We start from the raw sequence: 115343 nt of genomic DNA, 5'->3' as shown, positions 1-115343 counted from the left end.
ATGACAGTTTGCTCAAGTCTACTTTTCGGAATAATTTGTTGGTTCTTCTCTACAGCAAAGCGTTTGCCTTCTAAGGCTAAATTCTGAATCAATTGCTGTAGGTTTTCACAAGATGTGTCTGTTGACTCGCCATTTAAATAGATGTGCATGATCAATCCTTATTTCGCATGCTTGATTGCTTGCCATGCGAGTAGCACCCAACCTGCAATCATAAATGCACCACCAATCGGAGTGATTGCACCTAAGATTCGAGGTAAACCAAGCGCCATAATGTACAACGAACCGCAGAAAAAGATGATACCAATTTGCATCAAAATAAAAGGAATTTTTATTGGAAAAGTTGGTGTGGTTTTATGCAAAACACCCAATATCAGCATGCCAAGCGCATGGTAGAAGAAATATTGAGTTGCTATACTCCACCAAGCCAGTTGCTCAGGGGTTGCAAAAGATTTGAGACCATGTGCACCGAAAGCACCTAACATGACCGCAAGCGCAAGATTAAGCGCAGAGATTGCTATCCACATAATGAGAATGGAACTAGAAATTTGATAAACAAACTTAACATATTCGGGTGTTTAAACAAAGCCAGATCAAACAAAAGGGCCTGAAAGCCCTTGTGTTTGATTTAATCTTAACTCGCAGACATGGCGGTTTTGATTTTTTCCATTGCATTTTTTTCTAGCTGGCGGATACGCTCAGCAGAAACGTTATATTCAGCAGCCAATTCATGCAAAGTTGATTTGTCATCATCTAACCAGCGACGTTGTAAAATATTACGTGAACGGTCATCAAGTTGATCCATGGCCTCATGTAGGGCAGAGGTACTTTGCTGTTCGTAATCTTCTTCTTCAACAAGACGTGCTGGATCGTAACGATTATCTTCTAAGTAAAGCGCAGGTGCTGTATGAGGAGTATCGTCATCATCATCGCCCTGCGCTTCAAAAGCAGCATCATAAGCGGTTAAGCGACCTTCCATCTCTAACACTTGTTCAGGTGTCACATTTAAATCATTGGCAATCGATTTCGCTTCTTCTAGCGTTAAACGTTTGCTTGATTTTTTTAGGCTACGCAAATTGAAGAATAATTTACGTTGTGCCTTGGTAGTCGCAATTTTGACAATACGCCAGTTACGAATCACGTATTCGTGAATTTCAGCTTTGATCCAGTGCACGGCAAAAGAAACCAAACGAACACCCATGTTCGGATCGAAACGTTTAACCGCTTTCATTAATCCAAGGTTACCTTCTTGAATGAGATCACCTTGTGGTAATCCGTAACCTGCATAACTACGTGCAATATGAACAACAAAGCGAAGATGCGACATTACCAATAGTTTGGCAGCATCGAGATCTTGATCATAATAATAACGCTCAGCAAGTTCTTTTTCCTGCTCGGCCGTTAAAATTGGAATTTGATTGACAGTACTGATATATGCACCAAGGTTTACGCCTGGCGCAGACAATGACAGGGGCATCAATTGATTGCTGCTGTCAGTAGTCATGGAGTCTCCTTATAGGATGGCATTTAAGTCAACAATTTCATCTTAATGCGAATGTTCTTCATCACTAAGGAAATTTGAGTATAAAAATGTAAAGTTGTCTAGTTTATCTTTAGCTAGAGTTTAGCAAAGAATTACGTAGATTCAATTAAATAGTGAAATTCAGTGTCTGAAATTTTTTGAGTTAGACATTGAAGTTGCTGAATTTGGCAATATCGTGTTACATCAATTTCACTATGTGGATCAGAAGATTTCAATAGATATTGTTGTAAGCCGGTGGCTTTCTTTAAAGCACGTTTCAACATCAAGAGTGGCATCGGGCATGGTTGTCCTAAAGCATCAATAATGACAGGTGAGTTGTATGTGTTGCTCATATTCATCTAAATCGATTTTTTCATTATCATATTAACAAATTTTCGCGTAATTTTTGAGAGAAAAATTCCATTAAAAAAACAGCTAAATTATTGAAAAAAACAGATAGAAATATCGGAAATAACTAAAAAAACTTCTATTAATTATCATAAACCCATGATAAGCTCGATGCGTTTTAGAAAGTGTTTAATTAAATTTTATTATATTAAACTCTATAACAAATGGATGTAACCGGAAATTGTTGATAGTTTTACAGAATGATTACAAGCTTTAAAATTATAAATATTTTAAAACCTTGTTGGCTCTGCTGTTTGCAACACCGGAAGGTCCTTATCTTTCAATATCTGAGGATTGACTTATGACAGCTCGTGAACAAGGCGTAGTAAAGTGGTTTAACGACACTAAAGGCTTTGGTTTTATTCAGCGTAATGGTGGTGATGACGTATTTGTTCATTTCCGCGCAATTATGGGTGATGGCCACCGTTCTTTACGTGACGGCCAACGCGTAGAATTCAGTGTTGTTCAAGGACAAAAAGGTTTCCAGGCTGAAAACGTTCAGCCTTTAGACTAATTTGTTGCCTTAACGCAATAAAAAACGCCCCAATAAGATTGGGGCGTTTTTGTTTTTTATAGTTTATAATAGCGACTTTATTTTGCTCATTGATGGTTCGAGTGCATATATGACATCTGGTTTTGAAACCTTAAATTTACATCCGCAGTTGAAAAAAGCGATTGATGCTTTGGGTTTTACACAAATGACCCCAATTCAGCAAAAGGTTTTAAAATATACATTAGCAGGGCATGATGCCATTGGTCGAGCGCAAACGGGTACTGGTAAAACAGCTGCCTTTTTGATTAGTGTGATCAATGATCTATTAAATAATCCAGTTCAAGAGCAACGTTTCCGTGGCGAGCCACGTGCGTTAATTTTAGCGCCAACACGCGAGTTGGCGTTACAGATTGAAAGTGATGCGCAAGCACTCACGAAATTTTCAAATTTGCATCTTGTGACCTTGTTGGGCGGTGTGGATTTTGAAAAACAAAAGAAAATGCTGGATCGTAACTTCGTTGATATTATTGTTGCAACACCAGGGCGTTTGATTGATTTTGTTGAGCAGAAAGAAGTTTGGTTGGATAAAATCGAATTTTTGGTGATTGATGAAGCTGATCGTTTGCTTGATATGGGCTTTATTCCATCGGTTAAACGAATCGTTCGCTATTCACCGTTTAAAGAACAGCGCCAGACTTTAATGTTCTCTGCAACATTTAGCTATGATGTTTTAAATCTTGCACGTCAGTGGTTATTTGAACCGGTTACGGTAGAAATTGAACCTGAGCAAAAAACCAATAGCGATGTAGAGCAACGTGTCTATGTCGTTGCGAAAGAAGACAAATATAAGCTTTTACAAGAAATTTTAAGAGAAGAGCCAATCGATAAGGTGATGATCTTTGCGAATCGCCGAGATCAGGTTCGTCGCTTGTATGATCATTTGAAACGTGATGGCTATAAAGTTGGTATGTTATCTGGTGAAATTGCCCAAGATAAGCGTTTAAAGATGCTCGACCAATTTAAGCAAGGTAAGAACAATATTATGATTGCAACAGATGTTGCGGGTCGTGGTATTCATGTAGACGGCGTTTCACATGTGATTAACTTTACTCTACCTGAGCAATCTGATGATTATGTGCATCGTATTGGTCGTACTGGTCGTGCGGGTGCGCAAGGTGTGAGTATTAGTTTCTTGTCGGAAGATGATGCATTCTATTTGCCAGAAATCGAAAAAGCGATTGGTAAAAAATTGCCGTTAACTCGTTTAGAAGGCTATTGCTAAGACTTGATCAGTCTTGTTTAGATGTTTTAAGAACAAGAAAATTTCTCTAAAAAAAGCCAAATCATTCTGTGATTTGGCTTTTTCGATTATTTAGTAAGAATTACTACTCAAATTACACAAAAGATTAAAGATTTTTTTAGAATTACTGTGATTAGTTGCTGAATTGAAATAGATCAACATGTAGAATATGCCGCATTACCTGGGAGGATATTATGGCTCTAATCTCAATGCGCCAGCTCTTGGATCACGCTGCAGAACATAACTACGGCGTACCAGCGTTTAACGTAAACAACTTAGAACAAATGCGTGCAATCATGCTCGCTGCGGATGCAACCAATTCACCTGTGATCGTGCAAGCTTCGGCTGGTGCGCGTAAATATGCAGGTGCACCTTTCTTACGTCACCTTATTTTAGCTGCGATTGAAGAATGGCCGCATATCCCAGTGGTAATGCATCAAGATCATGGTACTAGCCCTGATATTTGTCAGCGTTCAATCCAGTTGGGCTTTAGCTCAGTTATGATGGATGGTTCGTTGGGCGAAGATGGCAAAACACCAACATCATATGATTACAATGTTGATGTAACGCGTCGAGTTGTATCTATTGCGCATGCATGTGGTGTCTCTGTTGAAGGTGAAATCGGTTGCTTAGGTAGCCTTGAAACTGGTATGGCGGGTGAAGAAGATGGTGTGGGTGCAGAAGGTGTACTTGACCATTCTCAGTTATTAACATCTGTTGAAGAAGCAACTCAGTTTGTTGCTGATACCAATGTAGATGCTTTGGCGATTGCTGTCGGTACTTCACACGGTGCATACAAGTTTACTCGTCCACCTACAGGCGATATCTTGGCAATTGACCGCATTAAAGAAATTCATGCTGCATTACCAAATACGCATCTTGTTATGCATGGTTCTAGCTCTGTACCACAAGAGTGGTTAGCGGTGATTAACCAGTATGGCGGTGATATTAAAGAAACTTATGGTGTGCCTGTTGATCAGCTTGTAGAAGCGATTAAGCATGGTGTGCGTAAGATTAACATTGATACCGATTTACGTCTGGCTTCTACTGGCGCAATGCGTCGTATGATGGCTGAGAAACCAAGTGAATTTGACCCACGTAAATTCTTTGGTGAAACAGTTGTAGCAATGAAAGAGATTTGTGTTGCGCGTTACGAAGCATTCGGTACAGCGGGTAATGCAGATAAGATTCGTCCAATTTCTTTAGAGAAAATGGTTGATCGTTACAAATAATGAATTTGTAATGCAGAAAAATAGCGGCATTTGCCGCTATTTTTTTATTTCTATTTTGGGGAATAAAAATGCCAGCAATTGCTGGCATTTTTAACTTGTTATTTCTGTTGTGCTTTTGAGTCTAGGCTTGGATCTTTAATTTCGACATATGCATTGGCGCGAAGTTCACGCATCCAACTGTCAACTTCGGTATCAAACTGACGTTCGCCTAAGATTTGACGTGCCATACGCTCTTGTACTTCCTTGGTCATATCTTGTTCACGCGTACCCATGACTTGTAGGATATGCCAACCAAATTGGCTCTGGAATGGTTTACTGATTTGTCCAACAGGTGTTTCTTTCATTACTTTTTCAAATTCAGGAACCATAACACCTGGGCTAACCCAACCTAAGCTACCACCATCACGAGCTGAACCTGTGTCATTTGAATAAGTTGCAGCTAAAGTGGCAAAATCATCGCCCGCTTTAGCGCGATTGTAGAGACTATCAATCATTTGTTTTGCACGATCCAAGCTAACCACTTCTGATGATTGAATCAAAATGTGGCGAGTTTGATACTGTGGAACTAATGCTTTTTGCTCATTCTGTTTACGCTCGAGCAACTTTAACACATGCACACCATCACGAACATTGATGAGTTCAGTGGTTTGCCCAACTTGTAGTGGCGCAATACGTGCTGAAAGTTCGGTAGGAATTTCTGATAATGAGCGGAAACCCATATCTAGGCCATCAACTTTTACAGCTGAAGTGGAGAGCTTGGAGCTAATCCCTTTAGGGTCATCACTCGTTGCCAGAGCTTGCTTCACTTGCTGCGCAACTTGTTGTACATCATTTGTATTTTCACCTGCAATACGCATGTGAATGACATGAACCTGTGTACCGAGCGCAGCTTGACCTTCTGGGGATTTCAAGAAGTTTTCAACATCGTGATCACTGATTTTGATACGTGACATCACTTGTTGTTGGCGTAAGCGGCCAATGGCTAGATCTTCTGCAACACGGTTACGTAAATTCTCGTAAGTACCTGGTGCAATCGCATCTAATTTTTGTTGAAATGCTTCTAGGCTGTTGGCACCTGATTGGTTTGCCACTTTTAGTACAGCCGCATTTAAACTTTTTTCATCTGGTTTAATGCCGTAACGTTTGACTTGTTCCAATTGTGCTTGGCGAATGATCAATTGATCAAGCACCTGCATTTGTAGGTACTGCTGTGGTGGGACTGTTTTATTTTGCGCTTTTAATTGATGTTCTGTCTCTGCAATCCCTTGATCTAAATCACTTTTTAGAATAACACTACTATCCACAACTGCAACAACCTCATCCGTAGGTTGTGCAAAGCTTTGCATTGATGAAGAAATTAGGGCAGCGAGAACAGTCGCTTTAAAGATATGTTGAAAAGGTTTTATCTTCATTAACGTTGTGTCCAAGATTGATTAATTTTGTTGAAACCTAAAACTCTGTTTTCGAGGAGAGAGGCAAGCTTATTGTTTAAAGCACCTAAGCCTTTTAGGGTGAACTCAGCCATAACCGCATTCTTTTTACGAACATCTGGAGTATTTGGATCATCCAGATCGTTATAGTAAGAACGGCCGTATACTGAAACAGCCCAACAACAAGACTCATAATTTACACCAAGTAAATATTCACGCATCACGTTGTTGTCTATGTCGTATTGAGCGTGACCCATAATACGCCAATTGTCTTTTATCGGTTGTATAAAGGATGCAACAACTTGATCATAGGCATGTTGGCGATCTGTAATGTCTTTACGATAGAAATAGCCTAAATTGTAAAGATTGCCTTTTTCACCTGTGTAATAGGCTTGGAAATCTCTTTGCGCATTATCACCATTGGACATCCACGCCGAGTTTGAAGAGATGGTCACGTTTTGATTGAGCTGGCTTGATAAGCTAACAATCGGACCTGTGCGATTTTGAGTGTCAAAATCGTCAAGCTTTTCATTTAAGCTTACGCGGCGATCACTAAAATAATAACTTTGACCTACGCTTGCTTTAATTCGCTCGAGGCCTTCGGTATCTAATAAACTATAAGTAACGCCGAGTGATAGAAAGTTGTTGTCATCTAAACGGTCATGCCCATAAAAACGATATGGGTTGAACAGTTGATCATAGTTGATTGACGCAGTGGTTGAGTCAAAGTTTGGATGATCATCTTGATTTTTATAAGGTGAATATGCATAAAAGGCACGAGGAGAAATGCTTTGTAAGTATTTGCCTTCTTTTTCGAAAGTGACGCCCGTTGCAAAAGTGAATTGAGGAACAACAACTGATTTTTCTAAATCATCAGAAGCTGAAAGCCCTCGACCTTCTTTTGAACTTTGATCAAAGAAGGTATTGATACTACGAACAGAAACTTCTGGAATTGCATAGAACCAAGATGGGGTCAAATAGTTGTAGCGAACCGCAAACTGGTTGTAAATACGGGTACCGCTTGATTCCAGTGCCGAGCCATCATTCACAGACTTTTTGAAGTAGGCTGTGTCATTATTAAACTCATACTGTAGGCCTTGTGGATCGCCTGTGACGTAGTTTAATAAAAATTGCGGAAGACGAGCGTAGGGCTTGTCTACATCTTTTACAGTTTTATCTAGTGTTTGGAAGTCTTCAACTTTTAACTGAGCTCTCAGCCCGGGAATTCCATTTTGATAGTTAAGTTCCCAAGCACGGCGTAAATTTAGATCCGTTCTGGTGTTTGGATTATTGTTAAAGTCTGCAAAGTAGTCTTTATCAGAGGCATAGTTATATTCTAAATTGGTTGACCATTGATTGTTGATCCGCCAATTATGAATAAAATGAAGATCATCACGTGCTTCATTGCCATACTGATTGTCACTTGCAATATAACCACCCCAAATACGACCTGCACCAAAGTTCTCAGTCATATAGCGGAAGTCTGCATCTAATTTTGGACCACGTTTACTCATATAGCTTGGTGTAAGTGTGAGATCGTAATTAGGTGCTAGATTGAGATAAATTGGAGTGATTAATTGCGCGCCACCGTCATTGCTATAACCAAAGTTTGGGCTGAGAAGACCAGTGGTGCGACGGTCATCAATCGGGAAATTGAAATAAGGCACTGCTAATACAGGAACATCTTTAATATAGAGTTTTGTATTGCGGGTGACACCGCGACCTGTATCTTGGTTTAATTCAATTTCTTTGGCCTGAATTTTCCATGCTGGTTTCTGTTCAGGCGGGCAGGCTGTATAGCTTGCATCTTTAAAAATAACTAAATTTTCATTGGCACGTTTAATTTGGTTTGCATGACCATGCGCGTGTTGTTGCTCAGAGATATAGAAACTATTGTTTAAATCACCTGTTTGGGTCTTTAAATTATAGTTAATCGCATCACTTTGGGTGAGTAAGCCTGATTGAGCAATCTGGACACGGCCTTCAGCATTGGCAAATGTTTGTGTCGAGTCGATCGTGACTTGGTCAGCACGGATGGTGCGGCCTTCTTGATCAATCACTACATTGCCTTGCAAAACAGAATCGCCAGTTGGGTTGTAATGCCCATAATCAGCAGTGAGCACTGAAGTTGTTGTGCTCGCATCGCCTACTTTTGCTTGAGGATTAATCGGGGTGACCCACGTTCCTTGGCAAAATGAAGAGCTTAGATAACGATTATCACGCAACTGTGCTTCTGGTGCTGATTTATCTACATAATATTGCTGGAAAAAACTTTCCCCAGGATAACTTTCCTGATCTTGCTGTCCCTGATTTGGAATTGCTGCTTTAAGCTGTTTGTTGTCAAGCGTAGAGACAGCATCAGCTGGTGCCGCGAAACCTGATTGGATCGAGCCGCCACACAAGAGTGTCAAAATAGCTGTTGCTAAAGGATTAAATTTAAACTGATGTTTCATTGTCTCATTAACCAATACGCTAATTCACAATTAATTATTGTCGCATCATAGAGAAAAAGTTGATAAGTGGCTACACTTAAGCTTTCAAAATCTCAGCTAGTTTTAGATTTTATTGCAAATGAATACACAACGTGAACAATTGATACAAACTTGGCTTCAAGCCACCCTTCAATCTGATCAATTTGAGATCAACTTTTTGGCAGGAGATGCAAGCTTTCGCCGCTATGCGCGAATTAAGTTACAAAACAAAACATATATGCTCATGGATGCACCGCCTGAAAAAGAAGATTGTATTCCATTTGTTAGCATCGATGAGTTTTTTGACAAAAATGGTGTGCGTGTACCGCATATCGTTGCGAAAGACTTAACTTTAGGGTTGTTGTTGCTAGAAGATTTTGGTGATGTTGTTTTATCAACTTTACTCAATGATGAGACAGTCGATCAATACTATGCACAAAGTTTCAAGCAACTGATTGAGTTACAGCAGATCAATGCGGATACGCAATTGCCAGCTTATTCTTATGAAAAGTTGATGACAGAAATGCGTCTGTTGACCGACTGGATGTTGCCATCTTTGCAAATTCAGCCGACAGAGCAGCAACTTGAAACAATCGAACAAGCTTTTGACTTTCTTGCGATTGAAGCGACTCAGCAGCCACAAGTGATCGTTCATCGTGATTTTCACAGTCGTAATTTGATGAAAATCGAAAATGAGCAAGAGCTGGGGGTGATTGATTTTCAAGACGCGGTGATTGGTGCGGATACATATGACCTAATTTCGATTACACGTGATGCCTACGTACAATGGAATGCTGAGCGTGTTTATGAATGGTTTGAGGTGTTTTATAAGCTCTTACCTGCAACTGCGAAACAAAACCGTAGTTTTGAGCAGTTCAAGCGTGATGCAGATTTGATGGCAATTCAACGTCACCTTAAAATTCTTGGTATTTTTGTGCGTTTATTTGAACGTGATGGCAAGTCAGGTTATTTAAAGGATTTACCGCGCGTGATGTGGTATTTACTGGAAGAAAGCCATGGATATGATGAACTGAATGACTTTATGCAATTCATTCGTGAAATCGTGATGCCGAAGTTTGTTGAAAAATATGGCAGTTATGAGGTTGCAGCCTAATGAAAGCGATGATTCTTGCTGCGGGCTTGGGTAATCGTATGCGTCCTTTGACCTTACATACCCCAAAGCCTTTACTCGAAGTTGGTGGCAAACCATTGATTGTTTGGCATATCGAAAAGCTGCAAAAAATAGGCATTACCGAGATTGTGATTAATACAGCATGGTTGGGTGAAAAGCTTGCTACTGCTTTAGGTGATGGTTCTCAGTTCGGTGTTACTATTTTGTGGTCACACGAAGGTGAAGGCTTGGAAACCGCTGGAGGGATCATCAATGCATTGCCATTGCTGGGTGATGAGCCTTTTATTCTAGTGAATGGTGATGTCTGGACCACAATGGATTTTGACTCATTGTTAAATGTTCAGTTGGAGGATAAGCAAGCGCATTTAGTGCTGGTTGAAAATCCACCTCAGCATTTAAAAGGTGACTTTATCCTTGCAAATGACTTGGCTTACACTTTTGAGCAGGAGCAGCTGGGTGAGGCTCTAACGTATAGTGGAGTTGCGGTATTGGCACCACAAATGTTTGTTGGTTTGGAAAATGGCAAACGACCATTAGCACCATTATTGAAACAAGCCATGCAGCAGCAGCAAGTTTCAGCTGAAAAGTTGCAAGGAATTTGGGTAGATGTTGGTACACCTGAGCGTTTGGAGCAGCTTGATCAACAGATTAAGCAGGGCACATTCGCATAATAAAAAATGCTTTGTCTATCTGTGATTTGCATAAGAAAAGACAAAAACTTAATAGATTGTGCAGTTTATCATGCTTGTAAATGTTTAACTGCATAATCGTTCAACAAGTCCTGCTGTGCCTTGTATCAGAAATCGGTATACTGCACAGCAAGTTTATCGAGATGTCGCACTGTTATGCATCCTTTTTTTCAAGAATTAAAGCAAGGTAGTCAAGCTCTAGGTCTCAACCTAAGTGAAGAAGCCCTAACACTCTTATTGAAATATCAAGATGCGCTGGTGCTATGGAATAAGGCATACAATTTAACGGCCATTCGTGAGCCGAAAGAAATGTTGGTTAAACATTTATTAGATAGTTTAAGTATTTTAAGTGATTTGCCACAAGGCCGTTTATTAGATGTAGGTACGGGTGGTGGTATGCCGGGCATGATCATTGCATTATGTCAACCAGAACGTTCTTGTGTACTATTAGATTCGAACGGGAAAAAGATTCGTTTCTTGAAGCAATTTATTGCTGACTTAAAACTGAAAAATGTAATTGCAGTTCAAACACGTGTTGAAAATGAAGATAGTATTGGTGAACTTGGTCAGTTTGATGTCATTACAAGTCGAGCATTTGCTTCTTTGACCGATTTTGTTGATGCAGCACAGCCTTATATGCATGAGCAAAGTATCATTGCTGCAATGAAAGGCTTGATCCCTGAGGATGAAGTTGAGCAAATGAAAGATCAGTATTCATGTAAGATCATTGAACTGCGTGTGCCGAGATTGGATGAACAGCGTCACTTACTTTTACTTCAACGTATTCAATAAAAAATATTAAGGGTAGTCATGGCTCAAATTATTGCGATTGCAAACCAAAAAGGTGGTGTGGGAAAAACCACGACAGCAGTCAATCTTGCTGCCTCTTTGGCGATCTTGAAAAAACGTGTCTTGTTAGTCGATATGGACTCACAAGGGAATGCCACCATGGGGTCAGGTATTCAAAAGAATGATTTACTTAACTCAGTCACAGATGTGTTGTTGGGTGAAGTGCCAATTGAAACTGCGATTCAAAAAGCAGAAGTCGGTTATAAGGTTTTAGGTGCAAACCGTGAGCTAGCAGGTGTAGAACTTGCCATTGCCGAGCAAGAAGGCCGAGAGTTTATTCTGAAAAATGCTTTGCAGGAAGTAGATGCTGCATTTGATTATATCATTGTCGATTGTGCACCAAGCCTGAGTTTAATTACCGTCAATGCCTTGGCTGCGGTCAATGGTGTAATTATTCCAATGCAATGTGAATATTATGCTTTGGAAGGTTTGGCTGATCTAACACAGACCATTGACCGTATACAAAAAGCCCTTAATCCAAACTTGGAAATTGTTGGGGTATTACGTACCATGTATGACGCTCGTAATGCATTGACACGTGATGTGTCAGCAGAGTTAGAGCAATATTTTGGTAAAAAACTATATGAAACGGTGATTCCACGAAATATTCGTTTGGCAGAAGCACCTGCTCATGGTTTACCTGTGATCTATTTTGAAAAAAGTTCAAAAGGTGCAATTGCATATTTGAACTTAGCCGCAGAAATGTTGAAGAAAAGTAAAGTGAAAAAAGGAAGTGCTGTATGAGCATCAAAAAACGCGGATTGGCTAAAGGTCGTGGTTTAGATGCGCTATTAGGTTCAATTCAAAAAGAGAAATTGCAACTTGAAGCACAAGCCTTGGATCATGGTCAACTCAAGCAAATTGATGTCAATTTATTGAAGCGTGGTGAATATCAACCGCGGAGCTTTATTCAAGAACACGATTTACAAGAGCTTGCTGCATCGATTGAAAAACATGGTGTGATGCAGCCAATTGTGATCCGTCCTGTGGATGATGAGCAACATCCTTATGAAATTATTGCGGGTGAACGTCGTTGGCGTGCTGCCCAATTAGCAGGTTTGGCAGAAATTCCGGCAATTGTGCGTGACTTAAATGATCAAGTCGCAATTGCTTTGGCATTGATTGAGAATATTCAACGTCAAGATCTCAATCCGATTGATCAAGCCGTTGCTTTACAGCGCTTTCATGATGAATTTGGATTAAGTCATCAAGAAATTGCAGATACGGTAGGTAAGGCGCGTACTACAGTGAGTAACTTGTTACGCTTACTGAGCTTGGCCGATCCGATTAAAGACTTGATGCAACAAGGTCAGATTGACATGGGGCATGCTCGTGCGATCTTGACGCTGAAGGCAAAAGATCAAATTGCGGTTGCACAAATCGTGATTGAAAAAGGTTTGTCGGTACGTCAAACTGAACAATTAGTTCGTGAGTGGAGTGAACCAAAACCTGAAAAGGAAAAGGCTCAGATTTCTCCAGATATTGAACAATTGACTCAGAAGCTTTCCGAGCGTTTCGGAGCGAATGTGAAAATTGACCATAACCAGAAAGGTAAAGGGAAAATGGTCATTCATTACCACTCACTGGATGAGTTGGATGGAATCCTCAATATTTGCTTACCTAACTAATATTGAGGGCGCATCCTTTTATATTTTAGCTATTATTGGGGAATAATATGTGGGAACTTGTGAAAGCGGGTGGCTGGTTAATGCTGCCCCTTATTCTTTCATCAATTTTTACGGTTGCCATTACAATTGAACGATACATTCGTTTAAAACGGTCACAAGTTTTACCGCAAGCATTGCTTGTAAATGGTTCTGATGTTGATGCAGTTATTGTCCAATTAGAACAAGAAGATGCTCAGAAAAGTCCATTAGGTCGTATTCTTAAGTCTGGCTACGATCAGCGCGATCAAGGTGAGCAATTTGCCCGTGCGCAAATGGAAGCAACAGCTTCTCGGGAAATCAGTTATCTCGAAAAAAATATTAACTTTCTTGGAACGCTAAGTGCTATTGCGCCTTTGTTGGGCTTACTTGGTACAGTTCTGGGTATCATTGAGTCATTTTTGGTGATTGATATCGGTTCTGCGGGTAATGCCAGTATGATGATGCCAGGTATCTCTAAGGCCTTGATTACCACAGCTGTCGGGATGCTGATTGCGATTCCAGCAATGATCGCATATCGTTATTTTCAGCGTGTTGTACATGAATATATTGCTGAATTAGAACAGCAATCAACCTTGTTTCATGCAGCACTTTTCTATAAAAAAGCTGCTCATGTGCAAGAACACCGTCGTGCAAGCTAAGCCGAGGTGGCATCATGAAGTTTAAACGCTCTAAGGTCGAAGATATTCATATCAATTTGACGCCAATGATTGACTGTTTGTTATTTATTTTGGTGTTTTTATTATTATCAACGACATTTAGTCAGCAAAGTCGTATCAATCTGACTTTGCCCGATGCACAAGGTGTTCCACCTAAACAATTCGATCACAAAATTGAAATCATGGTAGACTCCACAGGGCATTATTCTGTGAATGGTCAAGCATTATCAAGTAAAGATACCGCTGATTTAAGCACAGCGATTAAGCAAGTTGCACAAGACCGTCGTGATTTTATGTTTATTATTGCGGCTGATGCAAAAGTTGCGCATCAAGATGTGATTCGAGTGATGGATGTCGCCGGTCAACTCGGTTTTGTTAACGTCAATATCAGCACCAAAGTTCCAACGAGAGGTTTTACTGAGTGAATCAGGATTTTAAGGTTTATGTCCGTTTAATATCGTATTTAAAATCTTATTGGGGCGTTGCCTTACTCGTCTTGCTTGGTTTTGGTATCAACGCGGCGACGGAGGTATCTGTCGCAAAGCTATTGAAATACATCATTGACGCTATTCAAGAAGGTAGCCGTAGCAATCTGGATTGGTTTCCAGCACTTATTGTTCTATTGATGTTTTTCCGTGGAGTTGGCCTATTTCTCGGTGGTTACTTTTCTGCGGTTATTTCACGCAGCTTGGTCTTTAGCATCCGTCAGGAAGTGTATGCAAAACTGTTAAGATTACCAGCGCAATATTATCTTGATAACAGTGCTGGTCACATCAGTGCAAAGTTGATGTATAACGTTGAACAGTTAACAGCTGCATCTTCTGAGTCTTTGCAGACCTTGATTAAAGATGGTTTGATTGTTCTTGGTTTATTGAGTTATCTACTCTATACCAACTGGCGATTAACTTTATGTATTGTGGTCTTCATGCCTTTTATTGGCATATTGGTCAGAATCGCATCTAAAAAAATGCGTAAATTGTCGATCCAAGTACAAAATACCATGGGTGATGTAAACCATGTGGTACAAGAAACCATTACTGCAAACTCTGTGGTAAAAAGCTTTACTGGTGAAGAGTTTGAACAGAAACGTTTTTATAAATCGTCTGAAGAGAACTTACGTCGTGGTTTGAAAATGGTGGTGGTGCAAAATATTAACAGCCCAATCATTCAGCTTTTATTATCAATGGCGATGGCAATCATTCTTTGGCTTGCTTTACGTCCACAAGTTTTTGGTGATACTTCTGCGGGTGAGTTTATTTCATTCATTACCGCTGCTGGCCTTATTTCTAAGCCTGTTAAGAATTTGACCGATATCAATGAAAAGTTACAACGTGGTTTAGCTGCAGCACATTCAGTGTTTGAGTTGTTGGATACGCCTGAAGAAATCAATAATGGTCAATTGAAACCCGCTTTAAAGGGTAATATTCAATTCGATCATGCAAACCTACGCTATGAAGATGGTACACATGCAATTAAGGATTTCTCTTTAAATATTAAAGCGGGTCAAACTGTTGCTTTAGTTGGGCGTTCAGGTGCGGGTAAGACTTCATTAGTCAATATGTTGCCACGCTTCCAAGAGTTGAGTGAAGGGCAAATCTATTTTGATGGTATTCCAGTTCAGGATATTGAGCTGGCTTACTTACGTTCTCAAATTGCGACAGTGAATCAGCAAGTCGTGTTATTTAATCGCTCAGTTCGCGATAACATTGCCTATGGGCAGTTACAAGATTCAAGCGATGAGCAAGTGATTGCTGCGGCGAAAGCAGCGTATGCACATGACTTTATTATGAACCTGCCGCAAGGTTATGACACCATTTTGGGTGCACAAGGTTTGAATCTCTCTGGTGGTCAGCGTCAACGTATTGCTATTGCCAGAGCAATCTTAAAAGATTCTCCAATTCTGATTTTAGATGAAGCAACCAGTGCGCTTGATAATGAATCAGAGTACTTTATTCAACAGGCATTTGATAAAGCGATGCAAGACCGTACTACGATTGTAATTGCACATCGTTTATCTACGGTAGAAAATGCAGATCTGATCGTAGTAATGGATAAAGGTCAGATTATTGAGCAAGGCACGCATGCTGAGCTTTTAGCAAAACATGGTATGTATTATCAATTACATCAACGTAATTTCGAGGAAAATTAAGCATGTCGATGGCGCAACGTATTCAGGATGCTTGGAATCAACAAGCGTCATGGTTGGTGGTGTTGCGCCCCTTATCATGGTTATACCGATTTGGTTTTTGTGCAAATAAAGCGCTTTATCAACATGGGATTAAACCCATATATAAAGCGCCTGTACCTGTTATGGTGATTGGGAATATTACCGTGGGTGGCAGTGGTAAGACACCGCTGCTGATTCAACTGGTCAAATATTTACAGCAACATAATGTACGTGTCGGTGTAATTAGTCGTGGTTACGGTGGTGCAGGTCCTTTTCCTGTTTTAGTTACTTCGCGTTCTGAACCAGATATTGCAGGAGATGAACCTTGTCTGATTGTTCAATCTACCCATGTGCCCATGGCCGTTGGTCCTAATCGCCAAGCTTCTATTGAGTTGTTATTGGAAAATGAGCAGCTTGACCTGATTATTAGTGATGATGGTTTGCAGCATTGGGCTTTGGCGCGCCAGATCGAATGGATTGTGTTAGATCAAAATCGTGGTCTAGGTAATGAAAAGTTATTGCCAGAAGGTTATTTACGTGAACCTAAGTCACGCTTAAACGAAAGTACGGTCATTGAGCATACTAAAATTGCGCAAGCACGAAAAAATATGCATTTAGCAGTCGGTCAGCCTTATCTTTTAAATGCAAATACAGATACAAATTGGTTTGATCCCAATCAATATTTCAATGCTGTTGTTGGAATTGGTTTCCCTCAGCGTTTTTATCAAACCTTAGCATCTTTGGGTGTACAGCAATATCAGGCACATGAATTCCCAGATCACCATGATTATGAAATTGATGATTTAACATTTGAAAATCATGATGCCATTATCACCACTGAAAAAGATGCCGTAAAGTTCAAGACTTTATTAAAGCAACATCCTGAATTTACTACCCCGATTTGGGTGGTCCCCGTTGAAGCTGTTTTGTCAGCAGATTGTTATGATGTATTGAAACAACAATTGCAGCACCTCGGTATCCAATTTTCTTAGAGAGCGACCATGAAACATATCGTCATCCCAGCTCGTTTTGCGAGTTCTCGTCTTCCGGCAAAACCGTTACTCCTGATACATGGTCGTCCAATGATTTTGCGTGTGGTCGATCAAGCGAAAAAAGTTGCTGGTTTTGATGACTTGTGCGTTGCTACCGATGATGAGCGTATAGCTGAAGTATGTCGTGCTGAAGGTGTTGATGTGGTTTTAACAAACCCAGATCATCCATCGGGTACAGATCGGCTCAGTGAGGTTGCTCGTATTAAAGGTTGGGCAGTAGACGATATTATAGTGAATGTACAAGGGGATGAACCCTTACTTCCTGCGAAACTTGTGCAACAGGTGAGTCAGCTGTTGATTGATCATCCACACTGTGCCATGTCTACTTTATGTGAACCGATTCATCAGTTAGAGGAATTTCAACGCGATAGTATTGTCAAAGTGGTGATGAGTAATCGCAATGAGGCGTTATATTTTAGTCGTGCAACCATTCCTTATGATCGTGATGGAGCAAAACAGGCTGAACAGCAACTGCATAATCAAGCTTTTCGTCATTTAGGCTTATATGCCTATCGCGTCAAATTGCTACAAGAGTATGTCACTTGGGAACAGGGACAGCTTGAGAAATTGGAAAGCTTAGAGCAACTTCGCGTGCTAGAAAATGGTCATCGTATTGCCATTGCTGTGGCAGAAGCAAATTTACCCCCTGGTGTGGATACGCAAGCGGATTTAGATCGATTAAATGCAATGTCTGTGAGTTTATTTGAATAATATTATGGTCGATACTCAATCTACAGTGATATACCCATGGCATAAGCAGACTTGGGAATTACTCAGTACACGATTCCCAGAACTTGGGCATGGTCTATTGTTTTATGGAAAGAAGGGCTGCGCCAAAAAAGAGTTTGCAGAGCGTTTTGTTGCTTGGGTATTGTGTTTGAATAAACAGCAGCAACATGCTTGTGGTGAATGTTCAAGTTGTCAGTGGTTACGATCAGATACGCACCCAAATTATGTGCATATCACGACGGATGAAGATAATAAAAAACAAAATGCCAAAATAAAAATTGAGAAAATCCGAGAACTTTTGCCTTTTGTTCAGCAAACTGGCGAAGGTTGGCGGGTTGTAATGATTGAACCTGCTGAAGCATTAAATACCGCATCAGCAAATGCATTGTTAAAAACCTTAGAAGAGCCTGGTGAAAAAGTTGTTCTGATTTTACTTGCAGATCATTACTTAAAACTTTCTGCCACGATTCGTAGTCGTTTACAGCATTTTGCGCTAGACCGAATGTCGATTCAGGATGCACAAGCATTTGTACAACAACAAATTCCAGAGACTACAACGGAACAGGTCAAACTGTTGTTGAATCTTGCTAATGACATGCCACTTACAGCCATTGAGATTGAAAAGAGTGTTTGGCTACAAAAGCGGGCTTTATTCTTGAATGATTGGTTTAAATTGGTAGCTGAAAAAAATATGCCTTTAAACTATTCAAATAAATGGTCTAAAGAATTAAATTTTTCTGAATTTATCACGATGTTTGAATATCTTTTAGCTGATATCGTGAGTTTAAAACTGAACCAATCGTTAAAAAATGATGATTTAGATTTTAACCCATTGGCAGAATTTTATAGTTTGGACGCTTTGTTTACGCTCTATTCGGATTTGCAGCAAAAGAAATTAATGGTAGAACAAAACGTACAAACCCAATTGGTTATTGATGAGTTATTTATTCAGTTAATGAATGTGAGTTAAGTAAGATTTAATACAGAATGAAGTTTTATTTTATCAAATAAGCTTTATTGGAATTTTGATAGGATATTGTTTTTATAGCATTTATGTGAGTTTTGTATATAAATTGTTCGTCGCTCTTTAATCCTGTTTGAAAGTATATAAAATGTGAGTTACTTCACAATAATATTAAAAAATAAGGAATATAGAGATGAAAACAACATTTATAGCGATTGCTTTATCACTTACCATGATACCAAGCATTACGAAAGCTGAACCAAAGTTTGTATCGAATATTAATGGCTCATCTTTTGAGATTAATGCGTCGAATTTGGGTACACAAGCATACGAGTGTGTTTATAGCTATTCTTTTAATCATGCTCAAAGTTCTGCTGGAAATCAGTTTAGTGGTAAGTTTTATATTGAAGCTGGGGTAAATAATATTTCGGTACTTACGCGAAATACTGATCAAATGATCAGTAAGTTAAACTTTGATTATAAATGTACCGAAAAATAGAAAAGCATAAACACAAGCTAGACATAAAAAAAACCGCTCTTAAGAGCGGTTTTTTTTATGGAAAAATTTTAAGTTTAAATAATGTTAAAAATTCACATCTTTTGTTAAATATGTTATTTTTTCACATAGCGATTTGCTATGTAAGTTAGGGAATTTTGAGATGCAAATAAAAACACTTTTAGTTACTTTAAGCCTTCTTTCATTGAGTGGTTGCCAGACTTTGGATTCAGCCATGTCTGCAACAGATGGGATACTCAATAAAACTGGAGATATTTTGAGTGGCGACTTTCGCGGTTTAGGGCCTGCAAAGAAAGCAACTTTGTCTGAAATATGGAAAGACTGGCAGCAAAATGAAATCACTGCGAAACGGAAGTGGGATTCACAACGCCTTGAGGTACCTGGAATTATTACTCGTATTACTAAAACGGGTGAAATCGTTTCTCAAAATCAGATTGCGATTATTTTTAAAGATCCAAGCAATGGGAAGTGTAAAGGGCAAGGGCTTACTCGTGATGATTTAAAAGTAAATACAGACAAAATCAGCAATTTAAAAGTTGGTGATCGAATTGTAGTAACTGGTGTATTAGGCACAACAGAATCAAAATGGGCGACTCAAGGCGAATGTTGGTTCTCTTTTGACAAAGCAGAAATCGTCAAGGCGACAAAATAATTTATATTGGTGATATGGTAAGCAAGTATTGCTATATCACCTTGATTTTAATGAAAATTAATGTTTATTCACAAGTTGAGCGGCTTTCGTGAGCAGAGTGGCTTAGTCAGTTTTCATTTATTGGCATCAGTATCACTATCTATAATGCAAAAATAATTATATTTTAGAGCATTCATCTTCATCCAGATCATATCGCTTTTAGGCTAATGCATCTCCTTGTTGGTTTATCCAATACCTTCCATCCTTAAGTAACTGTCATAAGATTTTAAATAACGCTTTATACAATGCATTATTTGCTCTAATCATGGTAATTTTAGTTGTTTTACAAGGCTTTTGCTGAAACAGTATTTGTTGTTTGCTTGATTGTTTTCTATAATCAGGTCATAAATCACATATAGATCTTTATTGAACGGTCACCAATGGAAACTCTATAAAACTTATCAAAAACAATGATATTTTTTTAGATTTATCACAGGTATAAAATTATTAATGTTTTGATTGATTAAGTGTTTAACAGGGGAATGTTATGCAACCACAAATGATGGGCGGAATTATACAGGTTACTATTCCAGATAAAGCGACATTGCAATCCAGTTTTATGCCTTTTATTGTCGGTGGCGGTTTGTTCGTACCGACCAAGCAAGCCGTTAAAATGGGGCAGGAAGTTTTTGTGTTGGCGACTTTGCCTGAGCAATCACAGAAGATTCCATTAACGGGTAAAGTGATCTGGATTTCGCATAAACAGACACATTTTAAGCCACAAGGATTTGCAATCCAGTTGGTTGGTGAAAAAGGTGTGTATTATAAAAATGAAGCTGAAAAGTTATTAGCAGGTATGAAAGGCTTGGATCGTCCAAGTTATACGATGTAGTTGTAAAGAGAATAGGAAGACAGAGTGTTTGTTGATACGCATTGCCATTTAACCATGTTAGATCTAAATCCTTATCAAGGAGATTTAGATCAAGCACTTGAACAGGCTCGGCTTGCAGGTGTTTCGAAATTCATGGGGATTTCAGTTGATCTGGAAGATCATATTAAATTGGCAGAAATTGCAGCCCGACATGATGATGTTGGGTATTCTGTAGGTGTGCATCCTTGTGAAGATGAGCAGATCATGGCGCGTGCAACAACGGAGTATCTCGTCAATCTTGCTCAGTCAGACAAAGTGTGGGCTTTGGGTGAAACGGGTCTGGATTATTATCACAGTACAGACTTTGTGGCTGAGCAAAAGCGTTGTTTCGCACGTCATATTGAAGCATCTAAAATTGTCAAAAAGCCTGTAGTGGTTCATACGCGCGCGGCAAAACACGATACTGTTGATATCATTCGTGCAGAGCAATCTACGCACGGTATTTTGCATTGTTTTACTGAAGATTGGGAAACTGCAAAAGCTGTTTTGGATTGCGGATATTATATTTCTTTCTCAGGTATTGTTTCTTTCAAAAATGCGCAGGACTTGCGTGATGTCGCCAAGCAGGTGCCATTGGATCGTTTACTGATTGAAACGGATAGTCCTTATTTGGCACCAGTCCCTTATCGCGGTAAAACCAATGAACCTAAATACGTTCCTTTTGTAGCAAAAGCGCTAAGTGATGTATATGATAAATCGGTTGAAGAGATTGGCATGATTACAACGCAAAATTTTGAGAATCTCTTAAATTTGAAATAAACGGTTTTGTTGTACTAGGAAAGAGAGTTATTACGTGAAAATGGATCGTCAAGCTCAGTTTAGAGCACGAGAAGTATTAATTTTTCAAATCGCGGAGCAACTCCTATTAGAAAATGGTGAAGCTGGCATGACGCTCGATGCGCTTGCAGCAGAGCTGGATCTTGCCAAGGGCACTTTATATAAGCATTTTCAGAGTAAAGATGAGCTGTATATGTTGCTCATCATTCGTAATGAGCGAATGTTACTCGAGATGATTCAAGACACCGAAAAGGCATTTCCAGAGCATTTAGCTTTCTTCATGTTGCATCATTTACATCATCCTGAGCGTACAGCGTTATTTCACCAAATTGAGGAGCGCCTCTCGACCACTGGACAGGGTATTCAATTACTGTTTAGTGAGTTGTATAAAGTGAGAAGACAGCGTTTGCGTATTATTATTCGAATGACTGAAAGTTATTTACTGGACATCAATAGTACGATGACCACACGTGATTATCTCGCGTCGGTTTGGTCGTTGACCTATGGTGCGGCGGTTATCCTAAATTCAAGTTTCTATCAGCGTTATTTGGGGTCGAGAGATACATTGCGTGTCGCTTATATAGAGCAAGCTTTAGCATTGCCAAAGCTACTTGAACAATCTGTTCCATAGTCGAAAATAGAATGAAATCACCACAGAGATTACAAACAGGTTTTACGCTTATTGAAGTCATGGTGGTGATTGTCATTATGACCATCATGGCATCGTTGGTGGTCTTAAATATTGGTGGGGTCGATCAACGTCGAGCGATGCAAGCCAGAGAGATGTTTATTCTAGATCTCAAAAAAATTAATAAAGAAGCGACTGATCAAGCCAAGGTCTTTGCTTTAAATACTCAAAATGCCACTGATGTTGCACCATTTAGTTATAATTTATTTGAATATCATGATCAAAGCCGTGAACAAATTCAGCAGGCTGACCGTACATGGCAACTTTATAAAGAATTTAAAACCCGTCAATTACCAGATCGAGTCTCTTTTAGTATTCAAAGCTTAGACGCTGAAAATTATAACAAAGCAAAAAATGAAGACTTACTAGGGGGCAGAGCTCCTCAGCTGATTTGGTTTGGGAATGGCGAAGTAAAACCTGTTCGTATTCAGTTCTACTATGAGCAACAACCCATTGGCCACGAGTTTGCATTAGATCACTTGGGTAAAATAGATGAAAATTAAATACTCAGAAGATCTTTCTTTGCGTTCTTACAAAGTTAATCTTTGCACTCAAAGCATAGCTTTTTCTCTTGTAGAGGAACAGAAATCTCGCACCTCAAGCATAGCTTCTCGCCTTGCGACACGATCGAGCGTTGCTCGATTTAATCGTGCCCACTTCGAGCATAGTTCTGCGTCTTGCGCTCGGGAGAAACGTTGTTTCTCTAATCCTCGCTCAGGATTTACCTTGCTTGAAGTGATGGTTGCACTGGCAATCTTTGCTGTTGCTGCGATTGCACTCACCAAAGTCGCTATGCAGTACACACAGTCAACGTCCAATGCGATTTTACGGACCAAGGCACAATTTGTGGGAATGAATGAAGTCGCAATGATGGAAATTAATCAGGAATGGCTAGAAGGAACGCAGTCAAAGCAAGTAACTTCTCAAGGTGAAACCTGGCAAATTGACAAAAAAGCACAATCTACCATTAGCCCCAAGATACAGCGCATCGAGTTACAAGTCAGTTTGTTTAATAATGAACAAGGTAAAGTTGAAGCAGGCATTACTCATCTTGTGTTCTTTAACTATCCAGCAAAGGCTAGAACACAATGAAATATACACGCGCATTTACTCTGGTTGAGTTACTGGTTGCAATTGCAATTTTTGCGGTACTTTCTATGCTAGGCTGGAAGGTTTTTGATTATTTATTAAAAGTAAAAGATCGTAATGCTGAGCATGAGTTGCATCTATTTGCATTGCAAGATGCCTATCAGCAGGTTTTAAGAGACAGTCTGCAAATCATTCCACTAACCGCCAATGATGGGCGGCAGTTGCAAGCAGCTTTGGTTTTAAATAATGGAAGTTTTATATTCAGTAAGGCGGGTGTTTCAGATCCATTAAAGCAAGGGCTGTCACCCTATGAACGTATAGAATATCGTTATGATTCTGCACAGAAGAAAGTATATCGATTGAAATATTCAAATTTAAATATTCCGAATCGTGTACAGCCTGTTTCAAGTACTTTACTGGAAAATGTAGATCAATTTAAAGTGCTGGTTTTAAACCCGCAAGAATTGACGCAGTGGCCCGAAAATAGTGATCCAAGCAATATTGCCGAGCTAAAAAAATTGCCGCTGGGCATTAAGATACAGCTGACTGTTGCAGGTACAGAGTATGAATGGATTTATAGCTTGTTGAATACGCAGGCGTATTTACAGACGATAGGAAATTCAACTGGTATAGGTGGGGGCACAAATCCACCGAATAATAAAGATGGGTCAAATTCATCTAATCCTACTCAGCTTCCAACACAATGAGCAAGAGGCATATCCCGTGATTAGAAAAGCTCAAAGTTATGGAATTGCTCAGCGTGGCATTGCATTGTTAACCATTCTTGTGATGGTGGCTTTGGCAACCATTCTTGCGGCGACTATTGCTAAACGACAAACCAATACCTCAGAAAATACAGGGTATTTGATGCGTCAAGACCAATCTCTATTATATGCAAAAAGTGCTGAAGCCTTCTTTTCTGAACTCTTGATTCAAGATAGCGATAATGGAAGCAGTATTGATCACCTGCAAGAGAATTGGGCCAAACCTATGCCTCCATTTCCGGTTGAGGATGGCTCTGTTTCTGGGCGTTTAATGGACGAATCAGGCAAATTCAATCTGAATAATTTGGTGAAAGCAGATGGCAGCCAAGTGGATGATTCTGCTCGACGTTGGTTTGAAAAGTTGCTACAACGTGTTGGCTTGCCAGCAGAATTGAGCCAAGCGGTGATTGATTGGCAAGATGTCGATGATGAAACTACGGGCGCAATGGGGGCTGAGAGTAATTATTATCAAGGTTTAGATCCTGCATATTTGGCCCCAAACACCAAGTTTCACAGTGTTGAAGAGTTAAAACTGGTGAGGGGATTTGAGGGTAAAAATTTCGATTTAATTAAGCCCTATGTCACGGCATTGCCTGAACAAACGAAAGTGAATATGAATACCGCACCAGCATTATTGCTTGCCAGTATTGATCCAAAAGTTGATATCAAAGCAGTGGAGCAAGAGCTTAAAACCAAGCAAGCGAATTTGACCTATTTCAATAATGTTGATGATTTGTGGAAATTAAATGCTTTTTCTGGGATAGAAGAACAAAATAAAATTGATGCCGCTGCTTTTTTGGATAGCAAGTCCAATTATTTTACTGCACAAATTGAGGTTGTTTTAAGCGAACGGAAACGGCAATTTACAAGTTCTTTGGTCCGAAAAGATAAGCAAGTCTTTGTATATTCAAGAAGTCTTTCACCATTTCAGTAGCTTTTAATATTGGTTTATCAAATGGTGACAAGATTTAAAATCAATCCCAATGCACGTTTTTTTGCTTTATAATGAAAACCGTTTGCAGATAAAGATTAGCTTGGTGCATGTTAATTCGAAAATTGTTTAAGTTTGAAAATGCTCATATTGTGCGTAATTGTACATCGGACCGCTGTAAGCGTTCGATTCATGGGCATAGTTATAAAGTTGAATTATTATTAAAAGCGTCAAAGCTCGATCACGGACAAATGGTTTATGATTTCGGCTTACTCAAAGGCGTGATCAAAGAATTGTATGATAGTTTTGATCATGCAATTTGTTTTTGGCAGAAAGATGATCCTGCTTATATCGATGCATGTAAAACATTTAGTGCACGTTGGATCGCTTTACCCGTCTCGCCTTCGGCAGAACAGTTTTCGCGTATTTTCTTTTATCTTGCTCAGCAGGTATTAAACTCAACAACGACTCAAAATGGTGAGGGTGATGTTGAGGTTTATTCTGTGATTGTACATGAAACCGATACGGGCTACGCTCAAAGCTTTCAGGAAGATATTGATAATGTGCAAATGGGTGCATTGAATCTGGATCAAATCGTATTTTCAGAACAAGTACAGGCTGAATGGAGTGACGTTCAGATGTATGAAAATCTGAAAAAAGGAATCAAGTTCCAAAATCCAAACGTAGAATTACAAGTCAATATTTGAGTGCCTTTTCGCTCAGGTGAGTGAACTTATTTTCAAGGAATATGGATGCAATTTACTGAACAGCAACAGGACAAATTAAGTAAAGTTCAGTTGGACGAGTCTTGGAAAATTTCATTGTCAGAGTTCTTGCTCAGTCAAAAAATGGATAATTTGCGTGAGTTTTTACAGCAAGAAAAACTTGCACAGAAAACGATTTATCCACCAAGTAAACAGATTTTTAACGCGATGAATACCACGCCACAAACGCGTGTTAAAGTCGTGATTTTAGGGCAAGATCCATATCATGGGCCGAATCAGGCCAATGGTTTAAGCTTTTCGGTACAAAGAGGGGTTGCATTACCGCCATCTTTACGTAATATTTTCCACGAGTTACATACGGATTTAGCTGTGCCTGTTTCACGTCATGGTGACTTAAGCAAATGGGCTGAGCAAGGTGTACTGTTGCTGAACAGTGTACTGACGGTAGAAGCAGGACAACCGACTTCGCATCAGAAACAGGGATGGGAAGACTTCACTGATGCTGTGATTGATGTATTAAATGAACAGCGTGAACATATCGTGTTTATTTTATGGGGTGCTTATGCCCAACGTAAAGGGCAACGTATTGACCGTAATAAACACCTTGTTCTAACAGCAGCACATCCATCACCACTTGCTGCGAACCGTGGCGGTTTCTTTGGCTGTAAAGTATTTTCTAAAACCAATCAATATTTGAAACAACATGGCATTGAGCCTATAGACTGGCAATTGGACGCATAATGACTTCTCCTGATTTAAATAGCTATCATCCAGATTTAGTTATTGAACATGCAAAAAACGGTTGGCGAATCATTCGTCTTAATCGACCTAAATCTTTGCATGCTTTAGATGAGCCAATCGTAAGTGCTCTACTGCAAGTTTTCGAAGATTTTCATGTAGATGATACTGTTAAAGCGATTTGGTTTGATTCAACAACACCAAAAGCATTTTGTGCGGGTGGTGATGTTCGCAAGTTGCGCCAGCTGGTGATTAATCAGGAAGTTGATGCTGCGAATTTATTCTTCCAGCAGGAATATGCGCTTGATTTATTGTTGCATAATTACGCCAAACCGATTGTCGTCTGGGGTGAAGGTTATGTGATGGGGGGGGGATTAGGCTTGTTCATGGCTGCACCATTCCGTTTGGTTACGCCGTATTCACGTTTGGCGATGCCTGAAATCAATATTGGTTTATACCCAGATGTTGGTGCGAGTCGCTTCTTGGCTGATCGTGGTCAAATTGGTCTGTTTACTGGCTTAACAGGTTCAATCATGACTGCTGCTGGTGCATTTAGTATTGGTTGGGCAACACACATTTGTGAAGCTCAACGTGATAATGTGCTTCAGAAAGTCTTGAATGTCGATTGGAATCATTATCCAGCAGGTGCATTTAGAGCCATTGATGATACTTTAAATAGTTTGCATCGCCCAGTTGCTTCTGGACCATTACAAAACTCAATCGATGTGATTCATAGTGTCTGTCGTGGACAAAGTTTTGAATATGATTATCAATCTATTATTGGTTTAAGTGATGCAAGTAGTGATTGGTTGCGTCAAGCCAGCGAGAACTTGCAGAAAGGTTCTCCAAGTACAGCTGCGATCACATGGCTGTTATGGCAATGGGGCAAACAAGGCCATGCATGGGATGAAGTGTTTGCATTAGAAGCACAAATTTCTGATTGGAAGATTCGTCATCCAGACTTTGTCGAAGGTGTGCGTGCCCGTTTGGTTGATAAAGATTTGTCACCAGAGTGGAAAGCAACCGAGCAATTGAGCTTAAAAGGTATTTTGGGTGACTGTGCACCAGTGACCAATATTGAAAGCTGGAATGCGTTATTAAAGCAATATGGTGTTATTGCCTGATTGTTATGAGTTCAGAAAATTGTAATGATGAATATTGGATGCAGTTTGCCTATGAGCAGGCTGCATTAGCCGCAGCGCAGGGTGAAATACCCGTCGGGGCAATTTTGGTCAGCAATGGCCAGGTACTCGGTGCTGGCTATAATGCACCTATTAAACTGTCAGATCCAACGGCGCACGCAGAAATACAAGCTTTACGTGCTGCATGTCAGTCTTTGAATAACTACCGGTTACCAGAAGATACCACGCTCTATGTGACACTCGAACCTTGTACCATGTGTGTCGGTGCATTAATTCATGCGCGAATTCAGCGTGTGGTTTTTGCGACGACCGAACCTAAAGCAGGTTCATTGGTGAGTGCTAGACAATTACTCGACAGTGGTTATTACAATCATAAATTTGTTTTCGAACAAGGTTGCTTGCAAGAACAATGCTCATTGCAATTGAGTGATTTTTTTAAGCAAAGAAGAAATGAAAAGAAGAAAATCCGTTCGTCAAAAACGTCCTTAAATGATTAAAAATGTCTTAAAAGTTGTGGCAAACTAAGCCTCCGATGATTTTGGGTCACATCAAAAGGCGAATTTATGCGTAATGCAATCACCGTACAAAAAGAATTTAATGCACCGATTTCTGAAGTGTTTGACTTGTTGTCAAAACATGCCACTTATAACAAGGCATTTGCACCTTTACAGGTGGTTCGTGTCAAAGACTCTGCTGATCCAAAACGCCCTGATGGTATTGGCTCGGTTCGTCGTATGGGCTTTGGTCCAATCAAGCCGCTTCAAGAAGAAATTACTTTATTGGAAGAAAATAAACGTATTGAATATAAATTAATCAACAATCCTTTGGTGAAACATCATTTGGGGCAAATTGATTTTAAAGAAATCACTCCTTTTATTACTTTAGTCACTTATAAGATTGAATTTACGGCAAAAGCACCCTTGGTAAGCAAATTAGTTCTTGCACAACTCAAAGCAGCGATTACACTAGGTTTTTCAAAATTAGCCAAATCAGTTGCTTCATAAGAGATGGGAATGACAGTTCATATAATTACGATTGATGGTCCAAGTGGTTCAGGTAAAGGAACATTGGCTGCAAAAATTGCCGCACATTATGGTTTTAATTTATTAGATTCTGGTGCGTTATATCGTTTACTTGGATTGTCATTGTTCCAGCGTGGTTTATTGGAACAGATTGATACGCATTTAGATGAATGTGTTGAATATGCCACACATTTGGATATCGAGTTTAAATCTTCAGAAGCTGCGACAAAGATTCTCTTAGAAGGTATCGATGTCACCCAAACCATTCGTACTGAACAAATCGGAGAGTATGCATCTAAAGTTGCAACCGTTCCTGAATTAAGGAAAGCACTATTTGCACGTCAGCGTGCATTTATTCAAGAACCAGGGTTGGTTGCAGACGGTCGTGACATGGCAACATCGATTTTTCCAGAAGCTCAAGCCAAGATTTATTTAACAGCATCGGCAGAGTCTCGTGCAGAGCGGCGCGTAAAACAGTTGCAGGGCATGGGTCTTGATGCTAAAATAAGCGACATTTTATCTAACATACAGGCTAGAGATAAAAGAGATATGGAGCGTACAGTTGCTCCACTTAAGCCCGCTGATGATGCGTATGTCATTGATAGTTCTACAATAGGCATCAATGAGGTATTTCAGTTGATGGTTGACTATATCAATAGCCGTATAAAATAGATACACAATTTTTTTATCAGTTGAAGCATTGCTTGATCAGATTTTTTGGACAATGTAACAACTTAACTAAACCGGCCTTGTCTGATCCAAGACCGCGGACTTTATCAGGTATATCATGACCGAATCTTTTGCAGCCCTCTTTGAAGAAAGTGAATTAAACCTCAACGTTGAAAAGGGTGCAGTCATCCAAGGTACTGTTGTTAGTATCGATTCTGACTGGGTTACTGTTGACACTGGCCTTAAATCTGAAGGCGTAGTTGACCGTGCTGAATTTTTAAATGAACAACGTGAACTTGAAGTTCAAGTTGGCGATACTGTTGATGTAGTTGTTGAAGCACTTGACAACGGTATGGGTCAAACAGTTTTATCACGTGAAAAAGCGAAACGTGCTGAAACTTGGACTAAACTTGAGAAAATCTTTGAAGACGGCGAAATCGTTACTGGTGTTATCTCTGGTAAGGTTAAAGGCGGTTTCACTGTTGACATCGGTCCTGTACGTGCATTCTTACCGGGTTCTTTAGTTGACACTCGTCCTATCCGTGACACAACTCACCTTGAAGGTAAAGAGTTAGAGTTCAAAGTAATCAAACTTGATGCTAAACGTAACAACGTTGTTGTATCTCGTCGTGCAGTTATGGAAGCTGAATCTTCAGCTGACCGTGAAGCATTGCTTGCTCAACTTGAAGAAGGTCAAACAGTTACAGGTACGATCAAGAACCTTACTGATTACGGCGCGTTCGTTGATCTTGGCGGTATTGATGGTCTTCTACATATCACAGATATGGCTTGGAAGCGTATCAAACACCCTTCAGAAGTTGTTGAAGTTGGTCAAGAAGTTACAGTTAAAGTACTTAAGTTTGACCGCGAGCGTAACCGCGTATCTTTAGGTCTTAAGCAATTAGGCGAAGATCCATGGTTAGCGATCATGAACCGTTACCCTAAAGGTTCTATCGTTAAAGCACGTGTAACTAACTTAACTGATTACGGTTGTTTTGCTGAAATCGCTGAAGGCGTTGAAGGCTTAGTACACGTTTCAGAAATGGACCACACAAACAAAAACATCCACCCATCTAAAGTTGTTCAGATTGGTGATGAAGTTGATGTTATGGTTCTTGAAGTTGATGAAGAACGTCGTCGTATTTCATTGGGTATCAAACAAACTCGTGCTAACCCATGGGAAGAGTTTGCTAAAGCAAATGAAAAAGGCGAAAAAGTTTCTGGTACGATCAAATCAATTACTGATTTCGGTATCTTCATCGGTTTATCTGGTGGAATCGACGGCCTAGTACATTTATCTGACATTTCTTGGAACGAACAAGGCGAAGAAGCTATCCGTCGTTACAAGAAAGGTGACACAGTTGAAGCAGTTATCTTATCTGTAGACGCTGAAGGTAACCGTATCAGCCTTGGTATCAAGCAATTAAACAGCGATCCATTCAATGACTTCTTAGCTGCGAATGAACGTGGTGCTTTAGTTAAAGGTACTGTGACTGCTGTTGATGCTAAAGGTGCTACAGTTAAACTAGCTGATGACATCGAAGCGACTCTTAAAGCTTCTGAAATCAACCGTGATCGCGTTGAAGATGCAACTAAATTCTTAGAAGTTGGTCAAGAAGTTGAAGCGAAGATCATCAATGTTGATCGTAAATCTCGCTCTATCAACTTGTCTATCAAAGCGAAAGACGAAGCTGAAGAGAAAGAAGCTGTGAACACTGTTCGTCAAGCTGCTGCAACTCAACCAGCAGACAGCAATGGTCCTAAGACTATTGGTGACTTAATTAAAGCTCAAATGAAGTAATTTGTTAAAAGGTACGTTTCTTGTAACAGAGACGTACTTTTTATACAAAAATACTGCAAACGGTAGCGTAGTAATTATATACTGCGCTACCGTTTTGTATTTAAACAGGTTATTATTAAAAACATTGAAAAGTAGCAATAATTAAAGAGGTCATCGATGACTACTGAAGCACTTAATAAATCTGATTTAATTGAACGGATTGCACTTAAAAACCCACACTTAGCTGAGCCTTTAGTTGAAGATGCAGTTAAGATTATGATTGATCAAATGATCGAAGCACTTTCAAGTGGCGATCGTATTGAGATCCGTGGTTTTGGTAGTTTTGCTTTGCATCACCGTGAGCCACGTTTAGGACGTAACCCTAAAACTGGTCGATCTGTTGATGTTGCAGCGAAAGCAGTTCCACACTTTAAACCTGGTAAAGCACTTCGTGATGCAGTAAACGAATCTGGTGAATAAGAATTGAGGTGTTTATGCGTTATGTATTAATTGCATTACTTGTTGCCATTTTTGGCTATTCACTCGCTTTGGTTCTTCAAAATCCAGCTGAACTACAAGTAGATTTATTATTTACCCAAGTCCCAGCAATGCGTTTAGGTCTTCTCCTGTTATTGACTTTAGCATTAGGTATTGTGGTTGGTTTATTACTTGGTGTTCAAGTTTTCCGAGTTTTCCAGACCAGTTGGGAAATTAAACGACTTCGTAAAGATATTGATCATCTTCGCAAAGAGCAAATTCAGCTCGCACAACAAGCTGCCGCAGAAGCTGCTGCAAGTGTGAGACATGAAAAAACAGTGTTGGATATTAATCCTGAGAGTCAAACTCGTACTCCACTGTAATTGAGAATATTTTGAGGGTTGTAAAGTCTGAAGATTTTATAATCCAAAGAAATAGCCCTTTATTTGATTTAAAGGGCTATTTTTTATGGTAAACCGAGATATCTTAAAGTTGCAGTTATCAACATGGCCACCAGAATAACAACAATCAGTGAATATTTTTTCCATGCGAAAATGATTGCGACACAAACACCAATGATTTTACTGATGCCACTAAAATGGGTTTCTGTAAAAAGCGTATTAAAGATAGCTAAGGTAAAGAGCAGTACGCAAGCGGAGTCAGCAAGAAGTTGTTTATGCTGTTCTTTGAAGGTCATGCGATTGGCGAGATAAAAACCTGAGTAGCGAATCAAATATGTGCCAAGGGCAAGTACAATAATTCCAATAAAGATATAACTTTCACTATATTTCATTTTGACTTGCCTTTTAACAGTAGACCTAACATGGAAACGAGTACAGGTAAGCCAGTTGGTAGTAAGGGGATAGATGCCAAGGACAGTGTGCTGCCTAAAAGCACACGATGACGCGTGGTTTTATTTCTGAGCATGGGTAGTATTAAGGCGAACAGAATGGCTGGGAATGCGGCATCAATACCAAATGCATAAATATCTGGAATGTTTTTACTCAATAGATAGCCAATAAGCACACCAATCGGCCAAAGAATAGCAATCCCTATTCCACACATCCAATACGCTTTTTGCTTGGCTTGATCATCTTGCTGGCTCAATCCAAACATGACACTTTCATCATTCATGATATGGCAGGCAACAAATCGATAAGCATTTTTTTCAATAAATGTTGCAACAGATAATCCAAATGGTAGGTGGCGTAAATTGATTAATATGCCAGTCAAAGCTGCGAAAATCGGATTTGTGCCCGTTGCAATCATACCAATAAACGTAAATTCTGCGGCACCTGCGAGTACAGTAAGTGATAACAGCAAAGGAATCCACAAGGGTACATCAAAGCTCGCAGCAACAGAGCCTAAGGAAATACCGACAATTCCAGTTGCAATCGAAATTAGTATGATGGCTTTGATTAGATTAAATCGTTCTTTATCTTGCATCTTTGTTTTCTATATCAAACGAACGTACGATATAATAGATTAATTTTATATCGTTCGTCAAAACGAACACTCGTTTTTTATGGTGTTATATGACTTTGCCAATTGAAATTGTTGCGAAAGGCTTACAAAGAGAAAGACAGAAGTCTGGATTATCATTAGCCGAAGTGGCTCGCCGAGCGGGAATCGCGAAATCGACGCTTTCTCAATTGGAAGCAGCTCAAGGGAATCCAAGTCTGGAAACTTTATGGGCTTTATGTGTTGCTTTAGATATTCCATTTGCGAAATTAATGGAATCGAATATTACACAAACACAAGTGATTCGTTTTGGTGATGGCCCATCGGTAAGTTCTGAAATTGCTCACTATCAAGCAATCTTATTGGCCAATTGCCCAACGGGTGCTAGGCGTGATGTATATATGTTAACAACACAACCCGGTGAGCCGCGTTGTAGTCAGCCACATCCGATTGGTAGTATTGAACATATTATTCTGATGAAAGGGCGAGCAAAAGTGGGTTTAATTGCAGAACCTATTGTCCTGAATGAAGGGGATTATATTTGTTATCCCGCAGATCAAGCGCATATCTTTGAAGCCTTAGAAGTAGATACCAGAGCGATTTTGATATCAGAGCAAAGATAGAGATCATTTCATCATTTTGGAAAAGCTTTTTTTCATAATGATGACTTTCTTGCTTTGTTCATTTTATTAATCACTTTATAATTAGCCGATTTTTATGTGATGGAACTAGATTCGTGAGTATTATTGTTGCCCTAGACGCAAAAAGCCAATATGACGCCTTAACTATTGTAGATCAGCTTGATCCGTCACTTTGTCGTGTCAAAGTAGGCAAGGAGCTTTTTACTCATGAAGGTCCATCAATCGTTAAGAACTTGCAAGATAAAGGTTTTGAAGTTTTTCTTGATTTAAAATTCCATGATATTCCAAACACCACTGCTCAAGCGGTATGTGCTGCCGCGGATCTAGGTGTATGGATGGTGAATGTACATGCTTCAGGTGGTCGCAAGATGATGGAAACCTGTGTTGAGCGACTCAAAGCAGGTAACTATCAAACGCAGCTGATCGCAGTCACTGTCTTGACTTCAATGGGTCGTGAAGACCTTCGTGATCTAGGTTTGGATATTGAACCTGTTGAACATGTAAAGCGTTTAGCAAAACTGACTCAAGACAGTGGATTGGATGGTGTGGTGTGTTCAGCACAAGAAGCCAAAATACTTCGTGAAATGTTAGGTCAAACGTTTGCATTGGTAACACCGGGTATTCGCCCAGAGGGTTCAAATGCAGATGACCAAAAACGTATCGTAACGCCAAAACAAGCAATCCAAGACGGCTCAACGCATTTGGTTATCGGTCGTCCAATTACCAAAGCTGAAAATCCAACTGAGATGTTGAAATCAATTTTGGCTTCCATCTAATGCAGTCAAATTTTTAAAATTTCATACTCAGAAATAAGCTGATTAAGAGTGGTGCGAGGAGCGATAAGATCAATCCACTCATCATGGCATGTGGGACATAATGTGTGCCACATGATTGCTTTACCATTGTAAGGGTAACATCCATTGAGGTTGCCCCAGCACTTGAGATTGCAGAACGTGGAAAGCGCCAGCCAAGACAATACATCAATAAAATTGCAAAGATTTCTCTAAACAAGTCGGTTAATAAGGCTATTCCACCCAATTTGGCTGAATGCAATTCTGTAAATAAAATCCCCGACATTGAATACCAGCCATAGCCTTGAGCCAAGGCCATCACTTCATTGAGATCATAGTCATTGGATAAAATGAAATAATTTAACAGCGCTGCCAAACATGAACCAACAAATGCAGCCACGGGAACCAATAGAATTTTCCAGCTTAACCAACTACGATCAAATTGGGTGAAAGCCAATTCAACGCCAATTAAAAAGATAAAAACCAGTAACAAGTACCAACTATTAAAGGTTATTTGAAGTTTTGAGGTATTTACAAGCATACCTAAAACAATCCCGAGTGCTAAAGCTAAAAATGCTTTGCCAATATTCTTTAAGGCATTTAAAAACAGGTGCAATGAAATTTTGCCTTGCACACTTTGACGATCAATGAGTTTATACACCATTAAACAAATAAAGAATGAACCCACTGATGTGGTAAAGGCAATCAGTAGGGCTGGCGGGAGAATGGCAGTAGGGTTCTCAATATGGTTGAGCGCTTGAGTGAGTTCAAAAGCCACACTAATCAGCAAAATATAAGAAAAATAAGGAAGAATTCTAAATACGAATTGTTTAAGTGTTTGTGAAAGATGTGGGGCTAAAAAATAGCCTAAGCTTAGGCAGATAAAAATTTGTAAGATTAAAACAAGAGAGGTCATACAATCTGAATGTTTAAAGTGCTGATTTATTATGCAGGGAAATCTGATACTTGAATAGATTTATATATCATTTGATATAGAAAGTTTTGAAGCAGAACCGATATCCACAAACGAAGGTCATTTTGCTTGGTAAAGGATTGATTGATGTATTGTCACTTGAAAAGATAGTTATAAATACAAGGGCTTATTCTGCTATGAATATAAGGTGAGCTGAAATATACTTTTAGCAGTAACAGAGGTAGATGATTTGTGACAGCAGCTAAGATTCAAAAAGTGGCATTAGAACGTTTTGCAAAACAGGGCTTTGCAGCAACATCTCTAAATGAAATTGCGACGGATGTAGGGATTAAAAAGCCTTCGATCTATGCGCATTTTAAGAACAAGGATGAACTCTATCTCAGTCTCATTCCAATCATGATTGATGAAGAATTAGGGCATGCCAAGACTGTTCTGCAAGGCGGAGAAAAAATCCAGCAGCAATTACGTCATTACTTTGAAAGTATCGAGCAGCGCTTTGATGCATCTTACGGGGTTCAGTTTTGGATGAATGCATTAATTAGCCCGCCTGTACATTTATATGATCAGGTAATTGAGCCGATGCATGTTTTTATGGCAGAGCTAGAACAGGTATTTTCTCAAGCGATTCAACACTCAAGTTTAGTAGAACACAAGTATCAACTGGATAGTTTGGCTTTGGCTCGTGTTTGTATGAGTTTTGTTGATGCCTTACAAAGTGAGTTGATCTATGGTGGGCGACAGAAGTTTCAACTGAGATTGGACGCAATTTTAAAAGCATTAAATATTCTGATCAGCGCCTAAGTCTAGACACTGATCAGATCTAGAGCATTCTTTATTTTGTTTCTGCTATAGCAAATGATTCACGCTGTTCTAGTGCTGCATAAAGACATAAGCCCAGAGCGATAGCACCGCAAATAAACAGGCTGGTTGGAAGTAGACTAATATTGATTTCTATTAAGCTCACAACAAAACCGATCAGTGCCGCGAAAGCATATTGTAGTAAGCCCATTAATGAAGATGCAGCACCCGTTAAATGTTGTGGGCTTTGCTGCATGGTTAATGCCGTTAAATTGCCAAAAATGAATCCAGTTGACCAGATGCTTAATCCTAAAAGCGCAATGTACTGCCATAAATTTAAGTCATAAAAATATAGGCTGAGCATCAAAATAAAACTAGAACCGCTGAATAAGCACATACCGATGACGAGCAATTGTTGAGCCGACCAACGTTTGAGTAACAGGATTGAGGTTTGTCCTAGAATAATTAAACCAATGGCATTCGCTGCAAATAAGGTACTAAAACTTTCATTATGAATATGGTAGTGCTGAATAAAAATAAAAGGCGATTGGCTGAGGTAAACAAAGAAAGCACCTAAGATAAACCCACCAGCAAGCGTATAACTGATAAAGCTTTTATTCAAACAAAGTGCTCGATAACTATTTGTGATCGCTGTGAATTGCAATGCTTGTCGATACTGTGGTTTCAAGGTCTCTGGAATGGTTTGATTTCCCCATAGCCATAGGATTGAACCAAGCACTGCCAATGTATAGAAAATTAAATGCCATGAGCCGATGCGTAGAATCAAGCTACCCAACAAGGGTGCCAGAATCGGAACAATCATCATCACTTGCATCAAGATAGAAAAATTCTTGGCACTGGTTTTAGCATCACACACATCAGAAATAATGGCTCTTGGAACCACTAGACCCGCTGAAGCACCAATCGCTTGTAAGAAGCGTGCTGCCAGCAACCATTCAATGGTGGGTGCAACAGCAGCCAAGATTGACCCCAAGATAAAAATAGCAATTCCGATCAATAATGGATTACGGCGACCAAAGCGGTCAAGCAATGGACCGTAGATACCTTGACCAATGGCCAGTCCAATCAGAAATACTGACAGGGTGAGCTGTATATGACCTGGCGTTGTGGCAAAACTTTCTGCAAGCAGTGGAAAAGCAGGCAGATAGATATCAATTGCCAGAGCATCTAAGGCTGTAAATAGGGAGAGCAGTAATAATAAAGACCAACTGATCGTTGAGATGGGAGTAACAGCTTTCATGTTTTATGTACTCTTGCGAGGGAAACAATATTTATTTTAACTACCTAACGGTAGGTAGTTAAAATGTTAGCATGATTATTTGTTGTTTGCATAGATAAAACAGGGGATTAAAGACTCACCAATAAATTGGAGAAATAAAAAAGCACCTTTGAGTGTTCAAAGGTGCTTCTTATGTTTGAAAGGATGAGGTTATTTCATCTTAAGCGGCATTGTTTTTTACATTCGTCGCTATATGGATAAAATTATAATCAGCTACATTTACTTTGCGTGTTTCAAGCCAATATCTCCATGTATAGGTTGGCCATAAAGAAAAGTTTTTACCATCTGCTGCCTGATACCAACTGCTACAGCCACCTGCTTGCCAAACTGTACCTTTGAGCTGATCTTGAACACGTTGATTGAACTGGTCTTGAACTTCGTGCTTGATCTCAACCGCTTGGCTGCCTGTTTTATCAACGGTTTGGATCAATTGTAGAATATAGTTGACCTGAGACTCGATCATGAAAATCACAGAGTTATGGCCAAGAATCGTATTTGGTCCAAGTAACTGGAACAAATTCGGGAAGTTCTTGGTGCTTACACCATAATAGCTTTCTGCACCATCTTTCCACGCTTGTTTAAGTTCAATTCCGTTACGACCAACACAATTGAAATGCTTTAAGTAAATGCGTGGGTCTGTAATAAAGCCTGTCCCATAAATTAAGCAATCAATTTCGCGTTCTTTGCCATCTTTAGTGATAATGCCATTGGCTGTAATTTCTTGAATGCCTTCCGTTACCAATTCAACATTTTTACGGTTGAAGGTTGGGAAATACTTATTTGAAATAAGGATGCGTTTACAGCCCATGACAAAATCTGGTGTCAATTTTTTCGCAAGCTCTTTGTCTTTCACTTGATAACGGATAAAGGCTTCAGCAAGTTTTTGACCATATTTCATAATCTGTGGCTGCACAATGGGTACAACACGCGACTCATTGGTCCAATAGAGGCGGGTACGGTGAATTTGGCGATAAATATTCGATGCTTTAAATAAGCTTTTACTGAGCTGAGAATATTTACGCTCATCTCGTGGAATGACCCAAGCAGCGGTGCGCTGGAACACATAAAGCTGTTTTACTTCTGCTGCAATTTCAGGAATATATTGAATCGCGCTGCCACCAGTACCGATTGAAACGACTGCCTTACCGCTTAGATCGTAATTGTGATCCCATTGTGAAGAATGGAACACTTTACCTTTAAATTTCTCAATGCCTTTGATATGAGGAATTTGTGGCACATGGAGAGGACCAGACGCAAAGATGACAAATTGAGCCTCAAGAGTTGTCTGGTCTTTAAAATCTAGCGTCCATACATTGCGGTTTTCGTCAAATTCGGCATTGGTTACTTCATGATTAAATTTGCAATAATCTTGAAGTTGGTATTGTTCAGTAATGTCTTGAATATAATTAAAGATTTCATCTGCCTCAGCATAGCGTTTTGACCAGTCTGTTTTGGGTGCAAATGAAAGGGAATACATATGTGATTGAACGTCACACGCTGCGCCAGGATATTGGTTTTCTCGCCATGTACCGCCAACATCGTTGGTTTTTTCTAAAATTACAAAATCATTGATTTGACTTTGTAATAGTCGAATAGCCATCGCTAAGCCACCAAAGCCCGCACCAATAATTGCAACTTTTGTTTTTTGAATCGCATTTTTGGTTACATCACGCATAGTCTACGTCCTACACAGCTAAATTTTGTGCAAGTTTAACGGTTTTGACGAGATTAAATATGATTGTATAGACGTAAAACTTGATCATTTCGGCAATTCATTTGCGCAACGTTTTATAGTAAAACATTAAAGTTTTGAGAACTGCATTCGGACTTATGAAGAGATCTATCCTCGGATTGATGTATTTGATTCAAGGCATGCGTCATGTCGGGATCGACGTGGATGCACGTTTAGCAAATATGGGAATACACGCCGATGCCTTAGATCCAAGCTCAATTATTCCAGACGAGATTGAATGGGATATTTTGCAGTATATTAGTCAGGATATTTCGCCTGAACAAGGTCTATTTATAGGACAGCATTATGCATTAGCGGGGTATGGACCCTTCCTGATGTTACTGGTCACCAGTGATACTTTGCATAAAGCTCTATTAAACGGGGTTCAATTTCAGCAACTTACTCATCTTTTTGGTTCTTTACAGTTAAGGATAGAAGATGACTTGATCTATTTGCTATATCGACCGATTGATTTAAGTATGCATTTAGGTCAATTAAGAGCGCAATGTGAAATCTCAGGTACATATAAGTTTTTACAAGATATCTTTAAGATGATGGGACTTGAGGTCCCTCACATTCAGATTGAACTGCCATTTCATCGACCAAAAGACTTAACATTACTTGCGGCTTATCAAGATTATTATGGGCATGATGTCAAATTCGGGTGTGCACAAGCCGCTTTTATTTTAGAAAACACACAAATTTTAAACACAAAAATTCCATCTGCCGATATTTTGACGTATCGCATTTATGAAGAAAAATGCCTACAGGATATTCAACATTTAGAAAAAACAGCCAGTCTCAAATTAACTGTTGTTGAATACGTTGAGGATTATCTTGAAATGCAAAATGGGGTCATTCCAAGTATGGCGGAAACGGCTTGTGCATTGGATATTCCTGAACGTACTTTACGGCATCAATTGCAGCAAATGCAGACCAGCTATAAAGAAATTCGCGAAAGATTAATCAAACAGAAGGCAATAAAGTTTATTGAAAATAGCTCATATTCAATCGAGCAGGTTGCAGAAATGTTAGGTTATTCTGAGTCTGCTGCGTTTAACCATGCCTTTAAAAGATGGTTTGGATTGAGTCCTCGGCAATATCATCGAAATCATTAAATGATTAAAAAATGGTACATTATGATGTTTAAACTCTATGATAATTAAGCCTAAAATCTAATGTCATTGAACGGAATGTTCGATATAATTTTCACCAATTAAAATTGCAATAACACCTTATGTCAAATTCTAAACCAGACTCACATAGCACTGCATTTATCCCAACATCACCTGCCGAGCGTTATGCTCAAGCAATTGAGTCAGGACAATTCATGCCAGATGAAGCACAAGCTCAGGCTGTGCAAGAGTTAGATCGAGTATGGAAAGAGTTACACACTCGCTATAAGGCGTCTAAGAAAGCATTTCGACGTTTCCGTCGTCAGACTTACCCGAAAGGCGTTTATATGTGGGGTGGAGTAGGTCGTGGAAAAACGTGGTTAATGGATCAGTTCTATGAATCTGTACCTTTCCGTCGTAAAACACGTATGCATTTCCATCATTTTATGCAACATGTACATAAAGAGTTGAATAAACTTTCTGGCCAACGCAACCCTCTAGATTTGGTCGCTGATCAAATTTATAAGAATGCCGTTGTCATTTGTTTTGACGAATTTTTCGTATCGAATGTTACTGATGCCATGATCCTAAGTGATCTGTTCCAAAAGCTGTTTGAGCGAGGAATAACATTGGTTGCAACGTCAAACATTGCGCCCGATGGTCTATACAAAAATGGAATTCATCGTGATCGTTTTATCCCGACGATTGAGCTGGTCAAGAAAAACTGTAGTGTTTTGAATGTAGACGCTGGTGTGGATTATCGTTTGCGTGTATTGAAGCAAGCACAATTGTTCAAATATCCATTAACCGATGATGCACAAGCGTGGTTATCTGGGCGTTTTAAAGCTTTGACACAAACCCAGACACAGTCAAATTCACCGATCATGATTAATAATCGTGTGGTTGAAACGTTGGGGCATACTGAAGATGTGTTGTGGTGTGAGTTTTCCGAGTTGTGCTTCAAGCCACGTAGCCCGGCTGACTTTATTGAAATTGCCAATATTTACAATACGGTATTGGTTAGCAATGTTCCGCATTTGACTGACTTCCTGTCTGAAGGAACGCGCCGCTTTATCTACTTGGTCGATGAGTTCTATGACCGTGGCGTAAAATTGATTTTAACCTCAGAAGATTCGATCATTGATCTTTATGAAGGTGAGAAACTGGCGTTTGAGATTGAACGTACGCGTTCACGTTTATTAGAAATGCAATCGGATGATTACCTGCATTCGGAACATCGACAAATTCAGGTCGCACAGACTTCATAAATGAAAAGGCATTCTTCGGAATGCCTTTTTTTATAAACTTAGATGGATAAGGCTTTATTCTCGGTCAAATTTTGCTATAACTAGATGAGTTTGAAAAAGGGAGTGTGTCGCATAACGAATAGTAAAAACTCATTATTTGATATTTTGATAAGTATAAAAAATTGTGTTTGTCAATACTTCTAATAGGGAAAATGCTTACTATTTAGGAATGTGATATTACTATTCAGGCTAGTATAAATCAGTATACTAGAATTCTTGTTATAAAAAGTTAGCACCATCAGGAAAGACAATGACTGCACGTATTCAAAAAGGCAAGCTAGCGATTGCTAAAGAACTTTACGATTTCATCGAGAATGAAGCTTTACCAGGCACTGGTTTAGATAGTGAAACTTACTGGAAAAACTTCGAGCAAGTCGTTGTAGACCTTAGCCCAAAGAACAAAGCATTATTGGCTAAGCGTGATGATCTTCAAGCAAAGATTGATGAATGGCATCGCAATAATAAATTTGAATTAAATGCTTATAAAGCATTCTTAACCGAAATTGGCTACTTGGTTCCAGAAGTTGCTGACTTCCAAGTGACCACTGAAAATGTGGATGAAGAAATTGCTTTATTGGCAGGTCCACAATTGGTTGTACCTGTACGTAATGCACGTTATAGCTTGAATGCTGCGAATGCACGTTGGGGTTCTTTATACGATGCGCTCTACGGTACTGACGTTATTTCTGAGGAAGGCGGTGCAGAGAAAGGTAAAGGGTATAACCCAGTTCGTGGCGATAAAGTCATTGCTTTCGCAAAAGATTTTTTAAACCAGACGTTCCCATTGGCTCAAGGTTCGCATGCAGATGCAACTCAATATGCAGTGGTGAATAACGGTTTAGCTGTGACGTTAAAAGACGGTTCAACGACTTCTTTGGCACATGAATCACAATTTGTTGGTTTTAATGGCGAAGCTGCAAGCCCAACAGAGATCGTTTTATTAAATAATGGTTTGCATGTGATTATTGAAATCGATGCGAACAGCCCAGTGGGTAAGACAGATGCTGCTGGTGTGAAAGATTTAACACTCGAAGCTGCGGTAACAACCATTCAGGATTTAGAAGATTCAGTTGCTGCAGTTGATGCTGAAGAGAAGGTTGAAGGCTATCGTAACTGGTTAGGCCTAATGAAAGGTGACTTACAAGAGTCAATCGAGAAAAATGGTAAGACCATTACTCGTACCCTAAACAAAGACCGCACTGTTCAGAACCTGATTGGTGGCACGACTAAATTACATGGTCGTTCATTGATGTTACTTCGTAACGTCGGTCACTTGATGACAAACCCTGCCATCCTTGTTGATGGTCAAGAAGTGTTTGAAGGCATCATGGACGCTCTAGTAACACCATTACTTACCGTTGCTGATATTCGTGGTCAAAACGAAAACCAAAACTCTCGTAAAGGTTCAATGTATATCGTTAAACCAAAAATGCATGGTCCAGAAGAAGTTGCATTTGCGGTTGAATTATTTGAGCGTGCTGAACAAGCGATTGGCTTGCCTGCAAAATCACTTAAAATCGGTATCATGGATGAAGAGCGCCGCACTTCTGTAAACTTGAAAAACTGTATTGCTGCTGCGAAAGACCGTACCATTTTCATCAACACTGGCTTCATGGACCGTACAGGTGATGAAATCCATACGTCTATGGAAGCTGCACCAGTTGTACGTAAAGAAGCAGTTAAAACGCAAAAATGGATTGCAGCATACGAAAACCGTAACGTTGCAATTGGTTTAGCATGTGGCTTACAAGGTAAGGCGCAAATTGGTAAAGGCATGTGGCCAAAACCAGACAGCATGAAAGATATGTTGGCGACGAAGACTGCACATCCAAATGCGGGTGCATCTTGTGCTTGGGTTCCGTCTCCTACGGGTGCGGTACTTCATGCCTTGCATTATCATCAGATCAATGTAAAAGCACGTCAAGATGAATTGGCTGCTGAAAACATGTTGTCATTAGATGACTTGTTAACACCACCGTTTGCACCAGAGACCAATTGGACTGCGGAAGAGTTAAACAATGAACTTGAAAATAACTGTCAAGGTATCTTGGGCTATGTAGTTCGTTGGGTAGATTTAGGTGTTGGTTGCTCTAAAGTGCCAGACATCAACAACGTTGGTTTGATGGAAGACCGTGCTACTTTACGTATTTCATCTCAGCACGTTGCAAACTGGTTGCGCCACGGTATCGTAACGCGTGCACAAGTTGAAGAAGTGCTTAAGCGTATGGCAGTGATTGTTGATCAGCAAAATGCGAATGATCCATTGTATACACCAATGGCACCAAACTTTGATGGAATTGCATTCCAAGCCGCTTCTGACTTGATCTTCAAAGGTGCAGAGCAACCATCAGGTTATACAGAGCCATTGTTACATGCTGCACGTTTAAAATTAAAAGGTTATACAGGTGATTAAGATCATCTAAAATAAAAAAGCCTCTTCGGAGGCTTTTTTATTTCAATGTCTGGAATAGAGATTTGAACGGCTTCATAGTTTTGGAATTCAATTTATCTAAAACAGGATAAAACATCATCTTAATGAAATTTTTGTTATAATTCTCGCAGTTTGATCATTTAGCCGAATCATAACGATGTCACAAATTTTAAAATTAGATGCTTTAAAACAAGCGCAAGTTTCTACTTCGCCGTACCCTTACTTTGTCGTAGAAAATTCGATTGTAGATAGCGAAGTGAAAGCTGTTATTCAGGATTTCCCAAAGATTGAACAGGGTGGTAGCTACAACATTGAAGATGTTGAAATTAAGCCTAATTTTGATCGCTTTTTAAAGTCTTTAGATACCAAAGAATTCCGTCAAATTTTAACTGAAAAATTTGGTGTAGATGTGATGGAACATCCAATGATGATCACTTTACGTGGTTATTCACGTCAAAAAGATGGTCGTATTCATTCTGACTCAAAAACAAAACTTTTGACCATCCTGATTTATCTAAATGAGTCTTGGGATGCGCCTACAGGTCGTCTACGCATCTTGAATGATGAAAAGAACATGGATGATTATGTAGAAGAGATTGATGCGGGCCCAGGTACTTTAGTTGCGTTTAAAGTGACTGATAATGGTTGGCATGGTTATGTACCCTATGAAGGGCAACGTCAGTCGATTCAGATTAACTTTTTAACCAGCGATAAAGCCAATGCCAAGCACCGCTTTATCCATGGTTTAAGTGCAAAAATGAAAAAATTATTTGGTTAATTTATGCAATTAGAAAGAGGAGGATTAATCCCTCCTTTTTTTAACTTTTTTGAGGGTAAATACTCAACCTACTATGTGCGCCAATTATAAACCATTGACAGTCGAGCAGGCTCAACAGCTTGGTTTACCTTTGATTCCATTTGAATATGGGGGAGAAGTCTACCCAAGTTATACAACGCCGTTGCTATTTAAATCGGAGCAAGGGCTGGAGTGGCGGGAAGTATTGTTTGGTTTGGTACCAAAGTGGTCGGAAGATACCAATATTTCCAAGCATACTTACAATGCTCGACACGAAACCATTTTTCAGAAACCTAGTTTCTTGGAGGCGGCTTCAAAGTGCAAATTTGGTGTCATTCCTGTTTATGAGTTCTATGAAAGTAAATACATTGATCATAAGCCGCAAAGATGGGGCGTACGTCGTAAAGATGGAAAGGCTTTCTTTATCGCGGCCTTATATGAGATCAGAAAGTTGAATGATCAAATCATTCGTTCGGCGACGATGCTGACGATGGACGCCATAGACCATCCGATGATGAAAGATTTTCATGAGCCAGGAGATGTAAAGCGATCAGTGGTGGTTATTCCACATGAGCGTTTGGATGAATGGTTGAGCTTAAAACAACCACATCAGCTTTATGAGTTTATGCAGGGTTTTCCTGTTGAGGAATTTGAGTGTTCGCATGTTCCGAAAGTGAAGATCGAAAAAATAACACCGCAACTGAATATGTTTGATTGAACTGGATATTTGCATCAATGAGATCAAAAAAGGCTTCCCATGGGAAGCCTTTTTATTTTGAATTCGTTGCTTAGCGTGCAAGATTTTTAAACATATGGCGTAGAATTTCCATGGTTTTTTCAATTTGCAATGGTGTTAAGCCATCAAATGATTGCTCAAGGATAACTGAGGTAAGATCATTGATTTTAGTAATCATTTCCTGACCTTTGTCTGTTAGGTAGACGCGAGTGATACGTCCATCTTCCTTACACGAATAAGTATCGATATAGCCTTCATCTTTGAGGCGATAAACAATCTTGGTTGTGGTCGACATTTTTGAAATGACCATGTCGGAAAGCTCTGACACACTGGCATGTGGTTTGACATGCAATGCAATGAGAATACGGCGACGAGAATTGTCTAAGCCATATTTTTTGAGCACGTTATCGATATTTTGAACGTACTGAGCATTTACTTGAGAAATCCAGTAAAAAGGAAAGTCTTCCAGGTTAAATGAATCGGCTGTAGGTAAAAAACGCGCATATTTTTTTGGCATCACTTATTTCCTATACTTGCACAAGGAGCCACTTCTAGTCGCTCCTAGATTCCATGAAATGTCTATAACTTGCCTGTTAAAAAAATCGATTTCCTGATTTTTTTAGCATTCCATTTTTTAACAAATCTGTTCAAAGATAACGATGAAATTATCTTTATTCTCAATGAATAAGTCATCATAAAATTCACATAAATCAGCTATTAGTGATGTACTATCCAGTCGTCTTTCCCTCAAGGTTGTCCTACAGCCCTGCATTACTGCTTATTTGTAGAATAATCGTATTGTAGAAAAAAAATACGATTTTTGACGTGACATTTTTATAATATTTTCTGTCTAAAATGTCATAAATATACGAAATCAATATATTTATAAAATAAATAACGCTTAAAAAAATAGCTAATACAAATATTTGAATTAATCAATTGGTTAAAATATAACACATAAAAATTTTTTAAAAAGTTGAATAAATACATTCTTTATCACATTTTTTCGATGAAATTTTAAAATTTGCAGCTTTCAATAGACTTTGATGGGTTAATTAAAATATAAATTTAGTGCGAAGGGCGAATAGTCGTAAATCAAAATAGGATATTAAAGGAATAACAAGATAACTTCAGAGGTTAAATAGATAAAAAGACGCACCTAAACAGGATTACAGGTTTAGATGCGTAAAGTGCAAAGTTGTGGTATCAGAAAATTTTTAAAGTTTAAGTTCACTTTCCATTACAGGCCATAGCTTTTGATGTGACTTTTTAAACATCGACATATGTCCAATTTGTTTATAGCCATATTGTTGTGGATTCAGTTCAACTAATTTAGTGGGTGCATTAGGGTATAAGCGCAGAAGATCTTTGACATTGGCTTGCGTGGCAATCTCATCATCAGTTGCCCAAAAAGAAGTAATCGGGCACTGAATCTCTTGATGATAGTCTTCGAAGATACTTTTACCAATTGCATTCATCACATAGCCAGGTTTACTGCAAAACTCAGCCCATTGTTTTGCAACATTTTTAGGTAGGTTTTCACCCATCCCAATAAATTGAGTTGCACCATAACCTTTCAAAAAGCTAGAAACTGGGAAAATAACATTAAACATGACAGGCGCAAGGATTTTAGTTTTACCTTTCAAACCTTTGACATGACCCGTTGAGCCAGCGATCGCCAAAACCTTAGCAACCTTGTTATAGTTTGAAGTAATCCCGAGTAATTGCCCACCAGCACTATGCCCAACAATAATCACTTTTTCAGCCTGAGTTCGATCTAATAATGTCTCAATTGCGGCTGGAATATCATAAATTCCCCAGTCATTGATGCTTGCAGTAGAGTCTTTCAGTGGGCCATGTAGAGATTCACCAATACCACGAAAATCAAAACTTAAAACACTATAACCTTGCTGATTCAACCAATTTGCAAAAGCGTGATAGAAATTTTTAGTAATTCCTGTCGCTGGACAAATCAAGATTGGGTAAGGTTTAGTATGATCTTGTGCAGGATAAAATTGAGCTGCAAGTTGATAGTCATCTTTGCAACTAATCCAAAAAGATTCATAACTCTTCATTAGAAAGATACTCTTTTATGTGCATTGTTCTACTTTACACAAGTTCCAAAAAGAAACTCGTTTAAAAAATGACTTAAAAGTCAAATTTTATGTAATATACGCACACAAAAGGAATATTTTAATTTCGGGGATGGCATGTACGCTTTAAACAGTGCAACACAGCTTGCAATTGTATTCAGTGGGATTTTTCTGTGGGTGGGAATGCTAACAGGGGTTTGGAAATACTATCAAATCAGACAAACAGCACAGGCAAGAGCACATTATTATGTGGATATTGCTCATCGGAGTAGTCTGCTTTATGCGGCAGCCAGCCTAATTTTAGCAGCATTGAGTTTTTTTACAGTTCTACCTGATTCAATCGCATTATTTTGTGTTGTTGCAAACTTATTCTTCTTTGCGATGTCGATTTTAATTTATATTTTGCATGGACTATTAAAAGATACCACCAATCAATTCAAACAGCCGCATCAAATGGGGAAATGGACATTACCGGCATGGTGTATGACATTGATGATGTTGAGTTTAATTATCGTAGAGTTGGGTACAACTGGGATTTTAGTATTGGGAACGATTCTTCAATTTTTACATTAAAAAAATGGATGATCACTCATCCATTTTTCCTAAAGAATTTTTTTGGCGCACTGCGCTTAACTGTCGAAACTTTCGATCGACGATCGCCCACATACAAAAGGCCAGAGATACAATCAATGCATATGCAAAATATTCGGGTTTTAAATTACCTTTAATTGTGCCTTGAAATAACAACGTGACCATTAAGGCAAGCGTTGTTGTTGCATATACGATTGAATCATTTGCCTTCAGAGTGTTAATGAAGACTTGCTTGCTGAAATGTATTGATAACATCTCCATCCCTCCTTGTTGTGACGACAAAACCATGTGTTTTTGTCTGAATTGTTTTTTAAGTTGTACTGCTATTTTCTGAGCATTTCAATAGGGATAGTGACTATTTTGAAAATAAATTTTTGAATGTATTGATTTATATAACTTTTAGGTATTTTTTATATTAATTTATACTATTTTTTAGTTAAATGTTGACCATTATTTTTACATTTTGAAAAATTTGCTAATGACCTTATCTGAATAAAATAGTCGTTTTAAATCAAAAAACGCATATTTGAGCCATATTTAATGTATTGTCTTTGAATCAAGAAAAGAAAGATTTGTCGTAAACAAAAAATGAGCGTTGGATAAAAGAACATTTTTTGTATAGCTAAAATCATGTTTGGGTAAAACATCATTTTAACGACAAATCATTTTAATCTTTAGATGACGATACGCGATCGACCACAATTGCAAAGACAAGAACGATCAGCGATGGCAGTAACCATGCAAGATTTTGTTCATTTAATGGCAAATGTTGAATAAAAGTCGGTAATTGCGTTGTAAATCCAGCAGCTTTAATCGCTTCAAAAATACCGAAAAGGAAAGCAACGGCAGTCACAGATCCAACCACGATAGATGGATTATTCCAGCGTTTCCAGAAGAAGCTCAACATAATCACGACAATCGCTGGTGGGTAAATTGCACTGAGTACCGGAACAGAAATCGCAATCAGCTTTGTTAGACCTAAATTAGAAATCAACAAAGAAAAGCCAGTCAGGATAAACACAAGCAACTTATAAGATAAGCCTGTTAATTCGGTAAAATATTCAGCGCAAGCACAGGTGAGGCCAATTGCAGTGACCATACATGCCAGAAAGATTAAGATGGTTAGGAAATAAGATCCGTAATCACCAAATGCATGTTGTACATAAGCATGCAGAATAATTGCGCCATTGGCTGCATTCGGTGCAACTTCATGACTACCTAAGCCAAGTTTAAATAAACTGATATACACAAGTGTCAGTCCAACACCCGCAATCAAACTTGCGATAATGGCATATTTGGTAATCAGTTTTGTGTCGGTTACACCACGTGATTGGATCGCTTGAATAATCACGATACCAAATACCAGTGCGCCTAAGGTATCCATGGTCAAATAACCACTAACGAATCCTTCAGAAACAGGACTACTTACATAGTTGTTGATTGGTGCTGAAATCATACCTGTAGGGATCGCAAATGCGGCGATACCTAAGATTGCCAAGGCAATGATTTTCAACGGTGCCAGTACATGGCCAACAGTATCGAGTAGTTTATTTGGATATAGTGAAACTGCGGTCACAAATGCAAAATACACAATACTGTAAATAAGAAGGCTACTACCTGAAGTACCAAAATACGGTGCAAAACCAATTTCATAAGAAACGGTTGCGGTACGTGGTGTTGCAAATAGTGGACCCACGGATAAATAGCAAACAATGGTGAGGAGTAAGCTAAAGAACCGTCCAAGTGGAGAGCTGATGATTTCGATTGAACCTTTCATGCGAGATAAGGCCATAATCGTAATGACAGGCAAACCAACTGCAGTGATTAAGAAACCGAAGGCAGCGAGCCAGACATGTTCACCAGCCTGCTGAGCAACGATTGGAGGAAAGATAATATTGCCCGCGCCAATAAATAACGCGAAGGTCATAAAACCTAAAGCAATGATATCTCCTGTGCGAAGTTGATTCATAAAGAGGGAGGCATAAAATAAAAGTGCGAATTTTAGAACAAAAATGCGTTCTTTTGAAACTAATTTATGTGAAATTTGGTTGATTTTTGACTAAAAAGAAATGATGAAAATCATATAATTAGTCATGGTAAAGCTAATGTGTTGAAAAGCTTTCCAAAACTCGAAAAAGGCAGAAGGATATCTTTTTTACTTATTCGGCCCCTCAAAATTAAATGTAAAATAAAAATGATCTTTTAGTCTTAAATAGATTGAAGATTTCAATGGGAAGGCGTACAAATATTGAAATACTTTATGCAGTCCCCATATTATTTTTTCTGCATGTGATTTTAATCTGATTGATGAATAAGGAAAATCTCGAATGAGAGCTTCTACTGTGACCATTAAAACTGAACAAGATCTAGAGAAATTACGTATCTCTGGTCGTTTAGCGGCACAAGTGTTAGAAATGATCAGGCCTTATATCAAGCCTGGTGTTTCAACTGAATATTTAGATGATATCTGTAATGATTATATTGTGAATACGTTGCAGGTAATTCCAGCCAATGTGGGCTATCACGGTTTTACCAAGACGACCTGTATTTCTGTCAATGAAGAAGTTTGTCACGCGATTCCTTCTGCAAAAAAGATTTTGCAAGATGGAGATATTTTAAATATCGATGTAGCTGTGATTAAAGATGGTTATTTTGGCGATACCAGTCGAATGTACTTTGTTGGCGAGCCAAGTCCAGACGCGAAAAAACTGGTTGAAACGACCTATGAAGCGATGTTGGCAGGTATTCATACAGTGAAACCTGGTGCAACATTGGGTGATATTGGTTATGCAATCCAGTCCGTTGCGCAGCGTGAAGGCTATAGCATTGTGCGTGAATACTGTGGGCATGGTATTGGCCGTATTTACCATGAACAGCCGAACATCTTGCACTATGGCCAGAAAGGCCAAGGGATGGTGTTGAAGAAAGGGATGGTATTTACCATAGAACCAATGGTCAATGCGGGCAAACGACATGTAAAAGAGCTGAATGATGGTTGGACTGTGGTGACACAAGATAAATCATTGTCTGCTCAGTGGGAGCATATGGTTGCTGTCACTGATGATGGCTTTGAATTATTAACGCCATGGCCGAATGGTACAGGACATTATCCAGCTGTTTAAGTTGGCATGATCAGTGAAAGCGCGATTTCTAATCGCGCTTTTTTTTCGTCGAGCATTGGGTGAGTTGTTCAACCAAATAATCAATAAAAACACGAACAGCAGGCAATAGACCGCGTCTCGATGGATAAACTGCATGGAAAATACCATGTGGTGCAGTCCATTCGGGTAATACAGTTACGAGTTGTCCTGTTTTCACAAAGTCTTGAGCAATACTGTCGGGTAGCAAGGCAATTCCGCAATTTTGAGTGGCTAACTCAGCCAGCATCAGTAAATTTGAACCCATAATCACAGGGTTTACTTTAATCTTCTTCTGTTGATGGTCTGGGCCTGTCAACAAGAATTGTTGATCGAGATGATCTTCAGCCATACTGATAATACGATGTTCAGCCAGTTGTTCTGGAGTGGTGAGATGACCAAACTCATTTAAATAGGCTTGGCTGGCAAACAGACGTTGTTCGATTGCTTCAAATTGACGCAGTACAAGGTTCGGATCATCATCTAATTTAGAGCGAACACGCAACGCAAGATCAATCCCTTCATTAATCACATCAATACGACGATTGCTGATCATCATCTGCACCCGCACTTCAGGATATTTCTTCAAAAAGGCAGGTAGGATTTTTGCCATCTGGTTTTGAGCAATATCAACAGGCACACTCACTTTGATGACACCACGTGGCTGGCTGCTTAAATGATTGACGACATCATGCGCGGCTTGCGCTGCATTCATCATTACTTGCGCATGGCGATACACATCCATCCCAATATCAGTCACTGCAAAATGACGCGAACTGCGTTGAATCAGACGTACACCCAGTTGTTCTTCAAGATTGTAAACCCTACGGCTGAGTTTGGATTTAGGAATGTCGGTTGCGCGTTCAGCAGCACTAAAGCCACCATGTTCCACAACCAGTGCAAAGCAATAAAAATCATCTAAATCCGTTAGCATTACGCTATAAACTCCAGCTTATTGTAATCAAGTTAAATGAGTATAAACGTGATTATTAAACATTATGGGCTAATAATATATCTCGAACCTGTTGATATTGTTTCATGCGCTCAAAATCTTTGATTGTTGGCGATGGAATTCGAGATAAGTCCATATTGTCAGTGATATCTGCCAATTTCACAACACGCGCTAATGGATTTTGTACAGTTCGTTGGGCTGCTTCGATTCGAGATTCACCTTTTTGTTTAGTCAGTGCAACAATCGCGTCGATAATCTGTGGCTGAAAGCCTAAACGATATAGGTCATCGGTGCTTGTTTCGGTATCCTCCAAGACATCATGTAATACGGCCACAATTTTATGTTCAATGCTAGGTACATTCAGCATGACCCTGAGTGGATGCAAAATATAGGGTACATTGGCCTTATCGACTTGACCTGAATGTTGTTGTGCGGCAAATGCAATCGCTTGTTCTAGTGTCGCCATCAGCTAAATCCTCCGCTTCAAGATAGATTAGCGCGTCATATTCTTTTAAACTGGCTGAAATTTTTTATGCTTTAGTATTATGTCATACCAACTCATCAATATTGTCGATGCGACTCAAAACATTCACTGCCCATTTTGCCAGCATGCTGTTCTAGACTGGAATCAGGAGCAGTATATTCAACCGTGTGAGCATACGCTATTTATGGCAATGGATTTAGGTTTTGAATTTATTGCTGATCGTTTTGAAGAGGTTCTACCGCAGTCGGTCGATGAAATTCATGAAGATCCAAATATGAATGTTTTTGCCAGCGTCTCTCAAGCACACTATGCCGATATGCACATTTATAAAGCAGATTTGGGTGTGGAGGGGTTATTTCGTTACGTTGGTTTTAGCAAGAACTAAATCTACGCCAATAAAAAAGCCAATCATTTGATTGGCTTTTTACTTAACAGCTTATGCTTCAGGCGCTGGGCTGTACTGTTCAACTAATGGTTTTAACTCACCATTTTGGAACATTTCAAGCATAATATCGCTACCACCAATGAGCTCGCCATTGATCCATAATTGTGGAAAAGTAGGCCAGTTCGCAATTTGAGGTAAAGTTGCACGAATATCTTGATTTTCCAAGATATTTACATAGGCAAATGGACGACCAATTTGGCTAAGTGCTTCAACTGCACGAGCAGAAAAACCACATTGCGGGAATTGTGGAGTGCCTTTCATGTAAAGTAAAACAGGGTGTTTCGCAATTTGATCACGAATTAACGCTACTGTATCACGCGCTTGTTCCGTCATAGATAGATCCTCAACTAATCTGCATGCATTATATACCTAAAAAAATAGCTTGGCGGAGGATTGATAAAGATTTTTCTTATATAAATGTGACTTTACGCTTTCAATCTACGCAAGTTTTTGCTTATATAACTTTTTTGACCACAACTACTGATAGATTGAGTTTGTTATGACTAATATCACTCTTGCTCCTATGCAACCTGATCAACCATCACACCTTATGGCAACCTATGGTCGCCAAGCGATCAGCTTTGTACGAGGACGAGGGGCGTATTTATATACGGCAGAGGGTACGGAATATTTAGATGCGTTAACAGGGATTGCTGTGTGTGGTCTAGGACATGCACATCCTGTGATTGCAGAAGCGATTGCTGAACAAGCTGCGACTTTGGTACATACCAGCAACTTATATGAAATTCCTTGGCAAACCGCTGCGGCACAAAAACTGGCTGAAGTTTCAGGTATGGAAGAAATCTTCTTTTCCAACAGTGGTGCAGAATCCAATGAAGGTGCGATCAAAATTGCACGTAAGTTTGGTGCACAACAAGGCATTGCATACCCGAAAATTCTAGTCGCAGAACAATCTTTCCACGGTCGTACCTTGGCAACCTTATCTGCAACAGGCAATAAAAAAGTTCAAGAAGGTTTTGCGCCATTGGTTGAAGGCTTTATTCGTGTACCGTTTGGAGATGTCGAAGCGATTCAAGAAGCAGCAATCAACCATCCAGATATCGTTGCCATCCTGATTGAACCTATCCAAGGTGAAGGTGGCGTGAATACTGCACCACAAGGGTTTAGTTACTTAGAAGATGTACGTGCGCTATGTAATCAACATAATTGGTTGATGATGCTGGATGAGATCCAGACAGGTAATGGCCGTACAGGTAAATACTTTGCCTATCAACACACCAACATTATTCCCGATGTAATGACGACGGCAAAAGGCTTGGGCAACGGCTTTCCAATTGGTGCAGTCATGACACAAGGTAAAGCGGTGGGGTTATTGGGTGCAGGTAGTCATGGTTCAACTTATGGTGGAACTGTGTTAGGTTCACGTGTGGTATATACCGTGCTTGATACCTTGGAAAAGGAAAATGCTGTTGAGAACGCTGCTACAGTCGGTGCTTATATTGTCGATCAGCTCAGAGCACAGTTGGCTGATTCCAATGTTCAAGTGCGTGGCTTTGGCATGATGATCGGTATTCAACTACCAAAAGATTGTGCTGAATTGGTAGCGATCGCACGTGATGAATATAAGTTGATCATTAATGTAACGGCAGGTTCAGTGGTACGTTTATTACCACCATTAAACATGACACAAGCGCAAGCAGATGAGTTACTACAACGCCTTGTTCCAGTCATTGAGAACTTTCTGAAAGCATAATTGACATAGCCGAGACAATAAAAAAGGGCAATTGATTTGCCCTTTTTTAATTTGTTTCTTAAATCAACCAGAAATGTATTGTTGAAGCTGCTCAATCAGAATACGTTGATCATCCATCGCAGCCTTGACCAGGTCTCCGATAGAGATAAATCCAACTAACTTTTCTTGATCAAGCACAGGTAAATGACGTAAATGACGGTCAGTCATGAGGTTTAGGCATTCTTCTACCGTATGGTTTAAACCTACAGAAATCACTTTTGACGTCATAATGTCCGATACAGGCGTATTGTTTGATGAACGCTCCATCAAGGCAATTTTACGGGTATAGTCACGTTCAGAAAAAATACCTACCACGGTTTCGTTTTCAGCGACAACTAAAGCACCAACACCTTTTTCTGCCATAATTTTAATTGCTTCAAGTACAGTCGCATTCGGTGAAATGGTAAAAATTGATTGTACTGCTTTATTCTTGATGACTTGAGCAACGATTGTCATTGTTTATCCACCTGTGTTGTATTGTCATTTTCATTTAACTTAACGGTATTTTTTTTAAATGCAAAGCCCTAATTTCATTCCAATGATAACTTTTCTTGATGAGTGTCTAAAAAGTCATCATTGCTGTAGAGAGAATAATTAAACCGTCAATGCTGCTTGATGTGGCATAAAGAAGAAATGCTGCATTTGCTGGGTTGAAAGTTTAAATTTACGTTGCGAAGAGTTAAATAAAGCAGGTTCAACTTGTAAACGGGTTAAAGTTGGAAGTAATGATTCGTGAAAATCTTTTGGCGTAATCTTACGCGGTGTGTAGTTTTTCCAGTGTGCTTTAGCGTAACGATGTGCTTGTACGCCGTTCAACCAAAAAGGGAATACATGACCGTCTTGATCTGATTTGATTGCCCAACCTTGATGGTACAAACCCCAAAGAACGCCGCAATACATCATTGTTTTTAGAATTGAAATTTTGAACATCAACTCACGTGAGACCGGTTGGAAATGGCTAAAACGATACATGTTATTAAACTAATATTCTTAAACTTATGTTTTATTATAAGAAAGATAGATGGCAGTTATGTTTAAACAATTGATCTAAATCGTAAGCAAATATTGTAAATATCAAAGCAACTAAATCTTTGACACAGCGTAAGTTAAACAAAGTGGAGATAAATATCTTCATAAGGTTTATGGAGGTATGAAAAAATGCCACCTGAGCTAATCAAAGCGATTAAGCTTTGGTGTAGCGCAAGTTAGAAATGTGAAAGAATTATGTTAATAGGTTTATGCAGTCATTAAAAAACGCCACCTGAGCAAGACAAAGCGACTAAAGCTTTGGTGTAGCGCAAGTTAGGAATGTGAAAGGATGATGTTAATACGTTTTATGTAGGTATTAAAAAACGCCACCTAAGTGACGTTTCATTATGCTTGTAAGGTTGCCATCTTCTGCCAATACTGTGCTTTCAAGGAGTCACGTTCTACTCGGAAGCCTTGATAATACAACTCTGCTAAAAATAATGCCGCTTTACCGTGACCTGCTTTAGCTACTTCTTCAAGCTCTTTCACTGCATCTTGGAAGTTTTTTTGCGATTGAATTGTATTTACCGCATTTGCATATACATGCTCTAGTTCATGGTGTGTAAATTGTTGAATCATATATAACTCCTTATTTTAATTATGATTACCGCAAATTCTATTCAAAGTTACTCTACTTTGAATTTAAGCTACTTTAACTTAGATTTGTTAAATTATTATGACAAAATTGATTGAATTGTCAAATATATTCGGTGTCATTACGTAAATAAAATCTTACACGATTAAACATTTGTCGCAAATAATTTTAAGTAAAATCAAAGTGAGAATAATAGAAAAGGAGAATAACATGTCCAATGTCATTGATGGCGTAACTGTGGATGTTCCACCATTAGAAAGTCAAATTATTGCTTTAGCTCATCATCATCGTCAATTACTTGATGAAGCCATTTTCCATCAGGAAATTCACTTGGGTGATTACTGCTTGGCACAACGTAAACGTGTGTATGACTTTGCCAGTCATTTAAGTCCTGAACAAAAGGATCAGTTTTATCGGATCTATGATGGAGAGTTGAAAAATATTGCCGATGATGATGATTTACATCCAGCAGACGCAGAAAGTGGCGTAGGAATGTTTGCCATTTTTATTACCTTGGTCATCATTGCATTTATTTTGTACTTTTCATTTGTTCGTACATTAGTCAGTTAACCATTGCTAAAGTAGTGTGCGTTCAATAAGTTGTGGAATTGTGACTTATTGAACGTTGTGCTTGTCCTTAGCGAATCAGAGACTTACACTACCTCTAATTCGAGGTAGATTATGTTGTCTATAATTTTTAAACAGAAGGTTATGCAATCCAAATTAGGATTTAAGTTGGACCAAACTTATAATGTTTTGGTCGGTATTATTATTTTGCCTATTTTTATACTTGCGTATAACGCCTTACAACGCCCAATTAATACAGTGCAGTATCAAAAAGTCATTCAGTATGCACACCAAGCGAGCCATCCTAGAACACAGCATTTGGCCGAAGATATTTTGGAGCAGGCTAAAATTCGACGTGTAGATTATCTAAAGCTTTTAAGTGCTTACCAATTTGAATCAAATCGTATTAAACAATACCCGGCAATGGCAAAAGAAGATGAGTGAGTTTTAAACGATTCATTTTTATTTATAAATGAATGGTTTGCCTCTGTCGGAAAAAAGAAATCAATTTATGCTAGACTAGCGGTCTTTTTTAAAAGCTGCTTTATTCTCAAGGAATCGACATGCAACAGCAATCGAATATGCAAAATAAATTCTTGATAGATGCTGACATTGGTGATGATGATGTCACATTACCGAATTTACCTGCTGTCGATGTTCCCATTATTGATGAGCCAGTTGTAAAAACTACAGTTGAGACCCCAGCACCTGTAACGATTGCTGCAACAGCACCTGCTGTTGAAGAAGAACCCCAAGCGACGGGATTCTTTGGCCGCATGAAAGATGGTCTGACTAAAACACGTCGTAGTTTCACCGATGGTATGGTCAATATCTTGATCGGTGGTAAAGAGATTGATGACGAGTTATTAGAAGAAGTTGAAGAGCAAATGCTGGTTGCTGATATTGGTGTAGATGCAACCAAAACCATTATTGCGAACTTGACTGAAAGAACAGCTCGTGGTGATTTGATCTATTCCCATGCTTTGTACAAAGCATTGCAAGAAGAATTAGTCGCTTTATTGGCACCACGCGTTAAGCCATTACATATCGATCCTAATAAATCACCCTATGTGATCTTGATGGTCGGAGTAAATGGTGTAGGTAAAACTACAACCATCGGTAAATTGGCAAAGCGTTTACAAGGCGAAGGCAAAAAAGTGATGTTGGCAGCGGGCGATACTTTCCGTGCAGCTGCAACAGAGCAACTTCAAATTTGGGGTGAACGCAATGATATCCCTGTGGTTGCTCAAGGTCATGGGGCGGACAGTGCTTCGGTTATTTTTGATGCATTTGAAAGTGCACGTGCTAAAGGCATCGATGTGTTGATCGCTGATACGGCTGGACGTTTGCAAAACAAAGCCAACTTGATGGAAGAGCTGAAAAAAGTTAAACGTGTCATGCAAAAAATTGATGCTACTGCACCTCATGAGATTATGCTGATTGTTGATGCAGGCACAGGTCAAAATGCGATTAACCAAGTGCAGTTGTTTGATGAAGCTGTTGGTTTAACAGGGATTACCATTACCAAGCTTGATGGTACGGCAAAAGGTGGTGTGTTATTTAATATTGCAAGCCGAACTCACGTACCCATTCGCTATATCGGTGTGGGTGAGAAGATTGATGATTTACGTCCTTTCTCTGCTAAATCATTTGTGGCTGCATTATTTGAAACAGATAAGTAATTAAATTATGTTAAAAAAGACTCCACGGAATGTGGAGTTTTTTATTCAGAATAAAAAATTAGACTGTTTCAAAAAAAGAACGATCTGTCATATTTTTTGGGCTATTCCTAAAAAATGCGTCGTTATACACTACATTCAATCCAAGATAACGCCGAAATGGCACAAGGTAGGAATAACAACATGAGCAACTTCTTAAATAGCATTAAATCTCGTCGTACCATCTATGCGATTGGTAAAAATCTTACAGTTGATCAAACAACTGTTGAAGAAACAATCCGTGAAGCAGTAAAACAAAGCCCATCATCATTCAACTCACAAACATCACGTGTTGTGACGTTGTATGGTGACTCTCATGTTAAATTCTGGGAAATCGTACGTGAAACGTTACGTAAAATGGTTCCTGCAGAAGCTTTTGCAAATACAAGCGCAAAAATTGATAGCTTTGCTGCTGGTTTTGGTACAGCGTTATTTTATGAAGACCAAGATGTTGTAAAAGGTTTACAAGAGCAATTTGCACTATACGCAGATAACTTCCCAGTATGGTCTGAACATTCAAGTGCAATCGCTCAGTTTGCAACATGGACTGCATTATCTGAAATTGGTGTAGGTGCTTCATTGCAACACTACAACCCAATTGTTGATGCAGAAGTTGCTGAAACTTTTGATATTCCAGCGAACTGGAAATTACGTGCTCAGCTTGTATTCGGTTCAATCGAAGCAGCGGCAGGCGATAAAACGTATATGGATGATTCTGCACGTTTCAAAACTTTTAACTAAGTTAAAGCGAGTAGTGAAAAAGAGCACGAAACAGTGCTCTTTTTTTATTTCTATTGAATATTCGCCAAAAGAAGTATGGCACTTATAATCAAAAATGATGTATATATCTTAAATAAGCCGAATTGATGGAATAGACAGTTTTGTTTTCTGTCATAAAATAGTCACAATCGCATTGCATAGTGCATACGATTTCATAAATTGTTTATATCGAGAAGAGTCTAATGTCTTTAAGAGTTGGTGTTGCTGCTTTCGGGTTATTATTAAGTAGTTCAGTTTTTTCAGCAGTCACAATCACTGCACCTGAAGAAATCGTGATTCTTGCTGTAAATGGTCAAGAAGTAAATAGTGGATTAATTCCATCAAAGAAGAATAACTATCAAGTAGATCCAGGGAATTTAACGGTCAATGTTCGTTATCGTGAATATTTTGAGCATTTAAATGGTGAACATGACATTGTTAAATCAGGTGTTGTAACCATCCAAGCACAAGATTTACAAGACAATCAGTCTTATAGTCTAGGTTTGGTCAATGCACCTAAAGACTTTGATTCAGCAAAGAAATATGCTGACCAACCAACGGTTGCATTATACGATCAAAACAAAAAATTGGTTGTACAGCAAACAGGTGCAAACAATGAAGTACAACCTTGGTTTACTGGCAGTAATTTATTAAGCCGTACTTTAGATTTAACACAAAAGAATAAGAACAATGCTGCCAATCAACCTGCACCTGTTTATGCAGGTGCGACGGCACAAGCGGTTACTGCTGCGCCTGTTGCGGTAACAACAGCAGCGACAGTGGGTACAGCAAAAAACACAGATCAACAATTGGCTGAATTGTGGCAAAAGGCTTCTAAAGCGGAACGCCAAAAATTTATGGCTTGGTTAGCAGGTCAAACAAACTAATCCAAAACTTGATTAAAAAGCCGATGTTATCATCGGCTTTCTTTTGTGTGGGATAAAGTAAAATGTCTTTAAAATTACAAGTGCAAATAATAGTGATTTAGAACAATTGGTTAAGCTTATTAATATCGCTTATAGAGCACAATCAGAACGTAGTTGGACAACGGAGAAAGCATATGTACAAGGCGATCGCATTCGTAAGTTTCAATTAGAAGAAGGATTACAGCAACCAAATTTCGAACTATTGTTGGGTGAGCTAGATAATCAAAAGATTGTTGCCTGCATAGGATTAAGTTTGAATGAAGATTACATGGAAATTGGTACTTTTGCTGTTGATCCAAGTATACAAAATCAAGGCTATGGTAGTGAAATGCTAAATTATGCTGAGCTATATATTGGTCAACATTATCTAGGGATTCGTGATTTAGTCATGTATGTTTTAGACGTTCGTACTGAACTGTTGGCTTATTATCAGCGTCGTGGTTACCAAATAACGGGAAGGAAAAGCGAATATCCAATTGATGCAGGAGTAGGGAAACCAATTGTACCTATTCAACTCATTGAAATGAAAAAATATCTTTAAACAGGGGCGAGAATTAATATAGACACATCATAGGATATCGCCAAGAGATTTAATAACCATATAATAGCTACATTGGTAGGTGTTTGTAATTACAATGGCGTGACAAATAGTGCATTAAATCAGTATGGCACTCAGTTTTATTTACACGCATGCTAGACATGGGTTGATGGTGCGATTTGAAAATATACTTTGTATCATTACGCTGTTGCGGTCAGGCATACTCTGTTTTCTGTTGAAGCAAGTGAGTTCTAATTCACGAGATATGCAGTTTAGTATTTAGTATAGGCGGTAAAAACAGATGCTTATTCAGGATGATCTTATAGGTACGATCAATTAAAATGAGTATTCATCATTATTGCTGGTGTGATTGTAATTGTCCAAACAAGTAATATGTGTTCAATGCTATGAAAAAAGTTAAAAGAATTAAAAAGAGGAAGCAATATTGCTTCCTCTTTTTGTTGGTTTAGTCGAAATTAATTTCCAATCCAAATAAAGTAACCCAAAACCATTAATGGCCAAGCGATATAAGGACTAAATAACCATTTCCATAACCAGAATCTGGGTATAAAACCAACGCCATGAATAAAGCCACCAGAGATCCCAATCATCACCAGCATCAGCAGGCTATGATTATAGTGTCCGTTGGCATCCAGCATCAGTGATGGGTGAACCAATAAAATAGCAGCAAGGGGCAATGCCAACAAAAACGAAATGGTCATTGCAAGTATTTGCGCTTTACTATTCTTCGGTGTTGTCATTGCTTCAGCCATTTTATTATTCCTCATCTAAATCTTGATGATGTTCGATATAAAGTGCACTCAATACACCTGCGAAACATGCCATCAAAACACCTAGAATCCATGCAAAATACCACATGTCATATCTCCTCATTAATACAAACTATGTGAATTTTCTTCGATATGTTTGTTGGTGATGATGCCCCACATTTTGTAATATGACCAAGAGGTATAGATCAAAATGAGCGGAACAAAGATACATGCAGCAACTGTCATTACACCTAGGGTTTTATGACTAGAAACAGCATCCCACATGGTCAAGCTTGAAGTTGGATCAATGCTTGACGGTAATAAGAATGGGAACAACGCAAAACCAGCAGTGAGAATTGCACCAACAATCATCAGGCTAGTACCTGTAAAACTCACAGCCGCTTTATGTTTTGCTGCACTGATAATTACCAATAATGCACCGAGGATCGCAAGGATTGGTGCAGCCATCGTCATTGGATACGTTGCATAGTTATTTAACCAACCATGATTGGCATTGGTCACTACATCTTTTGCCAATGGATTCAATGGAGCATTGGTATTTACAGCAGTGGCGTAGCTATATCCAGAGATATTGCCAAAGACTAACCATGCACCTGCGGCCAAGAAGCAGATAAGAAATACAATAGCCATGATTTGTGTTGCTTTAGCTGAACGGTTATGCAAATTACCATCCGTACGTAGCATTAACCAAGCACCACCGTGTGCACATAACATCGATAGGCTGACGATACCGCAAATCAGTGCAAACGGATTTAAGAGTGCAAAGAAGCTCCCTGTATATTGTGAACGCAAAGTGTCATCTAAGCTAAACGGTACGCCTAGAAACAGGTTGCCGAATGCCACACCAAACACCAGTGCAGGTACAGCACCACCGATGCATAGGCCCCAATCCCAAGAAGTACGCCATTGGGTATTCTCTAATTTAGAGCGATAGTCGAAGCCGACGGGCCGCAGGAACAGGGCAAATAGAACAAGCAGTAAGGCCCAGTACATTCCAGAGAACGCAACTGCATAGACCATTGGCCAAGCAGCAAAAAGTGCACCACCGGCTGTAATGAACCAGACTTGGTTACCATCCCAATGCGGAGCAATGGTGTTGATTGCAGCACGGCGTTCAGAGTCGGTTTTACCGACAAATGGCATCAGTGCCATTGAGCCCATATCGAAACCATCGGTAAGTGCAAAGCCGATCAGTAGTACACCTACTAGGACCCACCAGATAATTTTTAGGAGTTCATATTCGATCATGATTGAGCCTCCCCAGTTTTTGCTTCTAGTTTTTCAAAATGATATTTACCAGTATGCAAAGAACTTGGACCTAAACGAGCAAATTTGATCATTAAGTACATTTCAATAATGAGCAGTACGGTATAGAACGCTGCAAGCGCGATAATTGAGCCCCATACATCACCAGCGCTGACGCTAGATGCAGAGAGGTGGGTCGGTAAAATTTCACCGATCGACCACGGTTGACGACCACCTTCGGCTACATACCAACCTGTTTGAGCTGCAATCCATGGGAGAGGAAGAGCAAACAAAGCAAATTTGAGTAACCAAGGCTTATCTTCGGCATTACGTTTTGCGACTGCCCAAGTTGCGAAAAGGAACAGCAATAACATCAGGAAGCCAGAAGCCACCATTGCACGGAAAGAGAAGAACAGTGCGGCTACGTTTGGAATGGTATCTTTAGTTGCCGCTTGAATATGTGCTTCAGTGGCATCAACCACATTTGGAGAATATTTTTTCAAGAGTAGGCCATAACCTAAGTCTTTTTGATTTTTCTCAAATGAAGCCAACAGTTCAGGCGAACGATCACCAGCACGAAGTTTTTCCAGCTCGCTATAGGCCACCATACCATTACGGATACGCACTTCATGTTCTTTCATCAAGTCACGTAAACCAGTCACTTCTTTATCGGTAGAACGAGTCGCAATAATCCCCATCACATAAGGAATTTTAATCGCATAATCGGTACGCATTTCCTGCTGATTTGGGAGACCAAACAGGGTAAATGCAGCAGGTGCAGGTTCGGTATGCCATTCTGCTTCAATCGCAGCAAGTTTGGTTTTTTGCACATCACCCAATTCATAGCCAGACTCATCACCGAGTAGAATGACAGATAAAGTTGATGCTAAACCGAAGATTGCAGCGATGGCGAATGAGCGACGTGCAAATGGTAAATCACGTTTCTTTAATAAGTAATAACTCGAGATGGCAAGTACAAAGATCGCACCTGTGACATAACCGGCAGAAACTGTATGTACAAATTTTACTTGCGCCACAGGGTTAAAGATCAGCGCACCGAAGTCCACCAGTTCCATACGCATGGTTTCGTAGTTAAATGCAGCACCAACTGGGTTTTGCATCCAACCATTGGCAATGAGAATCCACAAGGCTGACATATTCGAGCCAATCGCCACCAACCAAGTCACACCTAAGTGCTGTACCTTAGATAAACGATCCCAGCCAAAGAAGAATAAACCAATAAAGGTGGATTCGAGGAAGAAAGCCATCAGACCTTCAATTGCAAGCGGTGCCCCGAAAATATCGCCGACATAGTGAGAATAATAAGCCCAGTTGGTACCGAACTGGAACTCCATAGTAAGACCAGTGGTTACCCCTAAGGCAAAGTTAATCCCGAAAAGTTTCCCCCAGAATTTGGTCATGTCTTTATAAATTTCTTTACCTGAAATCACATAAGTGGTTTCCATGATGGCAAGAATAAAAGCCAGACCTAAAGTTAGAGGGACGAAAAGAAAGTGATACATTGCGGTCATTGCAAATTGGAACCGCGAAAGATCGACCACGCTTTCAGAAATCATCAACGTGTCTCCTGAGTTTTGGACATGTCGCCAGCAATACGCTCGGCAACTTCATTGTTAAAATCTTTTGGAATCGTTGGGGCATCAAACCAGATATGCTTAATCACCAAGAGCAATACAACTTTAATAATAAGAATAATTGTAATTTCTCGAATGAGTCGCCGATTTGGGTCTTGAGAACTTGTGCTCATAGAACCTAGCCTCATATTTAAAGAAGATATAAAACATTATTAAATAAAATTCATTAAAAATAAACCTTTGGGTTTTTTAAATAATTTAAATATTAAATATTGATAAAAAACAACAATTTGTGTTGAATTAACCAAATTGTTTAAAATAATTATTTTAACCAACTAAAATAATATGGATTCATTTTTAAATCTGATTAAAACAGTTGTATTTGTTATTTTAAATCTGATTAAAAAGCTATGGTTTAAAATGAATTAAATAAATATTAAACCAACTAAAATGGTATGAATATAAAATTTATAATATATACAGTAGCTTAACTCTTCGATTACAAAATTAAAAAGGTTTTATAGTGAAATAACCACAAAACCTAGTGTATTACTAGAGATTATTCTAAAAAATGTGATGAGCATCACTGTTGTATTTTTTGTGTCAGTGAGATCATGAAAACAACAAGAAGGGAAGCGCTAAATTCAAAACTTTTGCAGGATATATTTGTAATAAAATGTAAAAATTATTATTTTTCTCTACTCGAGAGTAATTTCTAGTCAAAATTAGTCTGGTGCGAATAAGTTATTTGAGAGCGATATTTTTTTTGCGAGATAATGCGAGTTTGATTTTTGGCTAATTAGCAATACTTGTGACTGTAATTCCAATTCACCATACTCGGGTTCAACTTGTACATAATAGAGTTGACCAAACTCATCACGCACACGTGCCTGAGCAGAAAAACCAGGGCGGGCATTTCCAGTTGAGATTGTGGCTAAGCGCCCAACCAAATTGGTATGGGTATGTGTGACCTTGGGTTTAATCACTTGGTCTAAACAGTGAATCATAAATACGGTAAAGAAAATATCGATGATCAGTGCTGGAACAAATAAATAGTAAGGCGAGATAAAATAATGCTGCAAAGCAAAGAACGACAGTTCCAGAAAATAGCCTGCAAAACTAAAATTAATCAGTAAAAAAACAAAGATCAAATACTTAGAAAATTTTACATCGAGTAGTGGAGAGTTCAGTAACCAATCTGGAGTGAGCTTTTGAACCAAATGGCTGGGCCGTAAGCCAATGACGATACCAATGGTTTCTGCAATGCTAAGCACAATTAAAGCCACTACGCTCATATGAAATGGCATAAGGTAGTAGTTTAGGAAAAACTCAGTCATCGCAGAATTCATGATTTAAAGCTTAGTCAATATAGATACCACCATCTGAATGGACTTCCAAATTTACTTTTTCAAGGAATTCACCCAAACATGGTCCAGAAATACATTCACCTGTTTCGACAGAAAATAAAGCACCATGCGTAGAACACTGGATATATTCTCGATCTTGATCCAAAAATTGATTTTCTAAATACTCAAGTTCAGTTTGCAAATGTGGGCAAACATTTTGATAGGCATAAAAACTACCATCTTTTTGAGTAATAAAAATCGTGGTTCCTTTCATGGTGTCATAGGCACGAGATTCCCGTTCTGGGACTTCTTCGGTCATGCAAATCTTTTCCATGTTATGCACATTCCTGTTGAGCTTTTTGGAATTGTTCAAAGAGTTTAGCGTAATTTTCTACGCTTAAACGCGGTCCATACTGAGCAACCACTTCACTTGAGATCAAAATAGCAAGTTGTGCTGCTGCTTCCAAGCCTAAACCTGAATTGATTGCATATAAAAATGCACCAGAGAATGCATCGCCAGCACCATTGGTATCAACCGCTTCAACCGCGCGACCATTGACATGGAAGTGATGTGCTTGATCTACAATGACAGCACCTTTGGCACCTTGCGTAATCACCACATGTTGATTTTTTAATTTTAAAATTTCAATTGCAGCATCGAGGTTTTCTGTTTCGGTAAACATGAGTGCTTCTTGCTCGTTACAGAACAATAAGTCAACGCCATCATCTAACAGCTCTTCTAGACCTTGACGTGCGTATTGCACCATCGCTGGGTCTGAAAGTGATAAAGCAATTTTAACGCTATGCGCTTTAGCGAGTTCACGGGCTTGTTTGACTGCAACACGAGCAGTATCACTGGTAGACAAATAACCTTCGATATACAGCCATTTTGCAGTTTTAAGTGGCTCAAGATCGATTTGTTCATCAGACAATTCAGCAGTAATCCCAAGGTAAGTTTGCATGGTGCGCTCTGAATCAGGGCTGATCAGAACCATACATGTACCTGTTACGCCTTCACTAATCGATTGTGTCGTGGTTTTAATGCCTGCTTCGTTTAAGCCATCTAGATAGATACGACCGAGTTCATCATTACCTACACGGCAACCATAAAATGCAGTACCGCCTAATGCACTGAAAGCGACCGTAGTATTTGCTGCTGAACCACCGCTGGCTTGGCCTTTGTAGCTTTGCGTCGCTTGTAACTGTTGATATAAATTTGCCTGAGTTTCGCCATCGGCTAACTGCATTGTGCCTTTTTGCAACGCTTGTTGCGTCAAAAACTCATTTGAGACTTTAAATTCTTGGTCAATGAGTGCATTACCAATTGCAAAAAGGTCAACAGTTGCCATGTTTATCATCACAGTAAAAATCAAAAAGTAAAGTTTACACTAATGCTCAAGATTACAGTAGTTTGTTGAAAGAAATTCATCTTATTTGTTCTAAAAACCAAAGATATACAATAAGAAGGGACAATAATCAGAATTGGATAACATAGGCTTGTATTGATAATAATTCTTAATTAAAAGTAATCGGAATATATTGTAGTTACGTGGATTGGTTGAGAATAGATCCAAATATAAGAGTAGCAAACAACGGAAAAGGCACTTTTTAAAACTTGTATTGTTTATGGGGAAGTTTAATGAGAACAGAACGAATTGATCACTTACCGCCAGCATTAGATGGATTAATCGAATGTTCAGAACGGGAAGGCTTTCAATTTTTAAGCCGATTAAAACAGGATTTCCAGACAGGTAAGAATTGTTTCGACCGATTTGGTGAAGCTTTATTTGTCGTATATGCAAAAAATAAATTAATTGCAGTCGGCGGGTTGAATCAAGATCCTTTTGATCACTTAAATAAAGTTGGTCGCTTACGTCGTTTTTATATCCATCCTGATTATCGTCGAAAAAGAATAGGAACCTATTTATTGCTGCATGTGGAACGATATGCACAAGCTCATTTTGAAAGATTAGATTTATTCACTGACACAGAAAATGCAGCTTATTTCTATCAAAGTATGGGGTATGAACCATTGGTTTCGCTTCATAGTAATTTTCGAAAATTTTTTTAATAAAGTGTGTTTTGATTAGCCGCTGCATTTTTCTACAAAAACATAGTAATTTACATGGATATCCATACGTATTCTTCGGTAGACTCTCTATAATCAATTGTAATGATTTAAATAGATAAATTGGAGATCACATGACTGTCGATGTTACTGAAAGCATTACTCAAACGACACATCCCGCGTTTCAGCTATTACGTCAACACCATGTAGAAGCACTCGATATTCAAGTTTCAGAATATAAGCACAAAGTGACTGGTGCAGTTCACTACCATTTGGCTACAACACATGATGAAAATGTGTTCTTGGTGGCATTTAGAACTCAGCCGATGGATTCCAAAGGCGCTGCACATATTTTAGAGCACACGGCACTTTGTGGTTCTGAAAAGTTCCCTGTACGTGACCCTTTCTTCTTGATGATCCGTCGTTCATTGAATACATTTATGAATGCATTCACAGCTGCGGATTGGACAGCTTATCCTTTTGCAACACAGAACAAAAAAGATTTTCAAAACTTATTGTCTGTATATTTAGATGCTGCCTTCGCGGCCAATTTAAACCCTTTAGACTTTGCACAGGAAGGGATTCGGATTGAGTTGGAAAATGATCAAGCCGTTTATAAAGGTGTCGTGTTTAATGAGATGAAAGGGGCAATGAGTTCTCCTTCAGATCAGCTTTATCATCAGCTTGCACATCATTTATTCCCAGAAACTACTTATCACTACAACTCTGGTGGCGATCCTAAAGATATTCCAGATTTAAGTTATGAGCAGTTGGTTGATTTCTATAAAACGCACTACCATCCAAGCAATGCGGTATTTATGACCTTTGGTAATCAAAGTGCATATGACTTGCAAGAACAGTTCGAAAAACTAGCTTTACATAAGTTCTCTCAAGGGACCACGTTATATTCAAAACCAGAGAAGCGTTTAACGGCACCTGTAGCAGTGACTGAGAGTTATGCCGTCGATAGTGAAGATCTAAACGACAAAACTTATCATGTGATGTCCTGGTTATTGCCTGAAACCAGCGATACCAAATTACGTTTAGGGATGCGTCTGGTCGAGGGGATTTTATTAGAAAATTCGGCTTCACCATTACGACATTATTTGGAAACCTGTGGTTACGCACAATCAACAGGTCCACTTATGGGGGTGGATGACAGCAACTTTGAAATGACTTTCTATTGTGGTGTTCAAGGTTCAAATGCCGAACATGCAGACACATTTAAGACTGGCGTTTTAGATATTCTGAAAGATGTCGCTTCTAAGCCCGTAGATACTGATTTTGTCGATGCCATTCTTCATCAAATTGAATTACATCAACGTGAGATCAATGGTGATGGTACCCCATATGGTTTAAGTTTGATTCTCAATGGGTTAGGTAGCGCGATTCATCATAGTGATCCAGTTCATGTCTGGGATGTGGACTCTGCGATTGAACAAGTAAAAGAAGAGTTAAAAGACCCGATGTGGTTATCAAACTTGATTCAAACCCACTTGTTAGATAATCCGCACCGTGTACAAATGACCTTAGTTCCTGATGCAACCAAATCAGTGAAAGAACAACAAGCTGAACAAGCGCGCTTGGCTGAAATTACAGCTCATCTGACTGATGCGCAGAAAGTTGAAATCCAAGAAAAAACAGCAGCATTAAAGCAACGTCAAGACACACCCGATGATCTTGAATTATTGCCTAAAGTTGGTTTGGAAGATGTGCCTGCTGAATTGCAGATTGTACAGGGGCAACTGCGTGAAATCATCTGTAATGGTTTAGATACGCCGTTGAATCTATATCATGCTGGAACCAACGGGATTTACTACCAACAAGTGTTGATTCAGATTCCTGATGAAATCGTACAGTCTCCTTACTTCAATTTACTCTCAATTTTAATGGGTGAGGTTGGTGCAGGTGAGTATGATTACTTGGAGTTCCAGCAAATCCAAACAGCAGTCAGTGGTGGCTTGGGTATGGGTGCATCTTTGCGCAGTAAGGTGGACGATAAAGACCGTATCAGTGCATGGCTCACTTTGACCACAAAATCACTAACACAAAAACTGGATGCCATTCAATTATTAAAATTGGCGTTTGAGCAGCTTCGTTTTGATGAGAAAGACCGTATCATTGAGTTATTGCAACAACGTAAAACGCGTTGGCAATCGCGTTTGTCTGGCTCAGGCCATAGCTATGCGATGCAAGCTGCTTCACGCCAAATGAGTGCTCTTGCACGCCGTGATTATCATAATACGGGTTTGGGCGCATTGAATTGGCTGAATGACTTGGTTAATCAAATTGATCAAGACGATACTGCTTATCAAGCCTTGATTGCTGAATTGCAGTCAATTCATCGTAAATTGCTGCAAGCACCTAAACAGTTCTTATTGGTCTGTGAAGAACACCAGTCTGATCGGTTGGTCGAAGAAGTTCAAAATGTCTGGGATAAGCTGGCCGTTGATCAAGCACCTGTTCAATTAACGCAAGTAGAACCCGTTAATACTTCAGATGATGAAGCATGGTTAATTCAAGCCAACGTACAATTCTGTGCATCTGCTTATCAAGCAGTCGATGTTGCTCATCCAGATGCTGCGCCTTTAATGGTGTTGGCGGCTTATTTGAGGAATGGTTTCTTGCATAGCGCCATTCGTGAAAAAGGTGGCGCATATGGTGGCGGAGCAAGCTATGATGGCAATGCGTGTTCATTCCGTTTCTATAGCTATCGTGATCCACGCTTAGCTGAAACGTTTAATGATTTTGAAGCCAGTGTTCAATGGTTACTCAATACCGAACAACAACCACATCAACTGGAAGAGGCAATTCTAGGTTTAGTGGCGAGTATGGATAAACCGGGTTCACCTGCAGGTGAAGCAATCACAGCATGTTATGCATTATTGCATGCACGTACGCCAAAATTCCGTAAAATCTTGCGCGAACGCTTGTTAAATGTAAATTTGGATGATTTACAGCGTGTTGCACAGCAATATTTATTGGCTCAAAAACCAGTGAAAGCTGTTGTTGCGCCATTTGCGAAACGTGAAGAGTTGCAGAAACTTGGATTTACTATTCAGCAAGTCAATTAAAATAAAAATCGGAGAAATCTATGGCGTTCAAATCTTTTGAACGTCGTCATTTGGAGCTCAGTATCCTCGCGATACTTGGCTCTTTAACGACGTCGTTGGCAAATGCACAATCAATAGCACCGACAAGCCCTGCGAGTGTTGAAGCATGCGTGGCTTTGGCTGCAAATGCGGAACGCTTGGCTTGTTATGACAGCCTGTATAAAGCGCCCATCATTATTCCAACACAAGCCCAAACGGATGCTGCGCCTGTGGTTGCTGCAGCTATGCCTGTGGTTGAGTCTAATGAAAAAGCCAAACCCGAATCTTTAAAAGACAAAGTAGTTCAAAAAGTAAGTGATTTGCATTTGTTAGGTGCTGCACCGAAGTTTGATCCAAATGTTTCTTTATTGGATCGTCGATGGGAATTGTCGGAAGAAAGTAAGCTCGGGGTGTGGAACATTCGTGCCTATCAACCTGTTTATTTGCTTCCAGTGTTTTGGACCAGTGACAAAAACGAATTTCCAAGTAGTCCAAATCCAGAAAACACGGTCAAAGACAAGCAAGATTTAAAGTCCAGTGAAGCCAAGTTTCAGCTTTCCTTTAAGACGAAGGCTTGGGAAAATATCTTTGGTAATAATGGTGATCTTTGGGTCGGTTATACTCAGTCATCTCGCTGGCAAGTCTATAATTCGGAAGAATCGCGACCATTCCGCGAGACCAATTATGAACCCGAAGCGAGTTTGATGTTTAGAACTAACTATGAAGTTTTAGGGCTCAATGCACGTTTGCTTGGTGTGACCTTGAACCATCAGTCGAATGGCCGCTCTGATCCATTATCACGTAGTTGGAACCGTGTCATTTTCAATCTTGGGTTTGAAAAAGATAATTTCGCCTTGATGGTTCGTCCTTGGTATCGTGTAGAGGAAGAAGCGAAAGATGATAATAATCCAGATATTAAAGATTATATCGGTCGCGGTGATTTAACAGCATTCTACCGTAAAGGCGATAATGATTTTTCTTTGATGTTGCGTCATTCATTGAAAGGCGGAGACCGTTCACACGGTGCAGTTCAATTCGATTGGGCTTTTCCAATCAAAGGCAAATTGCGTGGTCATTTACAGTTATTTGATGGCTATGGCGAAAGTCTGATTGATTATAACCACCGAGCAACGTATGCGGGCTTGGGTGTGTCATTGATGAACTGGTATTAAATTGAGTTTAAATATTCCAGAACCTTTGTTGCAGCTTGAAGCAAATTGCGGTGTGTTTGCGGTCTGGCTTATCTTAAAGCAATATCATCCGCATATTGATATTGCTGACCTGATCCAATTATGTAGTCACGATCAAAAAGATGGAACCTTTACCATTGCTTTGGCTGTAGCACTGAAAAAATTAGGCTTTGAGGTGTCGTTCTATACGGCACCTGATCCTAATATGGATGAAAAAGAAAAGCAAAGTTATCTGGAGGCACAAAATCTCCAGATTCCGATTCATACTGCTTTAACTTATTCAGAGATCCAGAACGCTTTTGAACAAGGCAACTTCGTGATTGTGTTTTATGACACATTACAAGGTATGGGAAATCAATCTTTGATTTATTCAATCGATGAACAAGAGATTAGTTTCTGTGATCATTTTGACGTGATGCCTAAAACAGTGTTTGAACAACAACGTCAAAGTGATGAAATTTGTCGACAAGTGATTGTGGTTGAACAGCCTTTAGACCATCATCCAATCTGAATATTGGCATTGGCATGTTTTAAGCGGCTCTTCTTTGGAGTCGCAATTAAATAGGCGAGGGTTAATGGCCCCAGTCGACCAGTAAACATCAGCAAACTGAGCACAAACAAACTCCCATCATGCAACTGACTTGTTGCACCACGTGATAGACCTACAGTACATGCCGCAGAGACCACTTCGAACATCAGATCGAGCACATCTAATTTCGGTTCAAGCAGGAAAACAATAAAGCACCCCACAAAAACGAGCATGCCTGTAATGGCAGTCACGGCGAGCGCCTTATAAGTTGTTTCTTGTGAAACTGAATGGTTAAAAATCCGAATTTCTTCATTACGACGTAGAAAGGAAATCACACAAAGCAGCAAGATCACAAAAGTACCAACTTTAATACCACCTGCGGTACTGAGTGAACCCCCACCAATGAACATCAATAACATGGTCAATAAAGCCGTACTATGTTCCATTGAGCCTGTATCAATGGTGTTAAATCCAGAAGAACGTGGCACAGTCGCTTGGAACCAAGCATTCATGGCTTGTTCGCCCAAACTCATTGAGCCTAAGGTGAGCGGATTATTAGACTCTAATAGCCAAATTAAGATAAATGCAACGAGGTTTAAAATTGCAATGGTACTGAGAATCAGCTTACTGTTCGGTGTTAGCTTGCTCCAACGTTTATTTTGTTTAACATCAATGAGTACCAAAAAGCCAATCCCGCCTAGGGTATATAACATGCTGATGGTTAGACAAATCAGATAATGGCTTTGAAAGTTAATTAGACTGTTATCAAATAACGAAAAACCTGCGTTATTAAAAGCTGAAACGCTATAGAAAACAGCATAATAAAGCCCACGCGCAAAACCATACATGGGGGCAAACGAAGCGGTCAGAATAATCACGCCAATCAATTCAAACAACAGGGTATACAGCACAACCCCTTTGGCCACAAAAGTAACTTTAGATAGACTGGTTTGACCCAAACTGTCCTGCGCCATCATCTGTTGTTTTAAGCCAAGTTTAGGAGCGAGGCTCAATGCAGCCAATATGGCAAAAGTCATAAAACCTAAACCACCCGACTGAATCAATAACAGAATAATAAACTGCCCAAGATGATTAAAAGATTCATTTAGATTAACGACAGATAAACCTGTAATGGTGACTGCTGAGGTTGCTGTAAATAAAGCATCCATCCAGCTGACATTACCTTTATTCGCAATCGGCATTTTTAGTAATATCGTGCCAATGATAATAAAACTGAGAAATCCAATCGCCAGCAAAGACGGCGGGCTAAGATTGAAAATTTTCTGGGAGTTTATTTTGAATGCCATTTTATGCGAAACATCCTGAAAGTTTTCTAAGATGGCTGAGTGAACCTTCTAAAATCAGGACATCACCCGTTTGTAAGGTAAAATTTGCATCTGTTTCATAGAGAATCTGTTGATCGCGTTTGAGTAGTAATAACTTAATGTTTGGTTCTTGTTTTAAGATGCCTGATAAATTTACATTGTTGAGTTTTTCATTGACTGGAACTTTAACGATGTAATGATCATCATCCAAAGCCATATAACGGCTTACCATTGGATAATTTAATGCTTGAGCAACGCGTACACCCATATCTTCTTCTGGATGGATAATCTTATTGACATTTAAATGGGAAAGGATCGTATGATGTGCCTTGGTTTTCGCTTTGACTAAAATCTTCTCTACGTCTAAATTTTTGAGATTAAGCACACACAGGATACTGGCCTCAATATCTTCACCGATTGCGACTACAACCGCATCACAATTTTGTATATTCAGCTCTTCTAGGACATGCTCATCAGTGGCATCAGCAATCACTGCATGCGTAATGCGATCAGCCAAGCTTTCGACATTGCGTTTGATGGTATCAATACCGATAACATCATGATTCAGTTTAGTCAGCTCTAACGCAACAGTTGCCCCAAAACTACCTAAACCAATGACTGCAAACTGTGCCATAACTGTCCTTAACTAAATGATAAAAATGTCTTTTTATTCATTTTAAGATGGAATAACTTTCTATTTGTAATGATTTTGTTTGTTATAACGAATCAATGATCAAAAGATTGAATAAAAATAAAGCCGACATCAAGCCGGCTTTAAGTATCGACGCTGATTATTTAAGGAAACGCTGATAACCAATATTGTTGCTGATTTCAGCATATGGATAAGTGATTTTTTCTAATGTTTCAACTAAACCATCAGGGTTTTGCTTTGCATCAGTCGCTTGAAGCCCGACCAGTACACGACCTTCTGCCGCACCGTGATTGCGGTAATGGAACAGGGTAATGTTATGGGTTGGGCCTAAACGTTCTAAGAAGGTCAATAGTGCACCTGGACGTTCTGGAAACTCAACTCGGAACAAACGCTCATGTTCGATATTAGCATGACCACCGATCAAATAACGGATATGCAATTTTGCCACTTCATCATCAGACAAATCATCAACTTCATATTGTTGTTTTAACATGTTATGAATTTCATGACGTTCGGTTTCACCGCCTTTGAGGCTGATCCCGACAAAGACTTGAGCAAGATTGCTATCACTGGCACGGTAGTTAAACTCAGTGATGTTACGGCCTTGTAGTGCACGGCAGAAATGCAGGAAGGCGCCTTTTTGCTCAGGAATCGTCACAGCATAGATCGCCTCACGACGTTCGCCCAACTCAGTACGTTCTGCAATATAGCGTAAACGGTCAAAGTTCATGTTGGCACCACATACAATCGAGACTATGTTTTTATCAGTCAATTGATGCTCTGCAACATACTTCTTGATGCCAGCCAAGGCCATTGCACCAGAAGGTTCGACGATACTGCGATTCTCATCATAGGTATCTTTAATGGCCGCACAAATTTCATCTGTATCGACAGTGACAATAACAGGTTCCACGATTGGGCCTGAATTATCTGACTTACGTAAACGGATTACATCAAATGGTAGCTCGCCAATTTGCGCAACGGCTGTACCATCAGCAAATAGACCCACATGTGGTAACACCACGCGTTCATTTGATTCAAGTGCTGCTTTCAAACATGCAGATTCTTCGTATTCAACACCAATCACTTTGACGTGTGGCGCTACTTCACCTAAATACGCTGCAACACCTGCAATGAGTCCGCCACCGCCAACGGCAACGAAAACATATTCAACATCACGCCATTGACGCAATAACTCATTGGCAATCGTCCCTTGACCAGCAATCACCAGCTCATCGTCATAAGGCGGGATAAAAACTAATCCTTCATCTTCTGCACGTTGTTTGGCATATTTGTTGGCAACATCGAAACTATCACCATGTAACACAACTTGACCGCCTAGGCGTTTAACAGCCTGAACTTTAATATCCGGTGTCGTGCTTGGCATCACAATAATGGCCGGTATGCCTAATTTTTTTCCAGACAGCGCAACGCCTTGGGCGTGGTTACCTGCTGATGCACAAATTACACCACGATCGAGTTGATCTTTAGGAAGTTGGCTAATGCGGTTGTAAGCACCGCGTAGCTTGAAAGAGAATACAGGTTGTAAATCTTCACGTTTAAATCGAATGTTATTATTAATTTTTTGACTAATTCGTGGAGCTGCTTCAAGCGGTGTTTCAATCGCAACATCATAAACCGTTGCTTGTAAAATTTGTCGTACCACACGAGACAGCATGTTCATCTTCCCTATAACAGTTTAAAATAGGCAATCATTGTAGCAAACCCCCGTGCATTTGCGCTGTTTTCTTAGTGCAAATGTCAAAATAGTTGAGTGAAGTCATGAGTCTATATGCAACCCAAGATGAAAAAAAACAAGCTGCGGCTAAAGCAGCTTTGAAACATTTGCCTAAAGGCGGCATTTTGGGCGTAGGAACAGGAAGTACCGTTAATTTTTTAATTGATTTATTGCCTGAATTGCAATTAGAAGCGGCAGTAGCAAGTTCAACTGCGACAGCTGAACGTTTGAAAAAGCTAGGTATCGAAGTGGTCGATATGAACTCTGTCGGTGGTTTAGATGCCTATGTTGATGGTGCTGATGAAATTGACCGTCATATGCATATGATCAAAGGTGGTGGTGCAGCGTTAACGCGTGAAAAAATCGTTGCCTCAATTGCAAAGAAATTTGTGTGTATCGTGGATGATTCAAAATGGGTGGATCAATTAGGACGTGATTTTCCGCTTCCAGTTGAAGTGATTCCGATGGCGCGTTCTGCGGTGGCACGTAAGATCGTTGCTTTAGGTGGTGATCCAGTTTATCGCGAAGGTGTTGTAACTGATAATGGCAATGTGATTTTAGATGTATTTAATTTGAATATTCTAAATGCGATTGAGCTGGAAAAGACCATTAATGACATTCCAGGCGTTGTGACCAATGGTATCTTTGCATTAAATGCAGCAACCATTGCTGTTGTTGCAACGGACAATGGTATCGAAGAGCGTACAGCACAATAATGCAATCAGTTTCATTAGAAACGCTGTTACCTGAAATTAAAGTGGTTCGACACGCAAGGGCAAGAAATTTGCGCTTGCGTGTTGAGCCAACAGGTATTCGTCTCACAGCTCCATTGTTTTGTAGCAAAAGACAGATTCAGCAATTTCTGCATCAGTCTGAACAGTGGCTGATTGAAACATGGAGCAAACAACAACAGCAATTTAATCAAACCACGGCATTTCCCGAACTCTTGACTCTATTTCGTCATAACCAGCCTTTTAAAATTATTCAACAACAGCAGCGCCATATTTTTAAGTTTGATTTCGAGCAGCAACAATTACTGATTCGGAATGAACAGTCAGAGCAGGCTTTACAAGCTGCTGTCATGGCGTATGCAAAACAGTTTTTACCTGAGTATTTGAAACAGACCAGTCAAGACATTGCTTTGTTTTATCAACAATGTTCGATTCGAAGACCGAAAACACGTTGGGGTAGTTGTAGTTCCAAACATGACATCATGCTTCATGCTGCTTTGGTGCTTATGCCTGAACATATTGTACGATCAGTCTGCGTACATGAGTTAGTACATACAAAACATTTTGATCATAGTGCTGCTTTTTGGAATGAAGTTGAAAAGCATGATGCTAATTATCTTGAGCATCGGAAGCAATTGAAACAGACTCAATTGCCAAGTTGGTACTATAAAAGATAATCGAATATAGGTTTTGCCTTAGCCATTAAACAAGCGATTGTTTTGAACAGCTAAGCCTTTGCGAATACGTAAGGCTTGTTTTAGGGTAGGGACATCATTTTGCCATTGTTTGAGTACTAAGATAATTGCAATAATTTCAGCCCGTGTCAGGATACCCAGCCAGAAAACCACGATAAATAAAATTTGTGCATGTCCTGTGAGTGTGACTTCTACCAACAAAGCAAATAGAAATAAGGTCCATATTTTGGCACCTAGACTATGCGTGGCGACTTCTTTTCGAAATTTAATGAAACTTACGATATAAATGGCAACTTCTGACAGAATTAAAATGATAATTGCCCAAAAGTGTTGCTTAAAGAAATCCGGTTGCTGTAGGTAAATTGAAGCAATTGCACAAATAAAAAAAACTTGATCAACGTTAGAGTCGAGTCGACGTAATCTTTCAGTAGAAATCCCTAAATGTCTTGCAATGATGCCATCAAAGATATCACTGAGAAGTCCCAGTGTTAAAAATACCACGGTGTAGATTGGGACGAATTGAGGCTGTAGCAGAGTCACAGCGACAATGAGAAAACCCAAGAGTAGTCTGGAATAAACAAGCAAAGTTGGAATTTGATATTTTAAAGACATTCAACAGCAATAATAAAAAGATTTATTTGAGTATAGCAGCCATCATTGAAAATCAAGATGACAAATACATATTTTATAAAAATGAGGCTGCGTGATTTTTATAAGCAATGGAATCATTGTTCCATTACTTACATGTGCGAGTTAAGCCTTAGAAATTGCACTGTAACAACGTTGTTTGCAATTGATCAGGAGCTTTGCGGCTGTCTAGTCCAGCGCTGGCACTTAAGACCTGATTTGCTTTAACCTTAAGTTGAACAAAGTTATATTGCAAAGTGCTATTGTTTGGTTCTGCTGAGCTACTATTTAACAAATATTCAAAGTTGGACTTATCGACTTGGAGTAAGTTATCCGTAGTATCGCCATCGAGTTTAGAACTATAGGTCTTTCCATCTTTGGTTAGCTCTAACCACCCATCTCCACGAATATTGAGTTGGCAGTTGCTAGTCGAGTCTTTGTAATTTCCAATTAGATACTCAATAGACGGTAAGCTTGCACTTACAATATTAATTCCCGTAATACCTTGTTTACATGGATAAATTGAGCCATTACATGTTTGAGTTGTATCTGTAAAACCCACAGCACGACGATAATCACCTGCGCCAAAAACACGGAAGGAAGTCGCAGCGTTGCTTGTTGGGTCACTACCGGCATAAGCTTTTTGTTGTAATAAGACATAACCTGGCGAGTTTAATTCAGCTTGTCGATAATGGGCGGCTAGTTGTAGTACTGCTTGTTTTAATGAAGTCGCAAAGTTGTCTCTTGCACTTTTTTGATTTGCCCCGATAGTGATTGCATTATTCTTGGTAGAGTCAATATTATCGGGTGCAGTTGTTACTAATGATGTCAATGCACTTTGATCACCACGTATTTTTTTAGCATCCAAATAACCATCTTTTAAATCTATGGCTAAGTTCTTGGTAAACTCAGCATAGTTACTGTTTGGATAGGCATTTGCCCACTGCCATAGAAAACCAAAACTCACATATGTATTGATATATATACTTGCATTGGTATTTTGTGGCGAGAAAACATTTAAAACAGAAGAAGGGTTTACATTCGGGATATCTAAATCATAGAAAGCATTTGTCAAAGCTGAGTTTACATCAGAGGTCGCTAGATTTAATTGTAATGCACTGATTTTTGTCGGCTTGCTATCTGTATCAGTTGGTAACAAACCTGAACGTACTAAAGCACGTTGATAAATTGCTTCTGAACTTGGGCTGATATAAATCGTTTGAGTGAGGGTATTTGTATTTACTTCAACCAAGCTGTGTAAGGTCATTGAAATGTCTTGATATTGACCGCTTTGATGGTCATAGATCAATGAGTTGGGCGTCGTGGAGATTTCAATCCGATACAACCGATCCCGATCCAAAATTCGTGGTAATACAATATCGATTTCTGAAGTTGTCGTTAAATTTCTTTCTAAGACTAAACTGTCATCAAAATTATCAAAAACTTTTAGTGTGACATTACGCATTTCAACTGGGGTTTTAATATTGAAATTCTTAGGTTTGGGGACAGAGACCGTTGGAGTGGTTTCTTTCGTTGCTTTACTTTCGCCGCTTCCACAACTGATCAATGCAGAACTGAGTAGAAGTGTACTTAGCCCCAAGCAGATATGATGATGTAATCTTTGTTTTGACATCAAAGAAGGCATTCCAGCTCTCCAAAAAAAATTTTGCATCCATGAAATTTATTATTACCGCATTTTTTTTATTCTATTCGAATAGTGAAAGGATTCAATAGTATTTCTTGACCAATGGTAGAATCAATTTAAATATATTGGAATTTATTGGTCTATATTTCTAGATTCTAGATCATTTCATCAGGATTCCTTATGCTTTTATTTTCTTAAAAGTTAGGCACTTGAAGATTGTGTAAAACGGGTCAAACTGCCATACTATTTGCCTAAATGAAAGCTTGAGGTGTCACACGTGATTTCTGTTGGTATTGTTGGTGGAACTGGATACACTGGGGTTGAGCTATTGCGTCTTCTATTAAGACACTCACAAGTTCAAGTTCGTATTCTCACTTCTCGTACAGAAGCAGGAAAGCGCGTTGCAGATATGTTCCCAAGTTTACGAGGGCATACAGCACTTGAGTTTTCAGATTTTGATCTAAACCAATTAAAACAATGTGATGTTGTCTTCTTTGCCACGCCTCATGGTGTTGCAATGCAACATGCAGAAGAGCTTATTGCGGCTGATACAAAAGTAATTGATCTCGCAGCAGATTTTCGTTTACAGAATCTAATTCAATTTGAAAAATGGTATGGCATGCAACATAGCTGTCCAACTGTATTAAAAGACTCTGTATATGGTTTAACTGAGTTAAATCGTGAAAAAATCAAACAAGCCCAAGTGATTGGCAATCCTGGATGTTATCCAACGACTGTACAATTAGGTTTAGCGCCACTACTTAAAAATTCAGAGCAGTTGATTCATACTCAAAGTATTATTATCGATGCTAAATCAGGCGTGTCTGGCGCTGGTCGTAAAGCAAGCCTTGGCATGATCTACAGTGAAAATGCCGATAATTTCAAAGCTTATGGCGTTGCAGGGCATCGACATCATCCTGAGATTGTTGAAGCACTGGAAAACATATCTGGGCAAAAAGGACAGTTTGATCAACTGATTTTTGTACCTCACCTCGTGCCAATGATTCGTGGCATGCTGAGCACAATTTATGTCGACCTAACTGAACAAGCTCAACCAATAGATATTCAAGCATTATATGAAGATTTCTATAAAAATGAACGTTTTGTAGATGTGATGCCTGCAAATAGTTCACCAGAAACACGAAGTGTTCGTGGTGCCAATGAGTTACGAATTGCACTATATCGTCCACAACCCAATAAATTGATCATCTTGATTGCACAAGATAATTTGGTGAAAGGTGCAGCAGGCCAAGCTATTCAAAATATGAACTTAATGTTCGGTTTTGATGAAGCTGCTGGCTTGGAAGGTATTGGTTTATTACCATAAAAAACGCTTTTTTACTTCACACACATTTAAATTTCGATTCTAATGTGTGCTTTGATGTAGATCATAAAGATAGAGATGATGATGGAAAACGTTGAACCGACTACTTCACCAGACAGTTCCGTTGAAAAAAATAAATTCTTAAAAACGAATTTACCTTTGATTATTGGTGCCGTGATTCTGATCGGCGGTAGTTTTACGCTTGGTTATACGGTAGGTCATCGTCAGGGTTTAACTGTGGTTGGTTATGATGCAGATGCTGAGCAATTGGTGGATGTGGTTCAGAAACAAAAAACTGCATTAGATTCTGTGACCAAGAGCCTGAATGCTGCTGTTCAAGAACGTGATATGGCGGTAGGTAATGCTGATGATTTATTTAAAGCTGTAAACCAAGCCAATGCAGATAAAGCGCAGTTTGAAGGGATGAATACGATTTATCGTGACATTTTGAAACAGCGTGGTGGTGTAAGTTTAACCATTCAAAATATGGCAATTAAGTCTTTGCCAGAAAATGCTTTTGAATATCAAATTGATCTTGTTCAAGTCAGCCCAACTAAACGTCGTGCCACAGGTTCGGTTGAGTTACGTTTAATTAAAGATACAGAGGTTCTCGTTGTACCTTTAGAAGATAAAAACTTTAACTTTGATGATTTTGAACGTTTAACGGGGCGTTGGACAATGCCTAAGGGCTTTATCCCTCAATTTATCGAAGTGCGTTTAACTGGAGTTGGTACGCCAGTCATTAAACGTTTTAGTTGGCAACGTGGCAAGCCTGTCGATGTTGGCTCAGCTTTTGTGTCAGAAATACCGCAAGCTGAAGCTAACGCTCAATAATTTTTTAGATTAAGAACTCAATATGCGAAGATATAAACGTCAAATGAATTTAAGTGAAGTGAAAAATTCTTTTCATCAATCTGGTTATGTTGACTGGCACTTAAGTCCACGTTTAAGTGATTCGCAAGAGGATCATGAGGGTGAGGTGGTTGTACAGACAGCCCCTCCTGAATTAAAACGGCCGCCTTTATATGCGGTTGTTTTAATGAATGATGATTACACACCAATGGATTTTGTCATTGAGGTATTGCAAAGTTATTTTGGTATGGATATTGATCAAGCCAGTCAAGTGATGCTGACGGTACATTATGAAGGGAAAGGTACTGCAGGTATTTATCCTCGCGATATTGCTGAAACAAAAGCAAATCAGGTGAATAACTATGCACGAGCTCAAGGTCATCCTTTGTTGTGCCAGATCGAACCTGAGCAGCGTTAAGAAAAGCAACGCTCTTGCGGAACTTCATTCCTCATGCGTAAGACGACCAGCTATGCTATGAGTGAAGGCTCTAAGCAAATCAATGCACTTGCGGAGTTTCATTCCTCATGCGCAAGACGAGTAACTATGTTGCGAGTAACAATGTTAAGAAAGTAAAGCGATCTTTCGTCTTGTGATCTAATTCCTCAATCAACATATATATATTGTTTTGTGCTAAAAATATGAATCAATATACTGACTATCTTTATATTCAAGCTATAAATGATTTGTTAGGCTTTAAACAAGATCATGGCGTATTACAAATTTTCATAGGTTTGATACTGTTTCATCAATGAAGAACAGGTTTGCTGACTTTTTGAACGATTAGATAAGTCTTATTCTCTTTGTAATTAAATTTTTACAACAATACTTTGTTTTGAATCTTGACCAAGATACTCAACTAATGCTAACAGTAAGATATGAAGCAAAGAGGCTTGTAGACGTAACTTCAAAACGATTACAGAAGCTCAGCGGATCAAGTCAATAATTAGCTTTTTCATGAAAAGATTTCTCTTTTTTGATTAAGCCCAAGAGATAAGGGGGTTACATGCTCAGTCGTCAATTAGAAGTATCGTTACGTTTGGCTGTTAGCATGGCTCGTCAAAAGAGACATGAGTTTCTGACAGTTGAACATTTGTTGCTAGCCTTGCTAGATAACGACTCAGCCGTAAATGCATTAAAAGCATGCGGTGCTGATATCGTTACTTTGCGTAAAGAATTAGAGGAATATGTAGAGCAACATACCCCAAAACTTGGTGATAATAGTGAACAGGCACCTCATCCAACCGAGAGCTTTGATCGAATTTTACAACGTGCAATTTTCCATGTTCAGTCAAGTGGTGGTGATCGTACGGTTGAAGGTGCGGATGTTTTAGTTGCGATGTATTCGGAACGAGATTCTTTTGCTGTTTATTTGTTAAAGCGTCATCAAATCAATCGTTTAACGTTGACACAATATTTATCTCACGGCACACGTAAAGATGAGATTCAGGTTGAAGAAGAGGTTGAGGATATTGAAGGTGAAAGTGCAGCTTCAGCGAATGCTGGGCCACTTGAGCAATACACGCTTAACTTAAACATCGAAGCACAGAAGGGTAAAACAGATCCTTTAATTGGACGTGAAAAAGAGATTGAGCGTGCGGCTCAGATTTTATGTCGTCGTCGTAAAAATAATCCACTTCTAGTGGGTGACCCAGGTGTGGGTAAAACCTCGATTGCAGAAGGTTTGGCATGGTTAATCGTCAATGGTAAAGCGCCTAAACCACTTGCTCATGCTGAAGTCTATAGCTTAGACATTGGTGCTTTGGTTGCAGGGACTAAATATCGTGGTGATTTTGAGAAGCGTTTAAAACAATTGTTGAATGCTTTGAAAAAGAATCCAAATGCGATCTTATTCATTGATGAAATTCATATGATTATTGGTGCAGGCTCAAGTATGGGCAGTACCATGGACGCATCAAACTTGATTAAACCTGCTTTAGCCAATGGTAGTTTACGTTGCATTGGATCAACGACCTTCCAAGAATATCGTCAGGTATTTGAAAAAGATCATGCTTTGTCTCGCCGTTTCCAAAAAATTGATGTGAATGAACCAAGTATTGGTGAAACGATCGAAATTTTACGTGGCTTGAAAAGCAAGTTCGAAGATTTCCATCATGTTGAATATGATGATAAAGCTCTCGTTGCTGCTGTTGAATTGTCAGCTAAATTTATCAATGATCGTTTTTTACCAGATAAAGCGATTGATGTGATTGATGAGGCTGGTGCACAACGCCGTTTGAAAGCTGAAGTCGATGGCACAACCATCTCGGTTGAAAATATTGAAGATATTGTTTCTAAGATTGCGCGTATTCCGCCGAAAACAGTATCTAAAGATGACAAGTCTGTACTTGAGAATCTGGAGCGTGATCTTAAACGTGTTGTATTTGGCCAAGATGAAGCGATTACAGCACTTGCATCAGCGATCAAATTATCTCGCGCAGGCTTGAAAGCACCAGATAAACCAGTAGGAAGTTTTGTCTTTGCTGGTCCAACCGGTGTGGGTAAAACCGAGGTTACTAAACAACTGGCGAAACTGTTAGGTGTAGAGTTAGTTCGTTTCGATATGTCAGAATATATGGAACGCCATGCAGTTTCTCGCTTAATTGGAGCGCCTCCAGGCTATGTTGGATATGATCAAGGTGGCTTGTTAACAGATGCGATCCACAAAAATCCGCATTGTGTACTCTTGCTTGATGAGATTGAAAAAGCACATCCAGATGTATTCAACTTGTTGTTACAAGTCATGGATCATGGTGCTTTAACAGACAACAATGGCCGTAAGTCTGATTTTAGAAATGTGATCATTGTGCTTACGACCAATATCGGTGCAGAAAGTATTGTTCGAGCAAGTATTGGTTTCACTGAACAAGATCATAGTGCAGACAATCAGGATGCAATGAAACGTGCATTCTCGCCTGAATTCCGTAACCGTTTAGATGGCGTGATTCAATTTAAGTCACTTCCGACGACAATTATCGATTCGGTGGTGGACAAATTCTTAACCGAGTTACAAGCGCAGCTTGATGAGAAACAAGTGGTACTCGAAGTGGATCAAAGTGCTCGTGACTGGTTATCAGCAAATGGTTATGACCGTCTGATGGGGGCTCGTCCGATGCAGCGTTTGATTCAAGAGCATTTGAAAAAGCCACTTGCTGAGATGATTTTGTTTGGTGAGCTTGCTGAGCATGGTGGTAACGTTGCGGTTTCTGTGAAAACAGAAAATGGCAAAGATGTTGGTTTAAAATTGGAAGTATTTGAAGATCATATTAACCCGAGTGCTGAACCTGCTTAATGTTTGAACTTTCTTTCTCAATAACCCAAGTACTTAAAGTATTTGGGTTATTTTTCGTCACAGCGATTGCTGAAATTTTAGGTTGCTATTTTCCTTATTTAATTTTGAATCAAGGAAAATCGCATTGGTTATGGATTCCGACTGCTTTAAGCCTAGCAGTCTTTGTCTGGTTACTGACTTTGCATCCTGCGGCATCAGGTCGTATTTATGCGGCCTATGGTGGCATTTATATTTTTACCGCCTTGATGTGGTTGCGCTATGTCGATCAAGTCATGCTGACGCGTTGGGATATTTTAGGTGGGATCGTTGTTCTTTGTGGTGCTTGCCTGATTATTTTGCAACCTCAAGGTTTAGTCCGTTAAACAGAAATCAGCATGGTGCACATTTTTACCATGCTGATATACACCACCGAAAGCTTAACTCAATAAATAACTTTCATTGATTCCACATTCTTCAACAAAAGTTTTATCATGCGATACTAAGATCACAGCACCATTATAAGAACGAATCGCTTGTGCAAGTAATTCACGAAATTCAATGTCAAGATGGTTCTCTGGTTCATCCAAAAGTAACAGCTCAACGGTTTGTTGTTTCAACCCCAGCAAAGCGACTTTTAAGCGTTCGCCACCACTTAAATTTCTTAAAGCACTCAGTGCCTTATCTCTACGGATTTGTAAGTTTCCTAAGTGTGTACGGGCTTGTTGTTCAGTCAGATTTTGATCAATAGCACATAAATATTCAACAGCAGATATCTTTTCATCGAGTAATGAAAGATTTTGATCCAGATAAATAGAACTTACTTTGCAATAAATCTCTCCTGTAAGCGGAGAAATCAAACCTTGAATGGTTTTGAGTAAAGTGGATTTACCCGTACCATTTGCACCGCTTAAATGCAATTTCTCTCCCACAGTCATCGCTAGATCAATAGGTTTTGTTTCCACATAGGCAAGTTTTAATTGCTGGCAACGTAAGATTTCTCCTGATCTACCAGTGGAATGAGTAAACTCAAAAGATTGTGGTTTGAGATGTTCCAGTTGGGTTTGCTTGCGTTGTAATTCATCTTTTGCATCTGAAAGCTGTTTACTCTGTTGTTTGCGTAGATGAGAAAGAGATTGCTCGGACTGTTCTTTTTTTGCATCCAATAAGATGGGTGCTTGAGAGCCAGAAGTTCTTATTTTTTCACCTACTTTTTTACGCTTGAGCGCTTTCATTTGGCTTTGATGTTGTTGCTCCTTGAGTTGTTTCAGCTCGCGTTTCTCTTGCAATACAGCGTGTGATAACGCTTCGACTTGTGTTTGATACTGTTGTTGATACAGAGGGTAGTTACCACCGTAATAATGCATGCCAAACTGATTCAGCATAAAAATACCTTGTACATGCGCTAAAAGCTGTCGGTCATGACTAATGATGAGTCCACCTGTAGGATGTTGAGCCATTTGATCGATTAGCCATTGTCGTCCTTGGGCATCCAGATGATTGCTTGGTTCATCCAAAAGCAGATAATGATCTTTCAATAGGAATAATCGGCAAAGAGCAAGTTTTGTTTTTTGTCCCTCACTCAAATTTTGAGTCGGGGTCTCTAGTGCTGTAGGCAAACCTGCACTTTCTAAAAGTTGCTGCCATTCTGTTGGTAAGTGCCAAAAATGTTCGACTAGATCGTAATCCGTAAATGATGCCGTACCTTGCTGGATACGCTCAAAGCATAGATATAAATCTTCAATATCGAGGGCTTGAGCAATGGTATTGGCTTGGACACGCTGGAGTTGAGCAAGATGCTGATGTGGGCATTGCCAAGAGATTTGACCTGCATAGGGCAGTTCGGATGCTGTTTGTTCGTGCAAAAGAGACATCAATAGCGATTTCCCTTGACCATTACGTCCGATCAGTCCTGTAAACTGATGTAAAGGAAGTTGGAAATTCAGACGGTCAAACAATTTCTGCTGGGTTAATTCGAGTGATAAGTGTGAAACAATACATGCCTGTTGAGTCATAAGAAACCTCATAAACAGGATATGCAAAATAGCGAGATAGAGATAAATTTTAGAATGACAATCGCTAAACGATAGATAAGTCTATTTTGCACATCAAAAAGAAAGAATAATTTTGACGATGGAAATAGAACTTACTTCATTGGCGTAATCTCGAATTGATTTATTTTTCAACTATTCTATGGATGAAAACATGAAAGGTCAAATTTTACTATTTTGAAGTTTTGATTAAAAAAAGATAAAAAGTGCTTGTCAAATGCTGAAATAGTGCGTAATTTAAGGGTTAGGAACAGTTTTTTAGATATTTGAAATAAACATGTTAAAGCATACTGTAAACACAAACGCATACTTTTATTTTTGGCAATATATGTAGTTGCCTGATGCGTTTCGGGCAGCAAAAAAGGTTGCCCAACCAGTTAATACCTGATCGGCAACACCGATCAGGTTTTTTTATGCTTTAACAATCATGATTTTAGGAGAAATACCATGTATACATTTAACTATTCATATTTTAGCAAGATTTCTTGGTTTTACTTTGCAAAAAAATCAACATCGCTTAGATCACACTTGCTCAAATAAATGATAGGACTGCGAAGAAGGTCAGTCCAAAGGAATTGAAAATGAATGCTTTAAATACTGCTTTGACACAACCAACACATACAAAAGAATCAATGCTCAGCTTGCCATCACAACTCAAAGCGCAGTATCCCTTGTCTGCAAATTTAGCGCAGCAAGTTTCAAAACATCGTCAAACGATTCAGAATATTTTATCTGGACATGATCATCGCTTAATGGTGATTACAGGTCCTTGCTCGATTCATGATCCTATCGCAGTACTCGAATATGCTGATCGCCTACAACAATTACAAGAACAGGTTAAAGATCAAATATTCTTAGTGATGCGTGCATATATTGAAAAGCCACGTACTACCGTGGGCTGGAAAGGTTTTTTGTATGATCCAAATTTAGATGGATCATCAGATTTACAACTCGGTTTAGAAAAGTCTCGTGCGCTTTACTTACAACTCGTCGAAAAAGGCTTGCCGATTGCCAGCGAAATTTTAAGCCCAATGGCCACAGGCTATTTTGATGATTTACTGGCTTGGGGTGCAATTGGTGCACGCACCAGCGAATCACAGATTCATCGTGAAATTGCCAGTCACATGCCGTACAGCATTGGCTTCAAAAATGGTACAGATGGTTCGATTCAAATTGCTTTGGACGCAATTCAATCAGCACTGCATGGTCATCAATTCTTGGGTATGACGCAACAAGGTTTACCTGCAATTTTGCATAGTCATGGTAATCCATTACCGCACTTAATTTTACGTGGTTCAAATCATGGAACCAATTATGATTTGGCTTCGATCCAAGCCATGCACTTCAAACATAAGCATTTACCTGCGTTAGTAATTGATTGTAGTCATGGCAATAGTGGTAAAGATCCTTTATTACAGCCACAAGTTCTACAGCAAATTATTGCAGAACGTGCTGAGTCGAAAGTACGAGGTGTGATGATTGAAAGTCATTTGGTCGATGGCAATCAAAAGATTTCTTGTGACATGACCTATGGCCAATCCGTCACAGATGGTTGTTTGGGCTGGGACAGAACAGCACAAGTCCTGTTAGATGTTGCTGAACAAATGCGACATAAAAACTAAAGTTAAATAAAAGCCAGTCTTCAAGACTGGCTTTTTATTGGCTTGGAATTAAGCAGAATGGATAGATTGAGCTGCAAGAAAGTGACCAATTTCTTGGCTGAATTTTTTGGGTTCCGTAATCAACGGTGTATGACCAGAGCGTTCAAAATAAATCGCTTTTGCATTGCTTAAACTTTCTGCAATCAGTGTTTGTCCCGTTTCTGGATAAAGCGTAGATTCGCGGCCAATAAAGAATGTTGTTGGACAACTGAGTTGGCTGATTGCTTCACGGTAGTCTTCATCATGGTTTAGATAGTTTTCGACATACCAAAGTAAATAATCTAAACGTTGAATCGGAAGTAAATATTTTTGTAAGAACGGGCGGTGTAAAGCAAGTTTAACGATTTTAGGGGTATAGTTATTGCTGCCTTGCAGTTCAATAAAATCTCCCCATAAGCTCACAAGGTTATAGCGAACATCATTAGGTAGATCTTCTAATGTTTGTGCGTGTTTATAATCAAGCAACAAGGTTTGAATATCAGTTAACAGTTTTTTAAATTGAGGGTGTTTCTGTCCAAATAAGCCATATTGCCAAGAGTCATCAACAGAAATTTTCGGCGTTTGATCAATATGCAGATAGGCTTTGAGCTTGGATGCTAAGCCACCGTGTTTCATGCCATGCATTGCCGTGGTTGCACCCATGGAATAACCTATCAAAATAAATTGATCGAGTTTTAGTTGCTGGATCAACGTATCAACATCATTCCAGTGGCTTGATATGGCATCTAAATTTGGAATGTTGCAGTTCTTAGAACCGCCAAAACCACGCCAATCAGGAATGATAAATTCATATTGTTTACGATTGGCAAATAAGAACGGTAGCCATTGCCAGCTTTGCATACCCAGCCCTGATAAGACGAGCACAGGTTCGCCTTCACCGACACGTCGTACAAATAATTTTTCTTGATCGGGCATGGTATAAAACGGCATTATTTTTCTCCAATATCGTTTGCTTCCTCAAACTTCTTCAGCTGAGGAATCATTTGTTCCAACCATTTTATCCATTCATTTTCTTTAATGATACCGAGTTCCAGAATCATTTTATGGATAAACAAAACACGATTGGTTGGTTCGTTATCTTTAAAGTCTTTATCATGAATGGCTTGATAAAGGCTTAATTTTTCCTTATGCAATACCAAGTGACGCTCTAATTCGGGCAAAATATTATTGCCGCCGAGTTGCGCTTCTGCTCTTAATCTGACCATGAGGTCATCACGTAGTTGAGCAGGTTCGCTTTGTTGTTCAATCCATGAAGCCAGTTGTATCCTTCCAAGTTGTTCAACTTGATACGTTTTTTTACGGCTGTTGGCAGTTTGTTCTTCTAATGTAGAAATCCATCCTTTTTTCAGCATACCGCTAAGTTCACGATAAATCTGCTGATGAGTCGCATTCCAAAAGAAGCCCATTGAACGGTCAAAGCGACGAGCTAAATCAAAACCTGTACTTGGTTTCTCTAATAAGCTGGTCAATAAAACATGGGCGAGTGACATGATGTTCCATAATAAAAAATGACTCATCAGAATTATGCAATATGTTGCATAAAAATCAAATCTTGTTTATAACTTTATGCAACAAGTTGCATTAGCTAGCAAAGTGCGAGCCAAAGGAGAAACCATGTCAGCTTATCCACATTTATTAAAGCCTCTTGATTTAGGCTTTACCACCTTAAAAAATCGTGTCCTTATGGGGTCTATGCATGTTGGCTTAGAAGAAGCACCACAAGGCTATGAGCGGATGGCCGCATTTTATGCAGAACGTGCGAAAGGTGATGTGGGATTAATCGTAACAGGTGGTATTGCTCCAAATGATGCAGGTCTTACCTTTGCCCATGCGTCGAAGCTTGATAGCATTGCAGAAGCAGAAAAACATAAAGTGATCACTCAAGCTGTACACGATGCGGGTGGTAAAATTGCGATGCAAATCTTGCACACAGGTCGTTATTCTTATCAGCCTGAGATCGTTGCACCTTCAGCCATTCAAGCACCCATTAACCCAATCAAACCTAAAGCATTGAGTTCTGCGGAAGTACAGCAAACCATTGATGACTTTGCCAACTGTGCCAAGCTCGCACAATATGCGGGTTATGATGGTGTGGAAATTATGGGGTCAGAAGGTTATCTGATCAATGAATTCATTGCAGCACGGACTAACCATCGCGATGATGAATGGGGCGGTAGTTATGAAAACCGTATTCGGTTCCCAATTGAAATTGTAAAACGTACTCGCGATTTAGTTGGCGAAAATTTCATTCTTATTTATCGTTTGTCGATGCTCGATTTGGTGGAAGGCGGTTCTACGCTGGAAGAAGTTATCTATCTTGCAAAAGAAATTGAAAAAGCTGGTGCAACGATTATCAATACAGGTATTGGTTGGCATGAAGCACGTATTCCAACGATTGCGACCAAAGTACCTCGTGCAGCATTCACATGGGTCACAGAGAAACTCAAAGGTGAAGTTTCAATTCCTTTAATTACCTCGAACCGTATCAATACACCGGAAATGGCTGAACATGTATTGGCATCTGGCCATGCGGATATGGTATCGATGGCTCGTCCAATGTTGGCAGACCCAGAGTTTGTATTGAAAGCCAGCGAAGGCCGTAGTGATGAGATCAATACTTGTATTGGTTGTAACCAAGCCTGTCTGGATCATATTTTCTCAATGAAAATTGCAACGTGCTTGGTCAATCCACGTGCTTGTTATGAAACAGAACTTATTTTCAAAGAAGCGAACGCAGTTAAAAACATTGCCGTGATTGGCGCTGGCCCAGCAGGTTTAAGCTTTGCGGTTTATGCGGCGAGTCGTGGGCACAAAGTCACAGTTTTTGATGCAAGCAATCAGATCGGTGGTCAATTCAATATTGCGAAGACCATTCCAGGTAAGGAAGAATTCTACGAAACCTTACGTTATTTCAAACGTCAAATTGAATTACAACCCAATATTGAATTAGTGCTCAATCATACAGCAACCTACGAAGAACTGAGTCAAGCAAATTATGATGATATCGTGATCGCAACTGGGGTTACGCCACGCCAATTGCAGTTTGAAGGTGTTGATCATCCAAAAGTATTGAGCTACATCCAAGTATTGAAAGAACGTGTGCCTGTCGGTAAACGCGTTGCCATTATTGGTGCGGGAGGTATTGGTTTTGATACTGCGGAATATTTAACTCATGAAGGTGATAGTGGCAGCTTAAATCCTGAAAAGTTTTATGCAGAATGGGGCATTGATACATCTTATGCGCATGTGGGCGGCTTAAAATCACCTGAATTAGAAAAGTCAGAACGTGAAATTTATCTATTACAGCGTAAGAGTGCATCTGTCGGGGCTGGTCTTGGTAAAACCACAGGCTGGATTCATCGCACAGGATTAAAACATCGTGATGTGAAAATGATTGCGGGCGCAAGCTACGACAAAGTGGATGATCAGGGCTTGCATATTACGGTGGATGGTCAAAGTCGTGTGCTTGATGTCGACAACGTGGTGATTTGTGCTGGTCAGGAATCATACACTGCGATGTTTGATCAACTCCAAGCAGATGGTAAGCGTGTTCACCTGATTGGTGGAGCTAAAGAAGCAGGTGAACTGGATGCAAAACGTGCGATTCGCCAAGGCGCAGAATTAGCAGCAACGTTATAAGCAGATCGTGAGCATTTTCTATTTAGCAAATGCTCACGGACATTTCGATTAAATCTCAAGGGAGAATAACAATGACACTGGAAACAACAAAGCAATCACTTGCAAATTGGCATCAGATGATTAAAACAGGTGATTTATCAAATTTAAACGACTTACTGGCGGAAGATGTGGTGTTCCGTTCACCGGTTGCCTATAACCCATATGAAGGCAAACATGTAGTTTTCTTTATTTTGACCAATGTGATTCAGGTTTTTGAAAACTTTACTTATCACCGTGAGTTTTATACTGAAGATGGTGCAAATGTGGTATTGGAGTTCAGTGCCAATGTCAGCGGTAAATCTTTAAAGGGGATTGATATGATTCGCTTTAATGAACAAGGCAAAATTATTGATTTTGAAGTAATGATTCGTCCAATGAGTGGTTTGGCGGCATTGGCAGAAAAAATGGGTGAAAGATTTGCCAAATATCAGCCGAATTAATGTCCAAAAAATAACCTAAGTAATATTGAGAGATTAAAATGTGGTTAAAACTTTCAACTTTTGCATTATTACCTATATTGTTGATACAAGGTATAAAGGTTCGTAAGAATACGCCACGTCTTTTGGAAGCCAGTGGGGATCGTCAAGGAGTGATAGGTCAAGGAAAGCCACTTTCTCTAATGATTTTAGGTGATTCGGCAGCGGCGGGTGTTGGGGTTGAGACTCAGCAAGATGCTTTATCTGGCGCAATCATTTCTGAGCTGCAAAATGAATATCACTTAGCGTGGAAGCTTCATGCTAAAACAGGTGATACCACTCAGCAAATTTACCAAACAGTAAAACAGTTGGATCAGCAATGTTATGATGTAATCGTTACCTCAATCGGTGTCAATGATGTCACCAAGCTAACTTCGGCAAAGTCTTGGTTGAAACAGCAAAAACAACTTTTTAACTATATACAACAACAGTTTCAACCCAAGTTGATTATTGTGTCTGGTGTACCGCCAATGCAGCATTTTCCTGCTTTACCAAACCCTTTAGCTTGGTTATTCGGAAAATATGCTGAGCAAATGAATCAAGCATTACATCAATGGCTAGCGCCACAGTCACAATTTCGATTTATTCAATATGATATTGAAGCTTTTCAGGCAATGGACTTGCCTATGGCAAGTGATGGTTTTCATCCAAGCAAAGAAATTTATGCCATTTGGGGACAACAGGTTGCAGCTTTAGTGCGGCAAACATTCAACTCACAATGAGAGGCGGTTATTGGAATGGGAATATCGGCTTTAGACAAAATTAAAGTGTTAGGTTCAACATTGTTTGATTCAGTTCTCGGTGCTGAACAGCCCAAAATTTATTATGACCCGAAAGGGAAAATTAAAGATGTTTTGGAAAAGTTACCGCAGCTTAAACAAAAATATCGTCCGACGCCTTGGCTGAGTAATACCCATATTCATTTGCTTTACTTTGATATCATTCGCAAGAAAAGCATAAAACTTGAATACGATCGGATAGATCAACTGACCATGCGGGACGGTGGTGTGACTGCGATAGCATGGTATGGCTATGATCTCCCTGCTGAAACGCCGACAGTCGTCATTATGCATACCATTACAGGAACACCTGAAAGTATGCGTGAGTTAGTGAAAGATCTACATGAATACACAGGTTGGCGAATTGCACTTTGTTTGCGTCGAGGACATGCAGGCCTGCCGATGCCTGTGCCGCGTATTTCTCTTTTCGGTTCGACCAGTGATTTGAATGAACAACTGGAGCATATTCAAAACTTGTTTCCAAAATCAGACTTATATGCAGTAGGATCTTCAGCTGGTACAGGACTATTGGTGCGTTACTTGGGGGAGCAGGGTTTAGATACTCCATTTAAAGCAGCTTTCGCAATGTGTCCAGGTTATAACACTGAGATTGGTTTTAAAAATGTTCATCCTTTTTATAGCAAAATGATGACCAAAAAATTATTTAAATATTTTATTTATCCATATCAGAATACATGGGAACAGATTGCTTCTGTCGAAAAAGTACTGAGCACAACAAGCTTGGAAGAGTTTGAAAAAGAGTACTTTGAAATGGCGGGATTTCAGGATTACCAGAGTTATTGCCAAGCGATTAATCCGATTTATGTGTTTGAAAATGTGAAAATTCCTCTGATGATTCTTAATTCAGAAGATGATCCTGTTTGTTCGATTAAAAATTTGGAACCGTATAAGGATGCAATTCAGCATATGGAAAATATTGCGGTAGTAACAACCAAGAAAGGCAGTCATTGTGGTTTTTATGAGAGTTTAAGTGTGAAGTCTTGGGCCTCTCGTTTAATGGCTGATTTTTTTAAGAGCTATTAATGTCATAGAAATAAAAAAGCCATGAGCTGCAATTGATGCAGTTCATGGCTTTTTACAGCAAGCAATTAAAACATTAGTTGTTTAATGCAGGGGTAGCAGCGGCGATTGCAGCAGCAACGGCATCATCTTCACTTTGAGCTGGTACAGATGATTTTGGTGCTTTAGCAGTTTGCTCCGCCTTAGGTTGCTCTGTTTTTACTGGCTTTTGTTCAGCTTTTACAGGTTTTGGCTCTTCAGTTGGAGTCGCTGTCTCAGTTTGAGCAGGGCGAGTCTCACGACGGATTTCAGTCGTCGTATTTTGTGTTTCTTCACGCGTTGTTTCAACAACAGGTGCTGGAGCTTCGTGTTTGTCAACACTTTCTAAAGACTCGAACTCTTGGATTTTTTCAGGTTCAGGCTGTGGCTGGGTTTCAGTTGTTGCCTGTTCTGGCTGCTCTTCGTTTTTAGGTTCTTCTTTTTTCACACAAGCAGTTAATAAAAGACCAGTCGCAAGTGCTGCACAAATTAAAAGTTTTTTATTTGCCATTGCTAAAACAACATATTAAATAAGGACAGCCGCAATTATAACAGTAAATGTAGGTGAAGAAATCCCTGTGCATTGTTGAGTTTGTTTATATTTTATAAATGCTTGCAATTAAACTGACGAGCAGCAAAGAATTTGAAAGTGAAGAATGCACAATTTTAAATGCAGATTTAAGTGGTTTTGAGCTACCCATCGTAATTTATGGATGAAAAATCCACAAATCCCGTAAATTTTTATCGAAAATGCTGATAGAATAGCCAGTTGTTTATAGTTCTTTGAATTGATGCGGTTTGACTTTGCTTTATAGGGGCAGAGTACAGTAAAATTGCCCAACATTGTAGGCCGATTTCGGCTCGATTGTACGAGAAACTCAATGACCCAATTTATTTTTGTCACTGGTGGTGTGGTTTCATCACTAGGTAAAGGTATTTCTGCTGCTTCTGTTGCTGCACTTTTGGAAGCTCGTGGCTTAAAAGTCACTATGGTAAAAATGGATCCATACATTAATGTCGATCCAGGTACCATGAGCCCATTTCAGCACGGTGAAGTTTTCGTCACAGAGGATGGTGCTGAAACTGACTTAGATTTGGGATATTACGAACGTTTCTTACGTCGTGCGAAAATGACCAAACTGAATAACTTTACCAGTGGTCGTGTATATCAAGACGTTTTAAATAAAGAACGTCGTGGTGACTACTTAGGTGGTACGGTTCAAGTTATTCCACATATTACAGACAACATTAAAGAACGTGTACTTCGCGCAGGTGAAGGTTACGACGTTGCAATTGTTGAGATTGGCGGTACGGTTGGTGATATTGAATCACTTCCTTTTATGGAATCAGTACGTCAATTAATGGTTGAGCTTGGTCATAAACGTACCATGCTGATGCATTTGACCTTGTTGCCATATATCAAGTCTGCGGCTGAATTAAAAACCAAGCCAACGCAACACTCTGTGAAAGAGCTGCTTTCTATTGGTATTCAGCCAGATATCTTGATCTGCCGTACTGAATATGATGTCGATGTTGATACGAAACGTAAGATTGCCTTGTTTACAAACGTTGAAGCTCGTGCTGTTGTCGTCTGTAAAGATGCAAAAACGATTTATCAAATTCCACGTACGTTCTACGAACAAAATGTTGATGATTTAATTTGTGAACGTTTTGGTTACAACGATCTTCCAAAAGCAAATCTTGAAGATTGGGACAACGTTGTTGAAGCATTACTGAATCCTGAATACACAGTACGTGTGGCAATGGTTGGTAAATATGTAGAATTGCCAGATGCTTATAAATCTGTCAATGAAGCGCTTTTACATGCAGGTATCCAAAACCGTGTCAAAGTTCAGATTGATTATGTCAATGCTGAAGAGCTTGAACAGCAGGACATTAGCATTTTAAGTACGGCGGATGCGATTTTAGTTCCAGGTGGTTTTGGTGAACGCGGTACTGAAGGCAAAATGAAAGCCATTCAGTATGCACGTGAAAACAAAATTCCATTCCTTGGTATTTGTTTAGGCATGCAATTGGCTGTAATTGAATATGCACGTAACGTTGCAGCGATGCCAGAAGCAAGTTCAACTGAATTTAACCGTTCAACGAAATATCCACTCATTGGTTTAATCACTGAATGGTTAGATGAGCGTGGTGAATTACAGCAACGTAGTCTTGAGTCTGATTTGGGCGGCACAATGCGTTTAGGTGCGCAAAAGTCTGAGCTTGTTGAAGGTACGAAGACTCGTGAAGTTTATGGTAAAGCTGAAATCACAGAACGCCATCGCCATCGTTATGAAATGAACGATCGCTTTATTCCAGCGCTTGAAGAAGCGGGCATGAAAATTTCAGGCTATTCATCCGTACAACATTTAGTTGAAACTGTAGAAATTCCTGAACATCCTTGGTTTATTGCTGTACAATTCCACCCAGAATTTACAAGTTCACCACGTGATGGACACCCATTATTTGCTAGTTTTATCGGGGCTGCTAAAAATCAGCACCAAAAGTAAGTAATGAGTTCTAAATAAACTGGGAAAGTTTAAATGTCACAATTAAAACCACAAGAAGTTGTACGTTTAGGCGATATACAAATGGCAAATCATTTGCCATTTGTATTATTTGGCGGAATGAACGTATTAGAGTCAAAAGATTTGGCATTTGAAATTGCTGAAACTTATGTCGATATTTGCAAGCGCTTAGACATTCCTTATGTATTTAAGGCGAGCTTTGATAAAGCAAACCGTTCAAGTCTGAACTCATACCGTGGACCAGGTTTGGAAAAGGGTATTGAATGGCTTGCAGACATTAAAAAGCATTTTAATGTACCCATTATCACTGACGTTCATGAGCCTTACCAAGCAGCACCTGTTGCTGAAGTTGCCGACATTATCCAACTTCCTGCCTTTTTAAGTCGTCAGACCGATCTCGTTGAAGCAATGGCGAAAACTCAAGCCATTATCAATATCAAAAAAGCACAATTCTTAGCACCACATGAAATGCGTCATATTTTGCATAAGTGTTTGGAAGCTGGAAATGACAAACTCATTCTCTGTGAACGTGGTTCAGCATTTGGCTATAACAACTTAGTTGTTGATATGCTTGGCTTTGATACCATGAAAGAAATGAATGTGCCGGTATTCTTTGATGTGACACATGCATTACAAACGCCTGGCGGACGCGCTGATTCTGCTGGTGGTCGTCGTGCCCAAATCACGACTTTAGCGCGTGCAGGTATGGCAACAGGATTGGCTGGTTTATTCTTGGAAGCACATCCTGAGCCAGAAATCGCAAAATGTGATGGACCATGTGCATTGCGTTTATCTCAGCTTGAGCCATTCTTGGCGCAATTAAAAGAATTGGATACTTTAGTTAAAGGATTCAAAAAGTTAGACACCCACTGATGCAATAACTTGCATCTTGTTTTTCATTCAACAGAGGAATTGTTCATGAGCCAAATCGTTGACATCCGCGCACGTGAAATTTTGGACTCTCGTGGTAACCCAACCATCGAAGCAGACGTTATTTTAGAATCTGGGGTTGTTGGTCGTGCATGTGCACCATCTGGTGCTTCAACTGGTTCTCGTGAAGCTTTAGAACTTCGTGATGGCGATAAAGCACGTTATTTGGGTAAAGGTGTTAAAACTGCGGTTAATAACGTAAATACGATTATCCGTGACGCTTTAGTGGGCAAATCAGTATTTGAACAAAAAGACATCGATAATACGATGATCGAACTGGATGGTACTGAAAACAAAGAAAAATTAGGTGCTAACGCAACTTTAGCTGTTTCATTAGCTGCTGCTCGTGCTGCTGCAGATGAAAAGAAAATTCCTCTTTTCCAGTATATCGCAGATCTTCGTGGACAAACGATTTTGACTATGCCTGTACCAATGATGAATATCATCAATGGTGGTTCACATGCAGACAACAATGTTGATATTCAAGAGTTCATGATTGAGCCTGTAGGCTTTACATCATTTGCTGAAGCACTACGCGCAGGCGCTGAAATCTTCCATTCTCTAAAGTCAGTTTTAAACAAAAAAGGTTTAAATACTGCTGTGGGTGATGAAGGTGGTTTTGCACCAAACTTGCGTTCAAACGAAGAAGCAATCACTGTTATTCTTGAAGCAATTGGTCAAACTGGTTATAAGGCTGGTTCAGATATCATGCTCGCACTTGACTGTGCATCTTCAGAATTCTACAAAAATGGTCAATATGTCCTTGCTGGTGAAGGCAATAAAGCATTCACAAGCAACCAATTCTCTGACTATTTAGCTGGTCTAGTAAATCAATACCCAATTATTTCGATTGAAGATGGTCTAGATGAGTCTGACTGGGAAGGTTGGAGCTATTTAACATCAATCCTTGGTGACAAAATCCAATTGGTTGGCGACGATTTATTCGTAACCAATCCGAAGATTTTACAACGTGGTATTAATGAAAAAGTCGGTAACTCGATTCTGATCAAATACAACCAGATTGGTACATTGACTGAAACTCTAGATGCAATTTACCTTGCGAAAGCAAATGGTTATAGCACTGTAATCTCACACCGTTCAGGTGAAACTGAAGATTCAACAATTGCTGACTTGGCAGTAGGTACAGCAGCTGGTCAAATCAAGACGGGTTCACTATGCCGTTCTGACCGTGTAGCGAAATATAACCAATTGCTTCGTATTGAAGAATTAACGAACGCAGCTTACCGCGGTAAAGCTGAATTCAAAGGTCTAAACTAAGGTCAATTTATCTATGTTGAATACTTCTGATCATCTTTCTTTACAAAAGACAGAAACTCTGCAAATTCATAATCCTATAGAATTTGCAGATGATCTTCCTTTGAGAAGGATGTAGGGAATTTTTCATGCTAGATATGTTTCGATCGACCTCGAGTAAATTGATTCTGTTGCTTGTCATCTTTTTGGTGGCAAGCTTGCAGTACCAATTTTGGCTAGGTGAGGGTGGCTATTTCCCTCACCAAGCTTTGACTCAACAAATAACTCAACAAGCAGAAATTAATACTGAGCTCAAAGAGCGAAATCGTATTTTAGCCGCTGAAGTTTTTGATTTAAAAAGTGGCAGTGAAGCAATTGAAGAGCATGCTCGTTTAGATTTAGGTTTAGTCAAACCGAATGAAACTTTTGTGCAAATGAGTACCATCAGTACGCATTACAAACCTATCTATATCGATCCAAATGCAAAAGAAGATACCGCAACAAATGAAAACCCAGACTAAGCTGTGGGCGGTTGTGCCAGCAGCAGGTTCGGGCAGTCGTTTTTCAAAAACTGAATTAAAACAATATCAATATATTCAAAATCATACTGTACTTGAACATACGGTTAATCGCCTGAATAGTTTGGACTTATCAGGCTGTGTGCTTGCAATAGGTGAGCAAGATTGCTTTGCCCAAACGCTTTCTTTTCAGCATCAACATAAATTGCATTTTTGCACTGGTGGCGAAGAACGAGTGAATTCCGTTCTGAATGCCTTAATCTATTTATCAGACATTGCTGATGAAGATGATTGGATATTGGTTCATGACGCCGCACGACCATGCGTAGCTGAGGATTGCTTAAGACGGTTAGTTCAATCTGCTCAGGATTCTAATCAAAGTGCGATTTTAGCAATTCCTGTACGTGACACGCTTAAATACGTCACAAGCCAAAATCAGATTGAGAAAACGGTGGGTCGTGAATTTTTGTGGCAGGCGCAGACACCACAAATGGCCAAGCTTGGTATTCTTAAACGTGCAATCCAAACTGCATTGGCAGAACAAATTACGATTACTGATGAAGCAAGTGCTTTAGAACACGTGAATGAAGTTGTACAAGTGGTGCAAGGACGTTCAGATAATATCAAAATCACTTATACAGACGATTTAGAACTGGCTCGATTAATTCTCCAAGCGCAAACTCATTTTTAATGCATCAAATAAATATTCTTGACCTATTATTTAAAATAGCCTAAGTAAATTTAGTTGAAATTTATTGATTTTTACATCAATCTAAATGACAAAATTTCTACTATTTGTTAAATTTGAATAACATACTTTATAATGGATCAACAAATGAAAAAATTATTACTTGCTGGCCTTTTCACTTTTTCTTTCGTTGGCTGCGCTACAACACCTCAACAATCTCAAGACACTGTACAAGAAAGCATTCGCTATTCGACCAGTCCTTGTTTTGGTACATGTCCGATCTATTCTGTTGAGGTTACACCTGAAGGAGATGTTCACTTTGATGGAAAACAATATACTAAAGTAACAGGCACTCAGGATTTAAAAGTTGATCCTTCGGTCTATAAGAAGTTACAACAAGAATTGAAGACTTACCGTCCTGCAACAGGTGCAAACGTAAAAACGACAGGTTGTGCAGAAACAGCGAGTGATCATCAAAGTGCTTATTTTGCCTGGAAGCGTCCAGATGGTACAGTCACTAAATTAAGCCATTACACGGGTTGTATTTCGCCAGCAAATGCTGAGTTGAATAAAGTAATCGAAAAATTACCTAAATTGATTGGTATTGAAGATCTAGTACGTTAAGTTCACTTTACAACTTTAAGAGAGGCTTAATTATCAATGGTAATTAAGCCTTTTTTAGCTGTCGATCAATTTGCTCTTTAGTTAATATTTAAAATAATATATTATAAAAACATATATTGAATTGAGAGAGGACGATGATCAGCATTATCTTAGCGTTGATTGGTGGTGCACTGATTGGCTTCGCAGTCGTAGGCTACTTATATGTCCATGGACGAATTGCAGGTGTAAGTGGACTAATCGCACAACTATTACAGCCAAAAACATTTTTTAGTAGTTCTGCATGCTGGTTTTTATTGGGGCTCATTCTTACCCCATTTATTTATCACATTTTTGCGCAGCCAGAAATCATCATGACGTCATCCCCATTGGTTTTAATCATAGCTGGCTTACTTGTTGGTTTTGGAACTCGTCTAGGTTCAGGGTGTACCAGTGGACATGGTATTTGCGGGATTAGTCGATTATCAATCCGTTCAATTCTTGCCACTATGACGTTTATGTTTGCGGGTTTTATAACAGTGTATGTAATACGTCATCTTGTAGGAGCTGTACTGTGAAAAATCTACTCGCTTTTTTGTTTGGCAGCATATTTGCACTAGGCTTACTTGTCTCAGGCATGTCAAATCCAGAAAAGGTGTTAAGTTTTCTTGATATTTTCGGGGATTGGGATATCAGTTTGATGTTTGTCATGATTGGTGCGATTGCGGTTGCATTTATCCCATTTCAGCGAGCATTGCGTCATCAAAAAACGTTATTTGGTGAAACGATCTCATTACCAACAAACAATAAAATTGATCGGAAGTTAATCATTGGTGCGGTATTATTTGGGATTGGTTGGGGGATTGCAGGGATTTGCCCCGCACCTGCACTTACATTGATTGGACTTGGTAATTTTGAGATTTTGTATTTTATCGGAGCAATGTTACTTGGTATGTTGATCCATCGCCTTTGGGCCAAGTAGTAGGAGTGAGTCAATGCAATATCCAGTACTAAAAGCCTTCTTCGACGAAAACAGCAATACGTTTAGCTATGTCGTACATGATCCTGAAACAAAGCATTGTGCCATTATTGATAGTGTCCTTGACTATGATGCAGCTTCAGCTTCAACATCAACACAGCAAGCAGATGAGATTATTACCTACATTGAATCCGAGGCATTGACTGTTGAATGGATTTTGGAGACACATGTTCACGCCGATCATTTAACGGCTTCACAATATTTAAAGTCGAAGCTTGGTGGAACAATTGCCATGAGCGAGAAGATCGCAATTGTTCAAGACACTTTTAGTGCGATTTATCATATTGATATTAAATATTTTAATACACATCAAGTGTTCGATTATCTATTTCAGGACAATGAAAATTTTAGCATTGGAAATTTGAAGGCATATAACATACCGACACCAGGGCATACGCCAGCTTGCTTAAGCTATGTCATCGGTGATGCAGTTTTTATTGGTGATACTCTATTTATGCCAGACTATGGCACGGCGCGTTGTGATTTTCCTAAAGGTAGTGCGAATACTTTATTTGAGTCTGTTCAAAAATTGTATGAATTACCTGAGCAAACGCGTGTTTTTTTATGCCATGACTACAAACCAGAAGGCAGAGATGAATATATTTATCAGACCGATATCGGTTCGCAAAAGCGAAATAATATCCATTTAAATGCAAAAACACAAAAGCAAGACTTTGTTCAGATGCGTCAAGATCGTGATAAAACTTTGTCTATGCCCAAACTGATACTTCCCGCAATCCAAATCAACATGAATGCTGGGCATTTTCCTGAACCAGAATCGAATGGAGTCCGCTACTTAAAGCTGCCTCTGAATTACTTTAATTAATCATAAAAAATTGAATCGCTCAAAAGAATTTGAGCGATAACCTTTTCACGCATATTAAGAATGAAAAATGAAGCTTAGGTTTTATTTGAACACTCAATTGTTATGTTATAACATAACAATTGAAAATAAGGAGTTCAATGTGCGTTACAAAGCCTTGGCATTCGCCATTCTATTTATCAATCATCAAGCATCTGCAAATGAGCAGGATAGTCCTGTTATTTTGCCAAACATTACTTTAAAAGCAGAAACTGATCTTTCAATCGGAAACAATATCGTTGTAGAGAATCGAAAGGCAGAAAATCAAACTTTAGGAGATGCACTTAAGCATGTATCAGGGGTGCAAAGTAGTGCTTTTGGTCCAAACTCTGGCGCACCCGTCATCCGCAGTCTAAGTGGCAATCGCGTACAAATTCTTGAGGATGGACTTTCAGCTTATGGAATGAATGCGGTCAGTGGCAATATTAATATTCCATTCGATCCATTATTTAACCAATCTATTCATGTGAATAAATCTTCTGATAGTGTGCGATACGGCGGAAACGCAATTGGTGGCAGTGTAAATATTGAGAACAACCTGATCAGCAAAGAGATGCCAAAGAAAGATCATAATTTAGAGTTGGCTGTACGAAAAGGCTGGAATAATGCAGATGCTCATGGATTTAAACTGAATCTGAACAATCAAAGTAATTTTTCAACCAACTTCTTATTTTCTAAACAGGATATTTCGTCTTATAAGATTCCTGGGCAGAGCAAAGCCGAACTGTGTAATAGTGCTGTTTTTCCAGCTACTGGGGGAGTAAATTCAGCATTGGCAGATGCATGTCAAAAGGATACCCGTATCCAGAAGATTTATAACACTGCTTCACAAAAATATATTGATCAATTCATGACTGAAAATCCGGATTGGGCGGATGGGAAGTTTTCATTTTATACAGATAAACCTACATCCGTTTGGAGTGGTAAAACGTATACCAATCCTGTTAATCCCGAGTATGTTCCTGATACGGCTAAGTTTAAAGAAAACAGAATTAATAATGATGTAACGCCAAACTATAATCGGAAATTGGGGAATAGCTATTTAGAAAATCAGCACTATGCGATCGGAACGACCTATTTTTTGGATAATGGTTATATTGGTTTGAGCGCAGATTCAAAGAAAAATGCCTATGGTGTCCCTGGTTTTTCTTTAGAAAATAAGTCATTTCAATCGTCCTATGATGGTCTGCCTGTCGGGATAAAGACAGATCAACGAAAATATACATTAGATAGTCAATTTAATTTTGATATGCCATTTTTGAAGGGAATCGATTTCAAAGCGAATCAGGTGATCAATCGCTCTGGTGAATACTTAGCTGCACAACTTGCAAACGATTACCACTTTGACACTAAACAAGCAGAATTATTATTGAGACATCAAGCTTTGTCATATTTAAATGGTCTGCTAGGTGCTAGTCTAAGTCATCGAACAGTCGAAGGACAGGGCAAGTTACGTTACCTTCCTGATGTAAAAACAAAAACTCAAGCAATCTTTATCCAAGAAAAAATTGACCTGAATCGTGTATCTTTCGATGCGGGCTACCGTCAAGAACGTTTGGATCATCAGATTAAAGCCAGTGATTTTAAGAGTTCCCGTAATTCCAGCAATTCAACACTAAAAGATGCCAGTTTTGATCTCGATAGCTACAGCGTGGGCTCTTATTTCAAAATAAATGACTATCTGGGCATGAAGCTTAGATATTCTGTATCGGAGCATGCACCAGAGCTCAATGAACTTTATGCGAGTGGCAACCATTATTCGATTATGATTAATGAGCAAGGAAATCAGAAGTTAGAACCTGAAAAATCCAAAAATACAGAGCTTACAGGTTTATTTGGCTATAAAGATTTCAATCTTGAAGCCACTGTATATAAGGTAAAATTTGAAAACTATCTTTACTTGACTCATTCTGGAATACAAACTGCGAATCGGCTACCTCTGAAATACTGGACTCAAACAGATACTGAGATTACAGGTTTTGAAATTGATCTTAAACAGAAACTGAATGTTCAACAGTTTGGCATTTTTACGCTTGGCGCATTTGCTGATTTTGTAAAAAATAAAAACTTAAGTCCAAATCAATATAGCTTATTTAATGATGGCAATTATTTACCAAACATGCCAACAAGCCGTTATGGAGCAAGCGTAGACTGGAGTAAAGGAGATTGGTCGGCACGTCTTTCAAGCATTTATTATGATAAGCCAAAATATCTAGGGAAGAATGTATCGGAAGAAGTACCTTTACCTGCTTTTAATATGCTTGATATGCAAATTAGTAAGCATCTTAAGTTAAATAATTCTGATATTGACGTTTTCTTGAATGGCTCAAATCTGCTGAATGAGGAAGCGAGACCGCATAATTCCCCTTTGAAATATATAGCACCTTTGCCAGGGCGTGGTTTTCAACTTGGGATTAATATGAAAATATAGATTTTTCTCATCGGCACTTTCGAGTGTATTCACTAAAAGCGATATTGAATATTCGCTTTTGGTGATAATTCACTCTACCGATTAATTTAAATTTTTTAATGAGTTTCTGACAATCAAACCATGAACTAAAGAGACCGGTAGCATATAAATCTTTCCAAAAAAATTATAAGTCACCACACTGGTTGTAACGGTGAGCTTATTTTGGATGTCATCATGTTCATGAATCTGTAAGGCTACTAATACCCGTAGATGCTTATCTGTTGATTGTAAAAATAATTCTGTCTTTGTGATTTTGACTACATCAAAAAAATCTAGTTTTTCATTAACTTGAACAGTTTGTGCCTTGATAGAGTCAAAGCCCTGAATTGGTTGTACACCTGCTAATTTAAAGCTCCAAAAATCTCTGATTTTAAAGGCAATGCGTAGCCAAAATGGTGGATTACTTGTCATCAAGTGATAGGCTTGAAGAGCATTCAGTTGTTTATTGATATATCGATAATCTTTATGCAGGAAATTTAATGCTTCAAGTGGGGCAACCAAAGGAGTGATGTCGTTTTGATTTTGCATCCCAATTCCTTTATTTTATATTTACATGAAAATTACTTTAATTTATAGATTGATTATTGAAGTGATGTCAATGACTTATACTTATTTTTTATTTATAGAAACATTAAGCATATTTCATAAAATTAATTAGCTATATATTAAAAAATATCCTCTAATTGATGAGTGAAATGTGTAAGTTCTATAAAGATCAACTTTACTTAATAAATAAATTTTAATCCTACTTCTTAACTACCCGTATGAAAAAGAAAAATCATACTTCAACATAACTTCAAGTTATCTGAATCTTCTAAACTTGGTATTTTGGCTTCAAATTGTTCAGGAGGGTGCTTAACACCATCAATATTGTATGATGGCTGGGATGCTAGTTGGGATAAAAACCTAGAATTAGCGCACATAGCAGGAGTTGAATTCCTGCTATCTAGTGCAGGTTTTATTGGCCATGGTGGTGAAAAATATTTTCACGGTACAGTTTTAGAAACAGTGACGTGGATATCGATATTATTAACCAAAACTAAAAAATATTTAGATCTTCGTTACTTTGCTGAATCATCCACAATCGTAGTCGCAAAAAAATCACAACCATGGCACAAGTCAGTGATAATCATATGGGGATTAAATATTGTCGCAGAGTGGAATAAACCTGAGTATGATGCAAGGGTCCCACAATTGCCTGATGACCATGAAACAAGATATGGCTATGCACACAAGTGATACGAATTAATCAAAAACCAAAGCACTGAATATTTTTGAAATTAAGGATAAAAAATGAGTGACTATATAAGTATCAATAAGAATGCGTGGAATTTAAAAACAAATGCGCATATCAATAGTGAGTTTTATGACAATATTTCCTTTTTAAAAGGAAGAAACACTCTAAACCCAATAGAATTAGGTATTTTAGGGGATATTTCAGGCAAATCCATACTACACTTACAATGTCATTTTGGACAAGATTCAATATCTTTGGCTCAACTTGGAGCAAATGTTACAGCTATAGATTTTTCAGAAGAAGCTATTAAAAAAGCAAAAGAGTTTAATGATGAACTAGGTTTAAATGTAGATTTTATTTGTTCCAATATTTATGAACTACCCAGTATTTTAGACAAACAATACGATTACATATTTACCAGTTACGGGGTCATAGGATGGCTAGAAAATTTAGATTTATGGGCTAATATAATATCCAATTTTTTAAAAATTGGAGGTAAATTTTTGATTGTTGAATTTCACCCAGTAATATGGATGTTTGATGATGAAAGTAAAAATATAACATATAGCTACTTCAAAAATGACCCTATAAATGAAACATGTACTGGCTCATATGCTAATAAATCTGCAGAAATAAAGTATCAAGAAATTACTTGGAATCATAGCCTGAGTGAAATATTTACAAGCTTAATCAATCATGGAGTAAATATTCTTGAATTCAAAGAATATGATTACTCATCATATAATTGTTTTAATAATATGGTTGAAGATGATGGAAAATACAGGATTGGACATTTTGGTAAAAATTTACCATTGATGTTTTCGATATTGGGGGAGAGAAAACAAAATATTTAAATTGATTAAATATCAGGGGAAGGAATTAAAAATAGATGATCTAATAAAGGTTCCAAGATTATAGTCATTAAGTTTGGATTTATCAGTAACTTATGAAGAGGTACCTGAGCATCTAGATGAAGTTACTTATAAGTGTGAAATTTTTGAATGTAATAGCGTAAAACTGCTTTTTCTAGTGGACACTTCGTTGGAGTAGTATGAAGAGTTTGAAAAAAGTAGACGATTACTTTGAAGAATAATTAAATTATCTGCCACCCTCAGGTGGTATTTTTATTGAAATACAAATAAGTAAAGACTCACTTGTAGGCGGGTCTTTGGGGTGGCGTCCTTCGTTCTTTCGTTTACCCACTGGTGGGTTACAGGTTGTGGAACAGGTTAGCTGAGCTATTAAACCCAACAACAGGAACCCTGTGAAGTAATAATACAATCATCGGGAAGTCCTTGCTCCTGCACTTTAATTTTAATTAAAGAAAAACTTAAAAGTAATTTCATTTTTAACAGTAAATTATTATTTAGGAATATAAAATAAAATATATAAATAATATTAACTATTAGTTGTGTTAATTTATATGATTAGAAAACTTAATTTCATATTGGATGGGATATTAATTTTAAATTTTAATGGGATTAATAAAACGATGATAAAAAATTGAAAGTGAGAATTACCAATCATTAAAGTTGATAAAATAGGTCGTAGTTGTGTATTGAGATACAATTAATGATTTGAAATTTATCTTCTAATAAGTAATTTTATATAAGTCAAAAATGACAAATAAAACTACTAAAAATTATTGAGGATAATAAAAATGGCAGCAATAACTAAAGCAATTATTGGGGAGGATATCTCAGGACAGTTAAAGGAGGAATGTAGTGCACATTTGGATTCTTTAATGGCTCTTGCAGATGCCAAAGCTGAGTATTTTGCAGAAAAAATAAAAACTGATTTATTAGGTGCGGGGGTAGGTACTGATAAAACATTCCCTATATCAACAATACAATCCTTCATTTATCAGACCAAAGCATATACATCAGATGATGCTAAAAATATTAGTAATGTCATCAATGAATCTATTAATGGGTTTATAGATGGGAACAATAAATCAGCAGTAAACACACTAGTGTCAGGGTTTGTAAACATTTTATTCGGATCTTCAGTTGGGGCTGAGCAAAAAATTCTTAGATACTGTGCGATTTTAGAAGGTGTTTCAATGATTCGACTAGATTTTGCTGGCTGGTCTCGTTCAGTAAGTGCATCAGCAATAAAATCAAAATGCGATAAGGTTAGTGCTTTTGTACTTTATAGATCCATAGTAGATATGAGCAAGGTAACTTTGAATGACTTTATTTCAGTTTATCAAGATACGGTAAGGGCAGAAAATAAAGATATCGATGCAGCAGGTGTGATAAAGAAATGCCAAGAATTGTATTATGTTTTTAACCCATCTAAAAAACCTGTATTGGGTGCTTTGGCTGATTCTGAAACACTCTCCATTAAAGAAGTAGAATTTTTGCCTACAATTGGATATGAAAGCTTTGATGTATTTACTAAAAACGTGACTTCGCTTTAATTCCCAATAATTTAATAAATAAAAGAGAAAATCTATGCCAAATAAAGCATATCTTATTGTTTATGATGGTACGAATATCCTCATAGGACAAGGCGGAAAGTCGGGTTATAAGAAAGTGTAACGTCAGGGCTATCACCTACCTGGTGGTTCATATGAAACTGATCCTATTAGAGCAGCCATTCGGGAACTGAAAGAAGAAACAGGTATTGATTTAGACGAATCTCAGATAGAGGAGGAGGCAATTCAAATTAGTGATGCTGGTTTTACAATCAATTTTTATATAGCTAATGTTGATAGTGTTGAAACACTTGTTGATAAATTTGAAAGACCCGATGTAACTAATCCCTACGATGAGCCATTTGAAAGTTTATTGAGCTTGAGATCGAAAGATTCATGGGAAAACGAAAATTTCAGTGAAGAGTTCAATACAGATTGGTTTAAGTTAGGATTGACTGCAGCAAAAGAGAGAATTGATCCTCAATAAATAATGGACCTCCTTTGGGAGGTTTTATTTTATGCCTCTTGGTCTGTTGTCTAACTCTATTTAATAACAAAAAATGATAATCAATTCATAAAATGTAAAATTATGTAATTAATAAGCCGATAATTTTTTATCCAACGTGCGAAAAATACAATGGTAAAGGGATATTGTATATTTTACGTAATTAATTAAATTATAAGTACAAAAATCATAATCTTGGGGAAGAAAATGAATTACAAAATCGGGGTTGTTTTGTTTTATCTATTAAACTTATTTTCTGCAACGCTCTTGGTTGTTGGTGGTGAGTTTAGAGATCTAATTTTATTCTTTATTGGAGTTTGCCTTCTAGCTTCTGCTTTCTTAATTAAATATGAATTCAAGTTAGATGTGTTTTTTTGGGAGAAGGTTAAATAATTTCAAATCTTTAAAGAGGCTGCACTAAATGTGCAGCTTTTTTATGCTTTGCTACAGGTGGAGATTTTTAAGTTTAAAATTAACAGCTGTAAACATTTAGTAATAAATGTGCTTTTATCGTGATAAAGCAAGCAATTCATTTGATGGTTCGAAGTGAATTTAGTATTTTTTACTAACTCGTTGTACTATTCTCAGATTGTACTGCGATTGGTTTGATTGGCCATGCCGAAAAAGAGGTTAAACCAGAAAGCCCATCATTCATTTGATGGGCTTTTTAATTGGTCAAAATTCGTTAGAATATGGGCATGAAAAGAACGCGTATTACACCCGAACTTATTGCTTCAAGCTGGACTACAGAGCAAGACTGTTTCCTGATTGAGAATAGTGCTTTATCAATTGAAGAACTAATATTGCATCTTCCTTTCTCAGAAGAAGAGATACGTGTACGTAAATCTGTACTTGGGCTTGTACGGAGACAAAGACAGATGACTAGAATGTAACTCCAAGATTAAGATTTGCGCGGGCTTCACAAGTCTGTACCATTAAAAGCAAATGGTGTTAGGCCAGTGTGAAAAGGTGATGTTTAACGTTGGTGGATGGCGTAAGGCCCGACAAGAACAACAGATGCAGGATTGGTTCGGTTATGTTCCTATTTACTTCATCACTATTGATGCCAGTTTTTGTGAGCAAACCTTAGATCGAGACTTTTGTGCATTGATCGAACACGAGCTTTATCACATTGATGTGGGGCGTGACCCTGAAGATGGCGAGCCAATCTACACTGATATGACTGAGCTACCAAAGCATTTTCTTGATGGCCAAGGTCTATAACGTACCTGAGTCAGTATTCAAGGAACTCACACGGCTTTTTCAGATTACTGAAAGCATGATTCAAGATTCCATGACTTTCAGTAAAGAGCAGGAAGATTCCTATAAAAGCTTAGATGAAGGGAAGGATTCTTAACCTGATGACTTCTACTGAAACCGCTTATTTAAGCGGTTTTTTATGTTTTGAAAGCAGGTTTTCACTCAATCTATTGCTGTCAGAAAGGCAAAATTAAAGCCCAAAGAAAAAAATGATATTGCGAATATTTTGTTAAGGCGAAATTTTCACCAACAAAAGGCCCAAGCAAAAAACCGTAAAATTCTATAAAATAAACGAAACTTTTCGCTCAATTAAAAATTTGGCTCTTTATATAAATGACTGATATAGAAATAGAAACACATCCATTACAACCATTTTTACCTGCTACCGCGAAGCTGTTGATGCTCGGTAGTTTTCCGCCGCCACAAAGTCGATGGAAGATGGATTTTTACTATCCGAATTATCAAAATGTAATGAAGTAAAATCAAATTAAAGCATTGATTTATAAAGATTATAGCTATAAAAATCAGTGTTTTTTAACGTAAAAATGGGACTTATAGAAATCATAGAAAACAATAACTTATAAAACCCATTTGTGAAAAGATTTTCTGTCATTTAAGCAAATGGCAGGGCGATTCCCACATCTACGTCATTCCAAACAATTTCATGTCCTGCTTCATAATGTTCTGTCATTTTTACTGAGCTGTGACCAGCTAAAGCCTGAGCACTACGACCAGCTTTTTTATGCAGAAAAATAGCCAATGCTCGTATTTCATGAAAAGTCGGAATTTGCCTACCTTTCAAATCTGGATATGCCTTAGCACGTTTAACAATCCTCAAAAACTCTTCTGATAAATATTGAGGGAGAATTTGAGTCCAATGCTCTTTATTTGCATTCTTAGTTTTACGCTTAGGAATTTGATGAATTACAAATGGAGTAAGAAGTTTATCTGGTTTGCATCGATCTAAAACTTTTTGGAGTTCTGTATCAATTTTAATTCGCACATATCCAGCACCTTCCATCACCTCAAATTCATCCAGTGAATCGGTCGTGGTTTTCTGTTGGGCAATATGTATATATCCATCGTAAATATCAGTCCAACGCAAGGCCACAATATCAGTACGTCTTTGTGTGGTTAAAAGAGATAAATCAATTGCATTTTGGAGCCACAATGGGGAATGGGCTCTAATCTGTTGTAGACCTGCAAGAGTATGGCGTTTTCGCTGTCTCTGGACATGCTTTGTTAAAGTGATGCGTGCAGGATTATCAGGACAGATCCCTTTACTCATCGCTACATCAAAAATATTGCACAGCAAGCTTCTTATCGCCTTTCTGTTTGAAGGTGTCAGTTCATCTAATTGATCATTTACCATTTTTAAAGTAATGGAGTCTAAAGATATCTTGCCCCAAACCCTGTAAATTCGGTTTAAATGGATCTTGTAATTCTTCATAGAGATTCGCAGGCAAGTCTTTGTTGCCTGCATTTCTTGAACGTGACATTTTTAACCTTGCAATACTTTATTTACTAACTCATCGCCAGTTTGCTTTTCATAAGCTTCCCAGTTGATGTACCAGGTACCACGTTTGCCATCTTCTGCACCATGTAATTCAGCAGGTAATTTGCCTATTCGGCATTTACGTGTAATGGTTTGAGGAGTAGGAGGCGTCGCACCATCGCTTGCATCTCCATAGACTCGTTTAATAAATTCAGATACTCGAATTAAGCAAGACATAAATATTTCACCTTAATTAGTTATTTATTTTTTTCAAAAGACTGCGTGCGTGCAGCCTTTTGATTGGTTAATAGCGATACTGAGACATCCTTGATCAATTCATTGCCTTGCAATATCTGCTGTTTTGCTTGGAGAGCTGTCGTAGCTTCTACACGTCCTCGTAAGCTGCCTTTGCCGTGAAGCTTGGCCACATACTTAAAGATGTAGGTTTTTACGCACTCCAACCCTCCATGTCCTTTTTTGCCTTGCAGGCCTGCACAATCTGAGCTTCATAGCGAGTGCCTTTAAACTGCTTATAGATCGCACCTAGATCTGCTTCTTTATCCGTGTGATGAATTGCGTTTAAAGCCTGCTGAAAATCATTGGTCAGTTGTTGTGCTGCATTGGGTTGAGCTGTTTGATTTTGCTGCTGACGCTGTTGCTGTGCAGGTTGTTGCTTCTGATTGCGTTGCTGATTCTGAGCAGAGGCATTCTGTTGGTTATTGCGAGCCTGTACATTGCTTTGTTGATGATATGCATCAGTATCAGCATCTTGGGTATCATCAATCAGGAATAGGCCATTTAATGCGTATTTACGTGCATAGGAACTGGATGAGCCAAAAGTCTGGGCAACATCCATTCCTTTTTTATTGATCTCGACACCAGCATGAGCAGTGGTCATGGTTTGTTTGCCTTGGGCATCGGTAAAGACTGCTTTGGCTGTAATCACGACAACAGGGCCGATCTCTTGCACTTCATCGCTAACCACAAGAGTCGCACCATACTTTTGCAATAGTGGTTTAACACCTTCAAGAATGTCTTCAAGGCTACGGTAATGGAATTTACCAAAGCTGTTGTATTTGCTCTTTGGTGCTTTTAACTCAAGCTGAATAAGTTGTAAGGCATCTAGTGTATTGGTGGATGCCATTTGTTGATTCACGGCTGCATTCATCATAAATCTCCTTAGGCACCGTTATATTGAGCGTTGCGGTAATCAATCCGTTGTTCTTTGCTATAGCGTGGTGTTTGGCTTTTCGCTCTGCGTTCTATGGCACGTTGGTAATTTACGATTTTCTTGATATTACCTTTTAGCCAATACACTGCTAATTCTTCATCTGTGATCGGACGTGCTTGGCTTTCTAAAGATTCTTTAACCAAAATAGATTGCCATTCAAAACGAGGTGCTTGAGTACCACCAAAGAATTCACCGTCAAAATCAGGGGTGTAATTTAACGATACTTTGACCAGGTAAATTTTTGGGCCAAGGCGTACGTTGTAGTAGCCATTCACGTCTTTACAGATGAATTGCGCGAAAGGTGTGGTATAGCGTTTCTTTTGCATGACAGGCTCCAAATTCTTGGTCTTACCCTGTGTATATGGTGATGAAATCCTAGTATTTACAGGGCTTTCAAGTCGCTGTGCGTCATAGCTTGTCGGTTGTATTTTGTTCGATAATGAGCTGTTGAAAGGCCTTGTTTTTGAGCTTGACGCTGTATGTAATTGTCCCATGTGCTTATCCTCCAAAGATGCCGTAAATGACAAAGGTGAGGACAAGCCAGAGCAGGAAAACGACTAGAATAATAGGGAACAGCTTAAGCGCATCTTTTAGGTTGGCTTTGATGAAGTCGAGTGTACT

Annotated in this window: 124 protein-coding genes and 5 pseudogenes (2 of these 129 only partly in view); 83 read left to right on the top strand and 46 right to left on the bottom strand. The window is 38.9% G+C overall.

Annotated elements, in window-relative coordinates; genetic code table 11:
• From thiS to F909_RS0120385, 4 genes are all read right to left on the bottom strand, one after another.
• Positions 1-149 carry the 5' portion of a sulfur carrier protein ThiS gene (gene thiS / locus F909_RS03675; protein WP_005153508.1) on the bottom strand. It extends 49 nt beyond the left edge of the window, so 149 of the gene's 198 nt are visible here — the first part of the coding sequence; its start codon is at positions 147-149; its stop codon lies off the left edge, out of view.
• A 9-nt stretch (positions 150-158) separates the two neighbouring features.
• Positions 159-524 carry a DUF423 domain-containing protein gene (locus F909_RS03680; RefSeq protein WP_005153506.1) on the bottom strand — a complete coding sequence of 122 codons (366 nt, stop codon included), beginning with the start codon at positions 522-524 and terminating at the stop codon, positions 159-161.
• 107 nt (positions 525-631) lie between these two features.
• On the bottom strand, positions 632-1501 hold the full coding sequence (gene rpoH, locus F909_RS03685) for an RNA polymerase sigma factor RpoH (RefSeq protein WP_005153504.1): 870 nt from the start codon (positions 1499-1501) through the stop codon (positions 632-634).
• Positions 1502-1632: 131 nt separating this feature from the next.
• Positions 1633-1872 (bottom strand): sulfurtransferase TusA family protein, encoded by a 240-nt coding sequence (locus tag F909_RS0120385; RefSeq protein ID WP_032878226.1) that lies wholly within the window; start codon positions 1870-1872, stop codon positions 1633-1635.
• A gap of 356 nt (positions 1873-2228) precedes the next feature.
• Between F909_RS0120385 and F909_RS03690 the strand changes: the two genes are divergently transcribed.
• The 3 genes from F909_RS03690 to fba all read left to right on the top strand — a co-directional run bounded on the left by F909_RS03690 (position 2229) and on the right by fba (position 4952).
• A complete protein-coding gene (locus F909_RS03690) occupies positions 2229-2441 on the top strand; it encodes a cold-shock protein (RefSeq protein ID WP_004653893.1) in 213 nt (70 codons plus the stop codon).
• Between the two features lie 109 nt (positions 2442-2550).
• Positions 2551-3702: an ATP-dependent RNA helicase RhlB gene (gene rhlB, locus F909_RS03695; RefSeq protein WP_005153497.1), complete on the top strand. Its 1152-nt coding sequence runs from the start codon at positions 2551-2553 to the stop codon at positions 3700-3702.
• 212 nt (positions 3703-3914) lie between these two features.
• Positions 3915-4952, top strand: a complete 1038-nt coding sequence (gene fba / locus F909_RS03700) for a class II fructose-bisphosphate aldolase (protein ID WP_005153496.1) — start codon at positions 3915-3917, stop codon at positions 4950-4952.
• A gap of 98 nt (positions 4953-5050) precedes the next feature.
• Here the strand turns inward: fba and F909_RS03705 are convergent, their stop codons facing one another.
• Together F909_RS03705 and F909_RS03710 are read right to left on the bottom strand one after the other, a co-directional pair.
• Positions 5051-6364, bottom strand: a complete 1314-nt coding sequence (locus tag F909_RS03705) for a peptidylprolyl isomerase (RefSeq protein WP_005153495.1) — start codon at positions 6362-6364, stop codon at positions 5051-5053.
• The gene (locus tag F909_RS03710; RefSeq protein WP_005153492.1) at positions 6364-8835 is read right to left on the bottom strand and encodes an LPS-assembly protein LptD; all 2472 of its coding nucleotides are present in this window, start codon (positions 8833-8835) and stop codon (positions 6364-6366) included. Before F909_RS03710 ends, F909_RS03705 begins: the two co-directional genes overlap by 1 nt.
• 118 nt (positions 8836-8953) lie before the next feature.
• On the opposite strand from F909_RS03710, the gene F909_RS03715 reads away from it, so the two are divergent.
• The 29 genes and pseudogenes from F909_RS03715 to F909_RS03850 all read left to right on the top strand — a co-directional run bounded on the left by F909_RS03715 (position 8954) and on the right by F909_RS03850 (position 32022).
• Positions 8954-9967, top strand: coding sequence for an aminoglycoside phosphotransferase family protein (locus F909_RS03715; RefSeq protein ID WP_005153491.1), 1014 nt, complete (start codon positions 8954-8956; stop codon positions 9965-9967).
• Complete coding sequence (murU, locus tag F909_RS03720; protein WP_005153490.1) at positions 9967-10656, top strand: N-acetylmuramate alpha-1-phosphate uridylyltransferase MurU; 690 nt, start codon at positions 9967-9969, stop codon at positions 10654-10656. Before F909_RS03715 ends, murU begins: the two co-directional genes overlap by 1 nt.
• A 174-nt stretch (positions 10657-10830) precedes the next feature.
• Positions 10831-11466, top strand: a complete 636-nt coding sequence (gene rsmG, locus F909_RS03725; RefSeq protein WP_005153489.1) for a 16S rRNA (guanine(527)-N(7))-methyltransferase RsmG — start codon at positions 10831-10833, stop codon at positions 11464-11466.
• Between the two features lie 18 nt (positions 11467-11484).
• Positions 11485-12267: a ParA family protein gene (locus F909_RS03730; RefSeq protein WP_005153478.1), complete on the top strand. Its 783-nt coding sequence runs from the start codon at positions 11485-11487 to the stop codon at positions 12265-12267.
• The gene (locus F909_RS03735) at positions 12264-13151 is read left to right on the top strand and encodes a ParB/RepB/Spo0J family partition protein (protein WP_005153476.1); all 888 of its coding nucleotides are present in this window, start codon (positions 12264-12266) and stop codon (positions 13149-13151) included. The genes F909_RS03730 and F909_RS03735 overlap by 4 nt, the downstream gene beginning before the upstream one ends.
• 47 nt (positions 13152-13198) lie before the next feature.
• Entirely contained in the window at positions 13199-13828 is a 630-nt protein-coding gene (locus tag F909_RS03740) for a MotA/TolQ/ExbB proton channel family protein (RefSeq protein ID WP_005153472.1), read from the top strand.
• 14 nt (positions 13829-13842) lie between these two features.
• A complete protein-coding gene (locus F909_RS03745) occupies positions 13843-14271 on the top strand; it encodes an ExbD/TolR family protein (protein WP_005153470.1) in 429 nt (142 codons plus the stop codon).
• The gene (gene msbA, locus F909_RS03750) at positions 14268-15995 is read left to right on the top strand and encodes a lipid A export permease/ATP-binding protein MsbA (protein ID WP_005153467.1); all 1728 of its coding nucleotides are present in this window, start codon (positions 14268-14270) and stop codon (positions 15993-15995) included. Before F909_RS03745 ends, msbA begins: the two co-directional genes overlap by 4 nt.
• 2 nt (positions 15996-15997) lie before the next feature.
• The gene (gene lpxK / locus F909_RS03755) at positions 15998-17005 is read left to right on the top strand and encodes a tetraacyldisaccharide 4'-kinase (protein ID WP_005153466.1); all 1008 of its coding nucleotides are present in this window, start codon (positions 15998-16000) and stop codon (positions 17003-17005) included.
• A 9-nt stretch (positions 17006-17014) separates the two neighbouring features.
• On the top strand, positions 17015-17776 hold the full coding sequence (kdsB, locus tag F909_RS03760) for a 3-deoxy-manno-octulosonate cytidylyltransferase (protein WP_005153465.1): 762 nt from the start codon (positions 17015-17017) through the stop codon (positions 17774-17776).
• 4 nt (positions 17777-17780) lie between these two features.
• Positions 17781-18764 (top strand): DNA polymerase III, delta' subunit, encoded by a 984-nt coding sequence (locus F909_RS03765; protein WP_005153464.1) that lies wholly within the window; start codon positions 17781-17783, stop codon positions 18762-18764.
• A 187-nt stretch (positions 18765-18951) separates the two neighbouring features.
• Positions 18952-19257 carry a hypothetical protein gene (locus tag F909_RS03770; protein ID WP_005153463.1) on the top strand — a complete coding sequence of 102 codons (306 nt, stop codon included), beginning with the start codon at positions 18952-18954 and terminating at the stop codon, positions 19255-19257.
• Between the two features lie 160 nt (positions 19258-19417).
• The gene (locus tag F909_RS03775) at positions 19418-19927 is read left to right on the top strand and encodes a hypothetical protein (RefSeq protein WP_005153461.1); all 510 of its coding nucleotides are present in this window, start codon (positions 19418-19420) and stop codon (positions 19925-19927) included.
• 526 nt (positions 19928-20453) lie between these two features.
• Positions 20454-20798: a PilZ domain-containing protein gene (locus F909_RS03780; RefSeq protein ID WP_005153458.1), complete on the top strand. Its 345-nt coding sequence runs from the start codon at positions 20454-20456 to the stop codon at positions 20796-20798.
• A gap of 24 nt (positions 20799-20822) precedes the next feature.
• On the top strand, positions 20823-21596 hold the full coding sequence (locus tag F909_RS03785; protein ID WP_005153456.1) for a TatD family hydrolase: 774 nt from the start codon (positions 20823-20825) through the stop codon (positions 21594-21596).
• A gap of 40 nt (positions 21597-21636) precedes the next feature.
• Entirely contained in the window at positions 21637-22245 is a 609-nt protein-coding gene (locus tag F909_RS03790) for a TetR/AcrR family transcriptional regulator (RefSeq protein WP_032862890.1), read from the top strand.
• A gap of 11 nt (positions 22246-22256) precedes the next feature.
• On the top strand, positions 22257-22805 hold the full coding sequence (locus F909_RS03795; protein WP_005153451.1) for a pilus assembly FimT family protein: 549 nt from the start codon (positions 22257-22259) through the stop codon (positions 22803-22805).
• Positions 22806-23019: 214 nt separating this feature from the next.
• A pseudogene (gene gspI / locus F909_RS0120380) lies at positions 23020-23394 on the top strand (type II secretion system minor pseudopilin GspI); the annotation flags it as partial.
• Positions 23391-24098 (top strand): type II secretion system protein GspJ, encoded by a 708-nt coding sequence (locus tag F909_RS03800; protein WP_005153446.1) that lies wholly within the window; start codon positions 23391-23393, stop codon positions 24096-24098. The pseudogene gspI and the gene F909_RS03800, both read left to right, overlap by 4 nt.
• The gene (gene gspK / locus F909_RS03805; protein ID WP_005153444.1) at positions 24055-25089 is read left to right on the top strand and encodes a type II secretion system minor pseudopilin GspK; all 1035 of its coding nucleotides are present in this window, start codon (positions 24055-24057) and stop codon (positions 25087-25089) included. The genes F909_RS03800 and gspK overlap by 44 nt, the downstream gene beginning before the upstream one ends.
• Positions 25090-25196: 107 nt before the next feature.
• Positions 25197-25793, top strand: coding sequence for a 6-pyruvoyl trahydropterin synthase family protein (locus F909_RS03810; protein ID WP_005153442.1), 597 nt, complete (start codon positions 25197-25199; stop codon positions 25791-25793).
• A gap of 45 nt (positions 25794-25838) precedes the next feature.
• On the top strand, positions 25839-26552 hold the full coding sequence (gene ung, locus F909_RS03815) for a uracil-DNA glycosylase (protein ID WP_005153441.1): 714 nt from the start codon (positions 25839-25841) through the stop codon (positions 26550-26552).
• On the top strand, positions 26549-27673 hold the full coding sequence (locus F909_RS03820) for an enoyl-CoA hydratase/isomerase family protein (RefSeq protein ID WP_171067358.1): 1125 nt from the start codon (positions 26549-26551) through the stop codon (positions 27671-27673). Before ung ends, F909_RS03820 begins: the two co-directional genes overlap by 4 nt.
• A gap of 5 nt (positions 27674-27678) precedes the next feature.
• Positions 27679-28188 carry a tRNA adenosine(34) deaminase TadA gene (gene tadA / locus F909_RS03825; protein ID WP_005153436.1) on the top strand — a complete coding sequence of 170 codons (510 nt, stop codon included), beginning with the start codon at positions 27679-27681 and terminating at the stop codon, positions 28186-28188.
• Between the two features lie 66 nt (positions 28189-28254).
• Positions 28255-28695 (top strand): SRPBCC family protein, encoded by a 441-nt coding sequence (locus F909_RS03830; protein ID WP_005153434.1) that lies wholly within the window; start codon positions 28255-28257, stop codon positions 28693-28695.
• Between the two features lie 9 nt (positions 28696-28704).
• A complete protein-coding gene (gene cmk / locus F909_RS03835) occupies positions 28705-29385 on the top strand; it encodes a (d)CMP kinase (RefSeq protein ID WP_005153431.1) in 681 nt (226 codons plus the stop codon).
• Between the two features lie 115 nt (positions 29386-29500).
• Positions 29501-31183: a 30S ribosomal protein S1 gene (gene rpsA, locus F909_RS03840; protein WP_005053831.1), complete on the top strand. Its 1683-nt coding sequence runs from the start codon at positions 29501-29503 to the stop codon at positions 31181-31183.
• A 156-nt stretch (positions 31184-31339) separates the two neighbouring features.
• Positions 31340-31642, top strand: a complete 303-nt coding sequence (locus F909_RS03845; RefSeq protein ID WP_005153429.1) for an integration host factor subunit beta — start codon at positions 31340-31342, stop codon at positions 31640-31642.
• A 14-nt stretch (positions 31643-31656) separates the two neighbouring features.
• Positions 31657-32022, top strand: a complete 366-nt coding sequence (locus F909_RS03850; RefSeq protein ID WP_005153427.1) for a lipopolysaccharide assembly protein LapA domain-containing protein — start codon at positions 31657-31659, stop codon at positions 32020-32022.
• A gap of 83 nt (positions 32023-32105) precedes the next feature.
• Here F909_RS03850 and F909_RS03855 read toward each other — a convergent pair whose 3' ends face one another.
• Together F909_RS03855 and F909_RS03860 are read right to left on the bottom strand one after the other, a co-directional pair.
• Entirely contained in the window at positions 32106-32432 is a 327-nt protein-coding gene (locus F909_RS03855; RefSeq protein WP_005153425.1) for an AzlD domain-containing protein, read from the bottom strand.
• Positions 32429-33085 (bottom strand): AzlC family ABC transporter permease, encoded by a 657-nt coding sequence (locus tag F909_RS03860; RefSeq protein WP_005153424.1) that lies wholly within the window; start codon positions 33083-33085, stop codon positions 32429-32431. The genes F909_RS03855 and F909_RS03860 overlap by 4 nt, the downstream gene beginning before the upstream one ends.
• An 89-nt stretch (positions 33086-33174) precedes the next feature.
• Here F909_RS03860 and F909_RS03865 point away from each other — a divergent pair, with 89 nt between their 5' ends.
• Both F909_RS03865 and pyrF read left to right on the top strand, forming a co-directional pair.
• Complete coding sequence (locus F909_RS03865) at positions 33175-33723, top strand: helix-turn-helix domain-containing protein (RefSeq protein WP_005153422.1); 549 nt, start codon at positions 33175-33177, stop codon at positions 33721-33723.
• Between the two features lie 113 nt (positions 33724-33836).
• Complete coding sequence (gene pyrF / locus F909_RS03870) at positions 33837-34517, top strand: orotidine-5'-phosphate decarboxylase (protein ID WP_005153421.1); 681 nt, start codon at positions 33837-33839, stop codon at positions 34515-34517.
• Positions 34518-34530: 13 nt separating this feature from the next.
• On the opposite strand, the gene F909_RS03875 is transcribed toward pyrF, so the two are convergent.
• Positions 34531-35448, bottom strand: coding sequence for a LysO family transporter (locus F909_RS03875; protein ID WP_005153420.1), 918 nt, complete (start codon positions 35446-35448; stop codon positions 34531-34533).
• 249 nt (positions 35449-35697) lie between these two features.
• Between F909_RS03875 and F909_RS03880 the strand changes: the two genes are divergently transcribed.
• Positions 35698-36267: a TetR/AcrR family transcriptional regulator gene (locus F909_RS03880; protein WP_005153419.1), complete on the top strand. Its 570-nt coding sequence runs from the start codon at positions 35698-35700 to the stop codon at positions 36265-36267.
• A gap of 31 nt (positions 36268-36298) precedes the next feature.
• Here F909_RS03880 and F909_RS03885 read toward each other — a convergent pair whose 3' ends face one another.
• Together F909_RS03885 and F909_RS03890 are read right to left on the bottom strand one after the other, a co-directional pair.
• Complete coding sequence (locus F909_RS03885; protein ID WP_005153418.1) at positions 36299-37525, bottom strand: multidrug effflux MFS transporter; 1227 nt, start codon at positions 37523-37525, stop codon at positions 36299-36301.
• Between the two features lie 199 nt (positions 37526-37724).
• Positions 37725-39239, bottom strand: a complete 1515-nt coding sequence (locus F909_RS03890; RefSeq protein ID WP_005153417.1) for a flavin-containing monooxygenase — start codon at positions 39237-39239, stop codon at positions 37725-37727.
• Between the two features lie 155 nt (positions 39240-39394).
• On the opposite strand from F909_RS03890, the gene F909_RS03895 reads away from it, so the two are divergent.
• The 5 genes from F909_RS03895 (at position 39395) to F909_RS03915 (ending at position 45663) form a co-directional block, all read left to right on the top strand.
• Entirely contained in the window at positions 39395-40414 is a 1020-nt protein-coding gene (locus tag F909_RS03895) for an AraC family transcriptional regulator (RefSeq protein WP_005153416.1), read from the top strand.
• Between the two features lie 119 nt (positions 40415-40533).
• Positions 40534-41679, top strand: coding sequence for a cell division protein ZapE (gene zapE / locus F909_RS03900; protein WP_005153415.1), 1146 nt, complete (start codon positions 40534-40536; stop codon positions 41677-41679).
• 289 nt (positions 41680-41968) lie between these two features.
• Complete coding sequence (locus tag F909_RS03905; RefSeq protein WP_005153408.1) at positions 41969-44131, top strand: malate synthase G; 2163 nt, start codon at positions 41969-41971, stop codon at positions 44129-44131.
• Between the two features lie 175 nt (positions 44132-44306).
• Positions 44307-44927, top strand: a complete 621-nt coding sequence (locus F909_RS03910; protein WP_005153406.1) for a 2OG-Fe(II) oxygenase — start codon at positions 44307-44309, stop codon at positions 44925-44927.
• A 73-nt stretch (positions 44928-45000) separates the two neighbouring features.
• Entirely contained in the window at positions 45001-45663 is a 663-nt protein-coding gene (locus F909_RS03915) for an SOS response-associated peptidase family protein (RefSeq protein ID WP_005153405.1), read from the top strand.
• A 70-nt stretch (positions 45664-45733) separates the two neighbouring features.
• Here F909_RS03915 and F909_RS03920 read toward each other — a convergent pair whose 3' ends face one another.
• Entirely contained in the window at positions 45734-46198 is a 465-nt protein-coding gene (locus F909_RS03920) for a MarR family winged helix-turn-helix transcriptional regulator (protein ID WP_004653790.1), read from the bottom strand.
• Between the two features lie 700 nt (positions 46199-46898).
• Positions 46899-47756, bottom strand: coding sequence for an alpha/beta hydrolase family protein (locus tag F909_RS03925; RefSeq protein ID WP_005153404.1), 858 nt, complete (start codon positions 47754-47756; stop codon positions 46899-46901).
• A 135-nt stretch (positions 47757-47891) separates the two neighbouring features.
• Between F909_RS03925 and F909_RS03930 the strand changes: the two genes are divergently transcribed.
• On the top strand, positions 47892-48347 hold the full coding sequence (locus tag F909_RS03930) for a hypothetical protein (protein ID WP_005153403.1): 456 nt from the start codon (positions 47892-47894) through the stop codon (positions 48345-48347).
• A 12-nt stretch (positions 48348-48359) separates the two neighbouring features.
• Here the strand turns inward: F909_RS03930 and F909_RS03935 are convergent, their stop codons facing one another.
• Complete coding sequence (locus tag F909_RS03935) at positions 48360-48620, bottom strand: hypothetical protein (protein WP_004806700.1); 261 nt, start codon at positions 48618-48620, stop codon at positions 48360-48362.
• A 412-nt stretch (positions 48621-49032) separates the two neighbouring features.
• On the bottom strand, positions 49033-50334 hold the full coding sequence (gene brnQ / locus F909_RS03940) for a branched-chain amino acid transport system II carrier protein (RefSeq protein ID WP_005153401.1): 1302 nt from the start codon (positions 50332-50334) through the stop codon (positions 49033-49035).
• Between the two features lie 358 nt (positions 50335-50692).
• On the opposite strand from brnQ, the gene map reads away from it, so the two are divergent.
• A complete protein-coding gene (gene map / locus F909_RS03945; protein WP_005153399.1) occupies positions 50693-51487 on the top strand; it encodes a type I methionyl aminopeptidase in 795 nt (264 codons plus the stop codon).
• 28 nt (positions 51488-51515) lie between these two features.
• On the opposite strand, the gene F909_RS03950 is transcribed toward map, so the two are convergent.
• Positions 51516-52436, bottom strand: coding sequence for a LysR family transcriptional regulator (locus F909_RS03950; RefSeq protein WP_005153397.1), 921 nt, complete (start codon positions 52434-52436; stop codon positions 51516-51518).
• 55 nt (positions 52437-52491) lie between these two features.
• Positions 52492-52920, bottom strand: coding sequence for an HD domain-containing protein (locus tag F909_RS03955; protein ID WP_005153396.1), 429 nt, complete (start codon positions 52918-52920; stop codon positions 52492-52494).
• A 79-nt stretch (positions 52921-52999) separates the two neighbouring features.
• Between F909_RS03955 and F909_RS03960 the strand changes: the two genes are divergently transcribed.
• Positions 53000-53323, top strand: coding sequence for a hypothetical protein (locus F909_RS03960; RefSeq protein ID WP_005153394.1), 324 nt, complete (start codon positions 53000-53002; stop codon positions 53321-53323).
• 51 nt (positions 53324-53374) lie between these two features.
• Here F909_RS03960 and grxD read toward each other — a convergent pair whose 3' ends face one another.
• Complete coding sequence (grxD, locus tag F909_RS03965) at positions 53375-53716, bottom strand: Grx4 family monothiol glutaredoxin (RefSeq protein ID WP_004639270.1); 342 nt, start codon at positions 53714-53716, stop codon at positions 53375-53377.
• A gap of 166 nt (positions 53717-53882) precedes the next feature.
• Between grxD and F909_RS03970 the strand changes: the two genes are divergently transcribed.
• Positions 53883-55097 carry an aspartate aminotransferase family protein gene (locus F909_RS03970; RefSeq protein WP_005153392.1) on the top strand — a complete coding sequence of 405 codons (1215 nt, stop codon included), beginning with the start codon at positions 53883-53885 and terminating at the stop codon, positions 55095-55097.
• Positions 55098-55160: 63 nt separating this feature from the next.
• Here F909_RS03970 and F909_RS03975 read toward each other — a convergent pair whose 3' ends face one another.
• The 3 genes from F909_RS03975 to F909_RS03985 all read right to left on the bottom strand — a co-directional run bounded on the left by F909_RS03975 (position 55161) and on the right by F909_RS03985 (position 56744).
• Positions 55161-55592 (bottom strand): CBS domain-containing protein, encoded by a 432-nt coding sequence (locus F909_RS03975; protein WP_004806717.1) that lies wholly within the window; start codon positions 55590-55592, stop codon positions 55161-55163.
• 138 nt (positions 55593-55730) lie between these two features.
• Positions 55731-56108, bottom strand: coding sequence for a DUF2750 domain-containing protein (locus F909_RS03980; RefSeq protein WP_005153390.1), 378 nt, complete (start codon positions 56106-56108; stop codon positions 55731-55733).
• 402 nt (positions 56109-56510) lie between these two features.
• Positions 56511-56744 (bottom strand): SEL1-like repeat protein, encoded by a 234-nt coding sequence (locus F909_RS03985; protein ID WP_004653777.1) that lies wholly within the window; start codon positions 56742-56744, stop codon positions 56511-56513.
• A 226-nt stretch (positions 56745-56970) separates the two neighbouring features.
• Here F909_RS03985 and F909_RS03990 point away from each other — a divergent pair, with 226 nt between their 5' ends.
• The 6 genes from F909_RS03990 (at position 56971) to F909_RS04015 (ending at position 61271) form a co-directional block, all read left to right on the top strand.
• Positions 56971-57330, top strand: a complete 360-nt coding sequence (locus F909_RS03990; RefSeq protein WP_004806721.1) for a hypothetical protein — start codon at positions 56971-56973, stop codon at positions 57328-57330.
• A gap of 111 nt (positions 57331-57441) precedes the next feature.
• A complete protein-coding gene (locus F909_RS03995; RefSeq protein WP_005153388.1) occupies positions 57442-57771 on the top strand; it encodes a hypothetical protein in 330 nt (109 codons plus the stop codon).
• A gap of 119 nt (positions 57772-57890) precedes the next feature.
• Positions 57891-59009, top strand: coding sequence for a signal recognition particle-docking protein FtsY (gene ftsY, locus F909_RS04000; protein ID WP_005153387.1), 1119 nt, complete (start codon positions 57891-57893; stop codon positions 59007-59009).
• A 180-nt stretch (positions 59010-59189) separates the two neighbouring features.
• Complete coding sequence (locus F909_RS04005; RefSeq protein ID WP_032878116.1) at positions 59190-59786, top strand: nitroreductase family protein; 597 nt, start codon at positions 59190-59192, stop codon at positions 59784-59786.
• 221 nt (positions 59787-60007) lie between these two features.
• Positions 60008-60691, top strand: a complete 684-nt coding sequence (locus F909_RS04010) for a YccT family protein (RefSeq protein ID WP_005153381.1) — start codon at positions 60008-60010, stop codon at positions 60689-60691.
• A 106-nt stretch (positions 60692-60797) separates the two neighbouring features.
• Positions 60798-61271 (top strand): GNAT family N-acetyltransferase, encoded by a 474-nt coding sequence (locus F909_RS04015; protein ID WP_005153380.1) that lies wholly within the window; start codon positions 60798-60800, stop codon positions 61269-61271.
• Between the two features lie 473 nt (positions 61272-61744).
• Here the strand turns inward: F909_RS04015 and F909_RS04020 are convergent, their stop codons facing one another.
• From F909_RS04020 to F909_RS04055, 8 genes are all read right to left on the bottom strand, one after another.
• Positions 61745-62041 carry a cyd operon YbgE family protein gene (locus tag F909_RS04020; RefSeq protein WP_005153378.1) on the bottom strand — a complete coding sequence of 99 codons (297 nt, stop codon included), beginning with the start codon at positions 62039-62041 and terminating at the stop codon, positions 61745-61747.
• Positions 62042-62045: 4 nt separating this feature from the next.
• On the bottom strand, positions 62046-62147 hold the full coding sequence (cydX, locus tag F909_RS20945; protein ID WP_004653762.1) for a cytochrome bd-I oxidase subunit CydX: 102 nt from the start codon (positions 62145-62147) through the stop codon (positions 62046-62048).
• Between the two features lie 14 nt (positions 62148-62161).
• Positions 62162-63307: a cytochrome d ubiquinol oxidase subunit II gene (gene cydB / locus F909_RS04030; RefSeq protein ID WP_005153377.1), complete on the bottom strand. Its 1146-nt coding sequence runs from the start codon at positions 63305-63307 to the stop codon at positions 62162-62164.
• Positions 63304-64881, bottom strand: coding sequence for a cytochrome ubiquinol oxidase subunit I (locus tag F909_RS04035; RefSeq protein ID WP_005153376.1), 1578 nt, complete (start codon positions 64879-64881; stop codon positions 63304-63306). The genes cydB and F909_RS04035 overlap by 4 nt, the downstream gene beginning before the upstream one ends.
• Complete coding sequence (cydP, locus tag F909_RS04040; RefSeq protein WP_005153374.1) at positions 64881-65072, bottom strand: cytochrome oxidase putative small subunit CydP; 192 nt, start codon at positions 65070-65072, stop codon at positions 64881-64883. The genes F909_RS04035 and cydP overlap by 1 nt, the downstream gene beginning before the upstream one ends.
• A 552-nt stretch (positions 65073-65624) precedes the next feature.
• The gene (locus F909_RS04045) at positions 65625-66236 is read right to left on the bottom strand and encodes an OB-fold-containig protein (RefSeq protein ID WP_171067356.1); all 612 of its coding nucleotides are present in this window, start codon (positions 66234-66236) and stop codon (positions 65625-65627) included.
• Between the two features lie 22 nt (positions 66237-66258).
• Positions 66259-66564 (bottom strand): Rieske (2Fe-2S) protein, encoded by a 306-nt coding sequence (locus tag F909_RS04050; protein ID WP_085940863.1) that lies wholly within the window; start codon positions 66562-66564, stop codon positions 66259-66261.
• A 16-nt stretch (positions 66565-66580) separates the two neighbouring features.
• The gene (locus tag F909_RS04055; RefSeq protein WP_005153371.1) at positions 66581-67594 is read right to left on the bottom strand and encodes an adenosine kinase; all 1014 of its coding nucleotides are present in this window, start codon (positions 67592-67594) and stop codon (positions 66581-66583) included.
• 290 nt (positions 67595-67884) lie between these two features.
• Here F909_RS04055 and F909_RS04060 point away from each other — a divergent pair, with 290 nt between their 5' ends.
• From F909_RS04060 to F909_RS04075, 4 genes are all read left to right on the top strand, one after another.
• Entirely contained in the window at positions 67885-68316 is a 432-nt protein-coding gene (locus F909_RS04060; protein ID WP_005153369.1) for a GNAT family N-acetyltransferase, read from the top strand.
• A gap of 131 nt (positions 68317-68447) precedes the next feature.
• Entirely contained in the window at positions 68448-71387 is a 2940-nt protein-coding gene (locus F909_RS04065; RefSeq protein ID WP_005153367.1) for an insulinase family protein, read from the top strand.
• A 20-nt stretch (positions 71388-71407) separates the two neighbouring features.
• Positions 71408-72577, top strand: a complete 1170-nt coding sequence (locus F909_RS04070; RefSeq protein WP_005153365.1) for a phospholipase A — start codon at positions 71408-71410, stop codon at positions 72575-72577.
• Position 72578: 1 nt separating this feature from the next.
• Entirely contained in the window at positions 72579-73106 is a 528-nt protein-coding gene (locus F909_RS04075) for a cysteine peptidase family C39 domain-containing protein (protein ID WP_005153363.1), read from the top strand.
• Here F909_RS04075 and F909_RS04080 read toward each other — a convergent pair.
• The 3 genes from F909_RS04080 to ilvA form a co-directional block, all read right to left on the bottom strand.
• Positions 73094-74431 (bottom strand): TrkH family potassium uptake protein, encoded by a 1338-nt coding sequence (locus tag F909_RS04080; protein WP_005153360.1) that lies wholly within the window; start codon positions 74429-74431, stop codon positions 73094-73096. The two genes, F909_RS04075 and F909_RS04080, sit on opposite strands and share 13 nt — an antisense overlap.
• Before the next feature lies 1 nt (position 74432).
• Positions 74433-75083, bottom strand: coding sequence for a potassium channel family protein (locus F909_RS04085; protein WP_005153358.1), 651 nt, complete (start codon positions 75081-75083; stop codon positions 74433-74435).
• A 157-nt stretch (positions 75084-75240) separates the two neighbouring features.
• Positions 75241-76785 carry a threonine ammonia-lyase, biosynthetic gene (gene ilvA / locus F909_RS04090; RefSeq protein WP_171067326.1) on the bottom strand — a complete coding sequence of 515 codons (1545 nt, stop codon included), beginning with the start codon at positions 76783-76785 and terminating at the stop codon, positions 75241-75243.
• A gap of 98 nt (positions 76786-76883) precedes the next feature.
• Between ilvA and rpiA the strand changes: the two genes are divergently transcribed.
• Positions 76884-77555 carry a ribose-5-phosphate isomerase RpiA gene (gene rpiA, locus F909_RS04095; RefSeq protein WP_005153354.1) on the top strand — a complete coding sequence of 224 codons (672 nt, stop codon included), beginning with the start codon at positions 76884-76886 and terminating at the stop codon, positions 77553-77555.
• Positions 77555-78247 carry a M48 family metallopeptidase gene (locus F909_RS04100; protein WP_005153352.1) on the top strand — a complete coding sequence of 231 codons (693 nt, stop codon included), beginning with the start codon at positions 77555-77557 and terminating at the stop codon, positions 78245-78247. The genes rpiA and F909_RS04100 overlap by 1 nt, the downstream gene beginning before the upstream one ends.
• Positions 78248-78265: 18 nt before the next feature.
• On the opposite strand, the gene F909_RS04105 is transcribed toward F909_RS04100, so the two are convergent.
• Positions 78266-78877 carry a CDP-alcohol phosphatidyltransferase family protein gene (locus F909_RS04105; RefSeq protein WP_005153351.1) on the bottom strand — a complete coding sequence of 204 codons (612 nt, stop codon included), beginning with the start codon at positions 78875-78877 and terminating at the stop codon, positions 78266-78268.
• 148 nt (positions 78878-79025) lie between these two features.
• Positions 79026-80537 (bottom strand): hypothetical protein, encoded by a 1512-nt coding sequence (locus F909_RS04110; RefSeq protein WP_005153349.1) that lies wholly within the window; start codon positions 80535-80537, stop codon positions 79026-79028.
• 277 nt (positions 80538-80814) lie between these two features.
• Here F909_RS04110 and argC point away from each other — a divergent pair, with 277 nt between their 5' ends.
• The 5 genes from argC to F909_RS04135 all read left to right on the top strand — a co-directional run bounded on the left by argC (position 80815) and on the right by F909_RS04135 (position 86365).
• On the top strand, positions 80815-81864 hold the full coding sequence (argC, locus tag F909_RS04115; RefSeq protein ID WP_005153348.1) for an N-acetyl-gamma-glutamyl-phosphate reductase: 1050 nt from the start codon (positions 80815-80817) through the stop codon (positions 81862-81864).
• An 81-nt stretch (positions 81865-81945) separates the two neighbouring features.
• Entirely contained in the window at positions 81946-82695 is a 750-nt protein-coding gene (locus F909_RS04120; RefSeq protein WP_005153347.1) for a DUF6776 family protein, read from the top strand.
• Positions 82696-82717: 22 nt separating this feature from the next.
• Positions 82718-83131 (top strand): ATP-dependent Clp protease adapter ClpS, encoded by a 414-nt coding sequence (clpS, locus tag F909_RS04125; protein WP_005153345.1) that lies wholly within the window; start codon positions 82718-82720, stop codon positions 83129-83131.
• A 586-nt stretch (positions 83132-83717) separates the two neighbouring features.
• Entirely contained in the window at positions 83718-86003 is a 2286-nt protein-coding gene (gene clpA, locus F909_RS04130; protein ID WP_005153344.1) for an ATP-dependent Clp protease ATP-binding subunit ClpA, read from the top strand.
• The gene (locus F909_RS04135; RefSeq protein ID WP_005153342.1) at positions 86003-86365 is read left to right on the top strand and encodes a YnfA family protein; all 363 of its coding nucleotides are present in this window, start codon (positions 86003-86005) and stop codon (positions 86363-86365) included. Before clpA ends, F909_RS04135 begins: the two co-directional genes overlap by 1 nt.
• Before the next feature lie 54 nt (positions 86366-86419).
• Here F909_RS04135 and F909_RS04140 read toward each other — a convergent pair whose 3' ends face one another.
• Positions 86420-87994 carry an ATP-binding cassette domain-containing protein gene (locus F909_RS04140; RefSeq protein ID WP_005153339.1) on the bottom strand — a complete coding sequence of 525 codons (1575 nt, stop codon included), beginning with the start codon at positions 87992-87994 and terminating at the stop codon, positions 86420-86422.
• A gap of 617 nt (positions 87995-88611) precedes the next feature.
• Between F909_RS04140 and F909_RS04145 the strand changes: the two genes are divergently transcribed.
• The gene (locus F909_RS04145; protein ID WP_005153336.1) at positions 88612-89652 is read left to right on the top strand and encodes a 3-deoxy-7-phosphoheptulonate synthase; all 1041 of its coding nucleotides are present in this window, start codon (positions 88612-88614) and stop codon (positions 89650-89652) included.
• A 48-nt stretch (positions 89653-89700) separates the two neighbouring features.
• Here F909_RS04145 and F909_RS04150 read toward each other — a convergent pair whose 3' ends face one another.
• Together F909_RS04150 and F909_RS04155 are read right to left on the bottom strand one after the other, a co-directional pair.
• Positions 89701-90621: an alpha/beta fold hydrolase gene (locus tag F909_RS04150; RefSeq protein ID WP_005153333.1), complete on the bottom strand. Its 921-nt coding sequence runs from the start codon at positions 90619-90621 to the stop codon at positions 89701-89703.
• Positions 90621-91181 (bottom strand): PadR family transcriptional regulator, encoded by a 561-nt coding sequence (locus F909_RS04155; RefSeq protein ID WP_005153330.1) that lies wholly within the window; start codon positions 91179-91181, stop codon positions 90621-90623. The genes F909_RS04150 and F909_RS04155 overlap by 1 nt, the downstream gene beginning before the upstream one ends.
• Before the next feature lie 124 nt (positions 91182-91305).
• Between F909_RS04155 and F909_RS04160 the strand changes: the two genes are divergently transcribed.
• The 4 genes from F909_RS04160 to F909_RS04175 all read left to right on the top strand — a co-directional run bounded on the left by F909_RS04160 (position 91306) and on the right by F909_RS04175 (position 95668).
• Positions 91306-93330 (top strand): NADPH-dependent 2,4-dienoyl-CoA reductase, encoded by a 2025-nt coding sequence (locus F909_RS04160; protein ID WP_005153328.1) that lies wholly within the window; start codon positions 91306-91308, stop codon positions 93328-93330.
• Between the two features lie 71 nt (positions 93331-93401).
• The gene (locus F909_RS04165; RefSeq protein WP_005153319.1) at positions 93402-93809 is read left to right on the top strand and encodes a nuclear transport factor 2 family protein; all 408 of its coding nucleotides are present in this window, start codon (positions 93402-93404) and stop codon (positions 93807-93809) included.
• Between the two features lie 38 nt (positions 93810-93847).
• Positions 93848-94567 (top strand): SGNH/GDSL hydrolase family protein, encoded by a 720-nt coding sequence (locus F909_RS04170; RefSeq protein WP_005153318.1) that lies wholly within the window; start codon positions 93848-93850, stop codon positions 94565-94567.
• Between the two features lie 15 nt (positions 94568-94582).
• The gene (locus F909_RS04175; RefSeq protein WP_005153317.1) at positions 94583-95668 is read left to right on the top strand and encodes a YheT family hydrolase; all 1086 of its coding nucleotides are present in this window, start codon (positions 94583-94585) and stop codon (positions 95666-95668) included.
• 73 nt (positions 95669-95741) lie between these two features.
• Here the strand turns inward: F909_RS04175 and F909_RS04180 are convergent, their stop codons facing one another.
• Positions 95742-96194 carry a hypothetical protein gene (locus tag F909_RS04180; protein WP_005153313.1) on the bottom strand — a complete coding sequence of 151 codons (453 nt, stop codon included), beginning with the start codon at positions 96192-96194 and terminating at the stop codon, positions 95742-95744.
• Between the two features lie 370 nt (positions 96195-96564).
• Here F909_RS04180 and F909_RS04185 point away from each other — a divergent pair, with 370 nt between their 5' ends.
• The 10 genes from F909_RS04185 (at position 96565) to F909_RS04230 (ending at position 106536) form a co-directional block, all read left to right on the top strand.
• Positions 96565-98196, top strand: a complete 1632-nt coding sequence (locus F909_RS04185; protein ID WP_005153312.1) for a CTP synthase — start codon at positions 96565-96567, stop codon at positions 98194-98196.
• Between the two features lie 33 nt (positions 98197-98229).
• Positions 98230-99087: a 3-deoxy-8-phosphooctulonate synthase gene (kdsA, locus tag F909_RS04190; protein ID WP_005153309.1), complete on the top strand. Its 858-nt coding sequence runs from the start codon at positions 98230-98232 to the stop codon at positions 99085-99087.
• 45 nt (positions 99088-99132) lie between these two features.
• Entirely contained in the window at positions 99133-100422 is a 1290-nt protein-coding gene (gene eno, locus F909_RS04195; protein WP_005153307.1) for a phosphopyruvate hydratase, read from the top strand.
• Between the two features lie 125 nt (positions 100423-100547).
• The gene (ftsB, locus tag F909_RS04200; protein WP_005153300.1) at positions 100548-100919 is read left to right on the top strand and encodes a cell division protein FtsB; all 372 of its coding nucleotides are present in this window, start codon (positions 100548-100550) and stop codon (positions 100917-100919) included.
• A complete protein-coding gene (gene ispD / locus F909_RS04205; RefSeq protein WP_005153298.1) occupies positions 100903-101607 on the top strand; it encodes a 2-C-methyl-D-erythritol 4-phosphate cytidylyltransferase in 705 nt (234 codons plus the stop codon). Before ftsB ends, ispD begins: the two co-directional genes overlap by 17 nt.
• Before the next feature lie 144 nt (positions 101608-101751).
• Positions 101752-102228 carry a DUF6438 domain-containing protein gene (locus tag F909_RS04210; RefSeq protein ID WP_005153296.1) on the top strand — a complete coding sequence of 159 codons (477 nt, stop codon included), beginning with the start codon at positions 101752-101754 and terminating at the stop codon, positions 102226-102228.
• A gap of 134 nt (positions 102229-102362) precedes the next feature.
• Complete coding sequence (locus tag F909_RS04215; RefSeq protein ID WP_005153293.1) at positions 102363-102782, top strand: YeeE/YedE family protein; 420 nt, start codon at positions 102363-102365, stop codon at positions 102780-102782.
• Positions 102779-103186, top strand: coding sequence for a DUF6691 family protein (locus F909_RS04220; RefSeq protein WP_005153291.1), 408 nt, complete (start codon positions 102779-102781; stop codon positions 103184-103186). Before F909_RS04215 ends, F909_RS04220 begins: the two co-directional genes overlap by 4 nt.
• Positions 103187-103199: 13 nt before the next feature.
• The gene (locus F909_RS04225; protein WP_005153288.1) at positions 103200-104069 is read left to right on the top strand and encodes an MBL fold metallo-hydrolase; all 870 of its coding nucleotides are present in this window, start codon (positions 103200-103202) and stop codon (positions 104067-104069) included.
• Between the two features lie 139 nt (positions 104070-104208).
• A complete protein-coding gene (locus tag F909_RS04230; RefSeq protein WP_005153286.1) occupies positions 104209-106536 on the top strand; it encodes a TonB-dependent receptor in 2328 nt (775 codons plus the stop codon).
• Positions 106537-106617: 81 nt separating this feature from the next.
• Here the strand turns inward: F909_RS04230 and F909_RS04235 are convergent, their stop codons facing one another.
• Positions 106618-107103 (bottom strand): DUF2867 domain-containing protein, encoded by a 486-nt coding sequence (locus tag F909_RS04235; protein WP_005153280.1) that lies wholly within the window; start codon positions 107101-107103, stop codon positions 106618-106620.
• Between the two features lie 252 nt (positions 107104-107355).
• Between F909_RS04235 and F909_RS0120375 the strand changes: the two are divergent.
• The 7 genes and pseudogenes from F909_RS0120375 to F909_RS20935 all read left to right on the top strand — a co-directional run.
• Positions 107356-107811: pseudogene (locus F909_RS0120375) on the top strand (LLM class flavin-dependent oxidoreductase); the annotation flags it as partial.
• 57 nt (positions 107812-107868) lie between these two features.
• Positions 107869-108666 carry a class I SAM-dependent methyltransferase gene (locus tag F909_RS04240; protein WP_005153278.1) on the top strand — a complete coding sequence of 266 codons (798 nt, stop codon included), beginning with the start codon at positions 107869-107871 and terminating at the stop codon, positions 108664-108666.
• Positions 108667-109472: 806 nt separating this feature from the next.
• Complete coding sequence (locus F909_RS04245; RefSeq protein WP_005153275.1) at positions 109473-110234, top strand: hypothetical protein; 762 nt, start codon at positions 109473-109475, stop codon at positions 110232-110234.
• 139 nt (positions 110235-110373) lie between these two features.
• A pseudogene (locus F909_RS21750) lies at positions 110374-110718 on the top strand (hypothetical protein); the annotation flags it as partial.
• 716 nt (positions 110719-111434) lie between these two features.
• Entirely contained in the window at positions 111435-111629 is a 195-nt protein-coding gene (locus F909_RS21620; RefSeq protein WP_081401920.1) for a hypothetical protein, read from the top strand.
• A gap of 8 nt (positions 111630-111637) precedes the next feature.
• Positions 111638-111948 (top strand): annotated as a pseudogene (locus F909_RS04255) (putative metallopeptidase); the annotation flags it as partial.
• Between the two features lie 381 nt (positions 111949-112329).
• Positions 112330-112470 (top strand): annotated as a pseudogene (locus tag F909_RS20935) (G:T/U mismatch-specific uracil/thymine DNA-glycosylase); the annotation flags it as partial.
• Positions 112471-112609: 139 nt separating this feature from the next.
• Here the strand turns inward: F909_RS20935 and F909_RS04260 are convergent.
• The 7 genes from F909_RS04260 to F909_RS04280 form a co-directional block, all read right to left on the bottom strand.
• The gene (locus F909_RS04260; protein ID WP_005153269.1) at positions 112610-113368 is read right to left on the bottom strand and encodes a tyrosine-type recombinase/integrase; all 759 of its coding nucleotides are present in this window, start codon (positions 113366-113368) and stop codon (positions 112610-112612) included.
• Entirely contained in the window at positions 113358-113495 is a 138-nt protein-coding gene (locus F909_RS21615) for a hypothetical protein (RefSeq protein ID WP_005153266.1), read from the bottom strand. Before F909_RS21615 ends, F909_RS04260 begins: the two co-directional genes overlap by 11 nt.
• A 2-nt stretch (positions 113496-113497) precedes the next feature.
• Positions 113498-113728 carry a hypothetical protein gene (locus tag F909_RS04265; RefSeq protein ID WP_005153261.1) on the bottom strand — a complete coding sequence of 77 codons (231 nt, stop codon included), beginning with the start codon at positions 113726-113728 and terminating at the stop codon, positions 113498-113500.
• A 20-nt stretch (positions 113729-113748) separates the two neighbouring features.
• Positions 113749-113919: a hypothetical protein gene (locus F909_RS21430; protein ID WP_212749616.1), complete on the bottom strand. Its 171-nt coding sequence runs from the start codon at positions 113917-113919 to the stop codon at positions 113749-113751.
• A 20-nt stretch (positions 113920-113939) separates the two neighbouring features.
• Positions 113940-114659, bottom strand: a complete 720-nt coding sequence (locus tag F909_RS04270) for an ERF family protein (protein WP_005153259.1) — start codon at positions 114657-114659, stop codon at positions 113940-113942.
• Positions 114660-114670: 11 nt separating this feature from the next.
• Positions 114671-115048, bottom strand: coding sequence for a hypothetical protein (locus F909_RS04275; protein ID WP_228129402.1), 378 nt, complete (start codon positions 115046-115048; stop codon positions 114671-114673).
• 172 nt (positions 115049-115220) lie between these two features.
• Positions 115221-115343 carry the 3' portion of a hypothetical protein gene (locus F909_RS04280; RefSeq protein WP_005153255.1) on the bottom strand. Its footprint extends 75 nt past the window's final position, so the window shows 123 of its 198 coding nt (coding positions 76-198); the start codon falls outside the window, past its right edge; the stop codon is at positions 115221-115223.

Source organism: Acinetobacter sp. ANC 3929 (assembly GCF_000369405.1).
Taxonomy (GTDB): Bacteria; Pseudomonadota; Gammaproteobacteria; order Pseudomonadales; family Moraxellaceae; genus Acinetobacter.
Note: the sequence above shows the minus strand (reverse complement) of the source record. Positions and strands in the feature narration are given on the sequence as shown.

Coding starts and splice junctions, on each gene's coding strand:
- F909_RS04150 (WP_005153333.1), bottom strand. CDS start 90,621: ATGCCGTTTTATACCATGCCCGATCAAGAAAAATTATTTGTACGACGT.
- kdsA (WP_005153309.1), top strand. CDS start 98,230: ATGTCACAATTAAAACCACAAGAAGTTGTACGTTTAGGCGATATACAA.
- F909_RS04100 (WP_005153352.1), top strand. CDS start 77,555: ATGCAATCAGTTTCATTAGAAACGCTGTTACCTGAAATTAAAGTGGTT.
- F909_RS03865 (WP_005153422.1), top strand. CDS start 33,175: ATGACTTTGCCAATTGAAATTGTTGCGAAAGGCTTACAAAGAGAAAGA.
- F909_RS04275 (WP_228129402.1), bottom strand. CDS start 115,048: ATGCAAAAGAAACGCTATACCACACCTTTCGCGCAATTCATCTGTAAA.
- F909_RS03690 (WP_004653893.1), top strand. CDS start 2,229: ATGACAGCTCGTGAACAAGGCGTAGTAAAGTGGTTTAACGACACTAAA.
- kdsB (WP_005153465.1), top strand. CDS start 17,015: ATGAAACATATCGTCATCCCAGCTCGTTTTGCGAGTTCTCGTCTTCCG.
- clpS (WP_005153345.1), top strand. CDS start 82,718: ATGCGAAGATATAAACGTCAAATGAATTTAAGTGAAGTGAAAAATTCT.
- rpoH (WP_005153504.1), bottom strand. CDS start 1,501: ATGACTACTGACAGCAGCAATCAATTGATGCCCCTGTCATTGTCTGCG.
- F909_RS03885 (WP_005153418.1), bottom strand. CDS start 37,525: ATGAAAGCTGTTACTCCCATCTCAACGATCAGTTGGTCTTTATTATTA.
- F909_RS03860 (WP_005153424.1), bottom strand. CDS start 33,085: ATGCAAGATAAAGAACGATTTAATCTAATCAAAGCCATCATACTAATT.
- F909_RS03790 (WP_032862890.1), top strand. CDS start 21,637: ATGGATCGTCAAGCTCAGTTTAGAGCACGAGAAGTATTAATTTTTCAA.
- cydX (WP_004653762.1), bottom strand. CDS start 62,147: ATGTGGTATTTTGCATGGATTCTAGGTGTTTTGATGGCATGTTTCGCA.
- F909_RS03920 (WP_004653790.1), bottom strand. CDS start 46,198: ATGCCAAAAAAATATGCGCGTTTTTTACCTACAGCCGATTCATTTAAC.
- map (WP_005153399.1), top strand. CDS start 50,693: ATGAGAGCTTCTACTGTGACCATTAAAACTGAACAAGATCTAGAGAAA.
- F909_RS04170 (WP_005153318.1), top strand. CDS start 93,848: ATGTGGTTAAAACTTTCAACTTTTGCATTATTACCTATATTGTTGATA.
- F909_RS04155 (WP_005153330.1), bottom strand. CDS start 91,181: ATGTCACTCGCCCATGTTTTATTGACCAGCTTATTAGAGAAACCAAGT.
- rpiA (WP_005153354.1), top strand. CDS start 76,884: ATGAGTCTATATGCAACCCAAGATGAAAAAAAACAAGCTGCGGCTAAA.
- F909_RS03890 (WP_005153417.1), bottom strand. CDS start 39,239: ATGCGTGATGTAACCAAAAATGCGATTCAAAAAACAAAAGTTGCAATT.
- F909_RS04035 (WP_005153376.1), bottom strand. CDS start 64,881: ATGATTTCTGAAAGCGTGGTCGATCTTTCGCGGTTCCAATTTGCAATG.
- eno (WP_005153307.1), top strand. CDS start 99,133: ATGAGCCAAATCGTTGACATCCGCGCACGTGAAATTTTGGACTCTCGT.
- F909_RS03830 (WP_005153434.1), top strand. CDS start 28,255: ATGCGTAATGCAATCACCGTACAAAAAGAATTTAATGCACCGATTTCT.
- F909_RS03960 (WP_005153394.1), top strand. CDS start 53,000: ATGTCATACCAACTCATCAATATTGTCGATGCGACTCAAAACATTCAC.
- F909_RS03810 (WP_005153442.1), top strand. CDS start 25,197: ATGTTAATTCGAAAATTGTTTAAGTTTGAAAATGCTCATATTGTGCGT.
- F909_RS03850 (WP_005153427.1), top strand. CDS start 31,657: ATGCGTTATGTATTAATTGCATTACTTGTTGCCATTTTTGGCTATTCA.
- F909_RS04055 (WP_005153371.1), bottom strand. CDS start 67,594: ATGGCAACTGTTGACCTTTTTGCAATTGGTAATGCACTCATTGACCAA.
- F909_RS03980 (WP_005153390.1), bottom strand. CDS start 56,108: ATGTATCGTTTTAGCCATTTCCAACCGGTCTCACGTGAGTTGATGTTC.
- F909_RS04235 (WP_005153280.1), bottom strand. CDS start 107,103: ATGCAAAATCAAAACGACATCACTCCTTTGGTTGCCCCACTTGAAGCA.
- F909_RS04165 (WP_005153319.1), top strand. CDS start 93,402: ATGACACTGGAAACAACAAAGCAATCACTTGCAAATTGGCATCAGATG.
- F909_RS04270 (WP_005153259.1), bottom strand. CDS start 114,659: ATGAATGCAGCCGTGAATCAACAAATGGCATCCACCAATACACTAGAT.
- ung (WP_005153441.1), top strand. CDS start 25,839: ATGCAATTTACTGAACAGCAACAGGACAAATTAAGTAAAGTTCAGTTG.
- F909_RS04240 (WP_005153278.1), top strand. CDS start 107,869: ATGAGTGACTATATAAGTATCAATAAGAATGCGTGGAATTTAAAAACA.
- F909_RS03975 (WP_004806717.1), bottom strand. CDS start 55,592: ATGACAATCGTTGCTCAAGTCATCAAGAATAAAGCAGTACAATCAATT.
- F909_RS03910 (WP_005153406.1), top strand. CDS start 44,307: ATGTCACAAATTTTAAAATTAGATGCTTTAAAACAAGCGCAAGTTTCT.
- F909_RS04175 (WP_005153317.1), top strand. CDS start 94,583: ATGGGAATATCGGCTTTAGACAAAATTAAAGTGTTAGGTTCAACATTG.
- F909_RS03795 (WP_005153451.1), top strand. CDS start 22,257: ATGAAATCACCACAGAGATTACAAACAGGTTTTACGCTTATTGAAGTC.
- F909_RS03935 (WP_004806700.1), bottom strand. CDS start 48,620: ATGTTATCAATACATTTCAGCAAGCAAGTCTTCATTAACACTCTGAAG.
- gspK (WP_005153444.1), top strand. CDS start 24,055: ATGGGTCAAATTCATCTAATCCTACTCAGCTTCCAACACAATGAGCAA.
- F909_RS03770 (WP_005153463.1), top strand. CDS start 18,952: ATGAAAACAACATTTATAGCGATTGCTTTATCACTTACCATGATACCA.
- clpA (WP_005153344.1), top strand. CDS start 83,718: ATGCTCAGTCGTCAATTAGAAGTATCGTTACGTTTGGCTGTTAGCATG.
- F909_RS04140 (WP_005153339.1), bottom strand. CDS start 87,994: ATGACTCAACAGGCATGTATTGTTTCACACTTATCACTCGAATTAACC.
- F909_RS04245 (WP_005153275.1), top strand. CDS start 109,473: ATGGCAGCAATAACTAAAGCAATTATTGGGGAGGATATCTCAGGACAG.
- F909_RS04120 (WP_005153347.1), top strand. CDS start 81,946: ATGGAAAACGTTGAACCGACTACTTCACCAGACAGTTCCGTTGAAAAA.
- F909_RS03730 (WP_005153478.1), top strand. CDS start 11,485: ATGGCTCAAATTATTGCGATTGCAAACCAAAAAGGTGGTGTGGGAAAA.
- F909_RS04135 (WP_005153342.1), top strand. CDS start 86,003: ATGTTTGAACTTTCTTTCTCAATAACCCAAGTACTTAAAGTATTTGGG.
- F909_RS03800 (WP_005153446.1), top strand. CDS start 23,391: ATGAAATATACACGCGCATTTACTCTGGTTGAGTTACTGGTTGCAATT.
- F909_RS04065 (WP_005153367.1), top strand. CDS start 68,448: ATGACTGTCGATGTTACTGAAAGCATTACTCAAACGACACATCCCGCG.
- F909_RS04010 (WP_005153381.1), top strand. CDS start 60,008: ATGTCTTTAAGAGTTGGTGTTGCTGCTTTCGGGTTATTATTAAGTAGT.
- F909_RS04045 (WP_171067356.1), bottom strand. CDS start 66,236: ATGACTGAGTTTTTCCTAAACTACTACCTTATGCCATTTCATATGAGC.
- F909_RS03915 (WP_005153405.1), top strand. CDS start 45,001: ATGTGCGCCAATTATAAACCATTGACAGTCGAGCAGGCTCAACAGCTT.
- F909_RS04105 (WP_005153351.1), bottom strand. CDS start 78,877: ATGTCTTTAAAATATCAAATTCCAACTTTGCTTGTTTATTCCAGACTA.
- F909_RS03845 (WP_005153429.1), top strand. CDS start 31,340: ATGACTACTGAAGCACTTAATAAATCTGATTTAATTGAACGGATTGCA.
- F909_RS04070 (WP_005153365.1), top strand. CDS start 71,408: ATGGCGTTCAAATCTTTTGAACGTCGTCATTTGGAGCTCAGTATCCTC.
- F909_RS03950 (WP_005153397.1), bottom strand. CDS start 52,436: ATGCTAACGGATTTAGATGATTTTTATTGCTTTGCACTGGTTGTGGAA.
- F909_RS04215 (WP_005153293.1), top strand. CDS start 102,363: ATGATCAGCATTATCTTAGCGTTGATTGGTGGTGCACTGATTGGCTTC.
- F909_RS03715 (WP_005153491.1), top strand. CDS start 8,954: ATGAATACACAACGTGAACAATTGATACAAACTTGGCTTCAAGCCACC.
- F909_RS21620 (WP_081401920.1), top strand. CDS start 111,435: ATGAAAAGAACGCGTATTACACCCGAACTTATTGCTTCAAGCTGGACT.
- F909_RS03745 (WP_005153470.1), top strand. CDS start 13,843: ATGAAGTTTAAACGCTCTAAGGTCGAAGATATTCATATCAATTTGACG.
- cydB (WP_005153377.1), bottom strand. CDS start 63,307: ATGATCGAATATGAACTCCTAAAAATTATCTGGTGGGTCCTAGTAGGT.
- F909_RS03855 (WP_005153425.1), bottom strand. CDS start 32,432: ATGAAATATAGTGAAAGTTATATCTTTATTGGAATTATTGTACTTGCC.
- F909_RS03780 (WP_005153458.1), top strand. CDS start 20,454: ATGCAACCACAAATGATGGGCGGAATTATACAGGTTACTATTCCAGAT.
- F909_RS04005 (WP_032878116.1), top strand. CDS start 59,190: ATGAGCAACTTCTTAAATAGCATTAAATCTCGTCGTACCATCTATGCG.
- F909_RS04185 (WP_005153312.1), top strand. CDS start 96,565: ATGACCCAATTTATTTTTGTCACTGGTGGTGTGGTTTCATCACTAGGT.
- F909_RS21615 (WP_005153266.1), bottom strand. CDS start 113,495: ATGTCACGTTCAAGAAATGCAGGCAACAAAGACTTGCCTGCGAATCTC.
- F909_RS03775 (WP_005153461.1), top strand. CDS start 19,418: ATGCAAATAAAAACACTTTTAGTTACTTTAAGCCTTCTTTCATTGAGT.
- F909_RS04145 (WP_005153336.1), top strand. CDS start 88,612: ATGAATGCTTTAAATACTGCTTTGACACAACCAACACATACAAAAGAA.
- F909_RS03735 (WP_005153476.1), top strand. CDS start 12,264: ATGAGCATCAAAAAACGCGGATTGGCTAAAGGTCGTGGTTTAGATGCG.
- rsmG (WP_005153489.1), top strand. CDS start 10,831: ATGCATCCTTTTTTTCAAGAATTAAAGCAAGGTAGTCAAGCTCTAGGT.
- F909_RS03740 (WP_005153472.1), top strand. CDS start 13,199: ATGTGGGAACTTGTGAAAGCGGGTGGCTGGTTAATGCTGCCCCTTATT.
- F909_RS03985 (WP_004653777.1), bottom strand. CDS start 56,744: ATGATTCAACAATTTACACACCATGAACTAGAGCATGTATATGCAAAT.
- tadA (WP_005153436.1), top strand. CDS start 27,679: ATGAGTTCAGAAAATTGTAATGATGAATATTGGATGCAGTTTGCCTAT.
- F909_RS04265 (WP_005153261.1), bottom strand. CDS start 113,728: ATGTCTTGCTTAATTCGAGTATCTGAATTTATTAAACGAGTCTATGGA.
- F909_RS03905 (WP_005153408.1), top strand. CDS start 41,969: ATGACTGCACGTATTCAAAAAGGCAAGCTAGCGATTGCTAAAGAACTT.
- F909_RS04160 (WP_005153328.1), top strand. CDS start 91,306: ATGTCAGCTTATCCACATTTATTAAAGCCTCTTGATTTAGGCTTTACC.
- F909_RS03895 (WP_005153416.1), top strand. CDS start 39,395: ATGAAGAGATCTATCCTCGGATTGATGTATTTGATTCAAGGCATGCGT.
- ispD (WP_005153298.1), top strand. CDS start 100,903: ATGAAAACCCAGACTAAGCTGTGGGCGGTTGTGCCAGCAGCAGGTTCG.
- F909_RS04060 (WP_005153369.1), top strand. CDS start 67,885: ATGAGAACAGAACGAATTGATCACTTACCGCCAGCATTAGATGGATTA.
- F909_RS03710 (WP_005153492.1), bottom strand. CDS start 8,835: ATGAAACATCAGTTTAAATTTAATCCTTTAGCAACAGCTATTTTGACA.
- F909_RS04050 (WP_085940863.1), bottom strand. CDS start 66,564: ATGACCGAAGAAGTCCCAGAACGGGAATCTCGTGCCTATGACACCATG.
- F909_RS04225 (WP_005153288.1), top strand. CDS start 103,200: ATGCAATATCCAGTACTAAAAGCCTTCTTCGACGAAAACAGCAATACG.
- rhlB (WP_005153497.1), top strand. CDS start 2,551: ATGACATCTGGTTTTGAAACCTTAAATTTACATCCGCAGTTGAAAAAA.
- F909_RS04080 (WP_005153360.1), bottom strand. CDS start 74,431: ATGGCATTCAAAATAAACTCCCAGAAAATTTTCAATCTTAGCCCGCCG.
- cydP (WP_005153374.1), bottom strand. CDS start 65,072: ATGAGCACAAGTTCTCAAGACCCAAATCGGCGACTCATTCGAGAAATT.
- F909_RS0120385 (WP_032878226.1), bottom strand. CDS start 1,872: ATGAGCAACACATACAACTCACCTGTCATTATTGATGCTTTAGGACAA.
- F909_RS03990 (WP_004806721.1), top strand. CDS start 56,971: ATGTCCAATGTCATTGATGGCGTAACTGTGGATGTTCCACCATTAGAA.
- zapE (WP_005153415.1), top strand. CDS start 40,534: ATGTCAAATTCTAAACCAGACTCACATAGCACTGCATTTATCCCAACA.
- F909_RS03705 (WP_005153495.1), bottom strand. CDS start 6,364: ATGAAGATAAAACCTTTTCAACATATCTTTAAAGCGACTGTTCTCGCT.
- F909_RS03765 (WP_005153464.1), top strand. CDS start 17,781: ATGGTCGATACTCAATCTACAGTGATATACCCATGGCATAAGCAGACT.
- F909_RS03995 (WP_005153388.1), top strand. CDS start 57,442: ATGTTGTCTATAATTTTTAAACAGAAGGTTATGCAATCCAAATTAGGA.
- ilvA (WP_171067326.1), bottom strand. CDS start 76,785: ATGAACATGCTGTCTCGTGTGGTACGACAAATTTTACAAGCAACGGTT.
- brnQ (WP_005153401.1), bottom strand. CDS start 50,334: ATGAATCAACTTCGCACAGGAGATATCATTGCTTTAGGTTTTATGACC.
- cmk (WP_005153431.1), top strand. CDS start 28,705: ATGACAGTTCATATAATTACGATTGATGGTCCAAGTGGTTCAGGTAAA.
- F909_RS04180 (WP_005153313.1), bottom strand. CDS start 96,194: ATGGCAAATAAAAAACTTTTAATTTGTGCAGCACTTGCGACTGGTCTT.
- fba (WP_005153496.1), top strand. CDS start 3,915: ATGGCTCTAATCTCAATGCGCCAGCTCTTGGATCACGCTGCAGAACAT.
- F909_RS04260 (WP_005153269.1), bottom strand. CDS start 113,368: ATGGTAAATGATCAATTAGATGAACTGACACCTTCAAACAGAAAGGCG.
- F909_RS03925 (WP_005153404.1), bottom strand. CDS start 47,756: ATGAAGAGTTATGAATCTTTTTGGATTAGTTGCAAAGATGACTATCAA.
- F909_RS03680 (WP_005153506.1), bottom strand. CDS start 524: ATGTGGATAGCAATCTCTGCGCTTAATCTTGCGCTTGCGGTCATGTTA.
- murU (WP_005153490.1), top strand. CDS start 9,967: ATGAAAGCGATGATTCTTGCTGCGGGCTTGGGTAATCGTATGCGTCCT.
- ftsY (WP_005153387.1), top strand. CDS start 57,891: ATGCAACAGCAATCGAATATGCAAAATAAATTCTTGATAGATGCTGAC.
- F909_RS03930 (WP_005153403.1), top strand. CDS start 47,892: ATGTACGCTTTAAACAGTGCAACACAGCTTGCAATTGTATTCAGTGGG.
- F909_RS03875 (WP_005153420.1), bottom strand. CDS start 35,448: ATGACCTCTCTTGTTTTAATCTTACAAATTTTTATCTGCCTAAGCTTA.
- grxD (WP_004639270.1), bottom strand. CDS start 53,716: ATGACGGAACAAGCGCGTGATACAGTAGCGTTAATTCGTGATCAAATT.
- lpxK (WP_005153466.1), top strand. CDS start 15,998: ATGTCGATGGCGCAACGTATTCAGGATGCTTGGAATCAACAAGCGTCA.
- rpsA (WP_005053831.1), top strand. CDS start 29,501: ATGACCGAATCTTTTGCAGCCCTCTTTGAAGAAAGTGAATTAAACCTC.
- ftsB (WP_005153300.1), top strand. CDS start 100,548: ATGCTAGATATGTTTCGATCGACCTCGAGTAAATTGATTCTGTTGCTT.
- F909_RS03970 (WP_005153392.1), top strand. CDS start 53,883: ATGACTAATATCACTCTTGCTCCTATGCAACCTGATCAACCATCACAC.
- F909_RS04110 (WP_005153349.1), bottom strand. CDS start 80,537: ATGCCTTCTTTGATGTCAAAACAAAGATTACATCATCATATCTGCTTG.
- F909_RS04085 (WP_005153358.1), bottom strand. CDS start 75,083: ATGGCACAGTTTGCAGTCATTGGTTTAGGTAGTTTTGGGGCAACTGTT.
- F909_RS04020 (WP_005153378.1), bottom strand. CDS start 62,041: ATGGCTGAAGCAATGACAACACCGAAGAATAGTAAAGCGCAAATACTT.
- F909_RS04210 (WP_005153296.1), top strand. CDS start 101,752: ATGAAAAAATTATTACTTGCTGGCCTTTTCACTTTTTCTTTCGTTGGC.
- F909_RS03955 (WP_005153396.1), bottom strand. CDS start 52,920: ATGGCGACACTAGAACAAGCGATTGCATTTGCCGCACAACAACATTCA.